Annotated in this window: 111 protein-coding genes and 1 riboswitch (2 of these 112 running past the window's edge); of the genes, 31 read left to right on the top strand and 80 right to left on the bottom strand. The window is 49.9% G+C overall.

The genetic code is table 11. The features are described 5' to 3' along the window. The 11 genes from ACFSDB_RS04610 to ACFSDB_RS04560 form a co-directional block, all read right to left on the bottom strand. Positions 1-579 carry the beginning of a glucose-6-phosphate isomerase gene (locus tag ACFSDB_RS04610; RefSeq protein WP_204890760.1) on the bottom strand. It extends 717 nt beyond the left edge of the window, so only the first 579 of its 1296 coding nucleotides appear in the window; the start codon lies at positions 577-579; the stop codon falls past the left edge of the window. Positions 580-643: 64 nt separating this feature from the next. Next, positions 644-1699 carry a calcium/proton exchanger gene (gene cax, locus ACFSDB_RS04605; RefSeq protein WP_204890761.1) on the bottom strand — a complete coding sequence of 352 codons (1056 nt, stop codon included), beginning with the start codon at positions 1697-1699 and terminating at the stop codon, positions 644-646. A 104-nt stretch (positions 1700-1803) separates the two neighbouring features. Further along, positions 1804-2538: a gamma-glutamyl-gamma-aminobutyrate hydrolase family protein gene (locus ACFSDB_RS04600; RefSeq protein WP_204890762.1), complete on the bottom strand. Its 735-nt coding sequence runs from the start codon at positions 2536-2538 to the stop codon at positions 1804-1806. Positions 2539-2653: 115 nt separating this feature from the next. Beyond that, a complete protein-coding gene (locus ACFSDB_RS04595; RefSeq protein ID WP_204890763.1) occupies positions 2654-2968 on the bottom strand; it encodes an MGMT family protein in 315 nt (104 codons plus the stop codon). 39 nt (positions 2969-3007) lie between these two features. Beyond that, positions 3008-3478 (bottom strand): hypothetical protein, encoded by a 471-nt coding sequence (locus ACFSDB_RS04590; RefSeq protein WP_204890764.1) that lies wholly within the window; start codon positions 3476-3478, stop codon positions 3008-3010. 43 nt (positions 3479-3521) lie between these two features. After that, complete coding sequence (locus tag ACFSDB_RS04585) at positions 3522-4508, bottom strand: GNAT family N-acetyltransferase (protein ID WP_204890765.1); 987 nt, start codon at positions 4506-4508, stop codon at positions 3522-3524. A 30-nt stretch (positions 4509-4538) separates the two neighbouring features. Then, the gene (locus ACFSDB_RS04580) at positions 4539-5210 is read right to left on the bottom strand and encodes a YveK family protein (RefSeq protein WP_204890766.1); all 672 of its coding nucleotides are present in this window, start codon (positions 5208-5210) and stop codon (positions 4539-4541) included. A 312-nt stretch (positions 5211-5522) separates the two neighbouring features. Then, a complete protein-coding gene (locus ACFSDB_RS04575; protein ID WP_204890767.1) occupies positions 5523-5819 on the bottom strand; it encodes an RPC34 RNA polymerase subunit family protein in 297 nt (98 codons plus the stop codon). A gap of 153 nt (positions 5820-5972) precedes the next feature. Continuing rightward, a complete protein-coding gene (locus tag ACFSDB_RS04570) occupies positions 5973-7271 on the bottom strand; it encodes a M20 family metallo-hydrolase (RefSeq protein ID WP_204890768.1) in 1299 nt (432 codons plus the stop codon). 16 nt (positions 7272-7287) lie between these two features. Beyond that, the gene (locus tag ACFSDB_RS04565; protein ID WP_204890769.1) at positions 7288-8463 is read right to left on the bottom strand and encodes an amidohydrolase; all 1176 of its coding nucleotides are present in this window, start codon (positions 8461-8463) and stop codon (positions 7288-7290) included. 18 nt (positions 8464-8481) lie between these two features. Beyond that, positions 8482-9678, bottom strand: a complete 1197-nt coding sequence (locus ACFSDB_RS04560) for a hypothetical protein (RefSeq protein WP_204890770.1) — start codon at positions 9676-9678, stop codon at positions 8482-8484. Positions 9679-9939: 261 nt separating this feature from the next. Here ACFSDB_RS04560 and ACFSDB_RS04555 point away from each other — a divergent pair, with 261 nt between their 5' ends. Beyond that, positions 9940-11364, top strand: coding sequence for an NAD-dependent succinate-semialdehyde dehydrogenase (locus ACFSDB_RS04555; protein ID WP_204890771.1), 1425 nt, complete (start codon positions 9940-9942; stop codon positions 11362-11364). Positions 11365-11411: 47 nt separating this feature from the next. Here ACFSDB_RS04555 and thrB read toward each other — a convergent pair whose 3' ends face one another. Genes thrB through ACFSDB_RS04540 form a run of 3 tightly spaced genes read right to left on the bottom strand, consistent with a single transcriptional unit; the run spans position 11412 to position 14664 of the window. Continuing rightward, entirely contained in the window at positions 11412-12317 is a 906-nt protein-coding gene (gene thrB, locus ACFSDB_RS04550) for a homoserine kinase (protein WP_204890772.1), read from the bottom strand. After that, on the bottom strand, positions 12314-13375 hold the full coding sequence (gene thrC, locus ACFSDB_RS04545) for a threonine synthase (protein WP_204890773.1): 1062 nt from the start codon (positions 13373-13375) through the stop codon (positions 12314-12316). Before thrC ends, thrB begins: the two co-directional genes overlap by 4 nt. Further along, positions 13372-14664 carry a homoserine dehydrogenase gene (locus ACFSDB_RS04540; RefSeq protein WP_204890774.1) on the bottom strand — a complete coding sequence of 431 codons (1293 nt, stop codon included), beginning with the start codon at positions 14662-14664 and terminating at the stop codon, positions 13372-13374. Before ACFSDB_RS04540 ends, thrC begins: the two co-directional genes overlap by 4 nt. 122 nt (positions 14665-14786) lie before the next feature. Between ACFSDB_RS04540 and ACFSDB_RS04535 the strand changes: the two genes are divergently transcribed. Further along, positions 14787-16148 carry an aspartate kinase gene (locus ACFSDB_RS04535; protein WP_204891163.1) on the top strand — a complete coding sequence of 454 codons (1362 nt, stop codon included), beginning with the start codon at positions 14787-14789 and terminating at the stop codon, positions 16146-16148. 143 nt (positions 16149-16291) lie between these two features. Beyond that, a complete protein-coding gene (gene ahlS, locus ACFSDB_RS04530; RefSeq protein WP_204890775.1) occupies positions 16292-17140 on the top strand; it encodes an AhlS family quorum-quenching N-acyl homoserine lactonase in 849 nt (282 codons plus the stop codon). Positions 17141-17227: 87 nt separating this feature from the next. Here the strand turns inward: ahlS and ACFSDB_RS04525 are convergent, their stop codons facing one another. Both ACFSDB_RS04525 and ACFSDB_RS04520 read right to left on the bottom strand, forming a co-directional pair. Continuing rightward, positions 17228-17722, bottom strand: a complete 495-nt coding sequence (locus ACFSDB_RS04525; protein WP_204890776.1) for a cupin domain-containing protein — start codon at positions 17720-17722, stop codon at positions 17228-17230. A 78-nt stretch (positions 17723-17800) separates the two neighbouring features. Next, positions 17801-18451 (bottom strand): LytR/AlgR family response regulator transcription factor, encoded by a 651-nt coding sequence (locus tag ACFSDB_RS04520; protein ID WP_204890777.1) that lies wholly within the window; start codon positions 18449-18451, stop codon positions 17801-17803. A gap of 176 nt (positions 18452-18627) precedes the next feature. On the opposite strand from ACFSDB_RS04520, the gene aceA reads away from it, so the two are divergent. From aceA to ACFSDB_RS04505, 3 genes are read left to right on the top strand one after another with little or no spacing between them, the layout of a single operon-like run. Beyond that, a complete protein-coding gene (aceA, locus tag ACFSDB_RS04515; RefSeq protein ID WP_204890778.1) occupies positions 18628-19917 on the top strand; it encodes an isocitrate lyase in 1290 nt (429 codons plus the stop codon). Positions 19918-19921: 4 nt separating this feature from the next. Beyond that, positions 19922-21523: a malate synthase A gene (gene aceB / locus ACFSDB_RS04510; RefSeq protein WP_204890779.1), complete on the top strand. Its 1602-nt coding sequence runs from the start codon at positions 19922-19924 to the stop codon at positions 21521-21523. Positions 21524-21543: 20 nt separating this feature from the next. Then, positions 21544-21672, top strand: coding sequence for a YhfH family protein (locus tag ACFSDB_RS04505; RefSeq protein WP_204890780.1), 129 nt, complete (start codon positions 21544-21546; stop codon positions 21670-21672). A 250-nt stretch (positions 21673-21922) separates the two neighbouring features. Here the strand turns inward: ACFSDB_RS04505 and ACFSDB_RS04500 are convergent, their stop codons facing one another. Next, positions 21923-22216: a hypothetical protein gene (locus tag ACFSDB_RS04500; RefSeq protein ID WP_204890781.1), complete on the bottom strand. Its 294-nt coding sequence runs from the start codon at positions 22214-22216 to the stop codon at positions 21923-21925. Positions 22217-22359: 143 nt separating this feature from the next. Between ACFSDB_RS04500 and ACFSDB_RS04495 the strand changes: the two genes are divergently transcribed. The 7 genes from ACFSDB_RS04495 to ACFSDB_RS04465 all read left to right on the top strand — a co-directional run bounded on the left by ACFSDB_RS04495 (position 22360) and on the right by ACFSDB_RS04465 (position 27565). Continuing rightward, entirely contained in the window at positions 22360-23019 is a 660-nt protein-coding gene (locus ACFSDB_RS04495) for an HAD family hydrolase (RefSeq protein ID WP_204890782.1), read from the top strand. Positions 23020-23416: 397 nt separating this feature from the next. Then, entirely contained in the window at positions 23417-24205 is a 789-nt protein-coding gene (locus tag ACFSDB_RS04490) for a transporter substrate-binding domain-containing protein (RefSeq protein ID WP_204890783.1), read from the top strand. A 29-nt stretch (positions 24206-24234) separates the two neighbouring features. Next, the gene (locus tag ACFSDB_RS04485; RefSeq protein WP_204890784.1) at positions 24235-24894 is read left to right on the top strand and encodes an amino acid ABC transporter permease; all 660 of its coding nucleotides are present in this window, start codon (positions 24235-24237) and stop codon (positions 24892-24894) included. Further along, complete coding sequence (locus ACFSDB_RS04480; RefSeq protein ID WP_204890785.1) at positions 24887-25609, top strand: amino acid ABC transporter ATP-binding protein; 723 nt, start codon at positions 24887-24889, stop codon at positions 25607-25609. Before ACFSDB_RS04485 ends, ACFSDB_RS04480 begins: the two co-directional genes overlap by 8 nt. A 143-nt stretch (positions 25610-25752) precedes the next feature. Further along, positions 25753-26640 (top strand): hypothetical protein, encoded by an 888-nt coding sequence (locus ACFSDB_RS04475; RefSeq protein ID WP_204890786.1) that lies wholly within the window; start codon positions 25753-25755, stop codon positions 26638-26640. Between the two features lie 82 nt (positions 26641-26722). After that, a complete protein-coding gene (locus ACFSDB_RS04470) occupies positions 26723-27280 on the top strand; it encodes a hypothetical protein (RefSeq protein ID WP_204890787.1) in 558 nt (185 codons plus the stop codon). Positions 27281-27394: 114 nt separating this feature from the next. After that, on the top strand, positions 27395-27565 hold the full coding sequence (locus tag ACFSDB_RS04465) for a hypothetical protein (RefSeq protein WP_204890788.1): 171 nt from the start codon (positions 27395-27397) through the stop codon (positions 27563-27565). A gap of 77 nt (positions 27566-27642) precedes the next feature. Here ACFSDB_RS04465 and ACFSDB_RS04460 read toward each other — a convergent pair whose 3' ends face one another. The 5 genes from ACFSDB_RS04460 to ACFSDB_RS04440 all read right to left on the bottom strand — a co-directional run bounded on the left by ACFSDB_RS04460 (position 27643) and on the right by ACFSDB_RS04440 (position 31400). Further along, the gene (locus ACFSDB_RS04460; RefSeq protein ID WP_377339257.1) at positions 27643-28659 is read right to left on the bottom strand and encodes an LLM class flavin-dependent oxidoreductase; all 1017 of its coding nucleotides are present in this window, start codon (positions 28657-28659) and stop codon (positions 27643-27645) included. 665 nt (positions 28660-29324) lie between these two features. Next, positions 29325-30095: an STAS domain-containing protein gene (locus ACFSDB_RS04455; RefSeq protein ID WP_204890790.1), complete on the bottom strand. Its 771-nt coding sequence runs from the start codon at positions 30093-30095 to the stop codon at positions 29325-29327. After that, complete coding sequence (locus ACFSDB_RS04450) at positions 30073-30726, bottom strand: cobalamin B12-binding domain-containing protein (protein ID WP_204890791.1); 654 nt, start codon at positions 30724-30726, stop codon at positions 30073-30075. Before ACFSDB_RS04450 ends, ACFSDB_RS04455 begins: the two co-directional genes overlap by 23 nt. 3 nt (positions 30727-30729) lie before the next feature. After that, positions 30730-31098 (bottom strand): hypothetical protein, encoded by a 369-nt coding sequence (locus ACFSDB_RS04445; RefSeq protein ID WP_204890792.1) that lies wholly within the window; start codon positions 31096-31098, stop codon positions 30730-30732. After that, a complete protein-coding gene (locus ACFSDB_RS04440; RefSeq protein ID WP_204890793.1) occupies positions 31095-31400 on the bottom strand; it encodes an antibiotic biosynthesis monooxygenase family protein in 306 nt (101 codons plus the stop codon). Before ACFSDB_RS04440 ends, ACFSDB_RS04445 begins: the two co-directional genes overlap by 4 nt. A gap of 329 nt (positions 31401-31729) precedes the next feature. Further along, positions 31730-31835, top strand: a riboswitch (SAM riboswitch). Between the two features lie 76 nt (positions 31836-31911). On the opposite strand from ACFSDB_RS04440, the gene ACFSDB_RS04435 reads away from it, so the two are divergent. Both ACFSDB_RS04435 and metC read left to right on the top strand, forming a co-directional pair. Beyond that, on the top strand, positions 31912-33033 hold the full coding sequence (locus ACFSDB_RS04435; protein ID WP_204890794.1) for a methionine biosynthesis PLP-dependent protein: 1122 nt from the start codon (positions 31912-31914) through the stop codon (positions 33031-33033). Then, positions 33030-34205, top strand: coding sequence for a cystathionine beta-lyase (metC, locus tag ACFSDB_RS04430; RefSeq protein ID WP_204890795.1), 1176 nt, complete (start codon positions 33030-33032; stop codon positions 34203-34205). The genes ACFSDB_RS04435 and metC overlap by 4 nt, the downstream gene beginning before the upstream one ends. Positions 34206-34393: 188 nt before the next feature. Here metC and ystJ read toward each other — a convergent pair whose 3' ends face one another. From ystJ to ACFSDB_RS04395, 7 genes are all read right to left on the bottom strand, one after another. Then, on the bottom strand, positions 34394-35635 hold the full coding sequence (gene ystJ / locus ACFSDB_RS04425; RefSeq protein WP_204890796.1) for an NADP-dependent malic enzyme: 1242 nt from the start codon (positions 35633-35635) through the stop codon (positions 34394-34396). 201 nt (positions 35636-35836) lie between these two features. After that, positions 35837-36601 (bottom strand): SDR family NAD(P)-dependent oxidoreductase, encoded by a 765-nt coding sequence (locus ACFSDB_RS04420; RefSeq protein WP_204890797.1) that lies wholly within the window; start codon positions 36599-36601, stop codon positions 35837-35839. Beyond that, positions 36601-37548 (bottom strand): 3-hydroxyacyl-CoA dehydrogenase family protein, encoded by a 948-nt coding sequence (locus ACFSDB_RS04415; protein ID WP_204890798.1) that lies wholly within the window; start codon positions 37546-37548, stop codon positions 36601-36603. The genes ACFSDB_RS04420 and ACFSDB_RS04415 overlap by 1 nt, the downstream gene beginning before the upstream one ends. Before the next feature lie 85 nt (positions 37549-37633). Beyond that, a complete protein-coding gene (locus ACFSDB_RS04410) occupies positions 37634-38956 on the bottom strand; it encodes a GntP family permease (protein ID WP_204890799.1) in 1323 nt (440 codons plus the stop codon). Positions 38957-39089: 133 nt separating this feature from the next. Further along, positions 39090-40370 carry a histidinol dehydrogenase gene (hisD, locus tag ACFSDB_RS04405; RefSeq protein WP_204890800.1) on the bottom strand — a complete coding sequence of 427 codons (1281 nt, stop codon included), beginning with the start codon at positions 40368-40370 and terminating at the stop codon, positions 39090-39092. Positions 40371-40454: 84 nt separating this feature from the next. Then, positions 40455-41441 (bottom strand): LacI family DNA-binding transcriptional regulator, encoded by a 987-nt coding sequence (locus ACFSDB_RS04400; RefSeq protein ID WP_204890801.1) that lies wholly within the window; start codon positions 41439-41441, stop codon positions 40455-40457. Positions 41442-41557: 116 nt separating this feature from the next. After that, the gene (locus ACFSDB_RS04395) at positions 41558-42232 is read right to left on the bottom strand and encodes a hypothetical protein (RefSeq protein ID WP_204890802.1); all 675 of its coding nucleotides are present in this window, start codon (positions 42230-42232) and stop codon (positions 41558-41560) included. Positions 42233-42363: 131 nt separating this feature from the next. On the opposite strand from ACFSDB_RS04395, the gene ACFSDB_RS04390 reads away from it, so the two are divergent. Continuing rightward, positions 42364-42843, top strand: a complete 480-nt coding sequence (locus tag ACFSDB_RS04390; RefSeq protein WP_204890803.1) for a hypothetical protein — start codon at positions 42364-42366, stop codon at positions 42841-42843. A 47-nt stretch (positions 42844-42890) separates the two neighbouring features. On the opposite strand, the gene ACFSDB_RS04385 is transcribed toward ACFSDB_RS04390, so the two are convergent. From ACFSDB_RS04385 to ACFSDB_RS04345, 9 genes are all read right to left on the bottom strand, one after another. After that, entirely contained in the window at positions 42891-43220 is a 330-nt protein-coding gene (locus tag ACFSDB_RS04385; protein WP_204890804.1) for a hypothetical protein, read from the bottom strand. A gap of 767 nt (positions 43221-43987) precedes the next feature. Beyond that, positions 43988-45190 (bottom strand): DegT/DnrJ/EryC1/StrS family aminotransferase, encoded by a 1203-nt coding sequence (locus ACFSDB_RS04380; protein ID WP_204890805.1) that lies wholly within the window; start codon positions 45188-45190, stop codon positions 43988-43990. A 146-nt stretch (positions 45191-45336) separates the two neighbouring features. After that, positions 45337-46698, bottom strand: a complete 1362-nt coding sequence (locus ACFSDB_RS04375; RefSeq protein WP_204890806.1) for a phenylacetate--CoA ligase family protein — start codon at positions 46696-46698, stop codon at positions 45337-45339. A gap of 63 nt (positions 46699-46761) precedes the next feature. Then, a complete protein-coding gene (locus ACFSDB_RS04370; protein ID WP_204890807.1) occupies positions 46762-48621 on the bottom strand; it encodes a polysaccharide biosynthesis protein in 1860 nt (619 codons plus the stop codon). Positions 48622-48657: 36 nt separating this feature from the next. Beyond that, entirely contained in the window at positions 48658-49308 is a 651-nt protein-coding gene (locus ACFSDB_RS04365; protein WP_377339598.1) for a CpsD/CapB family tyrosine-protein kinase, read from the bottom strand. Further along, a complete protein-coding gene (locus ACFSDB_RS04360) occupies positions 49295-50083 on the bottom strand; it encodes a YveK family protein (RefSeq protein ID WP_204890809.1) in 789 nt (262 codons plus the stop codon). Before ACFSDB_RS04360 ends, ACFSDB_RS04365 begins: the two co-directional genes overlap by 14 nt. A gap of 40 nt (positions 50084-50123) precedes the next feature. Beyond that, positions 50124-50549 carry a DUF4870 domain-containing protein gene (locus tag ACFSDB_RS04355; RefSeq protein WP_377339245.1) on the bottom strand — a complete coding sequence of 142 codons (426 nt, stop codon included), beginning with the start codon at positions 50547-50549 and terminating at the stop codon, positions 50124-50126. 155 nt (positions 50550-50704) lie between these two features. Next, a complete protein-coding gene (locus ACFSDB_RS04350; RefSeq protein WP_204890810.1) occupies positions 50705-51400 on the bottom strand; it encodes a response regulator transcription factor in 696 nt (231 codons plus the stop codon). Positions 51401-51422: 22 nt separating this feature from the next. Then, positions 51423-54653, bottom strand: coding sequence for an ATP-binding protein (locus ACFSDB_RS04345; protein ID WP_204890811.1), 3231 nt, complete (start codon positions 54651-54653; stop codon positions 51423-51425). Positions 54654-55047: 394 nt separating this feature from the next. Between ACFSDB_RS04345 and ACFSDB_RS04340 the strand changes: the two genes are divergently transcribed. Beyond that, a complete protein-coding gene (locus tag ACFSDB_RS04340; protein ID WP_204890812.1) occupies positions 55048-55971 on the top strand; it encodes an LCP family glycopolymer transferase in 924 nt (307 codons plus the stop codon). 38 nt (positions 55972-56009) lie between these two features. Here ACFSDB_RS04340 and pdxA read toward each other — a convergent pair whose 3' ends face one another. From pdxA to ACFSDB_RS04310, 4 genes are all read right to left on the bottom strand, one after another. Next, positions 56010-57017 (bottom strand): 4-hydroxythreonine-4-phosphate dehydrogenase PdxA, encoded by a 1008-nt coding sequence (gene pdxA / locus ACFSDB_RS04335; RefSeq protein WP_204890813.1) that lies wholly within the window; start codon positions 57015-57017, stop codon positions 56010-56012. Beyond that, positions 57004-58308 (bottom strand): four-carbon acid sugar kinase family protein, encoded by a 1305-nt coding sequence (locus ACFSDB_RS04330; RefSeq protein ID WP_204890814.1) that lies wholly within the window; start codon positions 58306-58308, stop codon positions 57004-57006. Before ACFSDB_RS04330 ends, pdxA begins: the two co-directional genes overlap by 14 nt. 4 nt (positions 58309-58312) lie before the next feature. Continuing rightward, on the bottom strand, positions 58313-59305 hold the full coding sequence (locus ACFSDB_RS04325) for a 2-keto-3-deoxygluconate permease (protein ID WP_204890815.1): 993 nt from the start codon (positions 59303-59305) through the stop codon (positions 58313-58315). A gap of 171 nt (positions 59306-59476) precedes the next feature. Continuing rightward, complete coding sequence (locus tag ACFSDB_RS04310; RefSeq protein ID WP_204890816.1) at positions 59477-61189, bottom strand: PrpR N-terminal domain-containing protein; 1713 nt, start codon at positions 61187-61189, stop codon at positions 59477-59479. A gap of 179 nt (positions 61190-61368) precedes the next feature. Between ACFSDB_RS04310 and ACFSDB_RS04305 the strand changes: the two genes are divergently transcribed. After that, on the top strand, positions 61369-62136 hold the full coding sequence (locus ACFSDB_RS04305) for an NRDE family protein (RefSeq protein WP_204890817.1): 768 nt from the start codon (positions 61369-61371) through the stop codon (positions 62134-62136). 84 nt (positions 62137-62220) lie between these two features. Here ACFSDB_RS04305 and ACFSDB_RS04300 read toward each other — a convergent pair whose 3' ends face one another. Next, positions 62221-62706, bottom strand: a complete 486-nt coding sequence (locus ACFSDB_RS04300) for an SRPBCC family protein (protein ID WP_204890818.1) — start codon at positions 62704-62706, stop codon at positions 62221-62223. Positions 62707-62798: 92 nt separating this feature from the next. On the opposite strand from ACFSDB_RS04300, the gene uvsE reads away from it, so the two are divergent. Further along, positions 62799-63695, top strand: coding sequence for a UV DNA damage repair endonuclease UvsE (gene uvsE / locus ACFSDB_RS04295; protein ID WP_204890819.1), 897 nt, complete (start codon positions 62799-62801; stop codon positions 63693-63695). Positions 63696-63757: 62 nt separating this feature from the next. On the opposite strand, the gene ACFSDB_RS04290 is transcribed toward uvsE, so the two are convergent. Together ACFSDB_RS04290 and ACFSDB_RS04285 are read right to left on the bottom strand one after the other, a co-directional pair. Continuing rightward, on the bottom strand, positions 63758-64996 hold the full coding sequence (locus ACFSDB_RS04290; RefSeq protein WP_377339235.1) for an ATP-binding protein: 1239 nt from the start codon (positions 64994-64996) through the stop codon (positions 63758-63760). Positions 64997-65107: 111 nt separating this feature from the next. Further along, entirely contained in the window at positions 65108-65593 is a 486-nt protein-coding gene (locus ACFSDB_RS04285; protein WP_204890820.1) for a sigma-70 family RNA polymerase sigma factor, read from the bottom strand. 241 nt (positions 65594-65834) lie between these two features. On the opposite strand from ACFSDB_RS04285, the gene ACFSDB_RS04280 reads away from it, so the two are divergent. Then, entirely contained in the window at positions 65835-66305 is a 471-nt protein-coding gene (locus ACFSDB_RS04280; protein WP_204890821.1) for a competence protein ComK, read from the top strand. 95 nt (positions 66306-66400) lie between these two features. Here the strand turns inward: ACFSDB_RS04280 and ACFSDB_RS04275 are convergent, their stop codons facing one another. Beyond that, positions 66401-66922, bottom strand: coding sequence for a GyrI-like domain-containing protein (locus tag ACFSDB_RS04275; RefSeq protein WP_204890822.1), 522 nt, complete (start codon positions 66920-66922; stop codon positions 66401-66403). 303 nt (positions 66923-67225) lie between these two features. On the opposite strand from ACFSDB_RS04275, the gene ACFSDB_RS04270 reads away from it, so the two are divergent. Together ACFSDB_RS04270 and ACFSDB_RS04265 are read left to right on the top strand one after the other, a co-directional pair. Continuing rightward, positions 67226-68044: a TetR/AcrR family transcriptional regulator gene (locus ACFSDB_RS04270; protein WP_204890823.1), complete on the top strand. Its 819-nt coding sequence runs from the start codon at positions 67226-67228 to the stop codon at positions 68042-68044. Between the two features lie 12 nt (positions 68045-68056). Further along, entirely contained in the window at positions 68057-71230 is a 3174-nt protein-coding gene (locus tag ACFSDB_RS04265; protein ID WP_204890824.1) for an efflux RND transporter permease subunit, read from the top strand. Between the two features lie 186 nt (positions 71231-71416). Here ACFSDB_RS04265 and ACFSDB_RS04260 read toward each other — a convergent pair whose 3' ends face one another. Together ACFSDB_RS04260 and ACFSDB_RS04255 are read right to left on the bottom strand one after the other, a co-directional pair. Continuing rightward, complete coding sequence (locus tag ACFSDB_RS04260) at positions 71417-72295, bottom strand: DUF1028 domain-containing protein (protein WP_204890825.1); 879 nt, start codon at positions 72293-72295, stop codon at positions 71417-71419. Positions 72296-72505: 210 nt separating this feature from the next. Beyond that, positions 72506-73867, bottom strand: coding sequence for an APC family permease (locus tag ACFSDB_RS04255; RefSeq protein WP_204890826.1), 1362 nt, complete (start codon positions 73865-73867; stop codon positions 72506-72508). 262 nt (positions 73868-74129) lie between these two features. On the opposite strand from ACFSDB_RS04255, the gene ACFSDB_RS04250 reads away from it, so the two are divergent. Next, positions 74130-75146, top strand: a complete 1017-nt coding sequence (locus ACFSDB_RS04250; protein WP_204890827.1) for a LysM peptidoglycan-binding domain-containing protein — start codon at positions 74130-74132, stop codon at positions 75144-75146. Positions 75147-75290: 144 nt separating this feature from the next. Here ACFSDB_RS04250 and ACFSDB_RS04245 read toward each other — a convergent pair whose 3' ends face one another. Then, positions 75291-76991 carry a DUF2334 domain-containing protein gene (locus ACFSDB_RS04245; RefSeq protein WP_204890828.1) on the bottom strand — a complete coding sequence of 567 codons (1701 nt, stop codon included), beginning with the start codon at positions 76989-76991 and terminating at the stop codon, positions 75291-75293. A 213-nt stretch (positions 76992-77204) separates the two neighbouring features. Here ACFSDB_RS04245 and ACFSDB_RS04240 point away from each other — a divergent pair, with 213 nt between their 5' ends. Continuing rightward, on the top strand, positions 77205-77423 hold the full coding sequence (locus ACFSDB_RS04240) for a hypothetical protein (RefSeq protein ID WP_204890829.1): 219 nt from the start codon (positions 77205-77207) through the stop codon (positions 77421-77423). 25 nt (positions 77424-77448) lie between these two features. Here ACFSDB_RS04240 and ACFSDB_RS04235 read toward each other — a convergent pair whose 3' ends face one another. The 12 genes from ACFSDB_RS04235 to ACFSDB_RS04180 form a co-directional block, all read right to left on the bottom strand. Next, positions 77449-77997, bottom strand: coding sequence for an HD domain-containing protein (locus ACFSDB_RS04235; RefSeq protein ID WP_204890830.1), 549 nt, complete (start codon positions 77995-77997; stop codon positions 77449-77451). A gap of 680 nt (positions 77998-78677) precedes the next feature. After that, positions 78678-79385, bottom strand: a complete 708-nt coding sequence (locus ACFSDB_RS04230) for a GDSL-type esterase/lipase family protein (protein WP_377339227.1) — start codon at positions 79383-79385, stop codon at positions 78678-78680. Between the two features lie 170 nt (positions 79386-79555). Continuing rightward, positions 79556-79822, bottom strand: a complete 267-nt coding sequence (locus ACFSDB_RS04225; protein WP_204890831.1) for a YciI family protein — start codon at positions 79820-79822, stop codon at positions 79556-79558. A gap of 68 nt (positions 79823-79890) precedes the next feature. Then, positions 79891-81066 carry a glycosyltransferase family 4 protein gene (locus tag ACFSDB_RS04220; protein ID WP_204890832.1) on the bottom strand — a complete coding sequence of 392 codons (1176 nt, stop codon included), beginning with the start codon at positions 81064-81066 and terminating at the stop codon, positions 79891-79893. A 33-nt stretch (positions 81067-81099) separates the two neighbouring features. Further along, positions 81100-82161, bottom strand: coding sequence for a hypothetical protein (locus ACFSDB_RS04215; protein ID WP_204890833.1), 1062 nt, complete (start codon positions 82159-82161; stop codon positions 81100-81102). A 36-nt stretch (positions 82162-82197) separates the two neighbouring features. Continuing rightward, positions 82198-83376, bottom strand: a complete 1179-nt coding sequence (locus ACFSDB_RS04210; RefSeq protein WP_204890834.1) for a glycosyltransferase family 4 protein — start codon at positions 83374-83376, stop codon at positions 82198-82200. A gap of 71 nt (positions 83377-83447) precedes the next feature. Continuing rightward, the gene (locus ACFSDB_RS04205) at positions 83448-84068 is read right to left on the bottom strand and encodes a sugar transferase (RefSeq protein WP_204890835.1); all 621 of its coding nucleotides are present in this window, start codon (positions 84066-84068) and stop codon (positions 83448-83450) included. A gap of 11 nt (positions 84069-84079) precedes the next feature. Beyond that, positions 84080-85366 carry a nucleotide sugar dehydrogenase gene (locus tag ACFSDB_RS04200; protein WP_377339223.1) on the bottom strand — a complete coding sequence of 429 codons (1287 nt, stop codon included), beginning with the start codon at positions 85364-85366 and terminating at the stop codon, positions 84080-84082. Beyond that, positions 85363-86646: a hypothetical protein gene (locus ACFSDB_RS04195; protein ID WP_204890836.1), complete on the bottom strand. Its 1284-nt coding sequence runs from the start codon at positions 86644-86646 to the stop codon at positions 85363-85365. The genes ACFSDB_RS04200 and ACFSDB_RS04195 overlap by 4 nt, the downstream gene beginning before the upstream one ends. 47 nt (positions 86647-86693) lie before the next feature. Next, positions 86694-88208, bottom strand: a complete 1515-nt coding sequence (gene murJ / locus ACFSDB_RS04190) for a murein biosynthesis integral membrane protein MurJ (RefSeq protein WP_204890837.1) — start codon at positions 88206-88208, stop codon at positions 86694-86696. 319 nt (positions 88209-88527) lie between these two features. Continuing rightward, entirely contained in the window at positions 88528-89403 is an 876-nt protein-coding gene (locus ACFSDB_RS04185; RefSeq protein WP_377339220.1) for a lipid II:glycine glycyltransferase FemX, read from the bottom strand. A gap of 354 nt (positions 89404-89757) precedes the next feature. Next, positions 89758-90765: a peptidoglycan bridge formation glycyltransferase FemA/FemB family protein gene (locus ACFSDB_RS04180; RefSeq protein ID WP_204890839.1), complete on the bottom strand. Its 1008-nt coding sequence runs from the start codon at positions 90763-90765 to the stop codon at positions 89758-89760. A 469-nt stretch (positions 90766-91234) separates the two neighbouring features. Between ACFSDB_RS04180 and ACFSDB_RS04175 the strand changes: the two genes are divergently transcribed. Together ACFSDB_RS04175 and ACFSDB_RS04170 are read left to right on the top strand one after the other, a co-directional pair. Beyond that, positions 91235-91975: a hypothetical protein gene (locus ACFSDB_RS04175; protein ID WP_204890840.1), complete on the top strand. Its 741-nt coding sequence runs from the start codon at positions 91235-91237 to the stop codon at positions 91973-91975. Between the two features lie 212 nt (positions 91976-92187). Next, positions 92188-92589, top strand: coding sequence for a GIY-YIG nuclease family protein (locus ACFSDB_RS04170; RefSeq protein WP_204890841.1), 402 nt, complete (start codon positions 92188-92190; stop codon positions 92587-92589). 50 nt (positions 92590-92639) lie between these two features. Here ACFSDB_RS04170 and ACFSDB_RS04165 read toward each other — a convergent pair whose 3' ends face one another. The 3 genes from ACFSDB_RS04165 to ACFSDB_RS04155 form a co-directional block, all read right to left on the bottom strand. Next, positions 92640-93734 (bottom strand): threonine aldolase family protein, encoded by a 1095-nt coding sequence (locus ACFSDB_RS04165; RefSeq protein ID WP_204890842.1) that lies wholly within the window; start codon positions 93732-93734, stop codon positions 92640-92642. A 98-nt stretch (positions 93735-93832) separates the two neighbouring features. Then, positions 93833-94843 carry a hypothetical protein gene (locus ACFSDB_RS04160; protein WP_204890843.1) on the bottom strand — a complete coding sequence of 337 codons (1011 nt, stop codon included), beginning with the start codon at positions 94841-94843 and terminating at the stop codon, positions 93833-93835. A 249-nt stretch (positions 94844-95092) separates the two neighbouring features. Then, the gene (locus tag ACFSDB_RS04155; protein ID WP_204890844.1) at positions 95093-96520 is read right to left on the bottom strand and encodes a trypsin-like peptidase domain-containing protein; all 1428 of its coding nucleotides are present in this window, start codon (positions 96518-96520) and stop codon (positions 95093-95095) included. Between the two features lie 231 nt (positions 96521-96751). On the opposite strand from ACFSDB_RS04155, the gene ACFSDB_RS04150 reads away from it, so the two are divergent. Next, a complete protein-coding gene (locus ACFSDB_RS04150) occupies positions 96752-97141 on the top strand; it encodes a DUF805 domain-containing protein (protein ID WP_204890845.1) in 390 nt (129 codons plus the stop codon). A gap of 311 nt (positions 97142-97452) precedes the next feature. Here ACFSDB_RS04150 and ACFSDB_RS04145 read toward each other — a convergent pair whose 3' ends face one another. Both ACFSDB_RS04145 and glpK read right to left on the bottom strand, forming a co-directional pair. Continuing rightward, positions 97453-98163: a DUF998 domain-containing protein gene (locus ACFSDB_RS04145; protein ID WP_204890846.1), complete on the bottom strand. Its 711-nt coding sequence runs from the start codon at positions 98161-98163 to the stop codon at positions 97453-97455. A gap of 161 nt (positions 98164-98324) precedes the next feature. Continuing rightward, the gene (gene glpK, locus ACFSDB_RS04140; protein ID WP_204890847.1) at positions 98325-99839 is read right to left on the bottom strand and encodes a glycerol kinase GlpK; all 1515 of its coding nucleotides are present in this window, start codon (positions 99837-99839) and stop codon (positions 98325-98327) included. A 201-nt stretch (positions 99840-100040) separates the two neighbouring features. Here glpK and ACFSDB_RS04135 point away from each other — a divergent pair, with 201 nt between their 5' ends. Together ACFSDB_RS04135 and ACFSDB_RS04130 are read left to right on the top strand one after the other, a co-directional pair. Beyond that, on the top strand, positions 100041-101213 hold the full coding sequence (locus ACFSDB_RS04135) for a DUF2157 domain-containing protein (RefSeq protein WP_204890848.1): 1173 nt from the start codon (positions 100041-100043) through the stop codon (positions 101211-101213). Then, positions 101210-101659 carry a GDYXXLXY domain-containing protein gene (locus ACFSDB_RS04130; protein ID WP_377339213.1) on the top strand — a complete coding sequence of 150 codons (450 nt, stop codon included), beginning with the start codon at positions 101210-101212 and terminating at the stop codon, positions 101657-101659. Before ACFSDB_RS04135 ends, ACFSDB_RS04130 begins: the two co-directional genes overlap by 4 nt. Positions 101660-101952: 293 nt before the next feature. Here the strand turns inward: ACFSDB_RS04130 and ACFSDB_RS04125 are convergent, their stop codons facing one another. From ACFSDB_RS04125 to ACFSDB_RS04100, 6 genes are all read right to left on the bottom strand, one after another. Beyond that, positions 101953-102726 (bottom strand): SDR family NAD(P)-dependent oxidoreductase, encoded by a 774-nt coding sequence (locus tag ACFSDB_RS04125; RefSeq protein ID WP_204890849.1) that lies wholly within the window; start codon positions 102724-102726, stop codon positions 101953-101955. Positions 102727-102763: 37 nt separating this feature from the next. Further along, a complete protein-coding gene (locus ACFSDB_RS04120; RefSeq protein ID WP_204890850.1) occupies positions 102764-103351 on the bottom strand; it encodes a GNAT family N-acetyltransferase in 588 nt (195 codons plus the stop codon). A gap of 55 nt (positions 103352-103406) precedes the next feature. Continuing rightward, complete coding sequence (locus ACFSDB_RS04115) at positions 103407-104459, bottom strand: GNAT family N-acetyltransferase (RefSeq protein ID WP_204890851.1); 1053 nt, start codon at positions 104457-104459, stop codon at positions 103407-103409. Between the two features lie 270 nt (positions 104460-104729). Further along, entirely contained in the window at positions 104730-105608 is an 879-nt protein-coding gene (locus tag ACFSDB_RS04110; RefSeq protein ID WP_204890852.1) for an SGNH/GDSL hydrolase family protein, read from the bottom strand. A 141-nt stretch (positions 105609-105749) separates the two neighbouring features. Further along, positions 105750-106757 carry a GNAT family N-acetyltransferase gene (locus tag ACFSDB_RS04105; RefSeq protein WP_204890853.1) on the bottom strand — a complete coding sequence of 336 codons (1008 nt, stop codon included), beginning with the start codon at positions 106755-106757 and terminating at the stop codon, positions 105750-105752. A gap of 102 nt (positions 106758-106859) precedes the next feature. Next, positions 106860-107477 (bottom strand): hypothetical protein, encoded by a 618-nt coding sequence (locus ACFSDB_RS04100; RefSeq protein ID WP_204890854.1) that lies wholly within the window; start codon positions 107475-107477, stop codon positions 106860-106862. A 395-nt stretch (positions 107478-107872) separates the two neighbouring features. Between ACFSDB_RS04100 and ACFSDB_RS04095 the strand changes: the two genes are divergently transcribed. Then, positions 107873-108871 carry a GNAT family N-acetyltransferase gene (locus tag ACFSDB_RS04095; protein WP_204890855.1) on the top strand — a complete coding sequence of 333 codons (999 nt, stop codon included), beginning with the start codon at positions 107873-107875 and terminating at the stop codon, positions 108869-108871. Positions 108872-108917: 46 nt separating this feature from the next. On the opposite strand, the gene ACFSDB_RS04090 is transcribed toward ACFSDB_RS04095, so the two are convergent. From ACFSDB_RS04090 to galU, 3 genes are all read right to left on the bottom strand, one after another. Next, positions 108918-110210: an ATP-binding protein gene (locus ACFSDB_RS04090; RefSeq protein WP_204890856.1), complete on the bottom strand. Its 1293-nt coding sequence runs from the start codon at positions 110208-110210 to the stop codon at positions 108918-108920. A gap of 228 nt (positions 110211-110438) precedes the next feature. After that, positions 110439-110870, bottom strand: a complete 432-nt coding sequence (locus ACFSDB_RS04085) for a VanZ family protein (RefSeq protein ID WP_204890857.1) — start codon at positions 110868-110870, stop codon at positions 110439-110441. A gap of 95 nt (positions 110871-110965) precedes the next feature. Continuing rightward, positions 110966-111835, bottom strand: coding sequence for a UTP--glucose-1-phosphate uridylyltransferase GalU (gene galU / locus ACFSDB_RS04080; protein WP_204890858.1), 870 nt, complete (start codon positions 111833-111835; stop codon positions 110966-110968). 142 nt (positions 111836-111977) lie between these two features. On the opposite strand from galU, the gene ACFSDB_RS04075 reads away from it, so the two are divergent. Next, positions 111978-112661 (top strand): DUF6904 family protein, encoded by a 684-nt coding sequence (locus ACFSDB_RS04075; RefSeq protein ID WP_204890859.1) that lies wholly within the window; start codon positions 111978-111980, stop codon positions 112659-112661. A gap of 45 nt (positions 112662-112706) precedes the next feature. Here ACFSDB_RS04075 and ACFSDB_RS04070 read toward each other — a convergent pair whose 3' ends face one another. The 5 genes from ACFSDB_RS04070 to ACFSDB_RS04050 form a co-directional block, all read right to left on the bottom strand. Then, entirely contained in the window at positions 112707-113198 is a 492-nt protein-coding gene (locus ACFSDB_RS04070; protein ID WP_204890860.1) for a VanZ family protein, read from the bottom strand. 479 nt (positions 113199-113677) lie between these two features. Beyond that, a complete protein-coding gene (locus tag ACFSDB_RS04065) occupies positions 113678-114028 on the bottom strand; it encodes a PilZ domain-containing protein (protein ID WP_204890861.1) in 351 nt (116 codons plus the stop codon). A 22-nt stretch (positions 114029-114050) separates the two neighbouring features. Continuing rightward, positions 114051-114497 carry a YaaR family protein gene (locus ACFSDB_RS04060; protein WP_377339204.1) on the bottom strand — a complete coding sequence of 149 codons (447 nt, stop codon included), beginning with the start codon at positions 114495-114497 and terminating at the stop codon, positions 114051-114053. Positions 114498-114503: 6 nt separating this feature from the next. Beyond that, positions 114504-114944 (bottom strand): DUF6115 domain-containing protein, encoded by a 441-nt coding sequence (locus tag ACFSDB_RS04055; protein ID WP_204890863.1) that lies wholly within the window; start codon positions 114942-114944, stop codon positions 114504-114506. Positions 114945-114958: 14 nt separating this feature from the next. Beyond that, on the bottom strand, positions 114959-115343 hold the 3' portion of the coding sequence (locus tag ACFSDB_RS04050) for a FliA/WhiG family RNA polymerase sigma factor (protein WP_377339589.1). The gene runs 380 nt beyond the window's last position; 385 of the gene's 765 nt are visible here — the last part of the coding sequence; its start codon lies off the right edge, out of view; its stop codon occupies positions 114959-114961.

Here is a 115343-nt window from a genome sequence, read left to right as displayed (position 1 = left end):
ATCCGGGATGACAAATGAGGTGTACCCGGCCTCGTCCGCAGTTTTGCGGAGCGCCCCGGCTGCTTCGTCAGTACTGACGACGATGCGCTCCGTTGCTTCTTCTCCATATTTCTCCATCATCCAATTGCGCAAGATACGGAACGCAATTGCCGGCTCCGTAGTTGTCCCGGACTTTGAAATGACATTCAACGCCACTTCTTTGCCTTCCAGGTACATAAGCAGATCATCAAGGTATCGGCCGCTGATGTTCTGTCCTGCAAAAACCACTTCCACTCCGCCTAGATTGAATGCAGGCTGCAGCAGATCCTGGACCGCTTTCGTCCCCAAATACGAACCGCCAATGCCGATTACTACCAGGACGTCGGCTGTTTCCCGCAGTTTCAGTGCCGTTTCTTCCAGTCTGGCAAGTTCAGATGCGTCCATTCCTGAAGGCCAATCAAGCCAGCCGAGGAACTCTGCGCCCGCTCCTGTTTTATTATGGATTTTCTTATGCGCAGCTGATACAAAATCAGCCAGCGCATCCAGCTCTACCTGCCCTACAAATCCTTCAATGTATTTCCTGTTTAACGTCAGCGCCACATGAACAACCCCCACTTTTTAAGATAGTTTCATTTTACCATTTTTTGATTGCATAGAGACGGGTTTACAACAAATAGAAACCGACGCCCATGATCAAATAGGCAGCCAATAGGGTGAGCCCTTCAAACCAGTTGGATTCACCGTCATTGATAATATTGATGGCCAGAAACACGGCTGTCACCATTGCCACCAATTCAGATAACGTGAAAACCAACGGCATCTGAACAGGCATAAACAATGACACCAGCACCAATACAGGCGCGACAAACATTGCGATTTGCAAAGTGGAGCCAATTGCTATTTCGACAGCAACATCCATCTTATTTTTCATCGCCATGATCAAAGCCGAAGCATGCTCGGCTGCATTCCCGACGATTGCCACGATAATAACCCCGATAAACAATTCTGACCAGCCGAGCTGCTCCCCTACGTCTTCGAAAGTATGGACAAGGTTTTCTGATACATAAGCCACGATCAATGTCGCAATAAGCAAAATCAGAATGGCTTTCGGCTTCGACCATTCCGGTTCCTCGTGGGAATGCTCCACTTCCGGTTCTGCATGGGCATAGACCCCGCGGTGGGTAACCAACTTAAAAAACAGCCCAGCCAAGTATAATGAAATCATGATAATCGAGATGCTGACACTCAGTTGGATGGTCTCCCTTTCATTCATTGTCATTGCAAAGACTTCCGGGATGATAAAAGCGACAATGACAGCGAAAATCAAAAGCCCGGAGTTGTGCGTGGCATCATGGACATTGAATTTCTGGCGTTTGAATTTGATGCCGCCTAAAAAGAAAGACAGGCCGCCGACGAGCAGCAGGTTCCCCAGAACCGAGCCCGTCAATGAAGCGAGGACGACGCCAATCAACCCTGCCTGTAAAGCGAAGACAGATATGATCAGTTCCACGGCATTTCCGAAAGTTGCATTCAGCAAACCGCCGATACGCGGGCCGCTGACGATGGCCAGACTTTCGGTTGCGCGCCCCATAAAGCTCGATAAAGCAATGACGCTGATGGAACAGATGATGAACATCGCCATGCTGGGCCAATGAAAGATCGAGCCCATCACAGTCAATGGAACGCCGATCAGGACGATTAAACCGAAAATACGATTCATACCCTCACCCCTTTAACCCTTTTAGCATTCACATACCCTTCCTATCCGAAACGCTAACGCCATTTAAAACGAAAAAACAGGCCCTTCTTAGAAGGGCCTGTCCGTTACTGGTTCTGTGATTTATCAATCGCACATTGTTTTACAAATTCATCAAACAACCGGATTGAAGCTTCATCGCCTTGTGCAGCGAATTCTTCCGGATGCCATTGGATTCCCATGACAAATTGATGGTCATCGCTTTCAAGTGCTTCAACCAATCCATCAGCCGCGCGGGCTGCCACTTTCAATTTGCTCGATACATCTTTTACACCCTGGTGGTGGAAAGAGTTCACGTGGAAGCTCTTTTCTTTCATGATATCCAGCAATTGGCTGCCTTCTTCGAGCTCCACCGAATGAGTGCGGTGCGTCCGAAGCGCCATCTGTTTGTGTTGGTAAAGCGTACCCTCGTATTGGGATTCAAGGTCCTGATAATTCGTGCCGCCCAAAGAAATGTTGAGCATCTGAAGCCCCCGGCACATGCCGATAAACGGCTTATCCAGTTCCAGGAAAGCTAGAATCAACTCTTTTTCGTACTGATCGCTTCCCGGGTAAACAGCCCCGAGCTTCAAATGCGGCTCTTCCCCGTACAATGTCGGATTGATGTCGCCACCACCTGTGACGATCAAACCGTCCAGCCGTTCACAAAGAGCAGGAATATCTTCTTCGTCTACAATCGGAACAATCAGCGGCAAGCCGCCTGACTGCAGGATGGCCCGCCCGTAGACAGGATCCAATGTATACATTTGGTCTTTCTCGACTCTAGCAGTAATGCCGATAACCGGCTTTTTTTTATTTTTCATATTATACCCTCTCCCTAAAAAACATTCCGGCTTTGTTTACCCCTCTCCTGAATTGCTAAACCTGCAAGCTATTCACGCCAAATAAAATACCAGGCAATAGCCTGGATATTTCACGTTATTCACTTTCCGGATGGAAGTTGAACCGGCTTAGATCAATTTTGCCGTTCACCGACACTTCCACTCCTTCTTGCTGCAGGAACGTCTGCTGGGCAAAACGGGCCTCCGGATCTTGGATCATGATCTGCCCCTGGGCATTCACTACCCGGTGCCAGGGCAAATCATATTTGCCGCTCATGCTGTGGAGCAGCCGGGCAACTTGCCGGCCACCGCGAGGGCTCCCCGCATAGGCTGCCACCTGTCCATAGGTCATCACCATTCCTGGCGGGATGCCCTTGATAATACTGATTGCTTTCTCTGTAAATGGCTGCATTGTCTTTTCAATCCTACCTTTTCATCGGTTATGCATCAATTATTTCGTATGCCCGTTCACTTCAGCTCCCAATGCACCTTCTTTGTAGCGTTCAACTACATTATGGCTGAACTGGAATAAAGGCAGCTTGGCTGTCTCAAGGGACAATCCGTCACTGTTGTAATGGAGGTACTTATAATAATCAATCATGTGGACAATCACTTCTTCAAGGCCACGGATTGACTCTTCGTCTTCGAATTGCAGCGGTTTGTCCAACTTGATCGTCTTCATATCTTCTGCATAAAGATCCTTTAATCCGTCAAGTTCCTTTACCGTCTGATCGAACAACAATTGTCTTCTCTCAAAACGGTAATGATGGCGCCAATAAACAAAAATCTCTTTGGCGATGCCCAGGCTTTTTGCGCCGTCAGAAGCATTCAGCCCCTTCTCCACACAAATTTCGTACATGATCTTCTTTAATGATTTTTTGTATTCCCTTTCAATTAGCCCCTTGTATTGTAAGTATCTCATAAAAAAACCTCCCTGGCTTTTGGCAAAGATTATTTATGGAACTTTAAACGTTTCGGTATCTTTTGGCCGTGTCGACTTCTTCGATTCTGATCAATTCTCCATAGGTCTTAGCATCATGTATTTTTTCGCCGATATAATAAATATCCGGATCAAGATTCGCGATTTTTTCCTTTATACTTTCCATTGCTTGAATATCGCCTTTGTAATCGCTGCCTAAATGGAAAAGCCCAAAACGGTTTTCCTCTGCCCATTCCGCAATTTTCAGGAAAAGTTCCAGTCTCGCTTCAGCGGTCCTTTCGCCTGGCAGGCTGCCTTCGAGATGCAAGTAAAGAATTTTATCCGTCCCCAGGACGTAGCAGGCAGTTAGGAGCTCGTTCTCCTGATATGCGCCGAAAAGATGCAAATGCGGCCCCAAGGCGCTGATCAGTGCTTCGAAATAATCATCCGTGAAGAAATAATAGCTGTCCGCATCGTCCCGGCGCCTCACTTCAGAATAATAAAGCGCCAAGAATTCAAACATATGCCGGACAGTTCCAAGTTTCCTGATGACGACTTCCGGCTTCCCGAGACTTTCCTTTAAAAGATCATCCAAATGCAATTCTTTGGTGAAAGTTTTGTACATGGGCGTCAATTTTAAATGGCCTTTGAAAGGAAGGGCATTGCCCTGCAAGGGGTGGAATCGGATGAACTCAGCAATAATCTGTTGCTCCCGGCAAAAGGAAGAGAAGGCATTCCGGAATGCATCAACCAATGCATCAGGATTCTGACGGCTTTTAATGACCGGCCCCCCATAGCCGAATGGTGTCGATACATCAAAATAGCCTTCTGGATTTCCTTCGATCGGGCGTTTGATAAAAGGGTAAGCCACTTCCCCATCTCTATCGGAATAATAGAAAAGCAAGGCTTCGCCTGGATCCAATTTCAATGCGCTTAAAAAGTACTCTCTCGAATAGTACACATCGGTGATTTGCATTGTTTCAATTACGTCTTGCCACCGCTTTTTATCTTGCAGGGAAATCACCTCATACATCCTGCTCCCCCCTATTTCTTTCGCTGGACATCATTTGAATACTGTTTGCAGTTTTTCTTTCGTCCCTTTTCTTTTTTGGGATTCCGTCTTTGAAATCGAATTAAGCATTTCGACAATGAAAGCAAGCAAGGTGCCGACAATTAGCCCGAACGCACCAGCAACTCCCAAACTGAAAATCAGGTTCTCTTCGATCGGTGAAGCAGAAGCAAGTTCAGGTGCGCTAGATATCAGCGTCAGTTCATTGGTGATCATCATTTTTGGCGCTTCTTCAATGAAGATCGAAGCAACTGCATCTGCAATCGCTGCTGCTTCTTTTCTGTTATCACCCGTTACAGTGATATTGTAAATCTGCGAATCTCCTGTTTTTGAAAAGGCAATTTGGTCATGTAGAATCCGGATGGAAGTCTTGTCCTCTAAACCCATTTCCATAATTACGCGCCTCAAGACCTCTGGACTTCTGACAATAGCGCTTGAAATTTGGTCGATGGCAGGGCCATCGAGGGCTGGAAGAGCTGTTCCGTCCTGCAAAACTTCCGGCGCTTCCCCGATCAGAACCTGGCTGGTTGCCTGATATTCAGGGGTCACAACAAAACTGATGAAGATCCAAACCGCTCCTATCGACACCAAGGCGGTAAACAGGATGAGTTTAAGCCTTTTTCTAAGATCTTTAATGATATTCAAAATCAGTATTTTTTTGCCCATCAAATTTTCCTCCTTTTAAGCAGAAAGACATAACGAATAAATCATTTCTTAAAATTCAGATAATTATAGTTCCTTTATATCACACTTTCCTAGTTCAATCTACTTTAAATCGTAAAAAAATAAAATAAAATTAACGCTTTTTAAGTAAATAGTCTAGTAGTATAACATTTAAATTTTTTATTTTTACTTAGTTAGGTCTTTTTGCTTAATCAAGGATAAAAAAGAAAAGGATTTTTAACCTTAGTGAAATCCTCTTAATACACGTTTAAGCGCAAAAAAAAACGCTACTCCAATTAGGAAGCAGCGTTCTGATCAGTCTTTCCAAAGACCGATAATTCCATTTCTCCGGTAGATGACTTTATGGTTTTCCAACGTTTTTAAGACTCGCGACAAAGTTTGATGCGGAATATTCAGGTCCAATGTAATTTCCTTGATGGTTTTAAAAAGTACACCCTCCTGCGTGGCATTTTTCATAAAATAGTCCATGAACCTTTCACCCGTTTCCGCAATCCGGTCTGGCTCAGCAGCAAAACAATTTCGGCACTCCTTCAAAACCCTCTGTTCGGTGAATGGCCGAGATTCATAAATGCTGTTTCTGGCTGACATCATATTCTCGCCTCCCAAATTTTTACTTAGAGCATCTTATATTTACATATATACCCTTAATTTAACTTTTTATTCAGTTTTTTTGTTTTTATCACGACTTTTTTGTTATTTTTTTACACAATAAAACCCTTTGCCCAATGGGCAAAGGGTTTAGAGCTAGGATTTCATCATTTTTTCAAGGAAATCTTTCAATACATGTACTCCCATGACGCAATCATTAAGAGAGGACCATTCTTTTGGATTATGGCTGATGCCGTCTTTGCTTCTGACAAAAAGCATCGCCACTGGGATATGCCGTCCGAGAATCATTGCGTCATGGCCGGCTCCGCTTGGAATGTATACCGGCTCGATGCCGAATTTACGGAGGGATTCCGCCAGCTGCTCTTTCAGTTCTTCCTTGATCGGCACTGGCTGGATTTTTGTATTCTGCTTGATGTTCAATTGAATTTCGCGTCTTTCGGCAATTTCGGCCGCTTCTTTCTGTACCGTCTCCAGGAGCCGGTCCCGAGGCTCTTCCTGAATATCCCGGATATCTGCGTGCAGCACCACTTTCTCCGGTATAACGTTTATGCCGTTCGGCAGCACTTCAAGCTTCCCAATGGTTGCAACCGCTGTTTCACTTACTTCCCCTGGAAACTCAGGGAGCTTGCTGATCAGCTCTGCAGCAGCCACAAGAGGGTCTCTGCGCCCAGCCATCGGTGTATTGCCGGCATGCCCTGCTTCGCCTTTGAATTCAACTTCCAGCCAGGCAGGACCGGCAATTCCGCTTACAATCCCGACCGGCTGGTCCGCCTGTTCAAGCTTCTTCCCTTGCTCGATATGGACTTCGACGAACATTTCAAGCTCAGATACATCGCGCTTCGCTTCCTTGAATGCCGATATCGAACTGCCATAATGCCCAAGCACTTCTTCAAGCGTCTCTCCATTGTAATCACGGAGCTGGTCCATTTCTGCTTCTGTAATTTCCCCCGCCATCGCTCTACTTCCAGTCAAGCCGCTGTTGAACCGGGACCCTTCTTCATCGGTGAATATGATCATTTCGTAGGGCTTCTCAGGAATATAGCCTGTCTCTTTCCAGGCTTCCACTATTTCCAAAGCAGACAGGACGCCAAGGGGACCGTCAAAATTCCCGCCATTCGGCACACTGTCCACATGGGAACCGGAAGCCACCGCTTTTCTTCCATTATCCCGTCCGGGCAGCCTGCCAAAGACATTTCCTGCCCCATCTTCTTTCACGTCCAGCCCAGCTTCTGCCATCCAGGACTTCACGAGCTCTTTCGCTTTTTTTTCTTCATCCGATAAGCCGGGCCGCTTCACGCCCCCTACCTCGGTAAAACCGATTTCGGAGAGTTCATGCAGCCGCTTCGCCAGCCTTTCCCCGCTGATGCCTGAATGCGACAGTCCTTCATCATAACTTGCCATTAAATCTTCGAATACCGGATTTTTCACTGCCATACAAACCTCCATTTCCTTATTTATTCAGATAAGCCCATGCATATTGCGCGTAAAGTTCCGCTCCTGTTGCAAGCGCATCTTCATCGACATTGAATTTCCCGTGATGGTGTGCCCATTCGGTGTCCTTTTCAGGATTGCCGCTTCCGACAAGCGCAAAGCTTCCCGGCGCTTCGTCCAAGAAGAACGAGAAATCCTCCCCGCCCATTGTCGGTTTTTCATCGTAGAGCGCATCTTCACCGAATGCTTCCTTCGCAACTTGCTGCACCAGCTCTGCGCTTTCTTCGCCGTTGATCACCGGTTGAGTGCCCCGGATATATTCGACAGTTGCACTTCCACCATAAATCGAAGCTGTCTGTTCGGCATAAACCTGAAGCTGTTTTTCAATGTGGTCCCGCACTCCGGCATCAAAGCAGCGGACGGTTCCTTCGATCTCTGCGTTTTCAGCAATGATGTTGAATCGTGTGCCCACTACCATTTTGCCGACCGTGACGACCGCAGCCTTTTGTGGATCAATCGTACGCGAAACGATTGACTGGATGTTCATGACAAACGAGGAGGCGATGATTGCCGCATCGATGCAATCCTGAGGCATAGCGCCATGCCCGCCCTGCCCTTTGAAATGCACCTTGAAAATATCTGCTGATGCAAATGACGGCCCCGGATTGCAGGCTACTTTGTGGGTCGGCATCTGTGACCAGATGTGGATGCCAAAAACGTCATCCACTCCTTCCATTGCGCCTTGTTCAACCATTGCTTTTGCACCGGTAGCTACTTCTTCAGCCGGCTGGAAAATGAAGCGAACCGTTCCCGGAATGTCTTCTTTGACTTCAGCCAACGCTTTCGCAGCTGCCAACAGCATCGACGTATGGGCATCATGGCCGCACGCATGCATTTTGCCCGCGGTGCCGGATTTATAAGGCAGATCCGCATTCAGTTCATCCACAGACAAAGCATCCATATCCGCTCGCAGCGCCACTGTGCGCCCTTCTTTGCCTCCCGTCAACGTGCCGATCACGCCGGTAGGTTCGGTCTTGCGGCATTCTATCCCTAAATCCGTTAAAAACTCGTAAACAAACTGAGAGGTATTGTACTCTTCCCAAGACAATTCCGGTTCGCTGTGGAGCTTTCTTCGGATTTCAATTGTCTTTTCTTGGTTTTCTTCCAATAGTTTCGTGATGGTTTTATTGATCATGCTGTAGTCCCTCCAATTTTATAAGAAGCCGACGAATATCCCTGCCAAAATGACGGAGACGATGGTCACGGTGATGAATCCGGCCACGAGCATCGGCGGCAGCATGTAGCTGGTCAATACATCGCGCTCTTCTTCATCTTTCGTCAGCGAGTTAATGACCTCGACCGTAATGACATAATCGGCCGGGAATCCGTAAAGCGCCGTCAGCGAGACGGCAAACGCCATTTCTTTGCTGATTTTCAATAGCTTGCCCACAATGAACGAGAATATATACATGCCTGCCACGCCAAGTGCAATCAATGTAACGAGCGGGTAGATAAGATCCAACATCATTTCCGGCGTCGCGTTTTTCAAGCCGTCGAACACGAAGAGGAGCAATCCGAGAATCGCAAAACCGAAACCGTTCGCTTTTTGAAGCGGATGGCGCTCCAGGAATCCGATGCTCCGGGCAACAACACCGAAGAACAAGCACAATACGAACGGGCTGATTTCAACATATGGTGCTGCGAGCGTTGAAACGATGTACGCTGCATAGCCCACCAGCGCAAGCCGTGTGAACTTGAAGAAATCCGTATTGTACTGCGGCGGCATTTTCGCGAACATGCGCGGTTCACGGACTTCCTCGCCAGGTTTCACGTGGGCATCCGGGCCTTTAGGCAAAAGCGCAAGCTCGTTGTTTCTGTATTTCTCAAGAAGCGATCTGCCTTCTCGTTTAAGCATGATCGATGTCAGCGGGTAACCGGCAAACCCCTGCATAACATAAATGACAATGGCAAATACCGCCAATGTCGGCAAGCCTGCCGCTTCTGCCCCTTCGGACATGATCAATGCCGATACGACGCCGCCGACCAAAGGCGGAATTGCTACGACAACTGTTTCAAAATCGAACAGCAGCATCCCGATGCCGAATAGTGCAGCGATAATCCCTAAGATACCGGCTAGTGCGATCAAAATCGTTTTCCACTGCGCTTTTAGTTCCTGAAGCGACAACAGGGTCCCCATGTTTACGATCAAAAGGTAAATGAGCATAGTAACAACAGCAGGCGGTATCCCTGCGATGGCTACGATCTCTTTCGGGAAGAATGTCCAGTAGCCGATGAGAAACAAGAGCCCGCTGATGAAAATTGACGGAATCCATGCCTTTGTCCGGATGGATACAGCCTCTCCGATAAATAAGATGAATACAAGAATTGATAAGGCCAGCATTTGAGCCATTTTTCTTCCTCCTTGACGTTTTCTGGCGCTTCACTGAGTGAAAGTGCTGATGCAATATTAGCACATTCTTACTAAAGGATAAATAGAATAAAGAGATTATTTAGAAATTGCAGATTTTAATGATAACGGTTACAATGGCGGTATATTGCATTTTGCAGCATTAAAAGGCATGCGGGAATTTATTTTTCCTCAGTGTTTAGAATCTTGCGTTAGAGGTATGTGGATAAGATAGGGTTTTTCACTTTAAAGGAGGATGAAGCAATGGAAGGCAAGCATTATATCAATGGAGAATGGTCCACTGAAGGAGACGGCGTCATTGACGTGATGAATCCGGCGACAGGCGAAAAATACGGAACGGTGCCAAATGGCGGTGAACAGGAAGCGATTGCTGCAGTGGAAGCGGCAGCGGCGGCTTTTCCTTCCTGGTCAAAGACGACTGTTTACGAACGGGCCGGCCTGCTGATGAAGTGGCACGATCTGCTGCTTGAGCACAAACAGGAAGTGGCGGAAATCATGACAAAGGAAATGGGCAAGCCGCTTGCCGAGGCGATCGGCGAGATTGAATATTCCGCTTCATTCATTTCCTGGTTTGCCGAAGAAGCGAAGCGCTCAAACGGCCGTCTGGTCCCTGCCTCAAAAGAAGGAAAACGGATCCAGGTGCTGAAGCAGCCTGTAGGAGTGGTCGTATCGATCACCCCATGGAACTTCCCTGCTGCGATGATGGCCAGAAAAATGGCACCTGCGCTTGCAGCTGGCTGTACGTTCGTAGCGAAGCCTGCAAAACTGACGCCTTTGACGGCGGTGCGCATGTACGAATTGGCTGAGGAGGCCGGGTTTCCTAAAGGGGTGATCAATCTCGTGACAGGAAGTGCCAGCAAAATCGGGCGCGTCTTCACCAGCCATCCTGCTGTCCGCAAGTTGACCTTCACTGGTTCAACCGAAATCGGCAAGGAATTGATGAAGCAAAGCGCCGATTCGATGCTGAACCTCTCCCTTGAACTTGGCGGCCATGCCCCGATCATCGTCTGCGATGATGCCAATATGGATTTGGCGGTCGAAGGCGTCATGGCCTCGAAATTCCGCAACGCCGGCCAAACGTGTGTCTGCGGCAATCGCATCTATGTCCATCAAGCTATTGTGGAAGAATTTTCACAGCGCCTCCAAGAGGCAACGGCCAAGCTGAAAGTCGGCAACGGCATGGAAGAAGGCGTTCAAATCGGGCCGCTTGTCGACCAGGACGGCTATGAAAAATCCGCGCGCCATGTCCAGGATGCTGTCGAAAAAGGCGCGACGGTGTTGGTCGGCGGGGACGGCAAAGCGGAAAACGGCGCGTATTTCTACAATCCGACTGTGCTTGTCAATGCGACACCGGACATGCTTGTCATGAATGAGGAAACGTTCGGGCCGGTGGCGCCGATTATGGCTTTCGATACAGTCGAGGAAGCGGTCCGGCTGGCTAACGATACGCGGTTCGGCCTTGCTGCCTATTTCTTCACAGACAGCTTATCGCGCGGTACGTATATCGCCGAAAACCTGGAATACGGAATCGTGGGCTGGAATGACGGCGCCCCATCAACCGCACAAGCTCCGTTCGGCGGCATGAAGGAAAGCGGCATCGGCCGCGAAGGCGGGCAGGAAGGCCTTGAGGCGTTCTTGGAGACCAAATACATTTCCATCAAAATATAAAGCAACATAAAAACGGCCCGGAAAATTCCGGACCGTTTTTTGTATGGCTATAACACGGTTTGGACTGACTTTATCCCTGCATCTGAAGGCCGGATGGCCAGGCATTCATAATGCGGGAACCGTTCACTCAGCATGCGACAGATTTTTTGCTGCATGCCTTTTTCTGTTGCCACAAAAAGCGAAGGCCCTGCCCCGCTGATGGCTGCGCCATAAGCGCCATGGTCCCGGCATGCTTGCCGGATCGCATCAAAATCGGGGAACCTGCTTTTTCGGAACGTTTCATGGAATCCGTCTTTCTCCATCATCCGCCCTGCTGTCTCCCAATCCCCTTTTGCCAAAGCTGCAGAAAGGACATTTGCCGCCATGCTGCTCCGTATGGCCTCGGGATGGGGCAGGCTCTCCGGCAACAGGCCCCTCGATTCAGCCGTAAGGAATTCGGCCGGCGGCACCAGGATCAGGATACCGATCTCGACGTCCGGCACATGGATGATTGACAGTTCTTCCCCTTCCGCGTAGGAAATCGTCAAACCGCCTAATATTGCAGCGGAGATATTGTCCGGATGGCCTTCCATTTCTGTCCCGATCTCCACTTTCTCGTTTGCTGGAATCTCCAGGCCCAGGAGGCGGTCGGCAATTTCAATGCCGGCCGCAATGGCAGCGGCGCTGCTGCCGAGCCCCCGGCCGAGCGGAATGTCCGTTTCCACCGCAAGCTTTGCAGGCGGCAGTTCCCGTCCGTACTTTGCGGCAGTTTTTAACGCTGCTTCAACAATCAGGTTGTCTGCAGCACCGGATAAATGCTGGTAGCTTTCATCAGCATACCGCACTTCCCACTCTTTTGCCTGCGAGACGTGGACGGACAAATGCAAATCCAGCGCCAGTCCGATTGAATCAAATCCAGGGCCCAAGTTCGCTGTGGAAGCCGGCACTGTTACGGTAAAGTCGTTCCATTTCATGCCTTGACCCCTTTCTTCAAATCCTCCCAGAAACGTTCCATATCCTCGGGCACCAATTGCGCCTTGTGTTCGTTGACTGAAATTGCCGTCTCCGGATCTTTCAAGCCATTGCCCGTCAATACCGCTACAACGGTCGAACCTTTTGGAAGGTTTCCGCTTTCCACCTGTTTTTGGATTCCGGCGATGGAAGCACAGGATGCCGGTTCCGCAAATACGCCTTCTGTTGCTGCCAGCAATTGATAAGCTTCCAAAATCTCTTCGTCTGTCGCGGCCAGAATGGTTCCGTTTGACTGGTCCAATGCGTTCAATGCCAAATCCCAGCTGGCCGGATTGCCGATGCGGATGGCGGTTGCCACCGTTTCCGGATTCTCAACGACCTTGTTGTTAACGATCGGGGCTGCTCCGGCAGCCTGGACGCCTAGCAGTTCAGGGCGTTTGGCGCCGGTTTTTTCGGCATATTCACTGAACCCTTTCCACGAAGCTGAGATGTTGCCCGCATTTCCAACCGGCAATGCGAAGATGTCTGGAACTTTGCCAAGCTGGTCGATCACTTCGAACGCAATCGTCTTTTGCCCTTCAAGCCGGTATGGGTTAACAGAATTGACAAGTGCGATGCCGGCCTCCTGGCCAACTTCCCTCACCATGCGGAGCGCCTCATCAAAATTGCCTTTGATCTCCAGGATTTCGGCCCCGTACATTTTTGCTTGTGCGAGTTTTCCGAGCGCAATGCGCCCTTCCGGAATGACGACGATTGTCCGTATGCCGGCTCTGGCTCCATATGCAGCAGCGGATGCTGATGTATTGCCGGTCGAAGCGCAGACAAGAACCGTCTTGCCTTCCTCTTTCGCTTTTGCTACGGCCATCACCATGCCGCGGTCTTTGAACGATCCAGTTGGATTCGCTCCTTCAAGCTTCACGTATAAATCGATTCCCCAGCGCTCCGATAATGTTTCCAACCTGACCAGCGGTGTGTTGCCTTCCTGCAGCGTCAGTGCAGGCGTGTTTTCATTCACCGGCAGCCATTCTTTATATTGTTCAATCAGTCCAGGCCATCTCATGCTGTTTCCTCCCCTTCGATGCGGTAATGGCTGATGACGCTTGCCGTACCTGCCAATTCATTGATGACGTCCAAATGCTGCTGACGTGAAATCCGGTGTGTCAATAAAACCAATTCCGCCTGCCCTGCCTTTTCCGCGGGCCGCTGGATCACTGATTGCAGGCTCGCTCCGTGATTGCTGTATGTTGCGGTGATCTTTGCCAATACACCCACTTCGTCGTTGACCAGCAGGCGATGGAAGTACTTGGCATAGCGGCGGCTCTCAGGTTTGATGACCCGTTCATGCTGGGCCGAATGGACACGCTTGCCGTTCACTTCAAGTAGCAGATTGCGGCAGGCGGCAATGATGTCGGATACGACGGATGTAGCCGTAGGCAAGGACCCTGCCCCGGGGCCGTAGAGCATCGTTTCCCCCACAGCATCACCGTGAATATAAACGGCGTTGAATTCATTGTTGACGGAAGCAAGCGGATGCGAATTCGCCATCAATACCGGTTCGACTGATACTTCGATTCCATCTTCATCTTTTTTCGAGGAGCCGACCATTTTCATGGTGTAGCCGAATTCTGCCGCTATCTCCAAATCACCGTCGCCGATTTCCTTCATTCCCCGGACCAGGACATCTTCAAGGTGGACTTCTGTGGAAAACGCAAGCGACGACAAGATGACCATCTTCCGTGCAGCGTCCAGGCCGTCGACATCCGCCGAAGGATCCGCTTCCGCATAGCCGAGCCGCGTTGCTTCTGCAAGCGCTGCTTCATAACTCATATGGTCGGTTTTCATTTTTGTCAGGATGAAGTTGGTCGTGCCGTTGACAATCCCCATCAAACTGGTGATCCGGTCTGACGCCAAGCCGTCTTCAAGCGTCCGGATAATCGGGATGCCGCCTGCCACACTCGCTTCATAGAAAAGATCGCATTTCTGTTCGTCAGCCAGCTTTAACAATTCGTGGCCGTATTGCGCCATGACGTCCTTGTTGGCTGTGACCACTCCTTTGCCGGCTTTCAATGCACTTTCAATTGCACTTTTCGCGCCTTCAATGCCGCCCATGACTTCAACGATAATATCCAAAGAAGAATCATCTAGAATTTCATGAATATCCGTGGTGAATACAACCGGATCCAGGCTCGACAGCCGTTCCTTGTTCAAGTCCTTGACCAGGACCTTTTTGATTGTGACCGGAACGCCGAGTTTATGTCGGAGATCATCCTGGTGTTGCTGCAGAATGGTCGCCACCCCGCTGCCTACTGTCCCCATTCCTAATAGTCCGATTGAGATTTCATTTTTCATTGACGATTCCTCCTAAGCTGTGTACACTGTAAAAATACAGTTGTTTTTTCCATAAAGACATTATAGTATTATACCAAATCGAAAGCAACCCTTAATCCCAATAAACATTGGAGCTGATTATGATGAAAGTATGTAAATTCGGCGGCACATCCGTTGCCAGCGCAGAACAGATCAAAAAAGTGGCAGACATCATCCAGGCGGATCCAACGCGCCGGATCGTTGTAGTATCAGCTCCCGGCAAGCGTTTTGACGGTGACGAGAAAGTGACGGATCTGCTGATCAGCTTGGCAGAAGCGGCACTCGCCGATAAAGATACCAAAGGCCCGCTCGACAAAGTGCTCAACCGCTATAGCCAGATTGCGATGGACCTGGGGCTTGGCAGCGAAGTCGTTGCCATTATCGCTGCAGATTTGTCTTGGCGCCTTGCGGCCAGCAAAGCGAATCCTTCTTTGTTCTATGATCAGATGAAAGCAAGCGGAGAAGACAATTCCGCGAAACTGGTCTCAGCCTACCTCTCTTCGATCGGCCTCCCTGCCGAATACATCAATCCATTGGACGGCGGCATGATTGTCACCAGTGCGCCCGCCCGCGTACAAGCATTGCCGGAATCCCTCCATAATCTTTCGGCATTGAAAGACCGGAAAACAATCAGTGTGTTCCCCGGATTTTTCGGGTTCACCAAAGACGGAGAGCTTCGGACATTCGACCGGGGCGGCTCTGATATTACCGGCTCTATCCTGGCAGCAGCCGTCGGAGCTGATCTGTACGAAAACTTTACCGATGTCGACTGTGTTTTTGCAGCGAATCCGAAAGTCGTCGACAATCCGGCAGAAATCGAAGAAATGACGTACCGGGAAATGCGGGAGCTTTCCTACGCGGGCTTTGCCGTTCTTCACGACGAAGCACTGATGCCGGCATTCAAAGCCTCGGTTCCTGTCTGCATCAAAAATACAAACAACCCTTCCGCGCCTGGGACAATGATCGTTGCCGAACGGGATTTCTCCAAACGGCCTGTGACCGGCATTTCCGCGGACAGCGGCTTTTCGACACTTTACGTCAGTAAGTATTTGATGAACCGGGAGATCGGCTTCGGGCGGAAATTGCTGCAGATTCTTGAAGATGAACACATCTCGTATGAACACATCCCTTCCGGCATCGACAATTTGTCCGTCATCCTTCGCAGCCATCAGCTGACACCTGAGAAGGAGCAGCGGATCGTGAATCGCGTGAAGAACGAACTTCACGCAGATGATGTCCAACTGATCAGCGATTTCTCGATGGTTGTCCTAGTCGGCGAAGGCATGAAGTATACCACTGGCCTAGCTGCCAGAGCAACGTTGGCAATTGCCCGTACAGGCGCCAATATCGAAATGATCAACCAAGGCTCATCCGAAGTCAGCTTGGTGTTCGGCGTCCTGAAACAGGACGAGACCAAAATCCTGAAGGAACTCTACAGCGAATTCTTCGCCCCGGTTCTGGCATAATAACACGAAAAAGCGGAAGCCCATAGCTTCCGCTTTTTTTTATGGAAAATTTCCCGCCGCTTGAAGACAGAATTAGTAAAATAGATGTTTATAAAATCAGAATATTATGATATTATGGATACATTCTGAAGGGAGGAAATTTAATGACAGGCATAATCAAACCGAATCCTAAGCTATATGTAATGGATAACGGCCAGCTCAGCATGGATAAGAATTATATGATCTCTATGCACAACCCGGCAAGCGCCGCCAACCCAAATGCACAGACGGAGATGGTGAAATTCCCGGTTTACACCGTCCTGATCGATCACCCAGAAGGCAAAATCCTCTTTGATACCGCATGCAACCCCGAATCGACCGGCTTGAACGGGCGCTGGGGCAAAGTGACCCAGTCGCTGTTTCCGCTTGATATGCCGGAAGAATGCTACCTTCACCATCGCCTGGAAGAACTCGGCGTCCGTCCCGAGGACATCAAATATGTTGTCGCTTCCCACCTACACCTAGACCACGCAGGATGCCTTGAACTCTTCACCAATGCAACGATCATTGTGCATGAAGACGAATTGAACGGCGCATTGCAGACATATGCGCGAAATACCCAGGAAGGCGCCTATATATGGGGCGATATTGATGCCTGGATCAAAAACAACCTTCAATGGAAAACTGTCCGGAGAACGGAAGACGGACTCAAGCTTGCTGAAGGCGTCCACCTGCTCAACTTTGGCAGCGGCCATGCGTGGGGCATGCTCGGCCTACAGATCAACATGCCGGAGACAGGCGGCATCATTCTCGCGTCTGATGCCCTGTACACAGCTGAGAGCTACGGGCCGCCGGTAAAACCGCCAGGTATCCTTTATGATTCCGTCGGATTCAATTCGACCGCGGAACGGATCCGGAGAATTGCGCAGGAAACGAATTCCGATGTGTGGTTCGGCCATGACGCTGCCCAGTTCAAGTCTTTCCGGAAATCGACCGAAGGCTATTACGAATAAGGAGGATTCCAATTTATTAACAAGACGATTTTACAAATGCTCTGTATAGAAAAATCCGGACTGGCAATGTTTGCCGGTCCGGATTTTTCATGTCCAATTGTCCAGTAGCGTGCCGTTCTTACCGTAAACAGGATCCGTCAAAGGAAGCGGTACACTCTGGATATCTTCGAGCACATAGGGCCGCTCGCCGGGTTCTCCAGTCTTCGTGTTGTAGCTGACGCCGTTCGGATATGCGCCGACCACTTGAAATGCGCTGTCTGCGCTGATTTTCTTATGGCCGGTTCCGGCAGGCAGCACCAGGACATCGCCTGCTTTCACTTTCAACTGTTCGCCGCTTTCGCCGCCTAGCTGGAGAATAGCCATTCCAGAGCGGATGCCAATCACTTCATGCGTATTGCTGTGATAGTGATGGTAATCAAAAACGCCCCCGGTCCAGCTGTTTTGCCAATTGTTTTGATTGAAAACTTTCTCCATCCGCTCCGGATCCTCTTTGAACGCCTCCGGATAGAAAATGACATTCAGTGCAGGATTGTTCGGAATAACGCCATCATCTTCGAAATGATAAAACTGTTCGTTTGCCATAAGCTCCCAGCTCCTTTCATTAGAGACTGTTTACCCTACCGCAAAGCATTTTAAGCCCGATGGCACTTCTTCTGCTCCTTAAAAACCGAGTCTTTCCCTCACCTCTGCAGCAAAATTCTGGCTGATCGGCAAAACCGAGCCATCCTTCAGCGTAAGCCCTAGATTGGAAGCCAAATCGCGCGAGATCTCCTCTATATAATGGATGTTGACGATGTAGGCACGGTGGACCGGCAAAAAATAGTCCGGCAGCTGGGAGCGGAGATTTTTCAAGGTATGGATTGAACAATAGGTTTCTTCTTCTGCATAGAACCAAGTCTTTTTCTGGCTGCTTTCAATATGGGAGATTCTCTCGACCGGCACCGGCCGCCATGCTTCTTCCATCTTCCCCGTCAGGAATTTCAGCGGGCCCTTTTGCCGCAATGGGTAATCCGCCGGCAATATGACGACAAGCACACCGCTCATCCCGCCTATTTGGACGGGATAGCCGATGCCGTAATACGGCCAACCTGCAACAGCAGCGTCCACCAGCTTTTCAATCCGCTTGCCTTCTTTCCCCACATGGTCGGCAATGCTTCCCGCAAGTACAGGCTGCCCTTCCACAATCGGCAGCCGCTGGATTCCTTCTTTGCAATATATGTAGCGCCCCTCCACCGCGATCGCAATGGAAGCCTCCTTTGGAATCCAATCCCCGATAATGAACCCCATCTGCTCCAACACATTATGTTCCATACCGCCGCTCCCCTTTCAACTCAGTTTGTCGCCATATTTCCGCTCTTGTCACGTTATATTTGATTTCATCCAATTTTCAAGACACTTTGAATTGTCTGTTATATAGTAATATACATCAAAACAAACTGTATTAATACAGTTGATTCAAAATTTTTTATTCGAAAGGGATGGGTTGAATGACGACAAAGCAGCAGCAAGCAGAACAATTGAAAACGAGTTGGGAACAGGACAGCAGATGGAACGGTATTGAACGCCCTTATACAGCGGAGGAAGTCGTGAAGCTTCGCGGGTCTGTCCTTATTGAACATACACTGGCTAAAAGAGGCGCAGAGCGGCTGTTCCGCTCGATCCACGAAACCGATTTTGTCAATGCGCTTGGCGCACTGACCGGCAACCAGGCGGTCCAGCAAGTGAAAGCGGGCCTGCAAGCCATCTACTTGAGCGGCTGGCAAGTAGCGGCGGATGCCAACTCTGCCGGCCAGATGTATCCGGACCAAAGTTTGTATCCGGTCAATTCCGTGCCCGATGTCGTGAAAAAGATCAACCGCGCCTTGCAGCGAGCTGACCAGATCGACAGTGTTGAGAATACGGAAGGCTTCGACTGGTTCGCACCGATTGTTGCAGATGCAGAAGCCGGTTTCGGCGGACCGCTCAACGTATTCGAATTGATGAAATCGATGATCGAAGCCGGAGCCGCCGGCGTCCATTTTGAAGATCAGCTTGCTTCCGAGAAAAAATGCGGCCATTTGGGCGGCAAGGTGCTCTTGCCTACGCAGAACGCCGTAAGAAATCTGGTTTCAGCGAGGCTCGCCGCTGACGTGCTCGGCGTACCGACCTTGATCATCGCGCGTACCGATGCCGATGCCGCAGATTTGATCACGAGCGACATCGATCCGCGCGACCATGAGTTCATCACCGGCGAACGCACACCGGAAGGCTTTTACCGGACCAGAGCCGGAATCGACCAAGCCATTTCCCGCGGACTTGCCTATGCACCTTATGCAGATCTGGTATGGTGCGAAACGTCCCATCCGAACTTGGAGGAAGCGCAGCAGTTCGCGGACGCGATCCATGCCAAGTTCCCTGGCAAGCTGCTCGCTTATAATTGCTCCCCTTCGTTCAACTGGGAAGCGAAACTCGACAAAGAAACCATTGCGAAGTTCCAGGTCGAACTCGGCAAGATGGGCTATAAATTCCAATTCGTTACACTTGCCGGCTTCCATGCCTTGAACCACAGCATGTTCGAACTTGCTTACGACTACAAAGACCACGGCATGGCCGCCTACTCGAAATTGCAGCAGGCCGAATTCGCCAACGAAGCGAAAGGCTACACGGCAACCCGCCACCAGCGCGAAGTCGGCACCGGTTATTTCGATGAAGTGTCGCAGATCATCTCAGGTGGCACAAGTTCGACGACTGCCATGAGCGGTTCTACAGAAGCAGCCCAGTTCACAGCAGCAAAATGAAAGGATGATCCCATTGCTGACCAAATCGACAATTCAAGTTACAGGTGAGAAAATCCCTCGAATGGAAACCATTTTAACGCCGGAAGCGTTGGAATTCATTGAAAAACTGCATGTGAACTTCAACAAGCGACGCGAAGGCCTGCTCGAACAGCGGCAGGTGCGCCAAAAGGAAATCGATGCGGGCACACCGCTCGGCTTCCTGCCGGAAACAGCGCATATCCGGGAAAGCGACTGGACGATTGCGCCGCTGCCGGAGGACATGAAAGACCGCAGGGTGGAGATCACCGGCCCGACGAATCGCAAGATGCTCATCAACGCGCTGAATTCCGGTGCGAAGATGTTCATGGCCGATCTCGAGGATGCCACCGCGCCCAGCTGGTTCAATGTGATTGACGGCCAAGTGAATCTGTATGACGCTGTTCGCCGGCAAATCGATTTCGAAGTGCCGGAGACTGGAAAGAAATACGCACTCCATGAAAAAACCGCAGTGCTGATGGTCCGCCCGCGCGGCTGGCATCTCTTGGAGAAGAATATCCAGATTGATGGCAAGCCGGTGTCCGGCAGCCTCGTCGATTTCGGGCTCTATTTCTTCCACAATGCCAAAGAATCCTTGGCACGCGGCACTGGCCCGTATTTCTACTTGCCGAAACTGGAAAGCCATCTGGAAGCCCGCTTGTGGAACGACGTGTTCATCTTTGCGCAAAACGAGCTTGGCATCCCGCAAGGCACCATCCGCGCGACTGTCCTGATTGAGACGATCCTAGCCGCGTTTGAGATGGATGAGATCCTTTACGAGCTGCGCGATCATTCTGCAGGGCTCAATTGCGGCCGCTGGGATTATATCTTCAGCGTCATCAAGCGGATGCGCAACCGGCCGGAGTATCTTTTCCCTGACCGTTCGCAAGTGACGATGACAGTTCCGTTCATGCGGGCCTATACACAGCTCTGCATCAAAACTTGCCATAAACGCAACGCCCCGGCCCTTGGCGGCATGGCTGCCCAGATCCCCGTCAAAGGCGATCCTGAAGCGAATGATTCCGCATTCCAGAAAGTGCGCGATGACAAGCGCCGGGAAGCGATGGACGGGCACGACGGCACTTGGGTAGCCCATCCGGGAATGGTCGCCGTCGCCATGCAAGAGTTCGATGAACACATGCCGGAGCCGAACCAGATCCACCGCAAACGGGAAGATGTCCAAGTCACCGCACAGGACTTGAGCGAAGTTCCGGCCGGGACGATCACCGAAGACGGCTTGCGTTCCAATATTTCCGTCGGCATCCAGTACATCGCCTCCTGGCTGTCCGGCAATGGCGCCGCCCCGATCAACAACCTGATGGAAGATGCGGCGACTGCTGAAATTTCCCGTTCCCAAGTCTGGCAATGGATCCGCCATCCGAATGGGATTCTCGAAGACGGCCGGAAAATCACGGTTTCATTGTTCCAAGAAGTGATGGAAGAAGAAACTGTGAAGATCCGTGAAGCCGCCGGCGATGCAAAATATGCCTCCGGACATTTCGAAGAAGCCCGTGCCTTGTTCGCCGAGCTTACGCTCCAAAGTGAATTTGCTGAATTTCTGACGCTGCCAGGGTATCAACAACTAAACTAACTTACTTGGAGGAGATCATTATGAAAAACATGCAAACTTACGGGACCCGTTCAAAGAAAGAATGCCGGGAATGCGGATGCGAAATCAAAGAACAGCGCGAATCGATCATCTACGAATGCGAGCGCTGCAGCGCAAATAAGGACGAATAGACAGAAATCAAAGGACGGCCTTCCGGGCTGTCCTTTTTTTGTGCCCGAGGGATGATTGGAGAGAGAGCTGAACGGACAGTGTTTATTGGCGAGCAGACAGTATTCTGGTTCGAACGGAAGGTGTCTTGACAAAAATCATATATATCGCATGCATGAACTATGCTTCCCTTCAATAAACCGGTCGAAATGCATCGTACTCGTTTATTGCCATGGAAAAAGGCCCAAGCAACGGCTAGGGCCTTTAAGAAACTTACGATTGGTCCGAAGAAGGGATGCGATAGCGTGAATCATCTTTGACCGTATTGAACACTTCGATAAAGCGTGTGCTTTTTTTTGCCGGCTCGGCAGGAGCTTCGTCAGCTCCAAGAACTTCCTTCAACGGTTTGGAGACAGGCTCGATAATCTGAGAATCGAAGTCTTCCATTAAATCCTGAAGGGCATCATAGCTATCGATGCCTTTGTCTTTCTTCACTTTTTCAAACAGGGCTTCCGACTCCTGCTCCGTCAGTTCGACGTATCCGACTGTTATGCGCTGTACTGCCATTTGAAAAACCTCCCTGGGATGCCTGAATGCGATTTCTCTTCTATACCCGCGGCCGTAAGCGGAATAAACCTGAACTAGAAGCACTGTCTCCTTTGCGGTATGATAAAACCATCAGAAAAATCAAAGAGACCGGAGTGAATGCTATGCGTGTTGCAATATTCGATTTTGATGGAACGCTATATTCCAAAGAAACGTTCAAGGTGATGATGGAGCACTTGAAGAACCACCCTATACACAGCAAACGCTACCGCCAATTCTACCGCGCCATCATGCCGCCGTACATCGGCTCCAAGCTGAAGCTGGTATCGGTCAAGAAGATGCGGGAAAGTTCGGTTCAGGCTTATCTTGCGGCGCTCGAAAGTTTTACCCAGACTGAACTGGATAGCTATTTCCGGGAAATCGCCGACAAGATGCACGGCGACTTCAACCCGAACGTGGTGGAGCGGCTGAAAAGGCATGTCCAAAACGAGGATTACGTCATGCTGGTTTCCGGCGCGTTCACGCCACTCCTCCATGCCGTCACGGAAAAGCTGCCGATCGGGACCATCATTGGCACCGATATCCCCTACCAAGCCGACATACTCGATCACCAGGCAAAAATCTCCCATATTCAAGGGCCGCTGAAAACCGAAAAAATCCACGAAGCCCTTGCCGGACAAGACATCGACTGGGCGAACAGCTTCGCCTATGGCGACAGCCTTTCCGATCTACCTGTGCTCGAACTTGTCGGCCACCCTGTTGCCGTACAGCCTGAACCGCGGTTGCTCACCGTTGCAAAAGAGCGCAAATGGGAAATACTCTAGACCGGCGGTCCGTTCCTGCGGATCGCTTTTCTTCTGCATATTTTTGCATGTCTCCTGCATAAACCAGAAAAACCTCACTCTCCTTCCATCAAATCGGCTGACGGAAGCGCCTTTTTCATCCTCTCTTTTTACGCTTTTGGAAAGCGCTTCATGTGGATGCACTTGTCCCGGACCCCGCAACTCTGCTGGCCAGCTCTCCTCCCTGCTCCATTGATGAAAAAATATTTCCATCCCCCTCTCCCTTTCTTTTCTTTTATACGGTAAACTGTTTAAAAGTGAAAATTCAGTTTTTATTCACTGGAAGGAGGGGAAAAATGGGGCTTTGCAAACGCTCCTTTATTTGTTAAAATACATTTAGATGTATAAATATCCAACAACATTATTAGGGGGAATAGAAATGGCAATCGCAAAAAAATATTCAGCAATGGCTTTATTCGCATCAGCAGCTCTTCTGCTTGGAGCGTGCGGCAGCGACACGGCAGATTCAGGAGATTCTGGATCATCAGAAGAGAAAAAAGTACTGGAAATGGGGACTTCCGCAGAATTCCCGCCGTTTGAATCACGTGATGCATCCGGTGAATTTGTCGGCTTCGACATCGATCTTGCTAATCATATTGCCGACGAACTCGGCTATGAATTGAACATCACCGACATGAAATTCGACGGGTTGATTGGCGCGCTGCAAAATGACCGCGTTGATATGGTTGTAGCAGGAATGTCCGCAACCGACCAGCGCAAAGAGAATGTCGACTTTTCGACGGAATACCACTTCTCCGGCGAGATGTTCGTAACGAAGAAAGATTCGGACATCAAGACGCTTGAAGACTTGGAAGGCAAAACAGTCGGCGTCCAGCTTGGCACCATCCAGGAAGAAGGCGCCAATAAAATCCTAGAAGAAGGCGATATCAAATTCGAGTTGAAAGCGCTCGATGATTCGGGTGCATTGATCCAGGAAATCCTTTCAAACCGCATCGACGCCGCTTACATGGATAAAGAAGTCGCAAAAGGCTACGTAGAAGCCCAGGATTTGGGAGCATTCGATGATCCGACAACTGCATCTCCAGGCATGGCCATCGCGTTCCCGAAAGGCAGTGAACTGGTCGAGGAAGTCAACGGCGTGCTTGCCGAAATGGAAGAAAGCGGCGAGATGCAGGAACTGAAAGAGAAATGGGAAATCGAAGAGTAAATCTTTCTTATAGAAAAGAGTTGTAGACTATGAACCTGGATTTTTCACAAATGGTCCCCTATATCCCTTTCATGCTGGAAGGGATATGGGTCACCTTAAAGTTTGTCTTCTTCGCCATCATCCTGGGCTCGATCCTCGGGACGATCTTGGCATTGTTCAAAATTGGTTCCATCCGGCCGCTGCGCTGGTTCGCGGACGCGTACACGTCGATTTTCCGCGGGACGCCGCTCATCCTGCAATTGATGATCATCTACTACTCCATCCCGCAGCTGACCGGCTATGATATTTCGCCATTCCTGTCTGCGATCCTGGCGTTCGGACTGAACTCATCCGCTTACATTTCTGAAATTATCCGCGCCGGCATCCAGGCGGTCGATAAAGGCCAGATGGAAGCCGCACAGGCGCTCGGCGTCCCTTACCGGGCAATGATGACCGATATCATCCTGCCGCAGGCATTGAAGAACATCCTTCCTGCCCTGATGAACGAATTCATCACACTCACGAAAGAGTCGGCGATCGTCTCGACAATCGGCTATCTCGATTTGATGCGCCGTGCGCAAGTGGTCGGCTCCGATTTGTTCCGCAACTTCGAACCTTTGCTGTTCGTCGGTTTGATCTACTGGTGCTTGGTCATGGGATTAACGGTGCTCGGCAGAATGTTCGAACGGAGGCTGAAGCAAAGTGATTAAAGTGGAACACCTGTACAAGAAATTCGGCAACAACGAAGTATTGAAGGACATCACGGCCCATATTGAAAAAGGCGAAGTGGTCTCCATCATCGGACCTTCAGGTTCGGGAAAATCGACGTTCCTCCGGTGCCTTAATATGCTGGAAATCCCGACTTCCGGGACCGTGATCGTCAACGGGCAGGATTTGACCGGCCCGAAAAAGGACATCCAGAAGGTCCGCCAGCAAATCGGCATGGTGTTCCAGCATTTCCATCTGTTTCCGCATTTGACGGTGTTGGAGAACCTGACGTATGCACCGATGAAAGTCAAAGGCGAAAAAAAGGCGCTGGCGGAAGAAAAAGCACGGACGCTCTTGAAGCGCGTCGGCTTGTCGGAAAAAGAAAAAGCTTATCCGAGCAGCTTGTCCGGCGGACAAAAACAGCGCGTCGCCATTGCGCGTGCGCTGGCAATGGAACCCGATCTGATGCTGTTTGATGAACCGACATCCGCACTTGACCCAGAAATGGTCAAAGAAGTGCTCGACGTCATGAAAGACCTTGCCAAAAGCGGGATGACGATGGCAGTCGTCACGCATGAAATGGGCTTCGCCCGGGAAGTGGCGGACCGCGTCCTGTTTCTCGACCACGGCGTATTGGTCGAAGAAGGAAAGCCGGCCGAATTCTTCAGCAGCCCGCGCACCGAACGCGCGCGAGATTTCCTTGAAAAAGTCCTGTAACCCCCGAAAACCTGTACAGAATGCTTTTCTGTACAGGTTTTTGTTTGCCCCAATGTTCAAAGGATGCTCATAGTTAGCCCTTCCAGCTTCCTTGCTACGTGCTATAATCATCGGTGACGCAAAAAATAGAGGTGGGTTTTAAAATGGCAAGAAAAATTATCCTGTTGCTGTTCGTGGTGTTTTTCATGGCGCTTATCCTGTTCACGGGCATGATGTTCATGACAAATGAGACGGAAGTTTATTCTAAAGAAGATATCACGCTGCTGGCTGAAAAACCGGCGTTCTTCACCCTCTCTGATCCAACGGTTACGGAAGAAGGCGCGGATGTTGTGAACAAGCGCGGCTTGTCCTTGTTCGGCATTCCACTTGGAAGCTATACATTGACTGAGCGGACATTGGACAATGGCGTATCCATTATTTTCGAACATGTTGAAAATACGAGCTGGATGCCGTTCGTTTTATCGCTCCAGACTGAAGGCATCGACCACGCCGCTGTGAAGACGTGGAATCCGGCACCGGTTTCCGGGGAAGCGGATCCGGCCTTTGGCAGCGATCCGACTTCCAACCCATACGGAACTGTGCCTGCGGGCGAGGGTGAAATCCTTCAAGGCAATGTCTATGTCTCGCGCGGCCTGACACTGGGCAATGGCGAAGAGGTCAAAGAGCTGCGCCACGAAGTTTCCGAGTTCACTGCAGAAGAAGGGCGCATCGAGAAAAGTTTCTGGGTCTCGCCGAAATACCAGGCAGACACTTGGCTGATGCTGTCGCCTGAACCGTTCTTTGCCGCTGAATCTGAAGAGGACGCCTGGGTCAATCATGCACTGGAGAATCGCCAGGAACAATTGAACTGGCTGACGCCGGCTGGGCCGCTCGTTAAAATTCCATTGACAGACGACCTGCGGACAGAACTCGCATACGACGTCGTTGATGAACGCACCAATGATTCCGTCTCTGAAAAATGGAACGAATCAGCGCCTTCGATCTTTTTTGAAACAATGATCCTGAACGCCGAAGTCAATCAAACCCGGTAAAACTTGCCCATCATTATTTGATGGGCTTTTTTGTAACTTCTTTCTCCCCTATCCGTCTTATCGGTAATTGGGAGGGATTGGCATGGGAAAAGTTTGGCTACTGGCAATATTCATCTGGGCCACCAGCATCGCAGCTGCATTTGCTGCCATGGATCCACAGGAAGTCGAAGAAATCAAACAGGCAGCGCCCCTTCATCTTCGGGGGGAAGTGAATGAGGATGCTTTCATAAAAGAAATCGATTTTCCGGGCCAGGAGCGCGTCATGTCAATAAAAGTTGCCGAAGTGCTGAAAGGGCCCGAACTGGCACAACCAGGCGAAACGATCGATGTCTTCTACACCTATATCCCCCACTGGCTCGAAGTGGAAGGCGGTGCGAAAATGGATATCGCTGTTTCGGACAAGATTGAAATCTGGCTTGTCCCAGAAGGCGGCAGCTGGAAACCGGCTGCTTCCGGCGACACTGTCACGCACTTGTTCAGAAGTGAAGAACGTCCGGAGCATATGGCTCAGCCGTTCACGGATGCTGCATCGGGCTTTTTCGATGGAATCCCGCTTCTGGTATATGTCATACTTTCCCTCTCCGCCATTTTCGGCCTTGTGTCATTTTTATCCGCCAAATTGACCGCCCATTACCGTTGAACGGCGGAGTCCCTTCGCTTTCAAAAAGAACGAATATTCAGTATAATAAAAAGAGATAGACAGAGCCATTCTTATTCGGCAGCTGCCCATTCTGTAAAAGGAGGTTGTTTCGCCATGGTACGCAAACAAGTGGACCCAGTGGAAATTGACCGGCAGTTCGATGAGGATTACTCAGCAGCGTTGAATATGATTGGTGAAGGTGCACCTGATTATGCAGCTGCCCAGGATGACTCTGTCCCAGAAGAAATGAAGCGTGAAGAAAGAAAAGCCCAGGATCTTCATTAAGCTTCATCATTCTTTTTGCGGACCAACCTTTTCATTTAAAAACCCCTTAAGAGCTCCAGGCTCTTAAGGGATTTTTTTTATTCCATCATTTCGGCGACAATTTCATAAGAATGCAGCCGGTCTTCCTGATGAAAAATCTGAGAGTTGACGATGACTTCATCGGCCCGGGTTTTATTGATGAACGTCTGAAGTTTGTCGCGTACAACATCCGGGGTTCCGACAATCATCGATTCAGTATCCAATTTCTCCCGGAAAATAGCGATTTCCCGATCCGTCCAGACATCTTCCAGCTTGTCGATCGGCGGCTGGAATGTTGTCGGCATGCCGCGCATCAGCGCAAACATCTGCTGCTGGCTGGAAGTGGCGAGCCATTCCGCACGCTCTTGCGTATCGGCAGCGATGACGTTCACGCCTACCATGGCGTACGGAGCGTCCAATGCGGCAGAAGGCTTGAAATTCTGGTGGTATAATTGCAGCGCCTGCATGGTGAAGTCTGGCGCAAAGTGACTGGCAAAAGAGAACGGCAATCCTTTCAACGCCGCAAGCTGGGCACTGAACCCGCTTGAGCCAAGAAGCCAAATCGGCACATTCAGCCCAGTTCCAGGATATGCCTGCACACGCCCTTTCGGATGATTGGAAAAGAAGTTCTCCAGTTCTTCCACCAATTGCGGAAATTCATCACCGCTGCTATGCAGTGTACGGCGGAGCGCATATGCCGTTGCCTGGTCGCTTCCCGGCGCACGGCCGAGCCCCAGGTCGATCCGTCCGGGATAAAGCGCTTCGAGCGTCCCGAACTGTTCGGCAATGACAAGCGGCGCATGGTTCGGCAGCATCACTCCGCCTGAGCCGACACGGATCCGCTCCGTTGAACCGGCGATATGACCGATCAATACAGACGTTGCGGAACTGCCGATGCCGGGCATATTATGGTGTTCCGCAAGCCAAAACCGGTTGAATCCTAATTTCTCTACGTGCTGCGCCAGTTCAGCGCTGTTCTTGAACGCCTGCCCCGGGCAGCTTCCTTCATTGATCGGGGCCAAGTCCAGCACCGAAAGTGGTACCTTATTAAATGTTTTCGGTTCCAAATAAATCACTCCTCATATTTACCATTGTAGTGATTTCTTCCACACCCTTCACTTTTCCGGCTCACGGCATAGAAAAACCGGCTCTTTTCAGAGCCGGCTGAATTGTAGACAAAGTTTAATTATGATGAATAGATATGTATAGGCCCGACCGGGCTGGCCACTTCGCTTTCCGTGGGCTCGGCTTCAGTCTCCTCGTCACTCCGTTCCTGCGGGGCCTTCAGCTCGAGCTGGTCCCACAGGAGTCTCCGTGGCCAGCCCGGACGGGAGCGTCACCTGTATTTAAAAAAGTATTGAGATGCTTATCCAGCTTTGTATGACTGGCCTTAAGCCGCTGGCTTGGGATCCGTAACGGAAGGCGGCGAGCAAGTTGGTCGAAGGCAGTTCGGCCGACTTGTTTGCGACGAAGCAGCGGAGCGATGCAGGAGCACCGGTTTTATCTGCGGGATAGCGAAGTGCCGAAATCCACTCGGACGCCAGTCAATGCTTGACCGAAGCTCGCGAGGGCAAGCATTTGCGACGAGCTTGCGCAGGAGCACAGGTTCTTAGTTAGTTCGGCGCGAGCCCGCGGAAAGCGTCCGCCTGAAGTGGAGGATCCGAGATAGCTTCGCCTAAATGACTCTTCTTTCTTGAAGAGGAATAAGTATTCTTTTGTATACAAGCTGAACCGGCTCTTTTCAGAGCCGGCTTCCGCTTTTTTCATTGAGCACTTCGAGGAGTGTCGAGGCGAAGCGCATGACAGTAGTGGATTCCAGGCCATGCAGCCGTTTCGCATGCGCCGGTTTAATGCCGGTCACAATGCACTCGACGCCCATGACCTTCAGCGATTGCATCAAGCCGTTCCAGAGCTTAAGCCCTTCTTCTTCGATCTGGTCCACCGCGGTAAAGTCGATGATGGCCGTTTCGACATGCGAGTCGTGGATGTTTTTCAGGACATTGTCGCCGACCGCTTCCACTTTCACTGCCGTCAAGTCGCCAAAGAGCGGGATGAGCATCTGGTCGAGGTCCAGGCGGATGCTCGGGGCGGAAAGCATGCGGACCCGCTGGAGCAACTGCATGGAAAGTTCCTTTTCCTGAAACAGATCATAATCGGTTTCGCGCAGCCGCTCCTGCAGGCGCCTCAATTGCTGCGATATGCGCTCGATATTATCTTCTTTAGGGACAACAACAACCGCCCAGCTTGCATCGCTTTGCCATTTGCCGTAAAGATCAGCCAATAGCAGGCCGCCGCTTGCCGAAACTGCATTCATTTCAAAACGCACTGAACCGTTTTCCGGCTTCAGCAATTTCTCGACCTTCTTCAAGCTTCCTTCATCGATCAGGTCCTTGAACAAAGCCGCCGGCCCGAAAAGCTTTTCGGCTTCCTGCGAGGAAACCAACACCTTCAATTCCTTTGTTAATTTGAAAGCCGGGAGCGGCAAGCCTTCAAACTGATATTCCGTATCCATCTTGCGGTTCCTCTCCCATCGTCAGCCATCGCTCTAATTGTTCAAGATCTTCCAGGACGATCGCACCTTCATTGCGGAGTGCCTCCGGATTCGCTTTTGAAACTGCCCGACCTCCCAAAAAGACAATCGGTTTCGGGTCCAGGTCCAGAAATTCATTGATATAGGTCTTGATCACCGGCAACCGGTAGACAAGCGCCGCTGATAGGGCTATAGCGTCGGGCTTCCAGCGTTTGGCAGCGTCCAAAGCATGGTCGAGCGGCAAATTCGGGCCCAGGTACTTCACGGACCAGCCGTTCTCGCGGAATCGGCTCGATACCATTTTCAAACCAATATAATGGTCTTCGCCTTCCGGCCCCAGGACCATCACTTTCCGCTCAGTGCCATCCCCCTGCTGTTTCCGGTTTTCGACGGCGGATACGACAAAATCACAAACGGCAGTTGCCAAATGTTCATCGGCTACCCCGATTTCATTGTTTTCCCATAATTCTCCGACATGGTACATTGCCGGTGTCAGCAATCGCGCAAACAGTTCGTGCTGCGTATGTTCCTCCAGAAATCTGCGGACTTGCACGAGGGCTTCCGCATCATTTCCTGCCAAGAACAATTCCGCCAATTGTTTCGGTTGAATCATTCTTCAACCTCCTTCAAGTCTTCTTTCCGACAACATTTTATTCGCTTGCTTCAGGCATGAAAGCATGAATTCCCCTTCGGCCTTTTCTGCCTTTCCGGGCAGTATATCCATCAGACGTTCAAAATTATCGATGATCAATCCGGTCTCGACATTGCGGCTGTTCAGCACGCCTTCAAGCCAAGCGCTGTAATCGAGAAAGATTTTAGGGTCTTGCAGGTCATACGCCGTCTCCAAATGGTCAAGGTGATGCCGGTTGTCTTCCTCCGTACGATGGAATCCGCGTTCCCCGAACCGGTCCCATAATGAGGGATAAGCTTCATAGATGCTATTTGCCGTCGCCGAAGCAATGCGGTCTTTGGTTTCTGTGTTCATTCAGCCACCACCTCGTATTGGCGCACTTTCGGCACGATGCCTGCAAGCTGCTGATCCGGATAATGCTTTTCAAGTTCATGGATCTCCTTAAACTCATTGCTCTTGACCCACTTCATATAGGCTTCTTTTGAATGCCATTCCAGGTGCACCGTCAGCTCATTTGGCTTTTTGGTATTCTGGATCAACCGGAACGAATGGAAGCCTTCCGCTTTGTCGACCCGCCGCGAGCGGTTTTTATAAATGGCGATCAAATCGTCCGTTTTTTCTTCCGGCACCGTTACAGTGGAAGTTACAATATACATCAAAAAGCCCCTTTTCGCTAAATTCTAGTGTCTATTATAACCTTTCGATTTTCGAATTAAAAGTGTTGTCCTTTGCACCGGATGATTTCAATATCATACGAACACAGAATGAGCGCTTTTCCTTTTTGGCGCCGCAGCTCTTATCTGGAAAATCCGCCGGCAAAGACACCGGTTTATTCTATACCCGCTTGCTCCTATACGGAATCCTCCTGCATTCGGCGAACGCCTTTATTGAGTGAATTTTAATAAAAATTCGGTTTTCCTCTTGTCTTTTCCATCCAATTGCATTAAAGTAATCTGTATTATATAAATTCAACTGCATATTTTATTTCTTATCTAGAGAGACGGAGGGATTTGGCCCTGTGAAGTCTCAGCAACCAGCCTGCAAATGGCCACGGTGCTAATTCCAATAGGCGCATGCCTAGAAGATGAGAAGAACGTGTTCCTCGGCAGGGGCTTTCTTCTTTTTCTGAAGAAAGCCCCTGTTTTTTATTTTGAAAGGATGAGCGAAATGGCAAAGAGAAGTTTAGAAACCCGATTGGTACAATTAGGCACCCGCAGCGATGAAAAAACCGGCGCAGTCAGCGCTCCGATTTACTTATCAACGGCATACGAGCATGAAGGCCTCGGAAAATCCACCGGCTATGACTATACCCGCACGAAAAACCCGACGCGTACGGTTCTCGAAGAAGGCATTGCGGCGCTGGAAGGCGCAGATGCCGGGTTTGCCTGCAGTTCCGGCATGGCTGCCATCCAATTGGTGCTGTCCCAGTTCCGCCCGGGCGACGAACTCGTGGTGCCTGAAGATATTTATGGCGGCACTTACCGCCTGTTGAACCATTATTCCGATGTCTTCGGCATCCATACCCACTATTCAGATTTCAGCGATGTTGAAAAGACCGAAGCATTGATCAATGAAAACACCCGTGCGTTCTTCATCGAAACGCCGACCAATCCCTTGATGCAGGAAATCGACTTGGAACACTATGCTGCTTTGGCCAAAAAACACAACTTGCTTTTAATTGCCGACAACACTTTCTTGACGCCTTATCTCCAACAGCCGATTTCACTCGGCGCCGACATTGTCGTGCATAGCGCCACCAAATATATCGGCGGCCATAACGATGTACTCGCCGGACTGGTGGCCGCGAAAGGCGATGCCCTATGTGAGCGCTTGGCTATCCTGCACAATTCGGCCGGCGCAGTGCTGTCGCCGTTTGATTCTTGGCTATTGATTCGCGGGTTGAAGACATTGCCGCTCCGCATGAAACAACACGAAAAGAACGCCAAAGAAATGGCGGAATTCCTACAATCCCATCCGGCCGTATCGGACGTCCTGTACCCCGGGAAAGGCGGCATGCTTTCGTTCCGGCTGAACCAAGCGGAATGGGTCGCCCCGTTCCTCGAAAGCCTGGAATTGATCACATTCGCCGAAAGCCTGGGCGGCGTTGAGAGTTTCATCACCTACCCGGCTACCCAGACCCACGCTGAAATTCCTTATGAAGAGCGGACAAGCCGCGGCATCTGCGACCGGCTGCTGCGGTTCTCAGTGGGCATTGAAGAAGCGGAAGATCTGGCGGCAGACCTCGCCGAAGCATTGAAAATATTCGACAAGGAGGGCGTACGCCTATGAAGACAAACCGGTTGGAAACCCAATTGATCCACGCTGCTGGCACTGATGAGAAGACAGGCGCGGTGAATGTCCCGATCTACTTATCGTCGACATACCACCAAGCGGATTTCGAAGAATTCGGTCCGTTCGATTATAGCCGCTCCGGCAATCCGACACGGCAAAAACTTGAAGAAACCATTGCCAAACTGGAAAACGGCACACGCGGTTTTGCTTTCGCTTCCGGCATGGCCGCTATCTCTTCGGCTTTCATGCTGCTGTCTGCCGGGGACCACGTCCTCGTTTCAGAAGACGTGTACGGCGGAACTTTCCGCTTTGTTACCGAAGTGCTGCCGCGGTTCGGAATCAGCTATTCGTTTGTCGACATGACCGACTTGAGTGAAATGGCCGCTGCTTTCCAGGAAAACAGCAAAGTGGTCTATATCGAAACCCCTTCGAATCCGGTGATGAAAATCACCGATATCGAAATTGCGGCTAAACTGGCCAAAGCGAATGATTGCCTGACATTCGTCGACAACACGTTCATGACGCCGCTTTATCAGAACCCGCTCGACCTCGGCGCAGACCTTGTGCTCCACAGTGCAACAAAATTCCTGTCCGGACACAGCGATATCATAGCCGGGCTCGCCGTCACCAAAGATCCGGAACTAAGCAGCCGCCTCGGATTTATCCAGAATACGTTCGGTTCGGTGCTGGGCGCACAGGATTCCTATTCATTGATCCAGGGCATCAAAACCTTGGGCTCAAGGCTGAAACAGTCATCGGCTTCCGCCCGCATCATCGCCGATTATCTGCATACCCATCCGGCAATCGAGGAAGTTTATTACCCCGGCTTCCGTTTCCACCCTGGGAATCCGATCCACGAACGCCAGGCAACCGGCGCCGGTGCTGTGCTTTCCTTCCGCCTTGCAGACAAAGCCGCGGCCAAAACCTTTGTAGAGAGCCTGCAGATCCCGATTTTCGCCGTCAGCCTCGGTGCTGTTGAAACGATACTTTCGTATCCTGCGACGATGTCCCACGCTTCCATGCCGAAAGAAGAGCGCGAAAAACGCGGCATCACGGACGGCGTTCTGCGCCTATCTGTCGGGCTTGAACACGCGGACGATCTGCTTGAAGACCTGGAGCAGGCATTGCAGAAAGTACGCCGTACCCACCCTGCCGAATTGGTGAAATAAACCTCCGAAAGCCGGATTCCTATCCTTTGCACCCGGCTTTCATTTTTTTTGGTTTATCGGCGATTTTTATAGTTTATCGGCGATTCTGTGGTTTTATCTGCGATTCTGGGGATTTATCGGCGATTCCCATTTTTACACAAAGAAAGCCGTCCAATGCGCTAACACGGACGGCTTTCTTCTATTATATATTAGCCTCGTCTGCCGGCCGCTCCAATCGGCACGGAAGATTCGGCCGTTTCTGTCGTCACCGCCGGATGGCGCGCCACTTCTGTTTCAATCGCCGCTTTTGCCACCGCAGCCGCAACAGCCGGTGCGACCCGTTGGTCAAACGGTGCCGGAATGACGTAATCGTCATGAAGTTCGCCCACTTCAATCAGGCCCGCAATCGCTTCGACGGCCGCGATTTTCATGGCGTCATTGATCTCGGATGCCCGTACGTCAAGCGCCCCGCGGAAGATTCCCGGAAAAGCCAGTACATTGTTTACCTGGTTGGGGAAATCCGAACGCCCGGTTCCGACAATCCGTGCTCCTGCATTTTTCGCCAGATGCGGCAGGATTTCCGGATTCGGGTTCGCCATGGCAAAGATGATGGCATCCTGGTTCATCGACGCGACCATGTCTTCTGTCAAAGCGCCGGCAGCGGAGACGCCGATAAAAACATCCGCCCCTTTGATCACTTCGTCGAGCCCGCCCGTCTCTTTTGCGTAATTGGTCATTTCGGAAACTTCTTGCTTATAGGGGTTCATTCCATTTGTCCGCCCTTTAAAGATCGCTCCTTTGGTGTCGCACATGATCAAATGGCTGAAGCCGAATTTGCTCAGAAGCTTTACGACCGCAATGCCGGCAGCACCGGCTCCATTGACCACCACTTTGACGTCCTCGACCCCTTTGCCGACGAGCTTCAGCGAATTGATCAGCCCGGCAAGCGTAACAATCGCCGTACCGTGCTGGTCGTCGTGGAACACCGGAATGTCCATTTCCTGCTTCAGCCGCTCTTCCACGATAAAACAAGTGGGAGCCGAAATGTCTTCGAGGTTCACACCGCCGAACCCCGGTTCAAGCAATTTGACCGTCTGGATGATGGTTTCTGCATCTGTGGTGTCGAGACAGACCGGAAAAGCATCCACCCCGGCAAATTCCTTGAACAGTACAGCTTTCCCTTCCATCACCGGGAGCGCCGCTTTCGGTCCGATATTGCCAAGCCCGAGCACCGCAGTCCCATCGGTGACCACAGCCACCGTATTGCCCTTCATCGTATAATCGAACACCTTCTCAGCATCCTGTGCAATCTCCTTGCACGGTTCTGCTACGCCTGGAGAGTAGGCAAGACTTAAATCCCTCTCGTTGCTGACCGCCACTTTCGAACGTACTTCAAGCTTTCCCCGGTTCTCGCGATGCAAATGCAAAGAATCGTTTCTCAGGTTCGTCATTGCCTCATCTCCCTTTGTTCATAATGCTTTATTATAGAGGGTTCTCTGCGGAATTAAAGGCTTTTCGTTCAATTTAATGAATTTTCAGTCTTTAGACCGAGAAGGATACTTGACGTAAGCGCTTACTATCCCAGGACTTGGAATTTTAATAAAAACGCAAAAAAGCATCCACGGAATATGGATGCTTTCATTCATGAAATTTTAGATTGCTGTCCAGCCGCCGTCCACTTTGATCGTTTCGCCAGTTACAAAATTCGCCAGGCCGGAAGCCAAGTACAAGACTGCTCCAGAAATATCTTTCGGCTGTGACAAGCCGTCAAGGAGGATCCGGCTCTCGACGTCTTTTTTGAACGCTTCGTCTTCTAACATTTTCGCGGTCAATTCGGTTTCAATGAATGTCGGAGCTACGGCGTTGACGTTGATGCCTGCTTTCGCCCATTCCACTGCCAAGGCTTTGGTCATCTGGACGAGACCGCCTTTGCTCGAGCAATATGCAGCCCGTTTGATATAGCCCACAAAGGCCATCTGCGACGCAATATTGATGATTCGGCCGCTCCCTTGCTGCAGCATGTATTTCGCAGCTGCCTGGCTGGCAAAGAAAGCGGATTTCAGATTCAAGTCCAGAACGGTGTCCCAGTCCTCTTCGGTGACTTCCATCGCCGGTTTGGCGATGTTCACGCCGGCATTATTGACCAGAACATCCACTGTCCCGAAAGTCTGTGCTGCAGTATCGATCAAACGCCGCACTTCATTGATGTCGCTCAAGTCGCCGCTGACCGCGATGCAATTCGGATTGAAGCTATGCAGCTCAGCCAGTGCCTCGTCCAGCGCTTCTTTGCCGCGTCCGGAGATCGCTACATTGGCACCAAGTTCAGCAAACGTCCGGGCGATATCCCGGCCGATCCCTTTGCTGCCGCCTGTGACGATGACGGTTTTCCCTTTGAGTTCCGTGAAGTATTCGACCATTATTCAGCCTCCTGCCCGGTTTTAAGATCATTTTTCAGAAAATGGATCAAGGTCTGTTCGCGTTCAGCATTGATCTTTTCGGATACAGCCGGCTCCCAGTCGTAGAACCCTTTGCCGCTTTTGTCGCCAAGGTCCCCTTCTTCAACAAGCTTTGTCAATGTCTTGCCGGAGCGCGGGTCATCCGCCAGGTCACTGAACAGGTAATTCGAAATGGCGGAGAACACGTCCAAGCCGCCCATATCCGCTGTCATCAGCGGACCCGTCACCGGCAGGCGCCGGCCGATGCTGTAGGTGACCGCGGCATCAATGTCTTCTTTGGTGGCTGCCCCCGCATCCAATAACGCCTGTGCTTCACGGAACAGTGCATACTGCAGGCGGTTGCCGATAAACCCGGGCAGTTCCTTGTTCAGGAGGATCGGTTTTTTATTCATCGAAGCGACGACTGCCATCGCGCGCTCCACCGTTTCGTTATCCGTCCGTTCGCCTTTGACCACTTCCACAAGCGGGATCAGGTGACCCGGGTTCCAGAAATGCGTCACGACCAGCCGGTTCGGGTGCTCCATATCGGCTGCCAACAGGCTTGGCATAAAGCCCGATGTATTGCTCGCAATGACAGTCTCGGGCCCGACCAGGCTTTCAAGCTTCCGGTACATGTCCTTTTTCAAATCGAGCACTTCCGGAATCACTTCAATGATGAAAGTCGCCCCTTCCACCACTTCTTCCAAGGAAGTCGAAAAGTGGATGCTGTTCTTGATGCGCCGGCCGTCTGCCGCGTCAAACAAGCCGTTGTCCACCATGACCTGAATTTTATTGCTGAGCCCTCTATCCGCATTTTCCAAGTCCTGCTCGTTGATGCCGTATACTTTCACTTGCTGTCCAGACCATGCTGCGGACAAAGCAATAGAATGGCCCATTGTCCCCGATCCTAAAATAGAAATCTTCTCCATGCTGCACCCCTCTTTTGTTTTATTCTGTATAACGAATTATACCCAACAAACTACGGAAGAACATAGCTTGTTGGGTAATGATTGCTTAAAGGCCTAAGCCCAATGAAAATAGAATGACCGCTAGGACGGCGCCGAGCAACGGCACTACGACCGACAATGCGCCGAATGCCGGATATGCATCCCGGTGCGTTTCGCCTGCGATGGAACGGATGGTCGTCACTACATATCCGCCCTGTGGCAAGGAATCAAGCGATCCGGAAGAAATGGATACCGTACGGTGCAAAGCTTCTGCGTTGACGCCCATATCGAGGTAATGCGGCGCCAGGAGCGGCAAGGCGATCGCCTGTCCGCCGGAAGAAGATCCGGTCAAGCCGGCGATGACCGCAACAGCCAAGGCTCCGCCGATCAGCGGGCTTCCCGGAATCCCCGTCATTACGCCAACCGCCGACTCGAAAGCCGGAGTGGCACGTACTACGCCGCCGAAGCCGACAACCGCTGCTGTATTGGCAATGGCGATGACTGCGCCCAATGCGCCTTCACCGAACGCATGGCCGATATTCTGGAAGTACTTCCGGTTGATCAGGTACGTCGCCAAGATTCCGCCGGAAAGCGCAATGATCAATGCCGAAGTTCCTAAGGAATCATGGAAAATAAACGAAATGATCAAGACAACGAGCAGGGGAATCATGCTGAGCAGTGGATTCGGCAATTCTCTGCGCGTTTCCGCAGAAGGGTCCGTCTTCCGGGCCACAAAATGCTCCCCTTTTGAAACTGCTTTTGAAATCATCTTTTTCAGCCACCAATAGCCGAAGACCATCATGAAGACTGCGACGATCGCGCTGACTTCCCATCCTGCATACGGAGAAGTCCCTAAAAATTCGATGGGAATCCAGTTCTGGATTTCCGGCGATCCTGCAGATGTCATGGTGAATGTAGTCGACCCGAACGCCAGGGCAGCCGGGATGAAGCGGCGCGGCAGATCTGCCTGCTTGAACAAGCTGAGCGCCATCGGATAAACCGAGAATGCCACAACGAACAAGCTGACGCCGCCGTAAGTTAGAACCGCACAAGCGATAACGACTGCCAATGCGGCGCGCTTCATGCCGATTTTGCTGACGATCCATTTCGATACGCTGTCAGCTGCACCGCTGTCTTCCATGACTTTTCCGAAAATCGCACCTGTCAGGAACATCAAATACCAGGAAGCGATAAATCCGGTGAAGCCGGTCATGTAATTGGTCAGGAAGTTCGCTGCGCCTTCAGGAGCCAATTGCGGAAAAATGGGCAGCCCGTTAAAGACCGCCACGAGCAAAGCTGTAAGCGGAGCAGCAATCAGAAGGTTCATCCCTCTCATCGTCAAATAAATCAATAATGCCAATCCGCCGAATAACCCGATCATGCCTAACATAAATTATCCCCCAAACGCCTTAAAATAATATGATGTGCTGAACGGCAGCCCCTCTATGAGGAAACCCGCCGGCCAGCCGGAAATGTGTATATGTATCGCTAGACCCGCGCAAACATTGCGGGTTCAGCATCGTTTATTTATTGCCGTAGCGTCTCACACGGAGAAGCGCCTGCTCGGCGTGCCCTGCAAAGTTCTCCAATTGGCAAAGGCGTGCAGCGTATTCGCCGATATACGCACTGGCTTCAGGCGTCGTCACTTTCTGGTACGTGACGGTCTTGATGAATTTGCCCACCCAAAGTCCGCCTGTGTAGCGAGCAGCGCCTTTTGTCGGCAAGGTATGGTTTGTGCCGATGACTTTATCGCCATAAGCTACGTTCGTCTCAGGTCCAAGGAACAAGCAGCCATAGTTCGTCATATGCTCAAGGAAATAATCCGGGTTTTCCGTCAGGATTTCCACATGCTCGAATGCCAGGCGGTCCGCTTCAATGCGCGCTTCTTCAATCGAGTCGACAATCAGGATCTGCCCGTAATCTTCCCATGAAACGCGTGCCACATCCGCTGTTGGCAGAGTTTCGAGCTGGCGCTCGATTTCTTTCACCGTTTCTTCCGCCAATTGTTCGGAAGTGGTGATCAGTGCACCCGGCGATGTCGGTCCATGTTCGCCCTGGCCGAGAAGATCCGTTGCGATCATTTCTGCATCTGCTGTATGGTCAGCCACCACTAATGTTTCAGTAGGGCCTGCAAACAAGTCGATCCCGACTCTTCCGTATAACTGGCGCTTTGCTTCTGCAACAAAGGCATTTCCTGGCCCGACAATCATGTCGACCGCTTCGATCGTTTCGGTGCCGATTGCCATGGCACCCATCGCCTGGATTCCGCCAAGGAGGTAGATTTCATCTGCGCCTGCCAAGGACATTGCAGCAATCGTCGCATTCGGGATTTCGCCATTGATCGGCGGAGTGCAAGCGATTACACGTTTGACGCCGGCGACTTTCGCTGTCAAGACACTCATATGCGCTGAAGCAACCATCGGGTAACGGCCCCCTGGAATGTAGCAGCCGACGCTGTTGACCGGAATGTTCTTATGGCCTAAAATCACGCCGGGAATATGCTCAACTTCAACGTCGTTCAAAGAAGCCAACTGGGCCTCGGCGAAGGCTTTAATATTCTTTTGGGCAAATTTGATGTCCTCGATGACATCTTCCGGAACATTGGAAACGATTTCATTTATCTGCTCTTGAGTTAAACGGAACGATTCAGGTGCCCACTTATCGAATTTTTCCGACAATTCACGGACTGCAGCATCCCCACGCTCTTCTACATCCTTCAGCGCACCTGCAACGATCTGCGATACTTTTACGTCATTTGCACTTACTTCTTCCTGCGATTTTCCTGCTTTAAAAACTTTCACCATAATTGATCCCTCCATTTTGAATACGTATGCAAAAATGATCTTACCAAGAAGAATATTGTAATCCCTCCTGAATGTCAACAATTTTTAGACAGTTTCCCGTTCAACCAGCCTTCCTTCAATTTCCAACGCACGGCCGAAGCCTTTGTATTCCTCGATTTCATCCATCAAATAGTGGATCGTTTCTTCCACCATTTTTTCGATCGGCTGTTCCCAGGTCGTCAATCCGTAGCCGGGCCATCCCGCCATGTCGATATTATCGAAACCGATCACTTTCGTATCTCCCGGCACATGGATCGATTTTTTGCGAAACGCGTCAATCACGCCGAGTGCCATGATATCATTCCCTGCAAAAACCGCAGCCGGAAGATGCCCTCCTTCCAGCATGTTCAGTGCCGTTTGGTAGCCGCCTTCGTAGGTATAATCGGATTGATAGATCCGGTACGGAATTCCTGATTGCTCCAGGATTTCCACAAAGCCTTCTTCGCGTTCACGGCTTGTCGATGTGTCGCTGTTGCCGGAAATATAGGCGAAGTCTTTCGCCCCTTTACCGATCAGGTAGCGCGCCACTTCGCGGCTCGCGTTAAGATTATTGCAGCAGACGGAATAAAAGCCTCCTGTATTCAGCTTGCGGTTGAAAAATACCAAAGGAATCCGGTTTGCCCGGAAATCTTCAGCGACAGTCAAAGACATCGTCGCATCCGTGATGATGACGCCTGCCACATTGTAATTGAGCAGGGTCTCGACGTCTTCCCGCTGCAATTCCTCGTTCTGTGTATGGACGAACAAGACACTGTACCCCTGCTTCTTGAAAGCCGTCGTGAACTGTTTCAGCACCTGCGGATAAAATGGGTTTTGTACGCCTTTCATCACAAGCCCGATGATTTTTGTACGGTTCGTGATCAGGCTCCGTGCAAATTCGTTGGGATGATAGCCCAACTCTTCCGCAGCTGCCAAGACCTTGGCACGTGTTTTAGCGGATACCTTCGCTCCTTCAAAATAAACCCTCGAAACTGAGGATTGGGATACTCCTGCAAGTTTCGCCACATCTTTCGCCGTCACCATCTGTTTCATACGCTCCACCCTTTTTTCCATCTTCTAGAACTATAGGTTACACCAAATCCGCATTTGCCGCATCCTGCTTCCAGAAAAATGTCCCTCTGCGCTTCTGCAGAAGGACATCAACGTTATCATTCGATTTTTTCCAGGCTAGAAGTGACTTTGTATTCGTTATCTCCGTCTTCCATGATGAATTCCCTCTTCACTTCTCCATATCCTTCTACAAAATAGGAACGGAGGATGGCCCCGTCCTCGGTTTTATTTTCCAGCAGGATGGCATTATCGAAATCTTTGTAAGGCGTCTCCACTTTGACGCCCAGCTCCTTGACAGGCATTCCGTTCATTTCTCCCCCGGCTTCGACCGGCAGTTCGAAATAACGGGAGATGGGCTTCAGCGCCTGCAATTCTTCGAGGCTTGGCTCGTATTCCTCATAAAACTCCGGCTCTTCTTTCACAAGGTCTGCGGCACTTCCTTCAATGCGATAGACACTCATTACCGTCGTGCCGCCATTGTCTTCATAGACTGCCACATGGCCGCCTTCAAGATGGACCGTCCGTAGCGTCAATTGGGCATACTCGTTCCCTTCCCCTTTATACTGGGCTATCGAGCCATCCTCCAGGAAAAAGGCGTAAGGATCTTCGGAAACCTCGTTTTCTTCGCCGCCGGAAGCCGGCTCTTCTTCCCCGGGAACGGCTGTATCCGGCTGCGGCGTGCCAGCATCCGGTATGACTGGATCGGGATCCGGTTCAGCTCCGCACCCGCCAAGCAAGAAAAGCAGCAGGCCCAAAGCAATTAGCTTTTTCATTGCGATCACCCCTTTATGGATTAGACGGCAAAATGATGTATTCTGTTACAAATTTCATCCTTCGTTATAGAATTTCAAAGATTTTCCTGTTAAAATGAAAAAGTTGAAATTTGAAATTAGCGGGGTACGTTATGAAAAAAAGAATTTTATGCTTCGGAATCGCAGGCGCGCTGCTATTGTCCGGCTGTTCACAAGAAGATGCCCATATGGAAACACAAGCCGCCCATCAGGCAACCAAAGAAGAAAGCGCCAATCTTCATCTTCTCGACCAGGAGCTCGAAGACATTTCGGCAGAGGAATGGGAAAGCATGCACTTATCGGAAACAGACTTTGACCAGTTTTTGTCGAGTCTGCCCGAAAAAGATGAAAAAGGATTCCAGGAAATCTCGGAAGTATCGATGAAAGGTACAGATATCCGCATTGTGTTGAACAACACCAATGGAGATACGCTCGACAATCTGCTATCGGCTCCTTTCCTGGATGCAAAAGTACGCCAGGCATACTTGCAATCGGCATATTTTGATGGCCGACAGCCAGCCATCCAAATCATGGATTCTGCGGGAACAGTGCTCTCAGACACCGATGAGCCGCTTGATCTCGCAAAACCGTAAAAGCGCCATACGAAAAGAAGGCCCGGGAAACGCTTCCGGGCCTTCTTTTATACGTGGAAAGAATGGTCATAGATCGGCTTGATGTGCAGATCAAAATGTTCTTTCGCTTCTTCGATGGTGTAGATTCCCCCTTCTGCCCCAGGCTCCTGCAGCTTTTCGATATGGGCATCCACCAGGTCTGCAAAATATTTGCCGACAGCGATCTTCTTTGGATATTGCTGCTGCACTTTCGTGATGAACGCTTCGTCCAATGCCTGTTTATAGGCATAATATAGCGCAGCGTTCACCAATGTCAGCGACCCGTGGGCAACGTTTGTCGCAAGATAATAATTGCCGTAAACATCCTTGAACAAATCTCTTTCTGCTTTGATTTCCATTCCGTCCGCCTCCTTTTTCCTTTATTCCCCTATACCCGCTCACCGCTTGGGCTAACATGAAAAAGGCATTCCGCAGAATGCCCCAGACTCTAGAAAAAGTATTTTACGAAGAATAGAGATGTATAAGCCCGACCGGGCTGGCCACTTCGCTTTCCGTGGGCTCGGCTTCAGCCGCTTCCCTCGCTTCGCTCAGTCCAGGGTCTTCAGCTCGAGCTGGTCCCACAGGAGTCTCGTGGCCAACCTGGTCGGGAGCGTCACCTGTATCTAAAAGATGAAGTGAAGATACTACTTCTACTTTGACTTGCTAGGAACAAGCCGCTGGCTTCAAGATCCGCAACGGAAGGCTGCAAGTGCAAACATTGTGCTCCTGTCCCTGCATCGCTGCGCTAGCTTCGGGACATGAAAAACCGTTGCAGTGCTGCGCACTTCGTCGCAAAGCCAATGACCGAACTGCCTTCGGCCATTGGCTTTCCTGCGGGATAGCGAAGTGTCGAAATCCACTCGGACGCCAGTCAATACTTGATCGAAGCTTGCGAGGACAAGTATTTGCGACGAGCTTGCGCAGGAGCATAAGTTCTTTGTTAGTTCGGCGCGAGCCCGCGGAACGCGTCCGCCTGAAGTGGAGGATCAGGTACAGCTTCTCTTAAATGTTTGGTCCTTCTTTAAGGAAAATAAATATTCCTTTGTCTACAAGCTCTGGCATTCATCAGAATGCCCTTTCCGTTCCAGCGTTTGTCCCGATGCTGCTTCCTATTCCTTTTAAAAGATCAATTGTTGAATAGGCTGCGGATGACGCGGATGACCCGCTCTTGCTGTTCTTCCGTCATGTTCGAACCGGAAGGCAGGCATAAGCCGTGGCGGAAAATCTTCTCGCTCACCGCTTCCCCGTCGCCATGGGAAAAGAATTGTGCATCTTTGAACAGCTCCTGGGAATGAAGCGGGTTCCAGACATTGCGCGATTCAATTTCTTCAGCAGCAAGCGCGCGTTTGATATTCTCAGGAACCAATGCGGTTAAATCCGGGTTGAGGGTGAAGGCAGTCAGCCAGCGGTTTGAAAACGTCCCTTTAGGTTCCGGCTGGAATTCGATTGCCTCAATATCGCCCAGTCCGGCGGCATATCTTTCATAGACGGCGCGCCTTGCGGCTACGCGCTCATCGATCGCTTCCAGCTGCGCCCGGCCGATTCCAGCCAAGACGTTGCTCAGCCGGTAATTATAGCCGATTTCATGGTGCTTGTAATAAGGTGCCGGATCTTTTGCCTGGGAAGCGAGGAAACGGGCCTTCTTGATCGTCTCCGTATCATTTGATATGAGCATGCCGCCGCTTGAAGCAGTGATGATCTTATTGCCGTTGAAGGAAAAGATCCCGAATTTGCCGAACGTCCCGCTGCTTTTCCCTTTATAGCTGGAGCCCAATGATTCTGCCGCATCTTCGACGATCGGCACACCATATTCATTGCAGATTTCCAGCAGTTCATCCATCTGTGCGCTTTGCCCGTATAAATTGACAATCACGACTGCTTTCGGCAGCTTTCCCTCATCGGCTGCTGCAAGGAATGCCTTGCGAAGCGCAACCGGCGACATGTTCCACGTCTCTTCTTCGGCATCGATGAATACCGGTTCCGCGCCTTCGTACAGGATCGGATTTGCGCTCGCTACAAACGTCAGCGACGAACAAAAAACGCGATCCCCTTTCCCGATGCCTAATAGATGGAGCGCCAAGTGGATGGCCGCGGTCCCTGAACTCAAGGCCGCTCCTCCTGCAGCGCCAGTATACGCTGCCAGCTCTTCTTCAAATTTATCGACATTCGGGCCGACCGGCGCAATCCAGTTGGAGGCAAATGCTTCCTGGATATATTTCATTTCGTTCCCCGTCATGTGTGGAGTGGACAACAGGATTTTCTCTTTCGTTTCTGTTGCCGGTATAAAAAAGCTTGTGCTCGAGTTTTGCTCAATCGGAAGGATTTTCATCTTTCTGCCACCTCGCCATCATTCAGTAATGCACTTCTGGTATGCCACGCTTTTTTCTGTTGTCCAGTCAGACTGTTCCAAGTGGGACGCTTCGGTTTAAAGGCCAGATCAATCACCCTTTCCATTCCTTCGCAGCCTTGAATGCTTCAGTTCACATTATTGATGACAAGGCGGAATTTATTTTTTTTATTCGGCGGAATCTCTTCGACTATGCGGATGTGATATTTCATATCTTCCCCGAATATATACACCAGCTCTTCCTGGATGGATTCGGTCATCGCAGCTGTGTAGCTTTCGGCCGCTTCGATCATGACATCTATTGCATCCGGTTCAGTCTGGCTGAATTGGATTTTCCGTATGGCTGAAGAAAAACTGCTGCCGGCCATGGACATATAGAGCGCCGTGAATTTCCCCCGGCTTTGTGATTGGAGGAAATCTTCTTCCCGCCCTTGGAGCTGGCGGAGGACTGGATGGGCACTGCCGCATGCGCAGCGCTCCTCTTCTATCGCCAAATCGATCCGTTCCCCGGTCTTGTAGCGGATCAGCGGGGTGCCATACGTGTTGAATCCGGTGATGATCATTTCCTTGTCTTCTGTCGCTTCAATGATTCCGGAACCCGGATTGTAATGCATCTTGCCCTTTGCGCATTCCGCAATGAACGGTGCACCTTCAGTAAAAGCAAAATGGTGGTGGACCGGGCTGTCGAATGCAGCTTCGATTTCCTTCCGGCATTCTGGAGTCAGTTTCTCCTCTGTGGTGAAAATGGCAATCGGCTGGAAGGAGAGGATGATTTTGTTCTGATTGATGTATTTCGCAAGCTCGCAGATGGCTGATGGCAATCCGTCAATGAAGTCCGGCTTGTAGGTATCGAGGTTTTCTACGTAGGCCCCGGCGTTCTTTTCATTGCAGTAGTAGGAGGAATACAAGCGCTGCTTGGCGGAATGGTTATCCCGCCAATACACTTTCTTCCGCTGACGCTTCGGGATAAAGCGGTTTGAACTGAACGACGCCCGCTTCATTTCCAGATTGGTCGCACCGTGCCGGTTCTTGAAAAAATCAAGAAATGCCATGTGCCGCTGCATATCTTCTTTCGTAATCAGGAACTTCAATGGCATTCCTGAATGGTCCAGGATATAGGAAACGACAGCCGCGCTCTCCGGCAATGTATAGAAGCTCGCAATATTCTTTTGGAGCATATCCATCTCAAGGACCGGAAGCTTTTTCAAGTCTTCAACCGTCCGGATGCTCTCCAAATCGATCCCTTTATAGAACTCCTGGTAAAATGGGCTCCGGTCAACCGCATACGCAATCAGTTTTTGCATTTCCTCCTGCTGATGCGTTCTTCCGGCCGCTTTGTCCGAATCACTGCGGTTGCCCAAGGCTCTTAAAAATTCAAAGTAGATATGTCCATACCTGCTTTTCGTTTTGCGGTACCCTTCAATTGTGGTCAATAGGTTCTGCAGGTATATCGGCGAATTGTCGTAGATTTTCATGGGCAGCTCACGCATCCGCACTCTCTCCTTCAAGTTTTACTCTATGCAGCCAAGCTCCCTGGGCTGCTCAGGAAAACATCAAGCAAATTCGTTCCCCGCCTTCGCAGCCCATGTTTTTTTCCATTCCTGCTCGGGTTCTTTCCGCTTCCGGTTCGCCAGTCCCAAAAGCGTTTCTTTGGTCTGTTCGGGCGTCATATCCGGCAACTGCTTCAAAATCCGGCTCATTTCTACCTGGCTGATTGGCGTCGCTTTCCCGATATAGATTTTCGGGAAAATCTTTTCGCTCTGGATTTCACTTGCATCCAACAGCTCTTCGTATAATTTTTCACCCGGACGCATTCCTGTAAATTGGATTTTGATCTCGTTTTCCTCGAAACCGGAAAGCTTGATCATATTGCGCGCCAAGTCGACGATTTTGACCGGTTCGCCCATATCCAGTACGAACACTTCCCCTCCTGATGCAAGAAGCCCGGCTTGGATGACCAGCCGCGAAGCTTCAGGTATGGTCATGAAATAACGGGTCATGTCCGGATCCGTTACAGTGATGGGGCCGCCGCCTGCAATCTGTTTTTTGAACAGCGGGACGACGCTTCCACGCGACCCCAGGACGTTGCCGAACCGGACAGCGGCGAATGTCGTCTTGCTGTTGATCGCAAGGTTCTGGACGATCATTTCGGCACAGCGTTTTGTCGCCCCCATGATATTCGGGGGGTTGACCGCTTTATCGGTGGAGATCATGACAAAACTTCCAATGCCGTATTTGTCCGCCGCTTCTGCGACGTTTTTCGTTCCGAAGACATTGTTTTTCACCGCTTCCAGCGGATTTGCCTCCATGAGCGGCACGTGCTTATGCGCCGCAGCATGGTAGATGAGGTCGGGCTTATACGTTTCCATCACCCGGAAAATGCGATCCCGGTCCTGAATATCAGCAATGATCGGCACGATTTCAATGGTTTCCGGCAGCTTGCCGCGAAGTTCCATGTCAATCGTATAGATTGAGTTTTCTCCGTGCCCGAGCAACAGGATCTTGCCCGGATTGAATTTGGAGATCTGCCGGCAGATTTCCGAACCGATCGATCCCCCTGCGCCGGTCACCATGACCGTCTTGCCGGCAATCTGCTCTTCGATTGCTGCCATGTCGAGCTTCACTTCTTCCCGGCCGAGCAAATCCTCGATTTTCACATCGCGGATATCGCTGACAGTCACTTTTCCAGTCATCAAGTCCTCGATGCGCGGTATCGTTTGCACCTTGGCGCCTGTATCAAGGCATTGCTTGGTGAGTTCAGCCATCGCCCGTTTCGACAGCGAAGGAATCGCAATGATGATCTGCTCGATGCGATGATCCACTACGTATTCCGGAATGTTTCCGAGAGGGCCGACAACTTCGAGCCCGTAGATCTCAAGCCCCCATTTTGTTTTGTCGTCATCGGCAAAGATGACGGGATTTCTCCCCCACTCCGGATTATTCTTCATATGGCGCGCAATCATTCTGCCTGCCTGCCCTGCCCCTACCACCATTGTCCGGCTCGTCAATACGGCTTTGCGCCTAATCGACTGCTCCTGGATCAACCGCAATGAAATCCGGGAAGCGCCGAAGAAGAAAATCAGCAGCATCCAGGACAGCATCAGCGTGCGGGCATACAATTGTTCGCCATATGCATATTGCATGATGCTGGCGACAAAGATGGTCAATGTCACCGCTTTGACGATCGATTTCAATTCATCAACGGATGCGTATGCCCAGATTTTCCGGTATAGCCCGTAATGCCAAGCGAATGAGTGCCAAGCAATGAACAATGTCACTGTACTGATGAACAGCATTTCATTCGATAGCACGCTGGCATACGGGTATAAGAATAAGTAGCAGGCGTAGATGGAAGAAAGAATGATCAACGAATCAATCAAGAATAATGACAAGTATCTTTTCTTTATCGTCAACTTAATTACCCCATCTCGTTTCTCATTTTCCAGCTTCTATTTGCTGTAGTTCTGGTAATAATAATTATCTTTCGACATCTGGTAGTTATTCATGACTACACCCATGATGAACGCCTTTGACGTTACCAAGGCATCCCGAGCTTTGATGACGCTGTCTTTCTCCGATTTGCCTGTATTGACTACCAGTACTGTGGCGTCGCATTTGTTCGCCAGGATCTTCGAGTCGGTGACCGACAGGAGCGGCGGCGAATCAATGATGACGATATCGTACTTCGACTTCATTTCCTCCAGAAGGTCATCCAGTGCCGGCGTGCTGAGAAGTTCTGCCGGATTCGGCGGAATCTGGCCGCATAGCAAGAGATCCAGCCCGGGAACACCGCTTCTTCTAACGGTATCCTGAAGGCGCCCCTTTTTCAGAAGCAGATTGGACAGGCCGATTTTATTGGCCATTTGGAATGTATGATGCAACGTCGGCCGCCTCATATCCGCATCCACCAATAGCACCCGCTTGCCTGCTTCCGCAAAGACGATCGCCATATTGCAGGACGTTGTCGATTTCCCTTCCTCTTTGGCTGCCGAAGTGAACAGAATGGTCTGTGTATCGGGCCCTGGCATGGAGAAATTGATATTTGTCCGGATCGTCCGGTATTGCTCGGTCGTTATTGATTGCGGATTAGATCGAACCACCAATCTTCGTGCCGCCGATCGATTTGACTTTTTCGCTGTCCACATCGCCCACCAACTCCTTCTGTTCTTTGTAATTGGATGATTTTCTCATTTCCTTTGTACTTTCTGCTTGGCTGACAATGCCGAGGACCTGCAGTCCGACGATATCCTCAATATCCTCTTCCGTACGGATTGTTGTGTTCATCTGATCCAACAGGATGGCAAGCCCAGTGCCAATCATAAAGCCCATTACTGCGCCGATTGCCATATTGAACAGCGGGTCCGGCTTTACAGGTTCCGGATCTACCGGCAAGACAGCCGGTGCAAGGATGTTGACATTATCGACTTTCATCAAATTCTTGATTTCCGCCTGGAAAACCGATGCTGTCGTATTGGCAATGAGCACCGCCCGCTCCATGGAGGCGTCTTCCACATTCAGTGTCAGCACTTGCGAATTTTCAACGCTTGTCACTTCGATCCGCTCATTCAGATCCGTCACCGATTCGTTCAGCTTCAGTTCCTCTATGACCGCTGCCAGAATGGCCGGGCTCTTGATGATGACGTTATAGGTACTGATAAGCTGGATGTTGGCATCGATATTCTGTGCATCGAAAGGCTGTGCAGCCGTCGCGTTCTGGTTGACCAGAATCTGTGTCGATGCCTGGTAGATCGGTTTCATCAGCGTATAGCTGACGACGCCGCTCAATGCAACAAACAGGAGCGTGACCATGAGGATCAGCGGAATCCGTTTGCGCAGGTTCTTCATGAATTCTTTAACATTGAATGTACTTTCCATTCCTTACACCTCTGTTCCCGATGGATTTTTAGGTAGCTTTTTAACGCGTTTGCTTTTCGGCAAGATCACCGATGTAAAAAATCTTGGAGAGCTTTCCGTTATGCGCGTTCAGCATAAGGATGATCCACAGCACCAGCCCGATCGGCGAAAGAATGACGCCTGACAGCCAACCGATGACCGGGAGCATTCCAAGAAGTGTAAATACAGCAAAAAAGGCGAGCGACAGGTAAATGGACTGGAAAGCATGGAACCGGACGAACCGGTTATCCTTCTCAATCAGCAGGAAGACGATTCCTGAAAAAATGCCGAAAAGGTAAGCAAGCGTACCGGCAATGTTTTCCGGGAGCCCGAGCGAAGTGGCATGCAGCCTGGCATCGCTGTTTTCCTGTGAATGCTTGAATACAGTCTGCTGTTCAAAAGTTCGGAGCTGATGATCTTCTGTAAATTTGAAATTGTTCTCAACCATTTTCTTTTCCTCCTTTGTCCTTTACCATTTGACCTCATACTACGGAGGGAAGGTTAAAATAAAGTTAAATAGTTTTAATAATTAAATTATTTTAAAAATAGACGTGAAAAAGCCGCCCGGATCGCATTTTCGATCAGGCGGCTTTCGCTGGTTCATTATTCTGCTGTGAATTTGTAGCCGAATCCCCGGACGGTACGGATATGGACAGGATTTGCCGGATCTTTCTCCACCTTCCTCCGCAGGTTGCTGATATGGACTTTTACCGTTTGGATATCTCCTTCAGAATAATAACCCCATATACTGTCGTAAAGCTGCTCAGCGGTCCAGACCCGGTTGGGATTCTGGGCCAGCAGCAAAAGCAATTGAAATTCCTTATGATAAAGCCGTACCGGCTTGCCGGCGACATACAGTTCACGTGCATCAATGTGGATCTTGATGTCCTGGAACTCGAGCACAGACAGCTTGTCCTCGTCTCCGCTCTTCCACCCATTTCTCCTAAGAATCGCCCGGATCCTTGCTTCAAGCTCGGTGAAGTCGAAAGGCTTTGTGATGTAATCATCGCCCCCTGCTTCAAGGCCGTTGATCTTATATGCCAGCTCTTTCCGATAGCTGACGAAGAGGATGGGGAGTTTGGTCTGCAGACGGATCTGCTCGCACACTTCGATTCCATTCATGCCTGGCATCTCGATATCCAGCAGGATAAGGTCGGGATTTTCTTTTGCCAGCTTATCCATTGCCTCAAAGCCGTCTTCCGCATCGATGACCCGGTAGCCTTTCTTCATCAGGAACAGCCGGATCAGTTCACGGATGCCTTCTTCATCTTCCACAACCATTACAGTAGCTTCGCTCATGGTACGTCCCCCTGTCTTTTGTTTAGAATGTCAAAGGCAATGCAATGTAGAAGGCGCTCCCTTTTCCGACTTCGCTCTCTGCCCAGATCTCGCCTTTATGGGAAAGGATGATTTCTTTGGCAATGGCCAGCCCGAGCCCGCTCCCTTTATACTGCTCCGTCTTTTCCATTTTGAAGAAACGGTCGAAAATATGCGGCAGCACCTCCTGATCGATGCCGCAGCCTGTGTCTTCGACTTTGATGATGACTTCCCCGTCGAATTCATCGAGGTCGAGCACCGCACCTTCTGTGCCGTTGGCGTAAACATCAGCGGATATTGTGATTTTGCCGTCTTCGGAAGAAGTATGCTTCACGGCATTCCATAATACATTGGAGAAGACCTGATCGATCCGGTCGATGTCGATGGACAGCTTGAACTGTTCTTCAAGCGGATCCTCCCGCCCTTTCTGGTGTTCGAACTTGCGCCCGCTCTGTGTCACATCGGCTTCCATGCCGATGACCAGGCGGTTCAGCCATTGGGAAAGCTTCACTTCTTCAAAACGCAGCGTCATATTGCCCGACTTGTATTTTGAAAGTTCCACGAGATCTTCTGTCAACCGCTCGAGCAGCAGCAGTTTGTTGTGGATCATATCCAGATACCGCGGATTCTTCTCATCGATCAGACTTTCTTTCACTGCCTGGATATAGCTGTGGATCAGCGTGATCGGCGTGCCGAGTTCATGCGAAATCGTGGACAGCATCTCGTTCCGCGACTTCTCGATTTCCTGGATTTCATCGTTCACGGTCACCAGGTTCATATTGGTGATTTCAAGCGCCATCGTCCGCTCCTTGATATTCCGTTCCAGGAAGTAATTTACATTGGTGATTTCCTGTGTCAAGCTCCGCAGGTTCGCCAGCGTTTCCACCCGCAGCAGAAATTCTTCCTTGTCGCAGGGTTTGACGAGGTAATCGTTCGCCCCTGCAGTGAATGCACTCGATTTATGCTTCATGTCCTCTTCTTCAGACAGCATAAGGATCGGCAATTCGGTAAGCGTAAAATCCCTCCGGATGCTCCGGCACAATTCATCGCCGGTCATATCCGACAATGCCCATTCCAATATGACCAAGTCGATCGGCTGTTCCGAAAGGAGCTGGATGGCTTCCGCCCCTTCCGATACACCGGTCACTTCATAGCCGTCCCGCATCAGTTGATAAGTCAGCATTTCCCGGTTCACGTCGATGTGGTCGACCACCAGTACGCGGATTTCCTTTTGTTCCCGCCGACGCTGCGACAAAGATTCGCTCAACTGGGCGGCTGTCAGTTCTTCGATTTCCACCGCTTCCTGCGGCTCGTCCTCTTCAGCTTCGTCCTTCTTGTAGATCGGAAGCGTAAAACTGAAAACGGAGCCTTCCCCCGCCTTGGATTCCACCTCCAGCCAACCTCCCTGAAGCTCCACCAGCCGCTTGGTAAGATTGAGGCCGATGCCGGCTCCGCCAAGTCCGTCTTCTTGGATGCTGCTGGATCGGGAAGGCTCGAAAAGGGTGGATATCTTGGCTTCGTCGATGCCCATTCCTGTATCCCTTACGGAAATGCGGATTCCTTTGCCCGCTTTTTTGGCGGAAACCGTAATTTCACCCTTGTCAGTGAACTTAATCGAGTTGTCGATCAAGTTGAAAAGAACTTGCTGAACCCGATTGGGATCGGCGATGGCTTCGGGCAGATCGTCCGGCATCTTCTGGTAGAGGGCTACTTCTTTATCTTTCAGAAGCGGCCGGCAGACGGCGATCACCGAATCCGCCAAGCTCCGCAGCTCCACCGGCTCTACATGGACGTCCAGTGCATTCTGCTTCAGTTTGGAATAATCCAGAATATCGTTGATCATATGTGCAAGTTTCTTGCCGTTGGCGACAATGGTTCCGAGCTGCTGGCTGACTCCTTGCGAATTTCGGCCGCTGACCGTTTCCTGCAGCGACTCTGCAATGCCGATCATTCCATACAGCGGCGTCCGCAGGCTGTGGGATGTGACCGCCAGCATTTCGTCTTTCCGTTCATTGGCATGCTTGAGGGATTCCATCGCCAGCCTTTGCCGTTCAATGGCTTTCTTCTCCAGTTCCCGTTTTTCCAGTTTCTTCGCTGCCGCTTTATCTGCCAAGGCCAGAGCTGTCAGGAAGATTCCTAATCCTGCCGCCAGATACGCCCCATGCCGCGAACGGTCCGTAAAAGGGATAAAGCCGTTTAGCGATAGATAGGACAGCAAGACTCCGAACAGCAGCAGAAATGATCCGATCGTATAATAGCGCGCATAACGGATATCCATTTTCAGGCACACCACCGATAGGGCGAAAACGACGGCCGAGGAAACCAGCAGCAGGAACGGCAGAAGGTGCTTCACCGCTTCCATGGAGACCAGCAGGACTGCCAACAGGGGCACATGCAACAAGATCAGCAATTGCAGCCCTTTCTTGATGCGAGGCAAATGCCGGCGGGTATCCAGGAAGTTTGCGGTGAACAGCAAAAGGAAAATGCTGCTTAGCCCGATGAACAGCAGAATCGATCGTTCATTCCACCAAACCAAATCCGGCCAGATGAATGTCAAAGTCAGACCGGCCAAAGAAGACACTGTGGCAAGCAGAGCTACGGCCATCAATCCGAAATACAAATAACCCAATTGCCGAAACCGCGCAAATTGCATAAACTGGTAAGCCAGCAGAACTGCAAGGACCCCAGCGGCAAGGCCGATGAGTGCGGTGGTTGTACGGGTCTTGGCTTCAAAAGCCTTTTCATCCCAGATTGCCAGCGGCAGCTGCATTGGCCCATCGGTTTGCGCCCGCAAGTAGAAGGTCCGGCTGGCGCCTCCCGGCACATCCAGCGGAAAGACAAAGTTGCGGTGGTAATAAACGCGCTCGGCAGCCGGAACCGCAGAGCCGCTTTCTACCGCTTCATAGCTTCCATCCCCCTGTTGTGCATAAAGGGTCAAGCTGTCGAGCGTAGATGCCGCCGCTTCAAGAAGCCATGTTTTTTCAGCTGATGCATTCTCGGCCTCAAAGCGGATCCAGTAGACCTCTTCTGTATATCCAGCATTCAGGGTGCCGTCAATATTCGGCATGAACTGCATGGTCATAAGCGGCTGGGAAATCTCACTAATATCCACCCCCCCGCTCTCATCGATGAAAATCGATATTGTGCTTCCGATTTCCGATTTTTCGACTGTATCATCCAACCGGATCGCCTGGCCGCTGTCTTCAAGATCGCCGACCTGTTTATCTCCGCTCATAAAAAATAATAAAACTATAAGGACAAACGCTATTTTTACCGCGTTGGAGAGATTTCGATAAAGTGGGGACATAATGGCACACCTCTATTTCTAAAATTCATCCATTTGTAAACACATGTTGTCCAATCTCAGCAGAAGCGGATAGAAAATTTGCATTTTTTATTTGAATGTTCAGAATTCTATGTGTAGCGGGATATATACCATAAGTAGCATAAGAACTTGTTAAAATAATACCATTTAACCGGTTAAAAGAAAAGAACATTTAATCTGAAAATTCAATTAAAACTATTGACCTATCATCGCAAAGGGAATACTCTAATAAAAAGAAAAGCTAAGGTTCATTTGTCGCATGATATTTGATACAGGCTTAACAGCCTTAAATGAGGTGAAGGCGATGTTCCAGAGAAAAGCAGCCAATAACATCAAAAAGAAACGTTCCTGGTTGGGTATAGCCGTTAAATTGGCCATCATTGCAGGGGCGCTCTACCTCTTAGTCCTGTTCCCGAAAGCTACCAGTACGCTTGACGAGATCCATGAACCGTTGGTCCGGGAAGCTTCTCCAAAGCGCGAGGAAAAGATCGTCCTTGAAAACAAAGACCCCATTTCGGTCCTCCTCCTGGGTGTCGATGAGCGCGAGGATGACCGAGGCCGTTCCGATACGATGGTCGTACTGGCGATCAATCCCGAAAAAGAATCCACCAAGATGATCAGCATCCCCCGGGATACGTACACGGAAATTGTCGGGCTCGGCATGAAGGATAAGATCAATCATGCCTACGCTTTTGGCGGCATTGAAATGTCGCTTGCCACTACAGAAAAGCTGCTGGACATCCCGATCGATTACGTCGTTCAGCTGAACATGGAAGGGTTTGAAGATATCGTGAATGCGCTGGACGGCATCAGTGTCGACAACGCTTTTGCCTTCGACGATTTTCCTGCAGGTGAAATTACGCTTAGCGGCAGCGAGGCACTAGACTATGTCCGCATGCGGAAAAATGATCCAGACGGAGACTTTGGCAGGCAGAACCGCCAAAAGCAAGTCGTCAAAAGTATCATGGTCCAAGCTGTGTCTGCCACAACCTTGTTCAATTATCCGAAAATCTTCGACGCCCTCGGTGATAACGTCAAAACAAATATGGAGTTCAATGAAATGATCGATGTCCAGAAAAATTACCGGAATGCGACCAAAGAAGTCGAGCAGCTGAGCTTTGAGAACGGCTACGGGGAAACGATCGGCGGCATCTGGTATTACATGATGGACCAACAGGAGCTGGCCGAAGTGCAGACCGCCATGAAAGCTCAACTAGGGACAGAATAGAAAAAGCCCAGCCGCGTTTTGCGGCTGGGCTTTCTTTGTTATTCGCTTTCTCTTTTAGGAGCCAGTTCCACTGCTTGGCGAAGCGCTTCCACCAAGCTTTTCTCATCTGCTTTGCCGGTCCCTGCGATGTCGAATGCAGTTCCGTGGTCGACGCTCGTCCGGATGATCGGCAGCCCGACCGTGATGTTGACTCCGGCTTCAAGGCCAAGCACTTTGACCGGCGCATGCCCCTGGTCATGGTACATGGCTACCACAATATCGAAATCCCCGCGGACTGTGCGGAAAAACAGCGTGTCTGCCGGCAGCGGCCCTTGGACATCGATGCCTGCTTCCTGCGCTTTTTTCACTGCCGGAATGACTTTCTCTTCTTCTTCCCCATAGCCGAACAGCCCGTTTTCCCCTGCATGCGGGTTGATGCCGCACACTGCGATTTTCGGATTTTTTATGCCTGCTTTCGAAAGCGTATCATGAGCCAGCTGGATCACATGCAGAACTCGTTCCGGCGTAATCATGTTGATTGCGTCAATAATGCCGACATGCGTCGTCACATGGATGACTTTCAGGTTCGGAGCTGACAGCATCATGGAATAATCCTTCGTACCAGTGAGCTCAGCCAAAATCTCAGTATGCCCCGGGTACAAGTGGCCGCCTTTTTGCAATGCCTCTTTGTTCAGCGGCGCTGTACAGATGGCATCGATTTCTTTGGCATTCGCTAAAGCAATGGCTTTTTCAAGATACCGGAATGCGGCATTTCCCGCTTCCGGCGACACTTCACCGATTGGCAATGTGTCCGGCAGGAGGTTCATGTCCAGGCAGTCGATGGTATCCCGCTCAAATTTCGCTTCGGCCGGTTCGCTGATCCGGCGGATGGCTTTTGTGCTCCCTGTGAACCCTTTCGCCCGCTCGAGAATGGAGGCGTCGCCGATGACGAACGACCGGCTTGATTCGTGGACGCTGTCGTGTTCAAAACTCTTTAAAATGATTTCCGGGCCGACGCCTGCAGCGTCCCCCATTGTAATTCCGATGATCGGTTTAATTGCTTGCATGTATTCCCGCTCCTCTCAGATAATCGACTGCGTTGGAAAGCGATTCCGCATTTCCGAAACCGCCCGCCTTCGTAATTGCCGGCATTTCTTTATTGTTCCATGCTACCATGCCCAACGGCAATCCTGCTTCCACTTCAAACCGCAGCTCCATATCATGGATGCCCAGTTCGCTGCAGATGTCTTTTGCCGTATCGCCGCCGGTCATGATCAGGGCATCGAAGGCGGTTGTTTCCAGCGCCTGACGTGCGAGTTTTCCGATGCCGGCAGAGATTGCTTGCCCAATTTGATTGGCCGTCCGGCCGTTCATTTCTGCCCAGGAAGCGGTTTTTCTGCGGTTTTCCTGGGACCCGTATACATAGATCACGGCGCAGTCAAATTCGTCCGTCCGGACTTTTCGTGAAACGCCCTCGAAAACTTCCGCTTCGCCTTCCAGCAAATCCAACGGATCTACTTCAATCATCAAGGTATTAGGCCGAAGTTTCAATGCTTCAAGCTGTTCACCCGTTTTCCCCGATAAACTGCCGGACAAGACAAGAACTTTTTCAAGCGGCCCTTCAAGAGTATTTTCTGTATTTTCTCTTTCATATTCTGTATATAAATGATTGATCATTCCGGCGGAACCTGCCCATCCGACCGCAACATCCAGTCGTTTCGCCAGTTCGGAAAGCTTCCGGAAATCCCCTTCCTCGACCGTATCGCAGACAATCCATTGCACACCATCACGGAGCTGTTCATCAACCCATTGTTCAGGCTTCAAGCCGCGAAGTATTTCTTTGGTCAATACAGCCGTTTTGGAGCCGCCGTCTGCCAGCAGGTCCGGGATGTAGCTATGGAGCACTGGCGTTTTCGGGTCCTTTGCAAATTCCGTCTCTGCCACCGGCTTGCCGTTGACAAGCAGGACCCCGTCTTCGACAGTCCGTCCCATTGCCGGAAAAGCCGGCGCCAGGAAGATCAGGTCAAGCCCGGAGGCATCCTGCATGGCTTTCAATTCCGACGCGACCGAACCGCGCAGCGTTGAATCCACTTTTTTGTAAAATGATTGGATTCCACATCCGCTTAACCGGCTGATTTCCTGAAAAACCGCTTCATAAGCAGCTCGAGGACCCATCGCCCGGCTGTTGGTGTCAATGATCCAGACGTCGATATCCTGTTCCGGCAATCGGCTGTAGTCAATGGAATCTGTCAGCAGCACTTTCGATTTCAGGCCTTTTTGCGCGAGGCGCACACCCGTATCATTCGCTCCTGTAAAATCATCCGCAATGATGCCGATCTGTGTTGCCATCTTCTTCATGTCGTTACGCCCCTTTTTTGATCAGATCGCCGTTATCGAAGATAAAACCTTTCCGCTCCAGCCGTTTTACAAGAAACGCAATGTAAAGCGGCAAAAGAATCGCCGTCGTGACGGTAGAAGCGGCTACCTGAACTGTTGCAATATCCACCACTCCGGCAAAGCTGGCACTGGCTGCTGCAATTGCTGCCGGCGTCGCTACCGCATTCCCGGCCGTCGAGCCTTCAGCAGCACCGACAATCGGGTTCCATTTCAGCGCTTTGAAGACGAGATAGCCAGCCGTACCGGTTACGAACACCGTAGCGAGCCCAAGAACGATACCGCCCAATCCACCTTGGATAATGGCATTAAAATCAATGCCCATGCCGAGTGCAAATGCGAAAAACGGAATCAGCATCGAACTGCCGGTATCCAGGAAAGAGCGCATGTCTTCATCCAAGTTCCCGAGAATCATCCCGATTAGAATCGGCAATAGCACAGCAATGAAGGAGACTGGCGAGAACAAACCTTCCACAAAGCCCATTGCACCGAAAATCGTCAAAGCAACCATCGTTAGGAAAGGACCGTCATTCAAGGCAAGCAGCGAATATGCTGCCCGGTCTTCTTTGCTTCCGTACTGCCCGACAAGAGCGACAAACAATCCGCCGTTGCTGTTGGTCATCGCCGCAATGACAGCAATCGGAGCAATTCCAAGCCATAGGCCGTTTTCACCCGCGAACATATAGGCTACCAGTCCGACTAATGCCCCGACAACCCATTTGGTCGTCAGCAGCGTAGCGCCTTTGGCAAGTGAGACACCGAACGTTTTCACGTTGATTTGTGCTCCAGTGACTAGCAGGAACAAAGCGATCAGCGCATTTGCGCTATCGACAAACAATGCCTGGGTGAACCCGCCGATTCGCAGCAAATCCGGAGCCAACGTATTGAGCGTTGCTGCTAACAATAAAGGCACAACCATCATGCCGCCAGGAATTCGGTCTAAAGTCTTTTTGATTTTCATCTTCTTCGCCTCTTTTCTTCCATTTTTCGCAGATTCTTATTAGATAAACCGCTTTCATCTTTTACTTTAAAAATAAATGTTTTAAAAAGCAACACATATTTCTTTTATTTTACTAAATCAATTGAAATAGTTTAATTTCGCAACAGTTGAAGGCAATAAAAGAACGCAAACTCATTCTTTGAGTTTGCGCCATAATGTCGCCCGGTTGATGCCCAGCCGTTTTGCTGCTTTTGTCTGGTTGAAATCTTCTTCCTCCAAGACTTGTTCGATCAGTTTCCGTTCGATTTCTTTCAAGGTTTCATTCGCAGAAAATTGGAGGACTCCTACTTGGATTCCCGTTTCTTTCCTGGCAGGCAATTGCTGGAGTGTGCCCTTTTCTATGACAAACCCCTTCTCAAGAAGAGCCAGTTGCTTGAGGTACTTCTTGAGCGAGGACAGGTTTTTTGCAGCCGGCGACTGGATGATTTCCTCCATGGCCTCTTGCCGGATTTTCACCGGCTGTGTTCCCAAGTCCTGATGGAACTCGGCCAAAAATTGGTGGGAGATGGCTTCGATGTCTTCCCGGCGGTTTTCAAGAGCAGGAATCTGGATCATTGCTGATTCCCTGAATTCTTCCGTGCCGTTTATTCCCGGCATCTGCGAATCGGCAGATATGACAAGCTGGATTCCGCGGGAGGCAGCGAATTCAGCTAAATTCGAAAGCCGGCGGACAGCATTGTCAAGCGAGGGATCTACCTTGATAAACAGCGTGGAAACGGGAAGCGAAAAAATTTCCTCAATCAGATTTTCCGCCTCGCTGAATCCGGCCGCCACAAAGAGACCTGGCTTCCGGTGGAAACTATGCAGATAACGGGCAATCGACTTTTTGCCTGTGCCGGCGTCTCCGATTAGAAAAACAGGCCGTTCCGTATTGGCCAGAGACTCAATCATCACTTTGATTTTTTTCATCGAAGGGCTCTTTGCAATCAGCGGAGGAATTTGGCTGATCTGTCCGATTTCTATAGTTGGTGCTTGCTGCAGAACTGCTTTGACCGGCTCAAAGAAGAACGCAACAGCTTTTCCGTCCCGGTCCTGCAAGGGTTCGGTCCGAACGCTCAAAGCTCCGCTTTCTTGGTGTACGATCTTGACGGTTGCCGCATCACTTCTTAATGCCTGGATGCGCAGGCTCTTCATATCTTCAGGTGACAATGGCATCTCGTCAAAAGAAGTCCATTTCTGAAGAAGAACCTGCCCTTCGTCATCCGCCACCACAAAATCCGATTCCTGCCGGACAAGCAGCTCCTGGGTGATGCGAAGAAGCTTTTGGCTCGTGGCCAATGATTTGAAGAGGCGGCGCGCTTCTTCAAAGGATTCCAGAACGGATTCCCGCCCCGAATGAATGAGCATTCCATTCATGCCCAGTTGAGACGACACATCTACCGTTACCACGTCGCCCAGAATGCGGGTATAATTTTTGCGCTGCAATCCGAGCAGTGCCTCTTCCACTTCTTCCGCTTTATGGATTGTCACCACTTCCAATGGAATCTCGAGCAGACTGGCAATCGACGATGCGCCCAGCGTGATATTCGGGAAACCGACCAATGCGATCTTTTCATCGGAATGGCTGTTCGCCAACATGATGGAGCGCAGCAAGTCGTACCCCGAAATGTGGATATCCACAACCGGCAAGCCGACAGATTCCCGGATCATCTTCGCGGTACCGCCTCGGCTGATGATGATGTCCGCTCCGTCTTTCTCCATCTGCCTGGCATAAGCGACACCGGTTTCCAGATTGCCGGTCTGTGCAGTTATTTTCAGATCCGGATTGCCGGACTCCAGTTCTTTGATGACAGGCTCCATCGCTTTATACGGTGCAATAAAACCGAGATTGATCTTCCGCTTCACCGCAGATGCCCCCTTTTCCAATATCTTTTGCCATTATAGCAATATTCCACGCATTGGTAATGAAAAATTCAGCCTGCCGCAGCAGCCTTTCCTCATGCGCCCAACAGCTTTCCGCCCGAAGCTGTCCGCCTGTCAACTTCCCGCTTTCTTCGATATAATTTTCAAAAAGGGGTGATTTCATGTGTTTGATCAACTTTCAATTTGATGGCCATCCAAAATACAAACTTATCATGGCTGCAAACCGTGACGAATTTTATTTGCGCCCGACCGAAACGGCGCATTTCTGGAAAGACCATCCCACCCTCCTGGCTGGGCGCGACCTGATGCAGATGGGGACATGGCTGGGCGTTACAACGTCCGGAAGGATTGCCGCTTTGACCAACTTCCGCGACCCGTCGGTGCCTGATGCCGATAAAATTTCAAGAGGCGCCATCGTCCGGAATTTCCTTTCATCTGACATAGCCCCTCGCGAATTTCTGGAAAATCTCGTGCCGGAGGATTATGCCGGCTTCAATCTGCTGGCAGGCGATGCCAATCAATTATTTTATTATAATAACATTGACGCAAAGGCAGAGGAGGTTGAACCCGGCATTCATGGGTTGAGCAACCACTTCCTCGACACCCCTTGGCCAAAAGTCGTCAAAGGGACGATGTATCTTGAGCGGTATTTATCCGATAACCAGGAAATTCGTATTGAGGACCTGTTCGCTTTTCTGCAAGATGCCGATCAGGCCGATGAAGGCGAATTGCCGGATACAGGAGTGGGAGCCCAGTGGGAGAGAGTTCTTTCACCGATGTTCATCCACACCCCTGAATACGGTACGCGTTCTTCGACGGTCCTGCTTGTCGGCCACGACGGACATATCACTTTTGCCGAACGGGTATATGAAAAAGGCGAAGTGAAAGAGGAGAATGTTTTCGAATTCCAAATCGCAGCGGACAAATGACATAGCTAATTGAAACAGCAAAGGACCCGCGGCTTGAAGCACTGCTTCAAGCCATGGGCCCTTATTTCAATATATTTCTTTCCGTTATTCAAACTCGACGCTGAGGCTCTGGAGCAGCCGCTTGTATTCCTCGTACTCTTTTTCCCATTCCCGTTTGCGCTCGATTTTCCGTCCGTCCAGCAGGGCTTCGATGACATCAAAACAGACATGCCATCCCGCAAGGTCCTTTGCCGTATGCTGCGTGATCCGAGGAAAGGATTCCACCATGGTCAACCGGCTTCCGCCTTCTGCCGGCAGGATTTCAAAGCGGACCTGTCCTTCATCCCATTCAAACGCCAGCACACTGCCAGCTTCGAAATCAACAATATCCATCTTTTCAAAAGTGCCATCGCCCATATCAAATGAGAGAAACCCGCCTTTTCGGAGCTCTTTCACTTCCAGCTCCAGAAACCATTGCTTGAGCTTGCCGTTTTCTGCCAACATCGCCCAGACCGTTTCCGGACTGTGAGCCATATGGCGGTTATAAGTGGCTGTGTAGCCTTGATCTGTTTGCACAATTTCCGCACGCATCAGATTGTCCCCCTTCTTGCTTTCAAGTAATTCCATTATACACGAATGCCCCCCGCGAAATCGGGTATAGAACCATTGAGGAGTTGACGACCATGAGATTAGGCTATGCCTGCATGAATACAGAATTGAAAACCGTCTTCCGGACAGTACGCCTTGCGACTGCAGAAGCTGAAGGCACATCGAAAATAAAGGAATTGACTTTGGTGAATCTGCAGACCACACTGGATATCCTCCGGTGGAATCTGGAAAATGATATCTATTTTTACCGGGCTTCAAGCACGATCATTCCCCTTTCCACCCACCCCGTCAACGACTGGGTGTGGTGGGAAGATCCGGATGTGCAACAGATCACTTCGGTCATCAGGGAACTTGTCGAGACCCATGGAATGCGGGTTTCCATGCATCCCGGCCAGTATACGGTGCTGAATTCCCCTAAACCGGATGTTGTCCGTAAATCCGTCGAGGACCTTGAATACCATGACCGCCTTATCGCACTCATGGGCGGCAACGACCTGATTGTCCATACGGGCGGGGCTTACGGCGACAAAGAAGCAGCCAAACAGCGATTCGCAGAAAACTACGCCCTATTGTCCAATAGCATCAAACGCCGGCTGCGACTGGAAAATGACGACAAGACCTTCACAATCCGCGACGTTCTGGCAGTCAACAAAATGTGCGGTGTGCCGATCTGTTTTGATATTCATCACCACAACTGCAATAACGACGGCAAGCCGGTCGATTTTGCCGAAATCCTGGCCACCTGGGAAGGGGTTGGCACCCCGAAAATCCATATCAGCACCGGGAAGGAAGGCTTCACCGACCTGCGCCACCACGATATTGTATCAGAGGAAGATTTCAATGAACTGCTGATATTGTTAGGCGACACAGATGCCGACATCATGTTCGAAGCCAAAATGAAAGAACAGTCTGTCCTGCCGTTTGTCCGGCTCTTGAAAGAGCGCCAGAACAGCAATACGGAAATCATATGAATGGAAAAAGCGTGCCGGAATTCCCGGCGCGCTTTTTATTGTTTGTTAAGCTGGGTAGTGCATCAAACGAGCGGAAATTCGACGTTAAATACCGTGCCCTTCCCTTTTTCGGAATGGACACCGATTTCACCGTTCATTTGGCGCACGATGCTATATGCGACCATCATGCCAAGCCCGGTGCCTTTGCTTTTTGTCGAGAAATACGGCTCTCCGAGGCGCTGGACTTCCTCCTTCGACATGCCGATCCCTTCATCCATCAGGATGATTGCCACCTTTGAGGCGCTTTGCTTGATCTGGATTTTAAATGTTCCGCCCGCAGGCATCGCTTCAATTCCGTTTCGGATAATATTGATGAGTGCTTGGTGGAACTTCTGCCGATCAGCGAGTATGTGCGCATCCCCGCCATTTTTCAGCAATTGGATCTCGACTTTCTGCCAGCTGGCAAAAGGCTTCAGCACCTTCACCACATGCTCGACTTCCGTTTTCACTGACACGGTTTCGAGCTTGGCAAAAACCGGTTTTGCAAAAACGAGATAGTCTTCAATCAATTGATCGGCAGCCTTGATTTCGCTGAGCATGGTGTCGTAGAACTCCAATTGCTTGTCCCTTGAGTACTCATGCTCTTTCATCAATTGCACGAACCCTTTGATGCTTTGGATCGGATTGCGCAGCTCGTGTGAAACGGAAGCGGCAAAATTGCTGACAGTTTCCAGCTTCTCGTGTTTCACCAGCGAACTGAGCAGGTATTCCTGCCGCAGGATATGTTCGATCAGAAGTGCGGCCAGCGAGATGATCGCCCCCTGATTGAGCATCAGCATCAACCAGATGCCGACTACATCATGGAACGGATCTCCGAACAGGAAATAGCCCGCTACCGCATTAAACGACAGCGACAAAATCGATACAACGAAAACGAGCCCGACTTTTTCAAGGCGGTTGATCCGCATATAAAGCGGGCGCAGGAACGGCACGCCCAAGGCAACGACAAATTGGTTCAAGATGGCGATATACATGCCGTCGCCGCCAATTGCAATGCGGCCCACGGCAGAAACCAGGAAAAGAATCGCACTGACAAGCGGTCCGCCATAAAGTGCTCCGACAATCATCGGCACTTGGCGCAGATCGAAAATGTATTGGTCTGTCATGATTTGATATGGAAACACCATGCAGAGAATGATTGATATTGAAAAAAGGATGGTAAGCGTTACACGGTGGCTGACAAAGAAATTGCGTTTGCCGAGGGCTCCGAACATCTGATAAAGAAGGATCGGAAAAATGATGAAAAATATATTATTGATCATTCCTGTCATCATTTGGGCTATAGCGTCCGCCTCCTGTCCCTTTGCTTGCGAAATTCATTATACCTTTCCGCTACAGCACATTCCATCCCATCCGCCAAGTTTTTCGTAAGCTTACTTAAAAAATTCAGCCGGCATGCCGCTTCTCACTTTTTTCAGCACACGCTCCCTCCTCTTTTTCATTCCTGAAACTGACAGCCCGTAGATTGGGGCCAAATCACTGACAGTGACACCTTGGACGAACAGCTCATCGAGCAGTTTCCGCTCGTTTCTTGTCAAACGGATTTCATCGAGCCATTCAGGAAGCCGGTCTTCAATCGAACCGCTTTCCACTTCTTCCAGCGAAACGTCTTCAGAAGCAGCAAACCGGCTCGTGAAGCGGGATTCCCGTTTCAGTTCGTCAAGCATGGCGCCATGAATAGAGCGGTATGCAAAAGGCGTAAAGTCCCCTTTGCTTTCTTCATATCGGCAGCAGGCGTGCCAAAGGGCGATTTTGCCGATTTGGCGATAGGCGTCATAATCGCGGTAAATATGGAGTTTGCGGATGATTGCTGAAATCATCGGCGAATACTGTTCTGCTGCTTGGTCAAAATCTTTCATTGCTTTGTCCTTCCGGACGTCCTTGGTATTCCCGGGTGACTTCAGCATAAATAATTCTTGTATAAGCATCAAAAAGAAGAATGAGTCTTTTTATCTAATGATTTTCGCTCCAACCTCTCCGCATACGAGACGTTTGATTTAGTTAATTGTCAAAAAACATCCTTTTTTCTGAAAACGGTATTGATTTTCTTTCCATTACAATGGTAGAATTTTCTAGAATACAGAAAGGGGAGTTTAGGGGTTGAGGAAGTATGAGTATCATTTTATCGACCGGTCAACGCTTTATTTAATGTCATTTTTTGAAACAGAACGGAGAACTAAAATAGTTACAAAGCATGGAGTGATGTATTCGCCACTTTCGGCGATGCAGCTAATTGACCGGACCTGCATGCTGTATGCATCAACCTACGAAGGCCGCGTCAAGGCGAACCGGCACAATCTCAAACAGCATAAAAAGACGCCGATCCTCATTTCGAATGATGGAGTAGCCGCCTTTCCGACCAAGTCACCTTCCCACCCGGAATGCATCTGGATTTTCAATCACGATTACCGGACTGAAATGGTTGCACCCGGCAAGACCCGCATCATTTATGAAAAATACGGTATCACGCTCGATTTGGATGTTTCCATCCATACATTGGAAAAACAGCGGACCCGTATGTACGAAATGCTTTACTATTATATGAAAGTCCGTGATAGACACAATACATAATCCGGTATTGGCAGTAGTACCTCATTTATTAAATACAAAAGACACCTCCCTGTGTGTTGGACGGCCATCCAATCCAGAGCGAGGTGTCTTTCCGTTTACGCTGCCTCATCCCGCATCAAAAGGAATGCCAGCTCGATCTCCCATTTTGCGGGATCGGGTTCATTTTGCGAGTCTATCAAATAAAATTCAAAGCGCCCATTCCAAATTTCCTCTTCTTCTTCCCAGCGCTTATCAAACTGAAGGCCTTCCGACAATGCCCAACGCTCAAGTGCTTCCAAAGAATCGTGGAGCATGTCCGGATCTCCCCGGTGCACAGCGACTGCATAAGATCCGCCTGGTATAGAACTTGCGACTACCCGATCATCGCCGGTAACCATGTGTTCGACCGGCACTCCAACTTCCAATGCATATTCGCCATCCTGGCCGCCCAGACACCAGTATCTGTAAAACGGCGCCCCAACGGCCTTCACTCCTTTTTTAGCAATCCAATCCAGAACTTCCGGCACCATCGCGGCTGTCATTCCCCACTCCCTGAGCGTTACCTGGATTGGAATTGCCACGTAGGGCTGTTCCGCTTTCATTTCCACGCCCGGCCCTTTGCTGAATTTATGCGCCATATCCACCTGTCCTTTCTCTACTGCTGAAAACTCCTTCTATATAAGCTGACCTCCGAAAACCATTTTGTTTGCACCGTTTCAGCCTTCGCATTAACCAAATGCCCTTTCAGCCCATACAGTAATAACTATTCGGGTTTGCATGAAAAATTCCTGCTTGCCCTCCTTTTTGAGCCATTTTTATACTGCCATAGAATGTACATAAATTTTCGGGATTGCGAAATTGACTTGTCCGTTCAAGAGACTTATTGTTAAGGAATGACCGAACGGTCAATTTTATGACCAACGGGTTTCAGGAGGGTTGGAATGGATAAAAAGCAGGAATTGATGGATGTGGCCATGCATTTATTTTCTTTAAAGGGCTTTGCCCAAACCTCGGTCCAGGAAATCGCCCAAGCGGCCGGGATATCGAAAGGCGCGTTCTATAAGCATTATGAATCGAAAGATAGCCTCTTTATCGAATTGCTGAAAAGGCACCAGGATGAATTGACCGCCGAACTTGCTGCTTCAAGCTTCGAAGGCGCAACAGACCGCAAAGAGGCGTTCAAGGGGAAACTTCAGCTTGAAATCAAACAGACGCTCGACAACAAGGAGTTCTTTTTGATGGTTTTCAAGGATTTCCCGAAAGACGAGGCCAGCCGGATGATGCCCTTGTTCGAGGAATTGAGGGCAGCCCAGCTGGCATTGACGGAAAACAGCCTGCTTGATGTATATGGGAACGAAATCCAGCCTTTCTTGGCTGATCTTGTGGCCATCTTAGAAGGCATCAAGCGCGAGTACTTTTTCATCCTGATTTTTGAAAACCGGAGTGTCGATGTCCATCGGCTTGCCAGCTTTATCTCCGGCAGCATCGATGCGATTGTCGGCGGGCTCTCCGGTCTGGAACCGGTATTAAAAGGACGGAACGAAATCCCGGCTCCACCCGCAGATCCTTTTAAAGCGATTGAAGATAAGATCCGCCGGGACCTCAGCGGAAAGGAAAAGCTGCTCGACACCCTCCTTCTATTGAGAGAAGAAGCCGCAAAACCGGACCGGCAGGAATTTTTAGTTGAAGCGCTTCTCGCTTATCTGGAGCAAGAGCCGAAAATCGCAAAAGAGTTATTCCTATTAAAGAAGTACATCTAAAGGAGAAGTGGCATGAAGAAGATTATTGATTTTTCCCTGAACAATAAGTTTGCCTTATGGATATTGACGATCATGGTCGTCGTGGCAGGCTTGTTCGCTGGACTTACGATGAAGCAGGAATCGATCCCGAACATCACCGTCCCTGCGCTCACCATTATTACTCCCTATCCAGGTGCAGCACCTGACGAAGTCATGAATGAATTGACAGTGCCGATTGAACAGCGCATCCAGAATTTAAACGGAGTGGAATTGCTCACTTCGTCTTCGCTGGCAAATGCTTCATCGATTCAAGTGCAATTCGATTTCGATACGGATATGGACGAAGCTGTCCGCGAAGTTGAATCGGCGATGTCCGAGATTTCATTCCCTGAACAGGCCAGCGAGCCGCAAGTGTCGCGCATCAGCATTGATGCTTTCCCTGTCCTGACGCTGAGCGTCAGCGATTCCGGCCAGTCATTGGAAGAACTGACCGCGATTGTCGAAGAAACGGTCCTTCCTGAAATTGAAGGGGTAGCCGGATTGGCCGATGCCCAAATTTCCGGACAGCGGCTGCAGAAAGTCACCATGGCGTTCAATGAAGAAAAAATGGCGCAATACGGCTTGACCCAGGAAACGGTCCAAGGCCTGATTCAAGCTTCCAACCTTACGTTTCCGCTTGGCCTCACTGAATTTGACGGCGAGCTAAAAAACCTCGTCATCGACGGCAATATGGCGACAATCGACGATTTGAAAGCCCTTCAGATCCCGGCAGTGCCGCAAGCGGCTAATCCGGGCAATACGCCTGGCGCACCCGCACCGGGCCAAACAGCACCGGATGCGGTACCTGGTGAAATGCCTGCCGCTGCACTTGGGGCAGTACCTGGCGCAGCCCCTGCTGCTGCCCAACTCCCGACTGTCGCTTTGGGCGAACTGGCGGAAATCGAAGTGGTCAGCGAAGCCGAATCGATCTCGCGCACGAATGGCGAAGAATCGATCGGCATCCAGATTGTCAAGTCGCCTGACGCCAATACAGTCGAAGTCGTCAATGCAGTCAAAGACATTGCGGCCAATTTGGAAAAAGAATACGATTTGACGATCACGACAACGTTCGACCAAGGCGAACCGATCGAGCAGTCGGTTGAAACGATGCTCAGCAAAGCATTGTTCGGCATCCTGTTTGCAGTGGTGATCATCCTCTTGTTCCTTCGCAGCTTCAAGACGACGGTCATCTCGATCATCTCGATTCCGTTGTCGCTCTTGATGGCGATTTTCCTTTTGAACCAGCTCGACATCACCTTGAACATCATGACGCTCGGCGCATTGACCGTGGCGATCGGCCGCGTCATTGATGACTCCATTGTGGTCATTGAGAACATCTACCGCCGCATGGCGCTCCCTGGCGAACCTTTGCGCGGCAAAGCACTGATCCGCGAAGCGACGCGCGAAATGTTCATCCCGATCTTCTCGTCCACTGTGGTGACGATTGCGGTATTCCTGCCGCTTGCCCTGGTCAGCGGACAGATCGGCGAATTGTTCCTGCCGTTCGCATTGGCAGTCGTCTTTGCCCTATCGGCATCGCTGTTAGTGGCAATCACCATCGTGCCGATGCTTGCGCATTCGATGTACGGCAAACAATTGCGCGGCCTGAAGAACAATACAACACATGCAGAAGAAAAGCCGGGCAAACTGGCCGGATTCTATAAGCGCGTCCTGGAATGGTCGTTAAGCCATAAGATCGTTACGTTCGGCGCAGCAACAGTCCTTCTTGTTGCGAGTTTGTTCCTGGTGCCGGTCATCGGCGTCAGCTTCCTTCCGGAAGAAGAACAGAAAATGGTCATGGCGACTTATTCGCCGGAACCTGGCCAAACGAGAGAAGATGTTGAAGGGATCGCTCTGGACGCTGAAGGTTTGATTGATGCACGCGAAGGCGTCACGACTTACCAGTACTCGCTCGGCGGCAGCAACCCATTGGCGGCCATATCCGGCGGCGGCAATAATTCCGCGCTGTTCTTCATTGAATACGATGATGAATTCGAGAATTTCAGCGATGAAGGCACCAAATTGATTGAAGAATTGAACGGCCAAACCGAAGCCGGCGAATGGAAGACGATGGATTTCGCTGCAGTCGGCGGGAGCGGTCTTGAGCTCTTCGTATACGGCGACAGCATCGAAGACATCCAGACGGCAATCAGTGAAATCCAACCGATCATGGAAGAAAATGAAGGTTTGGAAAAAGTGGAATCAAGTCTTACCGAAGCCTATGATCAATACACACTTGTTGCCAATCAGGAAACACTCAGCCAGAATGGCTTGACGGCAGCTCAAGTCGGCATGGTCCTCCGCGGTACAGGTGAAGCTCCGGTCCTTACGACAGTCCGGCATGAAGGCAAAGATGTCAATGTTTACGTGGAAGTGCCGGAAACCGAATATGACGGCATTCAGGATGTGACAGATGTCCAAATTCCGACAGCACTCGGCACAACGGTTGCTATCGGTGAGGTCATGGAAGTCGAAGAAGGCAAATCGCCGGATACCATCAACCGCCGTGACGGCCAGATGTATGCTTCCCTTTCCGCAGAAGTTATCGGCAACAATGCAAGTGAAGTTTCTGCAGAAATCGATGAAGAAATAAACGATTTGGAATTGCCGAGCGGCGTCACGACCGACCAAGGCGGCGTCACTGAACAAATCAACGAATCGTTCACGCAGCTAGGCTTAGCGATGCTGGCTGCAATCGCCATCGTCTACTTTGTATTGGTGGTTACATTCGGCGGAGCACTGGCACCATTTGCGATCCTCTTCTCCTTGCCATTCACGGTAATCGGCGTATTGGTTGCGCTGTGGATTTCCGGAGAAGCCCTGAGCGTCAACGCCTTGATCGGCGTCTTGATGCTGATTGGGATTGTGGTCACGAACGCGATTGTCCTTGTCGACCGCGTCATCCACAAAGAGAAAGAAGGATTTACAACGCGGGAAGCCTTGCTTGAAGCAGGCTCGACGCGCCTTCGTCCGATCCTGATGACGGCCCTCGCGACAATCGGCGCGCTCATTCCGCTCGCTATCGGAGCAGAAGGCGGCGGCTTGATCTCCAAAGGCCTCGGCATCACGGTAATCGGCGGACTGACAAGCTCGACCCTATTGACGTTGGTCATTGTGCCGATCGTCTATGAAGTGGTAGCGAAATTCCGCAAAAAAGAAACGAATTAATGCATAGAACCGCCCCTGCCATTGTGGCCGGGGCGGTTCTGTTTTTATAAAATATGCACAGCAAAAGTTAAAATACGCTCGGCTTTGGTTAAAATACGCTCAGCAAAGGTTAAAATATGCACAGCAACACGAAAAATACGATTCCAACAAACAACAGACCGCTGAAATCATTCCAGCGGGCTGTTCTTATTTCTCTTGTAAAAATGCAAAAACTTTCTCGTCAATTTGATTTTCCTCGGTCCAACGGTCGTCAAAGTTCTCGCGCAAGGCGAATGTCTTTAGCGCTTCTTTTACAGTCCCGTCATAAGAAGGGTAATCGGCGGTATCAAGGAATCCGAGTTTCACGAGCTGCCTCTTCACATCTTCGAAAACGTCCCCTTCCAGATCGAGGAACACTTCAGCAGGCGTGCCGAACAATTCGTGCAGCTTGTACAGGCGCTGCAATTCTTCGATCGGCTCCGGATGATCATCGACGCGGAGGTCGACTTTGACATCGTTATAGCCGCCGTAGCCTGCCCCTTCCTGCAGGACATATACGGCCGCCGATTGCTTGCCGCGGCTATCGCCCCCAGCTTGCTGCGCAGCAGCCAGAGCTTCGATCAGGCGTTCCGCCAATGTGCCTTCCGCGCGTTCAAAAGTTTCGCTCATCGCTTTCACCGTGTCTTCACTGACCAGGATATTGCCCTGGGCCGAATGGTTACGTCCTACTTTATGACCCGCCCAGTCGTAGCATTCAGAACCTGTGAAGGCACTCGCTTCCCCGTCCGCATTGATGACCGCCACTTGGCGCAAGTCCTTTCCTTCATCGTCCAGTACGAGCGCCGCAATGACTTCTTCCGGCGACATGCCCTGCTCGAGCAATTGGAGTCCTCTTGGCCCGTATGAAGTGTTCGCCCACGACTGGGTCGCCACTGCGCCGACATTCGCTTTCGCCCATGGGACGATAGCGCCGACTGCCAGGAATTTCGACTGCACGGCCACCCCCACTTCACCGGTTCTCGGGTCGGCCCCGACAATCGAAAACGTCGCTACCAATTGGTCTTTGTTTATCTTATTTCGTATCATGCTGAATTCCCCCTTTGTATGAACTGGATGCCGATCAGCCCTCTTCCATCCCCACTGTCTTTTGAAAGTGCCGATTACCGAAAAGAATAGCACAAAATATTTTAGATAAGAAGCTAAATATAATGTTTCCTATTTAATGGACCAAACACATTTCTATCCCTGAAAGGAAATGGCAGCCATTAAAAAGCCGCTCTTTTGGAGCGGCATTTTTCATTCCCCTAAATTCAGTTTCGTATCCCGTTTCGTGAGCTTCAGGAAAAGCAGATAAATGATGCCGATGGCCAGCCAGGCAAACCCGAGCTGTTTCGATAAGGCATCGAGGTTCCACCAGACATAAGCAATGATGACAAAGCCGATGAGCGGAAGGACCAAATGCTTGAAGTAATTCTTGCTTTTCTTTTTCTTGATAAAATACACAATTACTGAAATGTGGAGAAACAGGAATGCTGACAGCGCGCCGAAATTGATGACGGAAGCCAGTTCCCCGATGCGGTTCGCGAAAAACACTGTCACTGCCAATGAAATAATGGCCACTAAGATTGTACTGACCCAAGGCGTCTTGAATTTCGGATGGACTTTGGACAGCATCTTCGGCAATTTCCGGTCCCGCGCCATGCTGTAGAGGATGCGCGAGATGGCCGCTTGGGCCACGAGTGCATCGGCAATCCCCCATGCGACAGCCGTTGCGATGATTGTCAGCCACTTCAGCCAAGGGCCGCCGGCTATTTCAGCAATCTGGTAAAAGGCGACATCCGCATTTTCGAATGTCGTATAGTCCGGCCAGATCAATGCCGCCACCCATGTTTGGATGATGAACAGCACACCGACCACCAAGAGCGATACGATGATGGCATTCCCAACCGCTTTCCGGCCGCCTTTCGACTCTTCCGCCAACGTAGCGATGGCATCGAACCCAAGGAAGCTGAGCACCGCGATCGACACGGCACCCATGACCAGCCCGAGGCTGAAGTTATCTGCATCGTAAAGCGGCTTGAATGTGAATTCCGCTCCGTTGACGCCTTGGATGATTGCGAATATCCCGACGGAAACAAAAATGGCCAATACGATAAGTTCCAATACAATAATGATTTTATTCGCCCGCGCGGTGAATTCGATGCCGATGACGTTGATGACTGTATTGATGCTGATGAATAGGAGCAGCCAGACCACCAGTGGAACTTCCGGCACAATATCGTTCAATGCCGCAGCACTGACCAGATACAAAAGTGCCGGAACGAAAATATAATCCAACAGTATGAGCCAGCCTGCGATAAAACCGGCCGCGTCATTGATGCCCCGCTGCGCATAAGAATAGACTGAACCCGCAATCGGGAATGCTTCCGACATTGTGGCATAGCTTAGCGCCGTGAAAATCATGGCGACCATCCCGATCAGATAGGCGAGTGCCACCATGCCGTTCGAACCTTGTGCGATGATGCCATAGATGCCGAAAGGCGCAATCGGAACCATGAACACCAGACCGTAAATCATGAGATCCCAAAAAGTCAGCGCACGCTTCAGTTCCTGCTTATACCCTGTTTCACCTACCTGCTGTCCATTATTCTCTTCCATTTTCCTATCCCCTTTCAATTGTCAGAATAATTAATTCTACATCTATGGAAAAGTTTTGTAAATCTTTTTCGACACTCGAAATAACAATTTTTTGACCGCAAATATTTATCGTTATACATATATTCTGCTATCTTCCGACATTAAAGGGTGATATAATAGAGCTATAAAAGTCTGAATTTTCAATTTAAAAGCACATCCATAGGTATATCTTCATCCATATACATACCCGGCTTTCCAGCGGTATATAAGAGGGGGAATCAATATGGGGAGCAAAAACTTCAAGGTTATCGCAGCACTGTCACTGGTTTTATTCACCTTGCTGTCATTTTCATTCAAGGCGGAAGCCGCCGCTTCTACGTTCGTCACCAAAGTTCCGACCACCAGCAAAGTGGTTGCATTGACTTTTGATGACGGTTCAGACGGCACGAATATCAACACGATCCTCCGGACGCTTGCCGCGAATAATGTGAAAGCGACGTTCTTCCTGACTGGCTCCGGCGCACGCAACCATCCGAATTCGATCCGCTATATCGCCGGGCACGGCCACCAGATCGGCAACCATTCATTTTCGCATCCAGACTTCACCAAACTGACCGCCACCCAAGTGAAATCGGAGCTCGACAAGACGGAATCGATTATTAAAGCCTTTACCGGAAAATCGACCAAACCGCTGTTTCGGGCACCGTTCGGAGCCGTTAACGCCACAGTACTGAGCCGGGTCGGCGCTGCCGGATACACGCATACGATCCAGTGGAATATCGATACAGTCGACTGGAAAGGCGTTTCATCCAAAGCGATCACGGATAAAGTGGTCAACAATATCGTGCCCGGTTCGATTGTCCTGATGCATACCGGCGCAGGCGCTTCCGGAACCCCGGGCGCATTGCCCGGCATGATTTCTAAACTGAAAGCAAAAGGCTATTCGTTCGTCACGGTTTCCCAGTTGTTGAAATTGCAGCAATCGGGCGGAAGCACCTATACCGTCAAAGCCGGCGATACGCTTTACAGCATCGCACGGAAATACAATATCTCCGTTTCCAGTCTGGCTGCAGCGAACAACATTACGAATTACAATCTCATTAAAGTCGGACAGGTGCTGATCATCCCGAAAGCGCCAGCCCCGCCAGCCGCCGTCGTTAAATACACCGTGAAATCCGGCGATACGCTTTACAGCATCGCCCGGACATACAATACAACAGTCGCTAAAATTGCAGCCGCCAATAAAATCCCGAGCCCATATATTATCTTCGTCGGCCAGGTGCTGGTGATACCGAAATGATTCGCTGGCGAAATGATAAATCCGAAGACACCAAAACAAGCATCTGCTTCAGCGCGGATGCTTGTTTTTTTATGAGGCAATAAAATAGTGGATGGAAAAGGAACGTCGCTGCATAGCATGTCGGATTTTTGAAACGGCTGCCCCCTATTCCGGTTTTGCAGAAAATCTTTCTGCCTTCTTCTTTTTCCGAATGCCGTTCATCGATAGGAGCAGGATGAGAACAACCACGAAAACCGGGATCGCGAACCCCCATAGATTTTCGAATTCCTGTTTGATAATAGTATTTATCGACCGGTCCGCCTTCACCGCCCCGCCGGTTGTCTGAATGGCGATTCCTTCGGCTGCTGCCTTATTGTTCATCGACCTTAAATCGAACCAGCCGTATTCTTCGTACTTCTCCATTCCCTCCATCACTTCTTTAAATTTCTTAATTCCGATGTATGGATGGAAGAAAAAAGATAGTTTACTATCAGAAAAAACGGATATGCGTTCTGCTCTCTTCATCATGTTGCCAACCGATTCCGGATTATCCGCCTCGATATACCCCATACCTTCGGGTATCACCTGCATACCGGATAATTTGGAAGGTGTGCTTGTAAATACCGGCGTAAAGCTTGCTTCATACGTTTCATCGGATATTTGCACTTGGCCTACATAAGTTGAAAAGTAATCAGAAACTACCTGATACCCCGCCTGCGAGATAGCATAATGAGGCGCCTCAAAAGCGACGGGATACAATCCTTCATTGACAAGGTCGAAGATGCCCCTTTCAATCGTATCCGCAATATACCGCTCTTCGAATCGGGCTCCTTTTTTCAAAAACTCCCGGTATTCTTGGTCGCTCGCAAAGTCTTCCCTTTTGAAGACAGGATCATTTTTAGGCTGATAGATCGGCCGATCGTTTTCCATATCCCAATACTCCGAACCTTCTCCCGTTTCTGAATCGCGGTATTGATGGTAGTAACCGTGTAAAATGATGCTCGCTCCCTGTTTTTGCATGTTCTGCAGCACCTCCACGAGCTCATCCGACTCGGATAAGGAAATTCTTTCGCCCGTTTCCGGGTTCGTATAGACCGGAATGACCGTGATCGCATAAGGGATTCCCAGCTCAGCTAAATAATCGCCGATTTCTTGGAGCGCTGCAGGATCGTATTTCGGATGGATATCTTCAAGGCGCAAAAACTTCTGCGGCTTGCCGCGCTCCTTTTCAAAGAAATCGAATAGAGATTCCCCGAGGAATTCCGTGAATTCGCCAGTTATAGACTGCGTAGCTGCATAAAACGTTTCGTTTTTTTCAAATATCAAAGGAAACAAGTGGCCATCTGCATTTCCTTGAAAATACACAGTGGCATCCTCATAAGCATCAAACATCATGACACTTTTCGCGTTATCCAAACCGAACGCTTCTTCATCTTTGTAAATCCGGTCAATTTCTATGTATTCCTTGATCTCCATTCCATCGGAAACGCCGAATGCATCCAACCGGTTGCCGATCAGATACAATGAACCCTGGAATGAATTAATAAGAGAAAGTTCCGGCATCTCAGGCGCGTCTGTATCCAGCCTCAAATAAATCATGTGGGTATATTTTTCTTCATCCCGCTTCTTTAATGCATCCTCCAAAGACATAATCGTGGCTGAATCAGTAAAGTGGCCAGCCAGCATATCCAGCATATACACTTCATCGTCCTGCTCTTTTGCCGAAAGGCTGTGCAAGATCAGTAAACGGATTTCTTTTTCTGCAGCATTAGCCGGTAAAGCCGCTTGGAGCATCGGGTATGACACAGCAAAAATAAGTATGATCACAGCTAATTTCTTCATCTCCCGCACCTTTCTTTTTTTCATTCTCTTGGTATCCTCCATCATTTAATAGGGAATGGTAACAGATAGCGTCTATCCATCAACCTGTCCGATGCTTCTCTTTCTAGTGTGGAACGTTAAAAAGAGCGAAGGCATAGCCCGCACTCTTTTTAGCGGTAGTCTTTTTCGTCTAAAAATATTATAATGCATACTAGGAATTATTATATAAATACAATCAATTTATGGAGATGAATCGATTTGGAAGTGAACTTGATTATCGAAATCCTTCTGCTGGCGCTAGCAGCTATTTTCCTTTTCCTTGGCTTGTCCAGCCACATCAAAGCGAACAAGGCCACGAAGAAAAAAGGCGCCGAACGCCTCAGCAAATATGATTACCACCAAAAGACGAAAAAATCATTCGCCTTTTATGCAGCAGCCGTCATTCTTGTCGGTGTGTATCTGATTTTCTTTTTGTAAAACGCTTGGAAATTCCAGGCGTTTTTTATTTGCCCGAAAAAACTGCGGCGACTTCATATTCAAGCTCTTCAATGAGCGGAAGCTGCTCCCTCCGATTTACCACAGCATTGATAATCCCGTTGTAGTACCAGGACTGCTGGTCTTTGCCGCGGTTGAATCTGGCCCACACACCTTCGCCATGCGCTTCAACATCCAATCGGATCGACCGCAGGTTATGCAGTTTGTCCGCGATGATGACTGCCAGTTCTTTGTCCGAGCGGAATGCAAGTTCGGACAAGGTATGGCGCTTCCGGTCTTCCCACGGCAGTGATTTGTCCGGCTCGGATGCCGAAATGACAAGTGCCAGCACTTCCTCGCCGAACAACGCCCTGATTTCTTCTTCGGTTGCGGATGTGTCTTCCAGTGTATCGTGCAGCACTCCGGCCATGATAACTTCTTTCGGATGCCCCGCTTCCTGCAGCATCATTGCGACAGCAAACGGATGGCTGATGTACGGAAGATCCGTAGCTTTTCTCACTTGCCCCCTGTGCTTCACTGCTGCAAATTGAATGGCTCCATCAATCGATTTGTCCATGCAAACACCCCTCTCTTTTTCCAGTATAACGCGGATTGCCGGCAGAGAGGATTTTCACGTCTTTTTAAAGATTAGAAGAACCCGATTGTTTCTTTCGAATAAACGAAATAGCAAAAAAGCTGTGCAGCAATCCTAATTGCTGCACAGCCCAGACTGTAGACAAAGTCTAATTTGAATGAATAGGGATGCATAAGCCCGACCGGGCTGGCCACTTCGCTTTCCGTGGGCTCGGCTTCAGCCGCTTCCCTTGCTCCTGCGATTACTCGTCGCAAATTGAAAAAACATTCGCTACGCTCAGTCCAGGGTCTTCAGCACGAGTCGCTCAGTCGCTTCGCTCCTTCACTGCTCCCACAGGAGTCTCCGTGGCCAACCCGGTCGGGAGCGTCTCCTGTATCTAAAAGATGAGGTTAGGATACTGGTTCTGCTTAGACCTGCTGAGTACAAACTACTGGCTCGAAGTCCGGAACGGAAGGCGGCGACTCCAGCGGGACAGCGAAGTGCCGAAATCCACTCGGACGCTAGTCCGAGTTAGTTCGGCGCGAGCCCGCTGAAAGCGTCCGCCTGAAGTGGAGGACCCAACACAGCTTCCATTAGTTTTATTCATCAAATTGAAAAATTATTCTTTTGTCTACAAGCTCAGCTGTGCAGCAATCCTAATTGCTGCACAGCCTTTTAGTGGATCATCTGTTTTCCAACTGCTCCACCCACATGTCATAGCCTTTCCCTTTTAAATGGATTCCGTCGATGGTGATGGCTTTTATCAGCTGGCCGTTTTCGTCTTCGAAATGCGGATGAAGATCCACGTACTCCGCTTCGTTGTCTTTGGCAAGTTGTTCGAGTGTTTCATTGAACTGGTGGATCTTTTCATTTGAGATTTCGTTGTTGAAACTTTCGGTGTTGACCGGCAGAATCGACTGGACCACGACACGGGTTTCTTTCGGATCAAATGACTGGATGATCCGTTCCATGTTCTTCTTATATGACGCCATGCTTGTTCCTGCCGCGATATCGTTGACGCCGATCATGACGTAGACTTCTTTCGGCTTCCGCCCTGCCACTTCATCGATGCGGTTCAAGACCCCTTTTGAAGTGTCTTCCGCAACCCCTCGGTTCAGCACCCTTTCATCCCGAAAGTATTCCGGAAACTCTCCATGGTCGGTAATGCTGTCGCCCAGGAAAATCTTATCCGCTTCCGGAGTATCCAGTGCTTCAAAGATCGATTTTTTCTGCACATAATATTCAGGGAATCCTTTGTCCGAACCCACCGCTTTCAGCTGTTCGCTTACAAATTTCATGCCGCCTTGTGCATTGATGATCCAGAGGGCCGCTCCGATCAAAATGATGTTCAATGCCATTGAAACCGCCAGTACAATTTTTTTCGTTTTCAAGCTTATCCACTTCCCGCTTCTCTAGTTGTTAATGCATGATGCATAATTAACAATATTTCCTTCAGGGAAGTGATTTAAACATATTGTTTTTCATCCTGATTGGATGGATGGCTTTTGAAACATAAAAAAACCAGGCAAATTGCCTGGCTGGAGACTAGAACCGCGGCTGATCAGTCAGCCCAGACCGCTTCCCATTCTTTGATTTCGTAATCCCGTGCCCCTTGCTGTATGTACGGATCGAGCTTGACCAATTCCTCGCAGTCCGCGTAGGAAGGCGCCTGGTAAATGACAAGGCCGCCAGATCCATCTAAGAATTTCCCGTTCACCCGGACATGGCCTGCGCCGCGCATCTCTTCAAGAAACGCCAAATGCTGCGGGCGGAATTCCGTGCTTTTCCCGCTGTCCTTCATAGGCAGCAGCACCGCAAAATATTTCATGTTCAATCACCCCCTTCTAATTTACACCAAAAGACAGCCCTCAAGGAAGCGATTCTTCACAGTGCTGCTCATGCCTGTTCCAAAGCAGCAGACGATGCAGCAAGCTGTTGCCGGTAGAAATGGTCCATTTCGCGCCAGATATCCTGGTTGCTGAAATTTGCTTCTCCCCACGCCTTGCCGTTTTCCCCAAGGCGCTTTCTGAGATCCGGATCAGACAGGAGGCGTTCCAGCTTTGCGAGCACATCTGCCTGCTCATCGGGATTGACCAGATAGCCGGTCTCTCCTTCTATAACGGTGTCTTTTGCCCCTGTCACGTCTGCCGCGATGACCGGGACGCCGGCAAGCGCCGCTTCAAGCGAGACATTGCCGAACCCTTCGCGCTTTGTCAGGAACAGGAAGACGTCCATCAGGAAATAATGGGCGACTGGGTCATGCTGATAGCCTGCAAAAATGATGGCATCGTTTTCCTCAATCTCTTTTCGGGTCGCCTCATTCACGGGATCGCCTTCCTCGAAGTCCCCCATGAGGAGCAGGCGGAGGTCTGGGTCCTTTTTGTGCAACAAAAGGAATACATCCACCATTTCTTCAATGCCCTTGTCTTTTGTCATTCTGCCGGCAAAGCCGATGACCTTGTTGCTTTCCTTCAGCCCATACCTTTTTTTCAAACTGCTCATTTCAACAGACAGCTTTTCTTTTTGCTGAAAGCTTTCCAGGTCGAATCCATTATAGCTGCCTTGGCCGAATATGGAAATTTTCTCTTCGTTTGCGATTCCTAAAGCGACAAGCTGAACCTTCAGGCTGGGGGACACCGCAACTACATGGGTCGCAGACATAGCAGCAATCTTTTCTGCCAGCAGCAGGATGTGCCGTTTGAGGCCGCTTGTCGTTTCCAGCCGCAAGCCCAGCACATTATAGACCCTGACCGGCACCCCGCACAGGAAGGCTGCAAGCGTTACGATCAACCCGGCTTTTGGAGTGCCCGCACTGACAATGTCAGGCCGTTCCTGATGGATAAGCTTGATGCAAGCCAAAAGCGACTTCAGGTCCTGCAGCAGGGAGATTTCCCGCTCCATTTCCACCGTCAGGACTTTCACGCCTTCGGCCGCCTCGTACTCTTCAATGAACTTGCCGCTCGAGCTCAACGCTTTGGCTGAATAGCCCTGGCTTTCCAAATAGGCCAGCTGGCCCTTCATCAACTTCAAGCTTTGGGCAATCGTTACCGCCTGCAGAATTTTAGCTGCCATGTCCCCCTCATCCCTCTCTTGTATCAGCTTTTTTCAATTCGCTTCCACAAATGTTTCCTGCTTGATTTCTTCGATCAAAACATGTGCATAATCGGTCGGGTTCACGTTTTTGACGCTGAACACTTTGCTGCTGTTATGGACCAGGCTTTCGAGTATCGCTTTCTCGTTTTTCGCCGCTTCCTCGATGTCCAATCCCGGATTGAAGAATTCATAAGCTGTCAGGAAAGGCGACTTCAAGTAGTGGAATGCATTGCGGTTCAAGTTCAGCATTTTCCGGACCGCCTCTTCAGCCGGTTCAAGAGCCACTTCGTCCGTTCCCCTTTCAAGGATTGCAACATGCGTCACGGTTTCCGCATCGAGAATGGACGCAGCGGCCACATAATCGGTGACCGGCTTGGCTTTTGAAAATGAAATATATTCGAGCGGCGGGATGATCTTCGTCGCCCGATTTTTCAATTTGGATGCGGTGCTCTGTTCCATATTCGAATAAAAGCGGAATGTACTGGTCCACGGCACGGAGAAGATTTCCTGGCCATTTGTAATGGCGAGGTCCTCCGCAATGAATTGGGCGCCGTGGTCCATGCAAGCCATCATGCTGCTCAATGTTTTTCCGGTGCTTGGCGGTGCGAATACCGCTACGGATGAGCCGTCTTTCTTGAACGCTGAACAGTGGATCGGGGCGTACCCTTTCTTCAAAAGGAGAAGCGTCGCCAAGTCTGTCAGGATATAGCCGACCGAATGCAAATTCATGATCCGGTGCGTGATGAATTTATAGTAGTTTTTATTGAATGTGATTGTCGGTTCTTCGGACAACAGATTCTCTGCTTTGATGCGCAGTTTCTTGCGCATCGCAAAATCGCGGGTGTAATAGATTTTTTCGGCATTCGGATTTCCGTTGAAATAATGGTATTTGCCGAGCTCCGCCAGCTGGTGGTCCTCGTTGAAATCCTCGACGACCAAATGGAGTTTCACCTTACAGGCGTCGTATTCTTCCTTGGCCGCTTCCGGCATGTTATGGCCGAATGACCACTTGAAATCTTTTACATTCGTTCTGATCGCTAAAATCCCTTTTGCCGCTATATAGTAATGATCCACTTAAACTCCTCCTCAGTTCCGCATGTAGATTTCCCCTTAAAAACCTTGTCTGGCCGGCCGCATGTTTTCTGCAATGCAGCTATGGTAATACTGGTCGAGCTCTTGCCAGATCGTCTCATTGCTGAAATTCTCTTCTGCCCACTTGCGGCCGAATTCCCCCATACGACCGCGCAGTTCAGGCGCCAAAATCAGAAGCTCCAGCTTTTCCCGGATGTCTTTTTCGTTTTCCGGATCGACCAAGAAGCCGCTCTTCCCGTCCACAATGGTGTCCCGCGCGCCTGTTACTCCCGAAACGACGACCGGCACGCCGCTCAGTGCCGCCTCAATCGAAACATTGCCGAACCCTTCCCGCTTGGTCAGGAACACAAAGACATCCATGAGATGAAAATAGGGAATGGGATCTCTTTGGAATCCGGCATGGATGATATCCGGATTCGATTCAATTTCATTTCGCGCTTCTTCCGGCACGGGATCAGTCTGGTCATACTCGCCGACGATCAAAAGCTTCAGGTTCCCATAGGAAGCCTTCAGTTTGTTAAAGGACTGCACCAGTTCTACAATGCCCTTGTCTTTAGTCAGCCTGCCGGTGAATCCGAGTACGAAACTGTCTTTTGAAATGCCATACTTATTCTTAAGGTCTTCCACTTTCCGAAGCAGTTCGCTGCTTTCATGGAATCTCGACACATCAAAGCCGTCCCCGCTCCCCCGGCCCAGCACAGAGACTTTGTCGGAACTGGCGATCCTGAAATCAACAACTTGATCCTTCAGGCTTTCCGAGATTGCCAGGCAATGGGTCGCAGCACCGGCCGCAATCTTCTCTGCTGTCAGTAAAATCCGGCGTTTGATCCCGGATGTCGTCTCCATTCGGAGCCCTCTCATCGTGTAGATCCGGATTGGCACGCCGCACAGATAAGCTGCGAGCGTGACGATCAGCCCCGCTTTTGGCGTGCTGGCATTGACGATATCAGGGCGTTCCCGGCGGATCATCCGGATGCATTCGACCAGCGATTTCAAATCTTTTTTCAATGAAATATCCCGTTCCATGCCGAGCCGCATCACCCGAGTCCCTTCCTGCTGTTCGAATTCATCGGTATACGGCCCGTCGGAACAAACCGCTGCAGCTTCATATCCCCGGCCCTCCAGGTATTTCAATTGCCCTTTAAGAAATACCAGGCTTTCTGCTATCGTCACTGCATAAATCACTTTTGTCCCCATATGGCTTCTCTCCCCTGATATTATTCAGCTATAGGCGTTTCGGACCGTCCCTTCTTCGGTTTCTGCCAGGCTTACGAATCGCCGTAGACCCCTTCGGATTTGAAGACTTTCAAGACCGTCAGCATGAGGATGTAAAAGTCGAACCGTGCGCTTTGCCGCTGGATGTATTCGATATCCAGCTCGATTTTCTCTCTCCAGCTCAGCGAATTCCGCCCGCTGACCTGCGCCCAGCCGGTCACGCCGGGTTTGACCAGCAGCCGCTGCATCTGATGCGCGTCGTAGCGGTCCGTCTGGGACGTCAAAGTCGGCCGCGGACCCACAAATGACATATCGCCTTTGATGATATTGATCAGTTGCGGCAGTTCGTCCAAGCTGTACTTCCGTAGAACATGGCCGACTTTCGTAATGCGGGCATCGGTCGCCAGCACTTCGATTTCGTCATTCCTCAGCGCTGGATCATCCGTCATCGTCCGGAATTTAAAGATGGTGAAGTGGACATTGTCTTTGCCGCCGCGGACCTGCGTAAAAAACACCGGCCCTTTCGATTCCATCTTGATGCATCCGGCAATTACTGCGAATACCGGCAGCAAGGCGGCAAGCATCACAGACGCTGCCGTAAACTCAAAGATCCGTTTGGGGATTTGCTCCCATTTCGTTTTGCGCTTTACCGCTTCGGTCGTTCGGATTGTCATTTTCATTCCTCCTAGAGTCGCCACAATTCAATATCCATAGGCTTTTCAGTTGGGTTCAGGACGCCTTTTATATCAAAAACCATCCCCGTGCCGCCAGCGAGCAGCTCTCTTATCATCGGCCAGCCAGCTTCTTTGTAAGAAGTATGTGGAATCGCTAAGATAATTGCAGAAGCTGGAAGCAACTGCTGCTCCGGCGTCAGGACGAGTCCGTATCGCTCATCCGCTTCACCAGGATCTGCGCAACTGTCTGCTACTTGGACCTCAAAACCGTATTCCTCAAGTTCCCAGACCACTTCAATTACGCCCGAATTCCTCAGGTCGCCATTGTCTTCCTTGTACGACACGCCAAGCACCGTCAGCCGCGTGCCGGCAGCCAAACCCCGCCGCGCCATTTTTTTGGCGATGAGGCAGGCGAGATAGCTTCCCATTCCGTCGTTGACGCGCCTGGAAGCCATGATGATTTCCGGATTGTAGCCGGCCGCATTCGCTTTATGCGCCAGATAATAGGAATCGGTGCCAAGCCTCGGCCCACCGGCGAAACCCGGGGTGAATTTCAAGAAGCTTTTTTTCGTTCCTGCTGTCTCCAGCACATCCCCGGTATCGATCCCCAACCGGTTGAAGATCATGGAGAATTCATTGATCAGGGCGATGTTGACGTCCTGTTGGGTATTCTCGATGACTTTGGCTGCTTCTGCGATCCGGATGGATTTCGCCTTAAAAATTCCCGCATCGAGCACATTGCCATAGACAGCTGCCACGAATTCGAGCACCGCTTCGCTTTGCCCGGCAACCACTTTCCTGATTTTGGTGATCGGCGTCTTTCGTTCTCCCGGATTGAAGCGTTCCGGACAATAGCCGACAAAGAACTCAACCCCCGCTTCAAACCCGGAGTATTCCTCGAGCAGCGGAATGCAGATTTCCTCGGTCGTGCCCGGAAAGACGGTCGATTCGAAAACGATGACCGCCGCTTTTTTCATGTTCTCCCCGACCGTTTTGGCAGCCCGCTTCAGCGAGGTGAGATCCGGCTGGTCATTTTCATCCAGCGGGGTTGGCACCGTAATAATGACAAAGCCCGCCTCGCCGATCCTCGAAGGGTCGGCAGTGAAATGGATGCTGCTCCCCTTCAACTCTTCTCTTTGGAACTGGCGGGTGTCATCCTTGCCGTCTTTCAGTTTTTCGATCCGCTTCTCACTGATATCAAAACCGATTACGTCATATTTTTTGGAAAAAGCTACTGCGACTGGCAGGCCGACGTGCCCCACGCCGACGACTGCGACTACCAGGTTGTCGATCATCATGTTGCTTTCTCCTCTTTTTTCCTTCTGAAGCGGCCTTCCGCCATCTGAAGCAGCCCTTTGCTGTTTGCGATGGTGAACGTGATCAGCAGGAGCGGGATGATTTTATTGCGATGGCGCATCGCGGTTCCGGCGCTCTGTGTACCGTAGGAGTACACCAGGACAGTGATGGCCAGGAACATCAGGATAAAGATCTTATTGCGCATCGGCATATCGCTTTTGAAAAGGCCGTAGATTGTCGCCCCGACCAAAAACAGGTAGACCGACGAATCGAACAGGAAGCTGACGATGTCACCAAGTCCGCGCCAATCGAGCGGAATTGGTGAAAACATGAAATAGAACATCTTGATCGGCGCGACCATGACAGCGACGGCACCGCTCATGCCGTTGAAGCTGGACAGGTACATCGAGCCCCCTTCGCCTGAAATCTCAAGGTCCGAGACAGCGTTATTCCCTTCCGCATCGATGAATTTGCTCAGGAACATTTCCGCATTCTGGGCCATGACCAGGACCAGGAGCCCCAGAAACAGGATGAACAGCACGTTCTGCGATATTTTCTTGGATCCGCTCTTGCTCAGGAACAGGAACGCGAGGACATAAGCCAGGACAAATCCAATCATGCCCGAGTGGAACATCATCGAACCGAGCGCCAGAACGATGGCGATTAGGAAGTTCGGGAATGTCCCGTCTGCGAACCAGCGGATAAAGTGATAAAGCGAAACCGTAATCAGGAAAATGATGATCGATTCACGGAGCAGGATGCTCGACATGAAAATGCTGTTTGGCATTACTGTGAAAATAAGGAGTGCCGTAAAAATCAGCTTTTTGTCAATCTGCAGGTGGATCAGCGCTTTCATCAGGTAGACGGCGGAAAATACCCAGAACGCCACGTTGAGGAATTGGGCGAACGGCCGCTGGTCCCCAATCATGTAGTAGATCGCCGACAGGAATGGCACATAATTCGTTGCACCGTCTTCGAGCGGGAACATGCCGTTTGCGATGAGTAGCGATACTTCATGGAAATATTCCGTGTCCGTCCCGCTGGAGAAAATTTGGATCGAAGGCACATACAGGTCGATGAACAGCACGATGACCCGCACCACGAATCCGGCGAAAATCAGCATGAGCCATTCCTTCTCGAGCACCCGGTAGAGATACAGCGTGATGGCGATGATGCTCGCCAGCAGCAGCATCATGCCGTATGCATCGCCGAGAGGGATGAAGTCCTTGATAAGATAAGTGGCCAGTATTTCTAACAGAAAGAATGCGAATACGTAAAACATGGCTTGAACACCCCCGGAAATCTGTTTGTTTTATCGGAAACCGCCCATCATCTTTTCGCCAATGCCTGGATCCGGGCTTTGTAATAGGCGACGTCGCTGAGTTGGAGAAGCCACAGCATGATCCCGTAGACGATGATGCCAGTCCCTACTCCGCAAGCTAATGCCAGGGGTTCGGAATGGCTTTGGGCGATATAGTCAAATACACTTTTAGCCGCAAGGGCCATCACTGCTGAACCGGCAATCGATTTGGCAAGATCCAGAACGATTTTCCGGGTGTTCAACGAACCGACTTTCCGGACGAGCGATACATACAGCAGGCCCGTGCTGGCAAGTGTGGCAAGGCTTGTGGCGAGCGCCAGCCCGTTGATGCCCATGATCCGTGACAGGAAAATGTTCAGCCCGACGTTCAGGAACATCGCAAAGAATGCGCTGATCATCGGGGTCCTGGAGTCTTCCAGCGAATAAAACACTTTCGCGAGCACTTCCCGCAGGCCAAACCCGAGCATCCCGATTGAATAGAAGAACAGTGCACCTGACGTCAGGATCACTGCATCTTGCTCGAAAGCGCCGCGGCCGAACAGGAGCTCCGTCACTTGGCGGGAAAAGATCATCAAGCCGAATGTCGCTGGAATGACGAGCAAGGCGATGGTGGTGATGATTTTTCCGACGATGTCCTTCAGCTGTTCGATGTTTTTCTTGACCGCCAGCTTGGAGATTTTGGGAAACATGACGGTGACGATGGCGGTAACAAAGATGGCCTGGATGAAAAAGACAATGCGGTGGGAATACGTCAGGGCCGAAATGCCGCCTTCTGTTATCTGGGAAGCCAGTGTTTTATCGACGAGTACGTTGATCTGGTCTGCCGATACGCCGATGATGACCGGGACTGCCAGCAGCAGCATCTTCCGGACATTCTGTTCGGCAGGCTTGACGACCGGGCTGTGCCGGTAGCCCGATTTCCGGATCGACGGCAGCAGGAACAGGAACTGAACCACAACCGCAAGAACCGAGCCGATTGACAACAAGTAAAAGTTCACTTCGTGGCTCAGGTAAATGAAGAAGATGATCAGCAGATTCAGCGGCAGGCCGCTCAGGACAGTCGCCAAGAACCGCTTGTTGACATCCAGATAGCTATTGAAGATGTAGACCAACGCGGTGAAATAAATGCTGAAAGCGGATATGCGCGTAAAATCGACAGCAATTTTCAGCGTCTCCCCTTCAAAGCCGCTGGCAAAAACCTTCACGATTTGCACCGGAAACAATTGCATCCCTACGACGATCACCGTAGACAAGAGCATCACAATATTGGTCAGGTTGGCCGTGAAGCGGTTCGCCTCTTTGATTCCCTGGTGCTCATTGATCTTGGTATAGATTGGTATGAAGCTCGCCGCTATCCCCATGCCTACGAATGAAAACAGCACAGATGGGATGGTCTGTGAAATCAGGTACGCATCGGTCAAGCCGTCCGCGCCGTAAAAATAGGAAAGGGAGATGTCCCTTGAAAAGCCAAGCACTTTGGTCATCACAATTACTGTCATTAGCGCAATGACGGTTTTTTCCATAATTCTCTACCTCATTTGCTCCAAGATTGATATACAGTTTTCTTCAAGCTGCCATAGGCCAGCAGCGTTCTACGGCAGTTCCCAATCCGAGGGTGCGCACTGGATTGCATAGTGGAAGCCGGTGCGCTGGCCAGCAGCGCTTAACCTCTTCAAGTGAAACATTCCAGCTCTCCCCCTTTGCTTTTTGCTATTGAGTCCATACTAGAAGGAGCAGGTTAAATGCAGGTTAAATTGTTTTAATAGTTAAAATACTTTATGGAAAAATAAAAAAAGCACTCCGAAAACTTCCGGAATGCCGTTTTTGCCATGCGGTATGGAGCTAGACTTTTTTGTAATCCCTCATTTTCTTCGTGCGGTAGGCCGGGAAGAAATCCGCTTCGGGTTCTTCTTCCGCCGCTCTGCACAACTCGTCATAAATTTCCTGGTTCCAGATTTTCCTCCCGATATGGAATTTAAATCCCGTATTCTTGCCAAATTGCTTTTTAAAAAGATATAGATTGTCGTCGAGGCTGTTCGTCCTCCCGCCTCCGTCGTGGATTAGATCGATGCCATTTTCCTTTCCCCAAACTACGAGCGCATATTGCAGGATATAAGCCGGCGACAAGTGATGAAATTCTTCAAGCGTACCGGACAAATGTGTATGGATGATGCGGTCATAGACGAAATTCAATCCCATGCCAATGACTTTCCCTTCATACAAGGCTTCGACCAGGACCATATTTCCCCCGAAATGGCTGAGCAGTTTAGAGAAATAATCTTCATCGAAATAATAATAGGTATCCGCATTATTGCGCCTCATTGTCGCATAATAGATGCCCTGAAACTCTTTGATGTCTTCGGGATTTGCCGTCACCCGGTATTCAACGCCAGCTTCCAATGCCTTTCGAATGTTTTTCCTGGTCGATTTGGAAAATTCCTTCTGTACCGGGTCATCGTAAGCCCTCAGATTTGTGCCGACAGTATTGCGGATATAGACGACTTCATAGCAATTTTCGAAATCGGATGCATTATCGATGACCGGCTGGAAACGGATAAATTCGCTGACTATGTTCCCTTGCTCGCAATAATCCCGGAAAGCATCATGGAATGCTTGCACCAATTCCTCTCTTCCGCTTTCCGAGCATTCCTCGATCAATGGACCGCCATAGCCGTACGGAGTGACAATGTCATAGTAAGTCTGGTTGTTGATTCTCAAAGGGATTTCCCGCTTAATGAACATATGCCGGATGCTTCCGAGAGGATGCTGGAATTCATAAATTTCGCATGTCCCATCCTCAATCTCCTCATATAATCGGCCATATTTTTCATCAAAGTATAAATCTCTCAATTGATCAGCCCCATTCTCTATATATTTCCATAATCTGCCGACATGTATTCTACGGTTAACGAAATAAAATTGAATTATCAGAATTCTTTTCACGCCTTCATTATAGCTGTTCAGATTCAAAAGTTCTAGGTAAAAGCATCAAAATAACACTTTTTACCCTCATTTTATTATTTGCCATTAGAATAAGCCTAGTTCCATAAAGGAACTGGGCTTTTTAAGTTTTTAAACCCGATTATATTCTTTGGCGGCGACTGTCCGGTAGGCGGGGAAGAATTCCGTTTCTTCGCTCACACCAGCTTCATTGCACAGTTCACTGTAGATTGCGCTGTTCCAGATTTTCCTGCCCACCCAGAACTGGAAAACGGTATTCCTGCCGAATTGTTTTTTGAACAAAAGCAGATTGTCTTCCGGACGATTGCTGCGCCCTCCGCCTCCATGAATCACTTCTACGCCGTGTTCTTTCGCCCAGACCGCCAGCGCATAATAAAGCCCGTATGCCGGTGAAAGATGATGGTATTGTTCGAGCGTACCCGAAAGATGGGTATGCGCAATGTCATTGTAGACGAAATTAAGGCCTGCTCCGATTACCTGTCCTTCATAGACCGCTTCCACCAGCAGGAGATTTTCGCCGAACAGCTCTTCCATCTTGCTGAAATAAGCATCCCCGAAAAAATAATACGGATCTGCTTGGTTTCGGAGCATAGTAGCATAATAGACCTTCTTGAATTCCGTAAGGTCCTTTGGATGGTGTGTCGCTTTGAATTCGACTCCTGCTTTCAATGCCTGCCGGATATTTTTTCTGGCTGATTTCGAGAATTCGCTTTCCACCGGATCTTGGAAATCTTTCAAGTTGGTGCCTGCCGTTTCACGCAGGAATATTGCGTTATAGCATTCTTTGAAATCCTCAGCATTTTTGAAGACCGGATGGAACCGGATGAATTCACTGACAATCCTGTTATCCAAGCAATATTGCCGGAATTCATCTTCAAAAGCGGCCACTAGCTCCTGCTTCTGCCCCTTCCTGCATTCGAGCACTTGGGGTCCCCCATATCCATACGGCGTGACCAAATCATAATAGACTTTTCCAGCGACGGTGAACGGGATTTCCCTTTTGATGAAAAGGTGGCGTATTCTCCCCGACTGGTGAGTGAATTCATACACTTCACTTATCCCATGCTCGATTTCTTCAAAAAGTTTTCCATAATCCTTTTCAAAATAAATATCTCTCATCCCGATGCCCCTTTTCTTTTCGCGCGATGTAACTGAATGAATCGCCGCAACATCCAGCGGTCAAAGTAGTTTGCTCATATAACCAATTGAGCGATATGGAATACATCATTTTGGATTTCCGAATAATTTGATTAGTGTAAATATTATAGTCCTTTCAGCTTAAAAAGACTAGAATGATTGACTGAACTTTCTTTTGTCTGGTAAAAATTCTTTCATTTTCACTGTCCATTCATCGAAGTCGCCCAAATCCTCTTTATAAAAAAGAATTATATGGATAATAAAATATTTTACTGGATATTATTTTGCTTTTTCCGGTATTTTCTATCGAGCTTTTTGACCATAAATTGTATTGTCTTTCACATTTATTTGTGATAAGATTCAGTTAATTCATTCTACCGGATTAATATTCAATCCATTTCTTGCTGCTGCTCTGCCCTCGTATCCGATTCAACACTAGGAGGATGGTGAAATGAAAAAATTCGGCATTGCGTTCGGAATCATTGTCATTGCGCTAGGCGCTTACATCGCGTACCTTTTTGAATTCAAGGATTACGACACAACAGACGCTGCAGTTGATGAAGTGGCGGAAGAAGAATACGTCATCGAATTGGCAGACGGATCCAAAATCATCCTGGACAAGTACGGCAACCTGATCCGCCACGTGACAGACGAGGACGGTACAGAGAAAATCGAGGCTTTCACTGAAGGCTTCCCTTCTACCGAGAGAAGCGACTTGGCAGTTGCATCAGTAAGCAGCGATAATAGCGGAACAAAAGGAAGGAAAGTGAAAACCGATGCATCCGGAAAAGCAGCGGTAAAATCATATGCCGCATTTGCGGGAAAAAAATCTTCCAAAAAGATGACCGCCGCACAGATACGGGTAAAATACGATCCGGCCATCTCCGAACTGGAAAGCCAAGCTCATGGAAAGCTGGATGCATTGATCGACCTTGCCGTCAGCGAATACCTCGAAATGGAGGCGAATGACCAGAAGATCAGCTACCCTTACTTCTATAATAAATACAGTTCCGCTGCTTCAAAACTTGAGGATCGGACAGACAAAATGTTTTATGCCCTTATGGAAGTCATGAAGCAGGAACTCAAAAAGAATGGATTGCCGGCAGCTGAAGCTGAAAAGATGTCAAAAGAATATGAGGATCGAAAAAACAAATTGCGCCGGGACATTCTGAAACAGACCGCAGGACTTTGAAGCTTTTACCTCTTCCTAGCAAAGAAGGCCCCTTAAGCTTCCACCGCAAAAGGAGCCTTCTTTTTATTTGTCAAAATAATATGATTATTCATCAAAATTTTGAATAGTATCGCTAAATTGTTTTCGATTGGTTAGAATAAGAATCATATAAAGAAAAGCCATTATTTGCGCATTCTCGATTTACGATTTAGACAGCAACGGGGGGAAAAGGAATGAAAGAAAAAATCAATGAACTGCTTAAAAAAGAAAATTATGCTTTCGATAAAGAAAAGTGGAAATCGATTAAAAATGTTCCATTCCTTTATTCTGCAGAGACTGCCCAGTACCTGAATAAACTCAAAAAGCACATGGGCATGGCAAAAGGCATCTACATCTTCTGCGACTCTGATGAAAAGATCCTCTATATCGGAAAAGGTGCACCCATCTACAATCGCATTCGCCGCCATTTCGCCAAGCTGAAAAAAACGGGTGAAGAACCGGCTAAAACATCGGAAATCCCTCAATCCATTTCAATCCACTGGGTGGAAATCGAAGGGCCGGAAACCCGTGAAGTGGTGGAGCACATGCTTTGCTACACATTGAGCCCCGCTTACAAAAAATGGTATACGTCTTAAAAATCCGGCACGCCCTGCTTTTATGCAGAACGCGCCGGACAGGCATGCCTTTATAAAGTTTTCATCTTTTCATCAAGCAGCTGGAATGCCTTGATGATTTTTTCTTGCGGTACGCCGCTATACAAATCTCCAAGACTCACTTCAAAGGAACACCCTTTGCCATCAGCCCGATCCGCCAGATAGCTCGTCAGGCCGACATCCGACGATTCATGGACATCTGCAAGAATCAGGGCAACCCGGTTTTTGGGTTCATTGAAATGGACATGGAACATATTGGATACTGGTTCTTCCGGCAAGGTGGAGATACCGCTCGCGGCATTGTAAAGGCGGGCCAGCTCTTTTGCTGACTCGAAATAACTTTCCATTTTTCCTATTCGCTGATCAAAATAATAATCTGCTGAAACGATATACGGATACAAGGAAATCAAATCTCCGCCGTAGCGCCGTTTCCAGACGGTGGAATCGGCACAGAAATCTTCGGTGCCTGCAAGGACTGCCCCCGCAATTCCGCCGACCCCTTTATACATCGACACATAGACGCTGTCGAAAAGCGCACACACTTCGGCTGCCGTCTTCCCGTAATAAGGCAGCACTTCAAACAGCCGGGCTCCGTCCAAATGCAGTTTAATGCCCCGTTCCTGGCAATGCGCAGCTATTTCTTGGAGTTCAAGGAAGCTCGGCAATTGCCCGCCGATTTCCCGCTGCGGCAATTCCAGCAGCACACAAGCCACTCCTTCTTCAAGCGCTTGGATATCCGCCAGACCGACGACGCGGTCTTTGTCCGCTGCCAGCACCGTTTCAATGTGGTGGAGTTTTTTCAGCCCATCTTCTTCGTGGATTTCAAGATGGCTGAGTGGATGGTAAGCCACTTTCTTGCTGCCCCGTTCATCGCAATGGATGCGCAAAGCGATCTGCTGAGCCATGGTGCCGCTCGGAAAAAATACGGCCGCTTCTTTGCCCAGGATTCCCGCGATCTTCGAGTGGAACTCTTCGATCACTTCTCCGCTTCCGTATTTATCCGATTCAAATTCATCCGGTATCCCCTCGAAAGCTTTCTTCAGCACCGATGCATTCCGTGAACCGTGCCCCGACAATTGAAAAGCTGTCTTCCCGTATGTTTCCTTAAGCAATGTTGTTTCGTCCATTATGTACCCCGCCCCTTTATCATGGTAATCGCTGCAATCAATATACCATTTTTCCGGATTAAAAAACCGCCTCTTGTAGAGGCGGTTTTCCGAACCTTTCACTGAAGGGACGCAGCAGCCGTTTCGGGAGACATCTCGGACAACAGTGATTTTGCATAATGCGTCGGATTTTCCCTTCTCAGCGTAAATGTCTGCTTGCTATTTTGCACAAGAGCGGTTAGGATTTCCCGTTCTTTGGCGAGCCCTTCGTCGATCATCAGCCCGGGGTTGAAGAATTCATACGCCGTCAGCAGCGGGGACCGCAGGTAATTGAATTCATACCGGTTCAAGTTCATCAATTTGGAAATGGCAATGCTTTCCGGCAGCTGCGCCGTCTCGTCCTCCCCTTTTTCGAGGACCGCCACATGGGTGACAGGCGCGGAAAGGATTCCTTGCCTTTTCTTGTCTTCTGCGGTTTCAGCCTTCGGATCCCGGTTCTTGTCCTTTTTGCTGTTATGGGTATAATGACAGAACGAATTGGTCCAAGGCACGGCAAAAATCGTTTTCCCATCCGTTATGGCCATGTCTTCAGCAATGAAGCTTGCACCCAATTCCATGCAGGCAGTGACAGCACTCAAGGTCTTCCCGGTATCCGGCGGCGCAAATATCGCCACTGTTTCTTCGCCTTTCTTGAAAGCGGAACAATGGATCGGGGCGAACCCTTTTTTCAATAGCAGCAGCGCTGCCAGGTCCGTGGCAATATAGTGGATGGAATGCAAATTCATGATACGGTGCGTGATGAGTTTGTAATACGCTTTGTTGACCGTGATCTTTGCTTCGTCCGACATCAGGTTCTCTGCCTTGAAGCGCATTTTCTGGTTCATCGGCAGTTTCCGGGTATAGTGGACCTCATCTCCGCCAGGAGAGCCATTGAAATAATGGTACCTGCCCATCGTTTTGAGTTTTTCATCATCGTTGAAATTCTCCAAAACTACATGGATTTTCACCGCACAGTCCAAATACTCCTCTTCTGTCCCTTCCGGCATATCACTTCCAAAACACCATTTAAAATTTTTTATGTTCGTTTTAATGCCCAGGATTCCTTTTGAAGCCACATAATAGAATGGCACCTCTTCTCCTCCTCCCTTTTTCCGGCTGGATAGCCTTACCAATGGCTTTAGCAGTTCCGCACCTTTATATATGCCGGCCCTGTTTCACCTCCGTTCTTCTATCTGGCCCCTCCAATATATTAATAACAGGTTAAATTGACGTTAAAATTCAGTTAATTTATATTTATTCGTTATTTTTAATTTTAGTTCATAAGTAATCAATAAAAAAACAAGCAGCTCCCTAAGTAAAGGGACTGCTCGCTTCGGATTTTATTCATGATTGACGATATCGGATACGTAATAAAATCCATTTTCGTCCATAACAATTGTATAGGACTTACTGCGTTCTTCGAGCGACGTTTCGCCTTCCGCATTTTTAAGTTCAAACGCCTCTTCTGTCTGGACAACGGCGTATTCTTCAAAAATCTCGATATCGATAATATCCAGTTTCGTGAAATTGAACTCCATGCCTTTGCCGCTGATTTCGTCGATGTACGTCAAAATGCTATTGTAAATATCGCTTTCATAGACCAACAGGTTCTGGACGTAGAAGAAATCTTCATTCACAAGCGATTGTTCATAGTAATAGCGGAAATCGCCGATGAATTCGCTCAGATGCGTTTCATCGAATGTCTTCTCAAGATCTGGGTCGTATTCATAATCTTCGTCCTCGTAGCCTTCAAAATCATCGTAGACATGGAACTTCGAAACGACTTCTTCTTCTGTCATCGGATTCTGTGCCCATTCTGATAGTTCGGCATGCATCGAATACATCGGAATCGAGAAGCCGATTGAATCGCCTTCTTCCATGACGAGCGAATTGATGCCGATGACTTTGCCTGTGCCTGCGTCAATCAGCGGTCCGCCGCTAGATCCCGGCGCGATATGCGCGTCAATCTGGTAGATGTCTTCGTACAGGAATTCCTGGTCAAAATCCCGGTCAATGCCGGTCAAATACCCGATGGACGCTGTATTCTCGAATCCCGAAGGACTTCCAAGCGCAATGACTTCGGTCCCGACATCCGTTGGCGCCATTTCAGTTTCCAACGGAATCATGCCGGTGTATTCTTCCACTTTGATGAGAGCGATGTCCGACTCGTCAGAAATGCCCACCACTTTCCCTTGGACGTCCTGGCCGTTGATGTTCCGGACAACTACATCGGTGGAACCCGCCACGACGTGGGCATTCGTTACGACCATTCCGGTATCAGTGAACAGGAACCCGGACCCTTGGCCCGTTTCCGTCAAAATCGTGTAAGTTTTTTGCTGCGCTTCTTTGATGATGGCTGTTTTTTCGATTTTCTTCGGCTCTACTTTTTCGGGCTGTTCAGCAGGCGGGACAATGTCTTCGACTTTCGTCACTGTGCCTTCGGTAATTTCTTCGCTTTCAACCGGCACTTCCGGCTCCGAGATCGGTTCAGGTTCCGGATCTGCCTCTTTCTCTTTCGGCGGTTCCGCTGCCGGTTCGTCTTTTGCATCCGCCAGTTCTTCAGCAGGCGGCTCTGCCTGTTCCGGCTCATCGGCCAGCAATTGCGAGGTGCCGAATGCGGCGCCTCCCAGCAGAAGAACCGACAGGACAGCAGCAAGACCTTTGCGCTTTTTAGCTTTCTTTATTCGTTTATTATCTAAAGCTGCACCACAATTTTTACAAAAGTTTGCAGATGATTCATTTTCATGACCACATTTCTTACACAACATTCCACGTACCTCCTGATGAAGTTTAAGATCCTCATGGCTAGTGTGACAACAAGTCCCCATTATAAACTCTTTGACGCGTTTCGACCACTGTAAGTTGCACTTTTAGAAAAATTTACCTGCTAAATTTTAATTGTTATAAAAATATGAATATTTAATAAATAACCATATACATTTTTTAGGTATATTGTTATAATCTGATTAATAAAACCGTGATATTAGGAGGATGAAAAGATGGAAGAGTTTGTAGGTGCATTCAAAAAAGCGTTCGATTTCAAAGGAAGATCCAGAAGAAAAGAATTCTTTGTGTTCATGTCGATTGCAATCGCCTTGATGGCCGGTGCGTTCGCCGCCGATGCCATTCTAGATGTTCAGATTCTTGAGGGTCCCGGGGTTCTGACTGCACTCTTTTCGCTTTTCCTAATCGTTCCTGCATTGTCGGTTACAGTGCGCCGGCTGCATGACACAGGCAGAAGCGGACGCTGGGCGCTTCTTGCTTTCGTTCCTGTCGCAGGCTGGATCGCTTTGGCCTTCTTCGCAATGATAGACGGCGACCTCGGAAGAAACATGTACGGCAATGACCCGAACCGCTGGAACACCGTCTTCTCTCCGATTAAGAACTGAAAAAAGGGGCTGTCCTAGAAGGGCTGCTGTCCATTGCGGCAGACGCGTTCCGCGGGCTCGCGCCGAACTAACAAAGAACTTGTGCTCCTGCGCAAGCTCGTCGCAAATACTTGCCCTCGCAAGCTTCGGTCAAGCATTGACTGGCGTCCGAGTGGATTTCGGCACTTCGCTGTCCCGCTGGAGTCGCCGCCTACATTCCCATCAGCCGTTAATAGAATATGAAAAAGACCAAAGGAGAAAAAGCGCTGCTTTTTCTCCTTTGGTCTTCAGTTTTGGACTTTCCGGACAGCCCCATTATTTATTTCATCATATTATTTATAATTCTCTCCGTAGACATCGACAAGGCCCATCCGTTTCAGATCAAGGCCAGCCTTTTTAGGCAACTGAACCTTATAGAGGAAAATGGATAGGACGAAAATCCAAAGCTGGAGAGTGAAAATATTGATGCGCTCGACCAACCCCGCAATAGGGATTCCATTGCTCAGGACAAATGGAGTACCGGCGCCTGATAATACCAGCACAATGCCGCATATCAGTGTGAAAACGCCAATCGCTTTGAAATATTTCGTTTTCATAAGGCCGATGCCGATGGAAAAGATTGCAGCTATCGTCAGGATGACGATGGCCGCCGTAACGGCCAAATGCATCATATTATTCGTGTTCAGCACCGCTCCGTTATCTTCGAGCGGAAACAGTGCGTAGCCGAATAATGAAGTGAAATGCATGAGGACTAAGAGAATCGAGCCGAGGCGAGCCGTCTTGTGGACATTGTATTTTTCAAAAAGCATATAGACCACTACTGAAAAAGCCAGAGCCAACACGCCATAAAGCACCGTCAAGATCCTCAGCTCCCCCGCGTACGGAGCGCCGCTGCCGGTCAGTTCACTGATGGTTTGCTCGATGTGGCTATAGCCATCCCAGAGTATGCCGCCAATGACTACGTGCAGCACATAGACCATCGCACTGGCTGCTCCTAATATAGCTGCTTTCTGCAATAACCCCTTGCTTCTTCTCTCCCTCATGCTTCCACCCCTTTTCCAAGAATGAAACCTGATTTTCTTCATCATAACCCTTTAAATCGGCATTATCTACAACGATTTAAACAATAAGGCCTATGATTCAGAAAAACGGAGAGATTTTTTTTATTTTTATATGACTATTTAACCACTAAAACCTGATAACTTTATTTATTGCCGCTGCGGTCTGTCTTGAACATCCGGGTGGCGGCTACGGCAGTTTGCCAGCCGCTGTATAATTCATCCCGGACAACCGGGTCCATTTTCGGCTCGAACACGGCATCCACTTTCCATTGCTTCGCGATTTCTTCTTTGTCTTTCCAAAAGCCGACAGCCAGGCCGGCAAGGTAGGCCGCACCAAGGGCAGTCGTTTCCGGTACCATCGGCCGCTCGACCGGCACGCCGAGCATATCGCTTTGGAATTGCATAAGGAGATCGTTCGCCACTCCGCCCCCATCCACACGCAAGGTCTTCATCTGGAGGCCGGCGTCTTCCGTCATGACATCTACTACATCCTTCGTCTGGTAAGCAAGCGCTTCAAGCGTCGCCCGAACGAGATGAGCTTTTGTCGTTCCTCTAGTCAGTCCAAAGATGGCGCCGCGTGCATCGGTGTCCCAATACGGCGTACCGAGCCCGACAAACGCCGGCACCATATAAACACCTTCCGAGGATTCCACTTGTCCGGCCACCCCTTCGCTGTCTGATGCCTTCTGCAGGATCCCTAGCCCGTCGCGCAGCCATTGGATTGCCGAGCCGGCTACGAAGATACTGCCTTCGAGTGCATATTCGACTTTGCCGTCTACTCCCCACGCCAGTGTCGTCAACAGCCCATGCTCGGATTTCATCCCTTGTTCTCCGGTGTTCATGAGCATGAAACAGCCTGTGCCATACGTATTCTTGGCCATGCCCTTCTCGAAGCAGGCTTGACCGAATAAGGCCGCTTGCTGATCCCCTGCCACTCCGGCAATCGGAACTTCATAGCCGAAGAAATGATAGTCGGCGGTATTGGCGTATATTTCTGATGACGGGCGCACTTCCGGCAGCATGCTTTTCGGCACGGTCAGAATATCGAGCAGCTCCTCATCCCATTGGAGATCATAGATGTTGTACATCAGCGTGCGCGAGGCATTGCTGTAGTCGGTGACGTGGCGCTTTCCGCCGGACAGCTTGTAGATCAGCCATGTATCGATCGTCCCGAACATCAAATCCCCGTTATCCGCTTTTTCCCTGGCTCCCGGGACATTGTCAAGGATCCATTTGACTTTTGTCCCTGAAAAGTACGCATCAATCAGCAAGCCGGTCTTGCTGCGGAAAGTTTCTTCCAGCCCCTGCTCTTTCAACTCCCTGCAGATGCCGTCCGTCTGCCTCGACTGCCAAACGATCGCTTTATGTATTGGCCTGCCTGTATTGCGGTCCCATACGACCGTCGTCTCCCGCTGGTTGGTGATCCCGATGCCCGCCACCTGGTCGGGGTTGATATCCGACAGCCGCAGCACTTCCGCGATGCATGCCAGAACAGATGTCCAGATTTCATTGGCATCGTGCTCCACCCAGCCGGGATTCGGGAAAAACTGCTCAAATTCGCGCTGCCCAGTCGCCACAATCTCCCCTGAATGGTTGAATAAAATCGCACGTGAACTGGTTGTCCCTTGATCTATTGAAAGAATATAGTCTTTTGCCATCCACTTTCTCCCCCTATCCGTTGCCGGAGCAACATGTTTCGTATGTTCACCCTTTCCCTAATTCTACACTTGCCAAGCATGTGAACGCCAGACTAGGATAACCTGCTTTTTTACAAATATTCGGCTTCTCACAGTACTTGTTATCTATCTATTCTGATAAATTAGTTTTATAATAAAGATATAGATTAGGGGGGATGTCCTATGGATGAGAAACGCAAGCTGATCCAATGGCGGGACGCCGGACTGATTGACCAAGCGGCAATCGACCGGATCCTGGCCTATGAAAAGCGCCAGCCTCAGAAAAAGAAGCTGCCGCTGCTGCTGGTCATCGGATTGATCTTCTTCGCCCTCGCCGTTTTCAGTTTTATCGCAGCAAATTGGCAAGCAATCCCCGATTTGCTGAAAGTGGCGCTTGCCATCTTGCTGATCTGGATTTTCTACGGACTGGCTGATTACTCAGCGAAAAAACAGTTCGGCGAACCGGTCATCTTCAGGCTGCTCGGCATTGCCATGTTTGCCGCAAGCATCATCATTACAGCGCAGACGTTCCATTTCTCTTTATCGAACTCGCTGCTGCCTTGGGCGCTCTTTATCGCAGCACTGGCCCATTTCTTCTATTGGCGCCACCTGGCTTATACGGTGGTGGCTTTCATCTTCGGCATTGCCACACTGGTATCATTCGTACCAGGCGCTGGCTGGCTGGAATGGGGCATTTTCATTGCGATAGCGTTTGCCTGGTTTTATTTTGGCAAGGACGAAGCCTCGCTTCGGTTCAGCTGGATGCTGCTGTTCTTCTCCGGTTTGGTTCTGTGGGATCTCGTGGAATACGACAGTCCGCTGTGGCCGGTATGGACTTTATTCGTGCTCGTCGCCCTGCTGCTTCTAGTGCCGAAGGAAAAACAACGCCTCCTTACGCCGCTTTACCTTCTGTTCGGTGCAGCCCAGCTGGTTGTCTACCTGGCCGTACGCGGAGAAACGGAACTGTCGCTGGTCGATCTCAATTGGCCGGAAGCCATTGCATTAGCAGTTTTGGGCATTGGGGTCGCGGCCCTGGCTTACGTAAAGTTCCGCCCGGTCATGTGGATCGGCATTCTGGGATTTATCGGCATCCTGCTGTTTGATGAGACCGCAATCGCCCTGGCAATCGTAGCGGAACTTTCTGCGCTTGCCTATCTCGTCATCGCGCAGCGGCAGGATCGTCCGCTTGCTCTTGGCTTTGTGTACTTCATCATCGTCCAATTCGTCATCTATGTGATTTATGCCTGGGAACGCTTGGACATGTCGCTGTTCTTCCTGATCGGGGCTCTGCTATTGTTCGCCCTGTCCGGCATTGCCTGGCGGCTTAACCGCAAGAAAGAAGGTGTGTCGCCGTGAAGAAGAATTCATGGATTTTCCCGATCCTTATGACACTTTTCGTGGCAGCGCTTTTGGCCAGCTTCTACGCGATCTCGTGGTTCGGCGAGCAGTACGTGCTACGTGCAGAACCCTATGATCCGTTCGATCCATTCTACGGTGAATATGTGCTGCTCCAATATCCGGACCTTGAAGCGCCTTCTGATATCAGAGACGGCCCCGTTTATTTCACGCTGAAAGAAGGGCCGGATGGCTTTGCCGTCATCGACCGGATTGAAAATGATCCTTTCTTCGGAGCCATCGAAGGCCAGCATTACGATAGACGGGTGACCGCTCCACAACTGGAACAGTATTACGTCGAACAAGGCACCGGGCCGGACCTTGAAGAAGCGGTCGACCTTCAAGTGACCCTCGACGTCGCGCCATGGGGTTCGATCCGCCCCGTCAATCTGGAAGTGAGGGAATAAAAAAAGGAGCAATCTATAAAGCCCAAAACGAAAGGCCGGAGGAGAAAAAGCAATGCTTTTCTCCTCCGGCCTTTTCCTTATTCTATAACAGCTGCTGGGAATGGAGGCGGCGACTCCAGCGGGACAGCGCAGTGCCGAAATCCACTCGGACGCCAGTCAATGCTTGACCGAAGCTTGCGAGGGCAAGTATTTGCGACGAGCTTGCGCAGGAGCACAAGTTCTTAGTTAGTTCGGCGCAAGCCCGCGGAAAGCGTCCGCTGCAATGGACAGCAGCCCTTTTCTATTCTCCCTATTCAACGTGCCCCCATTCCGCCGTCTATCCGATACTGGCTCCCTGTGATGAATTCCGAATCATCACTTGCCAGGAACAAGACGAGCTTCGCGACTTCTTCCATGCTGCCGTAACGCCCTAATGGAATTCTTGAAGAGATATTGTTCCGGACTGCGGAAGGATCTTCTTGGTTCAGCGTTTCTTCTATCTTCTTCATCATCTCAGAGTCCAGTGGCGCCGGGTGGATGGAATTCACCCGGACGGAGTCTCTGGCTGCTTCGAGCGCTGCAGTTTTCGTCAGCCCCACAACAGCGTGTTTTGAAGCGGAGTACAGGGAATTCCCGCTGCTCCCCATCAGGCCGGAGACGGAAGAAGTATTGATGATGCTTCCGCTTTTTTGGGCTGCCATGATGGGCAAAACGTGCTTCAGCCCTAAAAATACGCCTTTTACATTAATATTGAACATCGACTCAAAATCTTCCATCGTCTGTTCGATCAACGGCGCCACTTTGCCGATGATCCCGGCGTTGTTCAAAAACACATCGATTCTTCCCCAGTTTTCCACGACTTGGCCCACATAAGCCGCGACATCTTTTTCGCTGCTGAGATCGGACGTCAATCCGATGACCTGTCCTTTATTTTCCAAGCGGCTGACCTGTTCCTTAAGCGCTTGTTCGTTGATATCAACCAAAGCCACTTTAGCGCCTTCGTGCAGCAGCAGCTCCGCGACATTTCTGCCCAGCGCCCCGGCGCCGCCCGTGATAACAGCCACTTTCCCTTCCAGTCTTCCTGCCATGGGTCTTCCTCCATTCTGAAAATGTCCATCAACCGTTTTAAAAGTTCATCGCCTTCTCATAATTCTTTTCATCCCAATAGCGATTCTGCGTGCAGAGTTCTTCGTATTCTTTTTTCAAGATCCCCACCAGGATGCGGTCGTAATACTGATTGTTCCTAAAAGCATGTTCACGCAATACACCTTCTTTTTTCCATCCGCATTTCTGTACATAGAGATTATAGGATGGGACATTGTGTTCGACAATGTCGCCGTCCAAGCGGTGCAGCCCCAATTCTTCGAAGGCATATTTCATCGTTGTCATCACCGCATCCCTCCCGTATCCATGGCCTTGCATATTCTTCTTTCCGATCATGATTCCATGATACGCAGACCGGTTTTTAACGTCGATATTGGTTATGGTTGAAATTCCGATAAACCCATCACTGGGCGTATCGATTGCAAATCGCAGATGCTGTCCGTCAAACGCCAGCCCATCGAACCATTTAAGCTGTTGATCGGAAGAAATGGGATGCGACCATCCCCCAAGCAAAAAGCCGATTTCGGGATCATTGTGGAAACCTCTCAATTCCTCCATATCGGATCTTTCCAATGCACGCAGTGTCACTTTTTTCCCTTGAATATTCATAGATTCCACCTCTTCCTTTGTAGTTTAAGGCTTTCTTGTAATTACCCAGCGTTTTTCAAATGCTCCGGTAAAGCGGAAAGAACCCTTCTTTTAGCAAGCCCCGGCGGCCTGCTTCCTCCACCAGTTCAGAGTAGAGTCCCTGGTCATAAATATTGGTGCCGATAAAATAATCAAAATGATTATGGTTGCTGAACGATGCTTTGTAATGGAACAGGCTGTCGTTCTCCTGGCAGCCTCCTCCCAGATGCAATAAAGTGCAGCCCATTTTTTTGGATACCTCGACCATGGCATCGAACACCAGATTGTTCGGCCGCAAATCCAGATAGTCCCGGTCCGATGCCCCCAAATGGTAATGGGCAAACTGTTTTGCCGTATACAGAATTGCGCCTGCAATGACTTTGTCTCCGGCATAGACAAACAGGAGATGGGATTTGGAGACCGGTGTTTCGGCGAGCTGCTCCTTCAAGGAAGTGAAGCCGAAATAATAATAGCCCGCCGCTTCCTTGCGTTCCATCGTTCCGTTATACAACCCTAGAAATGTCGAAATGTTTTCATCGCTCTTTTCCACTTCCACGCAATAGATGCCGCTCGATGCCGCTTTCTTTATATTCCGTTTGTTCATGCTGCTGTAGTTTTCACGGATTTCGGACAAGGGCCCTGACAAATCCACGGCGGTCGTCTTCCGGATATAGGTGAGATCGCAATAGCGGGCGAGGTAGCTGGCGTTACCCAAGAGCGGATGCAGCCTGATTACCTCCGAAACCACTCCGGCCTCCACGCAATAAATACGAAAATGTCGGGCAAATTCATCCAGCACCGATTCATCCCCAGCTAACAGCGGACCGCCGTATCCGTAAGGCGTCGTGATGTCGTAAAGCTGGCGTTCCGTATCCGAAACGATTTTCCGGAGAATGAAAGGATAAATCACAGTTCCTGAGTCCGTTTGATAAAGAGCTAATTTGGCTTCACCGTTCTCTTTTTCAGCATTCCACCGGCAGTATTCAAACGTATAATAAACGTCATTCTCGGGAAACCCTTCTACTGCTCCATTCCAAGACTCCTTGTCATCAATGATGGCAAGGCTGGTAAGTTGAGTTTCGGTGTTCATGATTAATGCCCCCTTTCGTAACATGCGACGTACCATCAAGCAATTCTCTTCTTGGTACTGATTATCAGACTTTAACGTTAAAATTAAGTTAAATTTTTCTTGTTTTCTATGTACAATATGGATTTATTCTTCTATTCGCTCCAAATGACGAATATAAAAAAGCCTTGAGGGAATCCTCAAGGCCTTCATCCATATAGATATGTATTTTTGAACCATCTTTTCTTTGTGCCGCTTCAGGATGAGACTCAATGTTTCATTGCCAACAGCCGATTAGTCAAGGCCTAATCCTCTCCGCATTTCTTTCCACATGGCTTCATAGCCTCCTGCTACAGGATTGGCTGCTTCCGTCTGCATCAATGATTCATACGGGACGCCTTCAGCAAGCTGTTGCTGGATCCCATCATAGAGTGAGACGAACTGATAGCCTTCTTCTTCGCTGATTCTCTTCAAGACGGCGTCCGCCTGTTCCATCGTGAAATTATACGGCTGGATGTCTTCTTTGGAAGGGGGCGGCGACATGACGACCAGGTGCTCCGACCGTTCATCGGCAATCGCCAGCAGTTCGCGCATGACGGCTTCGTATTTTTCCACATTGCTGAAGATGCGGTCATCGGTTCCAATCATTACGATGACGGCATCTTCATCCGGCGCTAGCAGCCCATCGATGTTCCGCAATGCCCAGTCTGCGGTTTTGTCGCGGATGCCTGCATTGATCACATCGACCTCTCCGAATTGCGGGTTGGCCACATACTCCCGCAGGCTGTTCGCCCACGAGCCAAAATTGAACCCGGCTTCGCGGAACGTCTCTCCGTTGCCGCTAAAAATGATGCGCCCTTCATCCGGCGATGTGTATTCCGGATGGCCATAACCTGCTGTCAGGCCGTCGCCGATCAGCTTGATCGTCGAAATTTCCTTGTCAACCAGCGCATCATAAAAAGCGCTCGATGTTTCATCCGTTTCTTCCGGCTCTTCCCGTTCTTCTTGAGGCGCCTGTTCTGCCGGTGTTGCTGCTTCGCCGCTTTCGCTTTTCAATTCATTGGCGCGCTCAGCGTGCTGTTCGATTTTTTCATCCCAGCTATTTTTGGCTGCAAACAATGCCGCCAGCAATAAAATGATGACGAGCACCATTGAAATCCTTACCCATTTCAATTCAATTTCCTCCCTGGCAATTCCATCTTCCTCCATTATCTCATGTTTCGGACCGACGCGGAATTCCTTTTTCCATTTTCCGCTATTTCCGGCCGCAAAAAAAAAACGGCAGCCTCTCCGGCAGCCGGTAATAAGCCCGTTTTACACTTTGCTGAAATTGCGTGCCGATTTCCCCCGGTATGCCGGAAAGAATCCTTCTTCCGGCCCCACTTCAGAGGCGGCGCAAAGTTCCGCATAAACCGCTTCATTCCATACGCGGCGGCCGATATAAAAATCAAAGTCGGTGTTTTTCCCGAACTTCTTCTTGAACAGGTACAGCGTATCATCGGGTTCATTTGTCGTACCGCCCCCGACGTGGATCAGATCCATGCCGTTTTCTTTGCCCCACATGGCAATCGCATAGGTCATGACATATACCGGCGAAAGGTAATGGTATTCGGAAAGCGTCCCCGATAGATGGGTATGGATCAGATTATTGTAGGCGAAATGCATCTCTGCACCGATCACCTTGCCTTCGAAAACTGCTTCGACGAGCACGATGTGTTCTCCGAAGTATTCCAGGCAGCGGGAAAAATAGCTTTTATCGAAATAATAATAGGAATCCGCCTGGACCCTTTCCATGTTGATGCGATAGATTTCCGAAAACAGATCCAAGCTTTCCGGATTGACCGTCACGCGGTATTCCACCCCGGTACGCAGCGCATGCCGGATGGCTTTGCGGGTTGATTTCGAAAACTCTTCCTGCACCGGATCATCGTAATCCCGTAAGTTGGTACCGACGGTCTTGCGCAGGAACACCACATCGTAGCTGTCCTTGAATTCACAGGCATTCCCGAGCACAGGGTGGAAGCGGATAAATTCGCTGACAATATGGTGTACATCGCAATACTGCTGGAACGCCTTGGTGAAAGCAGCCGCCAATTCCGTTTTGCGCCCTTCCTGTACGGCTGTAATCAGCGGTCCCCCATAGCCGTAGGGCGTCACCAGGTCATAATATTTTTTCCCATGAATTCTTAGCGGGACTTCCCGTTTGATGAAAAGATGTTTGACCGTCCCGAGCTCATGATTGAACTCATAAACTTCGCATACCCCATTTTCGACTTCTTCATATAGCTTCCCGTAATCGGGCTCAAAAAACAGATCCATCATTTGCGCAACCTCTTTCCCAAAAGTAACTTTAGTAAAATTTGCAGCGCAAGGTGCGCTGCAAATCAGCAAGCGGAAAGGCATCATGCCTTGTATATTGGTCATTCATTGATAAACCCGTTCTGAAACGGCTTTGTTGCTGCCTCTGCTGAACAAAGGGGCAACTCGCCGGCGGTTTCCTGCAGGCGCTTTTATGAACAGGCGAGGCCGTTGATGGGCCCAGGAATTCCCGTTGTGGATCGTGTAATACATTTTCACTTTATGCGAATGCCCAGCACTTTCCTCAGCCGATAACGGCAGGAACGGAATGGACGGCATGCCCTCTATTGTGAGATCTGCTGCTTCTGGCTCAAGACGGACGGGTACATTGAAAATCCGGCAAAATTCCAGAAATTTGTTTTTTGCAGATCCCATATTCATCTGCTCCTGCGATGCGAACATCGGAAGTCCAGCTGTCTTGCATAGCTTGAGCGCATTCCAGACATTGATATCATCGATTGCAGTAAAAACCCCTTCGATTTTTTCCTCAGCTGCCAATTTAGCCAATTCCGCAACTTCCGTAGGTCCGAGATCGACCGCCTTATCGGCATGCCGCTTGGCCGCAGCCCCAAATTCATTGTCTGCCACAATCGTGTAAAAGCCCATTCTTTTTGCCGCTTCAACAATTTCGATCATCTGTTTGATTCCGCCTATGATTAGGACTCTCTTCTGTTTTCTCATCATGAACATCCCCCGGTCTTTAAAGTGAAGGGCATCTTGGACCCCTCTGGCAGCTAGTTCTTTTGGTGTGCGGTGGCGCGGTCATTTCTGTGTAATCAAAAGAATATCCCGTTTCCGGAACGAAAACACTTAAAAAATTATCAAGATTTCTTCCAAACAGGACGAATAACCGTTACCTATTTACTACCAACTTACCAATAAAGAATAAACGTGTCAATATTGTTATCTGAATTTTTAAATATTATTTACAAATTAAGTTAGTTACCCAAGTGCTTGGTCATTTTTTTCTGAATACCGGTGATTAATTTAACCTATTTTTAACTCAGTTTTATTATGATTGGGCAAATTGCTCCACAATTCGTTTTCTATGCTCATCCAATCATAAGGAGGTACGATCGATGACTGTCACATTGACTTCTGCTATACCTGATATTTTCTTTTTGCCTGAATGGGGAAAAGCGTACGAAAGCCAGGACCATGGAGAAAACTGCATCTTTGAATTCAGGAACGGGACAGGGCATGTCTTTTACCAGTTCATCAAACGGCCGATTCCGATCGACGCTGGCGGTATGCAGTTTTATGACACGATCACCCCCTTCGGCCAAAGCGGCCCGCTGATCGTCGAATGCGAAGAAGGAAAGGAAAAAGAGCTTGCCGGTGCGTTCGATGGAGCATTCCAAGTTTATTGCGAAGAAAACCGGATCGTATCGGAATACGTCCGCTTCAACGGCTGGCTAAACAATGCCAAAGATTTCAGCCACCTTTATGGAATGGACAACCGGGGCATTACCATGTACATTGACCTCACCGTCGACGATGTGTTCATGCAGGAATTCAAGTCAGGCACGCGGCAGCAAGTAAGGCGCTCCCTGAAGAATGGCGTGGAAGTGGAATACGATTTCACCGGGGCGACCATCAAGGAATTCCATCGGCTTTATACGATCATGGCAAAGAAAAATGATATTCCGGACCATTATATGTTCAGCGAAGAGCTTCTGGCCGAATCGTTCAACTTGCTCGAAGGCAAGCAGTTCATCATCTACGCCAAATACGGCGGCGAATATATATCCGCAGCGCTCTACCTGCACCATGGCGACTTTCTCCATTACCATCTCGCCGCGAATGATCCCGCGTTTTTCAACGTTGCCGGCAACAGCCTGATTCTCCATGAAGGCTGCCGCTGGGGCGTGGAAAACGGCAAAAAGGAAATGCATCTTGGCGGCGCCTCGACCGACGCCTTGTACCGGTTCAAACGGGGCTTCACCAAAACTGAGCCGCTCGACATCTTGACCGGCAAGAAAGTGCGGGACGAAGACGCCTATGCCCTGCTGGTCGAAGCGAAAAAAGCGCGCGAAGACATTCAAAACCCCAGCCATTTCCCGCTGTACCGCGGATAATCGGCTACGAGGGGAACATAAAAAAACAGCGCCTGAAGAGCAAACTTCAGGCGCTGTCTTTTGGTACGGCGGCTTCAAGCAGGCTATGCTTGGCAATGATCATTTCTTTACCTTCGGTTGAAATGATTTTCAGCCGGCTGTAGATGTTGTCGATTGCCTCCCGGAGTTTTTCCTGCGTCGGGGCCACTAGGTTGAACCGGCCGAACATCTGGGAATACGATCCGTTCGCTTCGATTTTATCGCCGGCGCTATGGTTTAAGACATAGGAAACCACCTCTGGCATCGCATCGACTTCGTCCATGCCCCTAATTTCCCCGATGGTTCCGCCCCCCAGCAAAATCGGCAAATTGCAGGAAGGGTAAGGCATATGGCCGTTATCGTATCGGCCGATCGGATAGCCGCTGATGTTTTCTCCGACGGCATGCTCGAGCATCATTTCCAGCAAGTTGATGCCGGTCTGCTGTTCAATGATCTTGTAATGCTGCTCACCGCTGAAACGGTAGCCCATCTCATAAATGTAGAACGAATCGTCTTCGAAAAGCGACTGGATGAACACCAGCCCATTCTCGATGCCCATGCCGCGGATCATTTCCCTAACTTTGGGATCGACCGTCTCGATGTAGAGTTCTTGGTGCTTCGAAGGGAACGTCATGGCAATCGGCAGCGGTGGATGTTCTTTTGCTTGTTTATGGACATACCGGTCCGTCACGCCGCTCAGCACAATCTCCTTGTTTCGGATCGTATAGAACATTTGGACACCGTAGGAATTGTCGATGAATGGTTCGATGATGGCTGTCCCGGATTTTGAGAATTCCAGCGCTTTGGCGAATCCTTCCCGCGCTTCTCCCGCATCGTAGCAAACTGTGATGCCTTTGCTGGCATAGCTGTCGACCGGCTTGATGATCACCGGATACTTCATCCCTTCAAGCTCACGGGCATCCAGTGTGCTGTCTGCCGTATACTCCTGGATGACAGGCACGCCGTAGCGCCGGCAGAATTCCTTGAATTTGTTTTTATTCGAAGCGATTTCCAGCTGTTCCTTGGTTGCATAAAAAGGCAGGCCCGTCCTGCTGGCAAGGGCTTGGGCGTTCCAGGTGTTGATGTCTTCGAATGCCGTAAAAACGCCATCCACCTCTTCGGTCTGCACCAGTTCCGCCAACTGACTAATATCAGCCGTACTGATATCGAACGATTGGTAGGCGTGTTTTTTCGCAGGCGAATCCGGATTATTATCGACGACGATTGTCAGATACCCCATCCTATTAGCCGTTTTCACCACATCAATCATGTGGTCGATGCCGCCTAAGATCAACACCTTCTTCTGAACCGCTTCCGCCATCATGCTCATCTCCTCAGGTGAAATATAATCATTTCTAAATCAATAGTAATGCGTGTACTTAGGGTAAATCTACCAAGTATGATCCCTTCTGTCAATTAATCATCAGAATGTTCCGATAAATATAGGTGCAGATAGCTTATTTCTTTGGCGTTTAGTCCACAAAAAAATGACATGACCGGTGCGTTCATGGCATGCTTTTATGAATTTTCTTGCCGCCGGAAAAATTGTTTAAAAGGAATCTTCCGCAGATGTTTTTCTGATGGTCAGGAGCACGTTGACAAGTGCCAGCGCGAAGAATGCTCCGGCCACGTCGATCAGCACATCGAACAGCCGCCCGTCCCGCTCGAAATACAATTGGAGCACTTCGGTGAACAACGCAAAAGCGGCGATAAGGTAGAAAGCCGTTTTCCGGCTTTTCAATGCGGTGTATAGAAGCACGAACAGCAGGGCAAAGGACAGGAAATGGCCGGTTTTCTGCAGGAAATAAAAATCATCGGTAAAGTCGATGTCGTTCAGGATCAGGAGGTCGCTGTACTCGGGAGCCGCCGTTAAACTGAATTGGACTTCTTGATCGAACAGAAATGCTTCGGCATCGTTATTGCATGTCGCAACTATAATAACCGCTGCCCATAATATAGCCAGCATAAGCTTGAATCTCAAAGCGGCTCCTCCTCCCCTGACTAATTTCCCATATAATATTCCTTATTGCCGTTTTATTCAATCAAAAAACGCTGGATTCTCAAAAAAACATTCTATCATTCCTCTTCCTCCAGCTTTTCCTTGAACAAATCCGCCAGTTTCTTACGCAGCTCCGGCTGCTTCCATGCATACTCGATATTGGTCTCCAGAAAGCCCCAGTTTTCCCCAATGTCGAAACGCCGCCCTTTGAATTCACAGGCATATAGGGGCTGCACACTCAGCAGCTCCTGCATGGCATCGGTCAACTGGATCTCGCCGCCCCTTCCGACTTTCCGCTCCTTGAGAAAACCGAAAATCTCCGGAGTCAGGATATAGCGGCCCATGCCGGCCCAGTTCGAAGGGGCGCTCCCCGCTTCGGGCTTCTCGACGATTCCGTTGACCCGAATCAGGCCGTTTTCCCGCTCGCCGGGATCGATGATGCCGTAGCGTCCGGTTTCCGATTCGGGCACTTCATGGACGCCCATGATGCTGGCACCGGTTTTATTGAACCCTTCCATAAGCTGGCCGAGGCAAGGTTCTGTACTGTCAATGATGCTGTCGCCGAGCAGGATGGCGAACGGCTCATTGCCGATGAAGTGGCGGGCGCTCCAAATCGCGTCGCCGACGCCGAGCGCCTGCTTCTGACGGATATAGTAGATTTCGGCTTCAGCTGAACGGACGACATCCTCCAACGCTTCGCTCTTCCCTTTCTCCGATAGCTTCGCTTCGAGCTCAGAGACGTGGTCGAAATGATCTTCAATGGCTCTCTTATTCTTTCCGGTGACGATCAAGATGCTTTCGATTCCGGACGCTACAGCCTCCTCGACGACATACTCAATCGCCGGTTTGCCGGCAATCGGCATCATTTCTTTCGGCATCGCCTTTGTCGCCGGCAAAAAGCGGGTGCCGAAACCCGCGGCCGGAATAATCGCTTTTCTCACTTCCATGGCAGCCACCCTCTCCTTGGTGTTGAATTCTTAGGAACGTTAATTTAATTGTCGGCAAAGTTTTTTGACAAGTCAAATTATTACTTGTAGGAATTTACCCGAAATCTGCTAAACTGAAAATAAAAAAAGGAGGGGCGGGGCCATGATCCGGATCGAACACACACCGAAGCATGCCGGCGCCAGGATTTCCGGCGACTTCTACGACTTTGAAGATTTATACGATGCACTCCACCAGATTGCCCAAGACGAAGAAGAACTTGAAGGGTACGGCGCATCGCGCCTGCGGATCCTCAGCATCTGCTACGAAATGCGCCAAGCGCTCATGGGCAACCGCGGAACCAGGGAAGTTCCCAATGGCTCAGGAACCAACCTCTACTACACGGTCGACGTGCTATGGCCGGAAATGCTGTTCATCTCGTTCGTGCTCAATGATTTCATCGGCCATTACGACGCCCTGCACGATTGGGATCCTGATGTGGCCGCCGTCCGCAAATTCCAGAGCGCAGTCGCCCGCTGCCTCGCGGATACGCTGCCGCCAGCCCGCTTCCGGGATCTGAAGAAATACATCAATCCGCACGGCATGTTCGCTAAAAACAAATACCAAAGCTACCTTGTGCAATACGTCGACAGCCTGAACATCGAACACCTGCGGCTGCCTCCCCACAAGCGGCTCAGCCATATCAGCGCCGCCGCCAAATGCATCGGCGAGCTCGACCATTTTTATTACGCCTTCCGCTCCGAATTCCTCGACGCCTCTGAAGAAACCGGCGTCCATGTGTCCCAACTGCGCTACGGCGAAGAGTACCCGGACGAAATCGAATGGTGAGCCAAAAGAAAAGCGCCCAAGAATTTTCATCTTGGGCGCTTTTTGTCATTCGTTTGTCTCTTGGAGCCTGTCCCGCCTGGCAGAAAGGCTGGTGAGGCGGCGCATTTTCGCTATAAGGAAATAAATTCCGATCCCTGCTGCGGCACCGGCGCTGTCAATGAAAACATCGCGCACTTCCCCGCTCCGGCCTGCGATGAACAATTGATGCGTTTCATCCGAAACCGCGTAGAGCACAGCAAAGCCGAATGCCATCAACGCTCCGCGCAGCACGTGCACTCCTGATTGCCGCATGGCATAAAAAATGAGTGTGCCCAAAATCAGGTACGCAAAAAAATGAGCATTCTTGCGGACGAACGTATGGAGGAAATCTGCATCGATGCCTGCTGCCGGCGCCGTCGTTTCGATGACGGCTTTTATTTTTTCCGCAATCCCAGAACTCATGGTGCTCGAGATGTCCGCGGGCTGGTGGGACAGGAAGAAGATCAGCGCCATCCATGCGATCACCGCCCCCCAGGCGATTGTTTTCTTTTGATTCATTGGATTCGTTCCTTTATGGAGAAGTTTTCCGGCCATTTTTCCGTAATTGTTATTATAGCATTTAATGGAAGGGATGGCACAAGCCAAAGTGGGAAATAGAAAAGGTGTTTTCTTTGAAGATGGCATGGGAATTCTTGCGAATGCAGGGAGGTGGGTGGAATTCGAGAGTGGTTGGTTGGAATTCGAAGCTGGGTGGTTGGAATTCGAGAGTGGTTGGTTGGAATTCGAAGCTGGGTGGTTGGAACTCGAAGCTGGTTGGTTGGAACTCAGGGCCACTTGATTGGAATTCGCCCCAACCCCTGATTGCCCAAAAGATGCTTTTCGCCAAGGCGAAAAGCGAAAAACCCTCTTTCCTTCAGCCAAGTGGCAACTCACCGGCTCCAAGTGGGAATTCGAGCGGTCCAAGTGGCAACTCGCCCACGCCCAAACAAAAACCCCGATCAACAAGGCTTCTAAAGCCTTATTGTCCGGGGTGCCCTTTAGTCTTCCAGCACGCCTTTGCGTTGGCGGATCTGGTAGTAATTCAATTGCTTGAACAAATGCGAAGCGGTCGGCTGGTCGATTTCAAAGCCGGCGCCGTATTCGGTCTTGTCGCCCACTTGCTGCTTGCGCACGATGGTGCCTTCCAAGAAGAACGGTTTGTCGAGGATTTCGAAGCTGAAAGCGACTTTTTCATCCATGGGAATATTTTCTTCGTATAAAAAACGCAGTCCTTTGACGCTGATGTCTTCAATGTCGATCGGCTGGAGTTCTCCGCCGCCGATGGCGATTTTGCCGCCGACAGCGCCTTGGAGAAATACCCGGAAAAATTCGCGGCGGTTCTCGTTCATTTCATGCCCCCTGTTTTCAGTTTTACATATATAAATTAATCAACAAGCCTTTGATTTCACCGACCAGTTCCAGTGTCTCAAGGCCATCTTTTTCGCTGCTCAGCACTTCGTCCTGGATCTCGAGGAGTTTTTCATCAATGATCTCCACGAGCTGATGGGCTTTCATGCCGCCATTCGGATGGAAGCTTTCCTTATCGGTGAGCTGCAGGCCGTAGCTGAGGCTTTCACTGACAAATTGCTTCACCGTATTTTTGTAGGCGATCAAATTTTCCAGCGTCCGCTGCTTCGCGAGTTTCTGGCCGTGCAGATCGACGCGGTCGAGCAGCCCTTTCAGTGAGTCGAGCTGATGCTTGGCCTGTGTTTTTTTCATGGCATGTGCAAAGGAATCGATGTTCTTCGCTTCTCCGGCGCTTTTTTGAATCCGTTCGCCCAGGAATGTTGTATGCCCGTCAATCCGCAAATGGAGCACCCCGTTTTACTTATGATAGCTTTTCTTTTTATTGAGCATGTTGATGGCGAGTTCGACTTCGCCGTTTTCCATTCCCAATACTTTGGCGATTTGCTTCGCCGAGAAGCCTTGCTTGTACAAGGTTTCCACGCCTTCCGGCGATTTGGCAGGATCCGTGGCTTGGGGCAAGACAATTTCCTCGATCTGGAAGTTCTGTTTTTCTTCCAAAAGCGCAAGCCGCTGCTCGAAATCGCTTTCTTTTACTTTAATATAATCCATCATGTTTTGGAAGAGTTCATCATTCTTTTTTTCTATATTATTTACAAATTCTTCAATACTAATAAGCAATTCTTCACTATTCACATCTGAAACTCGTTCTTTATTCCATTTAATGAAAAACACGACCGCTCCGGCGTTCAATAAAGCCGAAAACACCAGCAGCGCTATCAATAATCCGTTCACATCCATCACCCGAACCTTTTTTAATAATGGTCGTACGTATTGACCGTCGCGGCGTGCAGCCGGAGGATCGCTTTCGAATGCAATTGGGACACGCGCGAAACGCTGACGCTCAGCACTTCCGCAATTTCCGTGAGCTTCAATTCCTCGAAATAGCAGAGCGAAATCACCAACTTCTCTTTTTCCGGCAAACGGTCGACCGCTTGCGCGAGCGCTTCTTTGATAGCTTGGGCCGAGAAGCTCTTCTCCGGCGATGCGGCAATGCCGTTTTCGACGATATTGTATTTGTCTGCAGATTCGTCGTCGTAGATCGTTTCATCAATTGACACGATTGCCGACAGCGCGGCTTCCGAGACGGTTTTATTCAACTCAGCTTTGGTGATGCCAAGAAATGCACTGACTTCTTCA

The organism is Planococcus chinensis (genome assembly GCF_042681545.1).
In the GTDB taxonomy this organism is placed as follows: domain Bacteria; phylum Bacillota; class Bacilli; order Bacillales_A; family Planococcaceae; genus Planococcus; species Planococcus chinensis.
This window is presented reverse-complemented; position numbering and strand designations above follow the sequence as displayed.

What these genes read in the sequence shown, in the direction of transcription:
- cax (WP_204890761.1), bottom strand. Translation starts at nt 1,699, where the DNA reads ATGAATCGTATTTTCGGTTTAATCGTCCTGATCGGCGTTCCATTGACT.
- ACFSDB_RS04600 (WP_204890762.1), bottom strand. Translation starts at nt 2,538, where the DNA reads ATGAAAAATAAAAAAAAGCCGGTTATCGGCATTACTGCTAGAGTCGAG.
- ACFSDB_RS04595 (WP_204890763.1), bottom strand. Translation starts at nt 2,968, where the DNA reads ATGCAGCCATTTACAGAGAAAGCAATCAGTATTATCAAGGGCATCCCG.
- ACFSDB_RS04590 (WP_204890764.1), bottom strand. Translation starts at nt 3,478, where the DNA reads ATGAGATACTTACAATACAAGGGGCTAATTGAAAGGGAATACAAAAAA.
- ACFSDB_RS04585 (WP_204890765.1), bottom strand. Translation starts at nt 4,508, where the DNA reads ATGTATGAGGTGATTTCCCTGCAAGATAAAAAGCGGTGGCAAGACGTA.
- ACFSDB_RS04580 (WP_204890766.1), bottom strand. Translation starts at nt 5,210, where the DNA reads ATGGGCAAAAAAATACTGATTTTGAATATCATTAAAGATCTTAGAAAA.
- ACFSDB_RS04575 (WP_204890767.1), bottom strand. Translation starts at nt 5,819, where the DNA reads ATGATGTCAGCCAGAAACAGCATTTATGAATCTCGGCCATTCACCGAA.
- ACFSDB_RS04570 (WP_204890768.1), bottom strand. Translation starts at nt 7,271, where the DNA reads ATGGCAGTGAAAAATCCGGTATTCGAAGATTTAATGGCAAGTTATGAT.
- ACFSDB_RS04565 (WP_204890769.1), bottom strand. Translation starts at nt 8,463, where the DNA reads ATGATCAATAAAACCATCACGAAACTATTGGAAGAAAACCAAGAAAAG.
- ACFSDB_RS04560 (WP_204890770.1), bottom strand. Translation starts at nt 9,678, where the DNA reads ATGGCTCAAATGCTGGCCTTATCAATTCTTGTATTCATCTTATTTATC.
- ACFSDB_RS04555 (WP_204890771.1), top strand. Translation starts at nt 9,940, where the DNA reads ATGGAAGGCAAGCATTATATCAATGGAGAATGGTCCACTGAAGGAGAC.
- thrB (WP_204890772.1), bottom strand. Translation starts at nt 12,317, where the DNA reads ATGAAATGGAACGACTTTACCGTAACAGTGCCGGCTTCCACAGCGAAC.
- thrC (WP_204890773.1), bottom strand. Translation starts at nt 13,375, where the DNA reads ATGAGATGGCCTGGACTGATTGAACAATATAAAGAATGGCTGCCGGTG.
- ACFSDB_RS04540 (WP_204890774.1), bottom strand. Translation starts at nt 14,664, where the DNA reads ATGAAAAATGAAATCTCAATCGGACTATTAGGAATGGGGACAGTAGGC.
- ACFSDB_RS04535 (WP_204891163.1), top strand. Translation starts at nt 14,787, where the DNA reads ATGAAAGTATGTAAATTCGGCGGCACATCCGTTGCCAGCGCAGAACAG.
- ahlS (WP_204890775.1), top strand. Translation starts at nt 16,292, where the DNA reads ATGACAGGCATAATCAAACCGAATCCTAAGCTATATGTAATGGATAAC.
- ACFSDB_RS04525 (WP_204890776.1), bottom strand. Translation starts at nt 17,722, where the DNA reads ATGGCAAACGAACAGTTTTATCATTTCGAAGATGATGGCGTTATTCCG.
- ACFSDB_RS04520 (WP_204890777.1), bottom strand. Translation starts at nt 18,451, where the DNA reads ATGGAACATAATGTGTTGGAGCAGATGGGGTTCATTATCGGGGATTGG.
- aceA (WP_204890778.1), top strand. Translation starts at nt 18,628, where the DNA reads ATGACGACAAAGCAGCAGCAAGCAGAACAATTGAAAACGAGTTGGGAA.
- aceB (WP_204890779.1), top strand. Translation starts at nt 19,922, where the DNA reads ATGATCCCATTGCTGACCAAATCGACAATTCAAGTTACAGGTGAGAAA.
- ACFSDB_RS04505 (WP_204890780.1), top strand. Translation starts at nt 21,544, where the DNA reads ATGAAAAACATGCAAACTTACGGGACCCGTTCAAAGAAAGAATGCCGG.
- ACFSDB_RS04500 (WP_204890781.1), bottom strand. Translation starts at nt 22,216, where the DNA reads ATGGCAGTACAGCGCATAACAGTCGGATACGTCGAACTGACGGAGCAG.
- ACFSDB_RS04495 (WP_204890782.1), top strand. Translation starts at nt 22,360, where the DNA reads ATGCGTGTTGCAATATTCGATTTTGATGGAACGCTATATTCCAAAGAA.
- ACFSDB_RS04490 (WP_204890783.1), top strand. Translation starts at nt 23,417, where the DNA reads ATGGCAATCGCAAAAAAATATTCAGCAATGGCTTTATTCGCATCAGCA.
- ACFSDB_RS04485 (WP_204890784.1), top strand. Translation starts at nt 24,235, where the DNA reads ATGAACCTGGATTTTTCACAAATGGTCCCCTATATCCCTTTCATGCTG.
- ACFSDB_RS04475 (WP_204890786.1), top strand. Translation starts at nt 25,753, where the DNA reads ATGGCAAGAAAAATTATCCTGTTGCTGTTCGTGGTGTTTTTCATGGCG.
- ACFSDB_RS04470 (WP_204890787.1), top strand. Translation starts at nt 26,723, where the DNA reads ATGGGAAAAGTTTGGCTACTGGCAATATTCATCTGGGCCACCAGCATC.
- ACFSDB_RS04465 (WP_204890788.1), top strand. Translation starts at nt 27,395, where the DNA reads ATGGTACGCAAACAAGTGGACCCAGTGGAAATTGACCGGCAGTTCGAT.
- ACFSDB_RS04455 (WP_204890790.1), bottom strand. Translation starts at nt 30,095, where the DNA reads ATGGATACGGAATATCAGTTTGAAGGCTTGCCGCTCCCGGCTTTCAAA.
- ACFSDB_RS04450 (WP_204890791.1), bottom strand. Translation starts at nt 30,726, where the DNA reads ATGATTCAACCGAAACAATTGGCGGAATTGTTCTTGGCAGGAAATGAT.
- ACFSDB_RS04445 (WP_204890792.1), bottom strand. Translation starts at nt 31,098, where the DNA reads ATGAACACAGAAACCAAAGACCGCATTGCTTCGGCGACGGCAAATAGC.
- ACFSDB_RS04440 (WP_204890793.1), bottom strand. Translation starts at nt 31,400, where the DNA reads ATGTATATTGTAACTTCCACTGTAACGGTGCCGGAAGAAAAAACGGAC.
- ACFSDB_RS04435 (WP_204890794.1), top strand. Translation starts at nt 31,912, where the DNA reads ATGGCAAAGAGAAGTTTAGAAACCCGATTGGTACAATTAGGCACCCGC.
- metC (WP_204890795.1), top strand. Translation starts at nt 33,030, where the DNA reads ATGAAGACAAACCGGTTGGAAACCCAATTGATCCACGCTGCTGGCACT.
- ystJ (WP_204890796.1), bottom strand. Translation starts at nt 35,635, where the DNA reads ATGACGAACCTGAGAAACGATTCTTTGCATTTGCATCGCGAGAACCGG.
- ACFSDB_RS04420 (WP_204890797.1), bottom strand. Translation starts at nt 36,601, where the DNA reads ATGGTCGAATACTTCACGGAACTCAAAGGGAAAACCGTCATCGTCACA.
- ACFSDB_RS04415 (WP_204890798.1), bottom strand. Translation starts at nt 37,548, where the DNA reads ATGGAGAAGATTTCTATTTTAGGATCGGGGACAATGGGCCATTCTATT.
- ACFSDB_RS04410 (WP_204890799.1), bottom strand. Translation starts at nt 38,956, where the DNA reads ATGTTAGGCATGATCGGGTTATTCGGCGGATTGGCATTATTGATTTAT.
- hisD (WP_204890800.1), bottom strand. Translation starts at nt 40,370, where the DNA reads ATGGTGAAAGTTTTTAAAGCAGGAAAATCGCAGGAAGAAGTAAGTGCA.
- ACFSDB_RS04400 (WP_204890801.1), bottom strand. Translation starts at nt 41,441, where the DNA reads ATGAAACAGATGGTGACGGCGAAAGATGTGGCGAAACTTGCAGGAGTA.
- ACFSDB_RS04395 (WP_204890802.1), bottom strand. Translation starts at nt 42,232, where the DNA reads ATGAAAAAGCTAATTGCTTTGGGCCTGCTGCTTTTCTTGCTTGGCGGG.
- ACFSDB_RS04390 (WP_204890803.1), top strand. Translation starts at nt 42,364, where the DNA reads ATGAAAAAAAGAATTTTATGCTTCGGAATCGCAGGCGCGCTGCTATTG.
- ACFSDB_RS04385 (WP_204890804.1), bottom strand. Translation starts at nt 43,220, where the DNA reads ATGGAAATCAAAGCAGAAAGAGATTTGTTCAAGGATGTTTACGGCAAT.
- ACFSDB_RS04380 (WP_204890805.1), bottom strand. Translation starts at nt 45,190, where the DNA reads ATGAAAATCCTTCCGATTGAGCAAAACTCGAGCACAAGCTTTTTTATA.
- ACFSDB_RS04375 (WP_204890806.1), bottom strand. Translation starts at nt 46,698, where the DNA reads ATGCGTGAGCTGCCCATGAAAATCTACGACAATTCGCCGATATACCTG.
- ACFSDB_RS04360 (WP_204890809.1), bottom strand. Translation starts at nt 50,083, where the DNA reads ATGGAAAGTACATTCAATGTTAAAGAATTCATGAAGAACCTGCGCAAA.
- ACFSDB_RS04355 (WP_377339245.1), bottom strand. Translation starts at nt 50,549, where the DNA reads ATGGTTGAGAACAATTTCAAATTTACAGAAGATCATCAGCTCCGAACT.
- ACFSDB_RS04350 (WP_204890810.1), bottom strand. Translation starts at nt 51,400, where the DNA reads ATGAGCGAAGCTACTGTAATGGTTGTGGAAGATGAAGAAGGCATCCGT.
- ACFSDB_RS04345 (WP_204890811.1), bottom strand. Translation starts at nt 54,653, where the DNA reads ATGAGCGGAGATAAACAGGTCGGCGATCTTGAAGACAGCGGCCAGGCG.
- ACFSDB_RS04340 (WP_204890812.1), top strand. Translation starts at nt 55,048, where the DNA reads ATGTTCCAGAGAAAAGCAGCCAATAACATCAAAAAGAAACGTTCCTGG.
- pdxA (WP_204890813.1), bottom strand. Translation starts at nt 57,017, where the DNA reads ATGCAAGCAATTAAACCGATCATCGGAATTACAATGGGGGACGCTGCA.
- ACFSDB_RS04330 (WP_204890814.1), bottom strand. Translation starts at nt 58,308, where the DNA reads ATGAAGAAGATGGCAACACAGATCGGCATCATTGCGGATGATTTTACA.
- ACFSDB_RS04325 (WP_204890815.1), bottom strand. Translation starts at nt 59,305, where the DNA reads ATGAAAATCAAAAAGACTTTAGACCGAATTCCTGGCGGCATGATGGTT.
- ACFSDB_RS04305 (WP_204890817.1), top strand. Translation starts at nt 61,369, where the DNA reads ATGTGTTTGATCAACTTTCAATTTGATGGCCATCCAAAATACAAACTT.
- ACFSDB_RS04300 (WP_204890818.1), bottom strand. Translation starts at nt 62,706, where the DNA reads ATGCGTGCGGAAATTGTGCAAACAGATCAAGGCTACACAGCCACTTAT.
- uvsE (WP_204890819.1), top strand. Translation starts at nt 62,799, where the DNA reads ATGAGATTAGGCTATGCCTGCATGAATACAGAATTGAAAACCGTCTTC.
- ACFSDB_RS04290 (WP_377339235.1), bottom strand. Translation starts at nt 64,996, where the DNA reads ATGATCAATAATATATTTTTCATCATTTTTCCGATCCTTCTTTATCAG.
- ACFSDB_RS04285 (WP_204890820.1), bottom strand. Translation starts at nt 65,593, where the DNA reads ATGAAAGATTTTGACCAAGCAGCAGAACAGTATTCGCCGATGATTTCA.
- ACFSDB_RS04275 (WP_204890822.1), bottom strand. Translation starts at nt 66,922, where the DNA reads ATGGCGCATAAATTCAGCAAAGGGCCGGGCGTGGAAATGAAAGCGGAA.
- ACFSDB_RS04270 (WP_204890823.1), top strand. Translation starts at nt 67,226, where the DNA reads ATGGATAAAAAGCAGGAATTGATGGATGTGGCCATGCATTTATTTTCT.
- ACFSDB_RS04265 (WP_204890824.1), top strand. Translation starts at nt 68,057, where the DNA reads ATGAAGAAGATTATTGATTTTTCCCTGAACAATAAGTTTGCCTTATGG.
- ACFSDB_RS04260 (WP_204890825.1), bottom strand. Translation starts at nt 72,295, where the DNA reads ATGATACGAAATAAGATAAACAAAGACCAATTGGTAGCGACGTTTTCG.
- ACFSDB_RS04255 (WP_204890826.1), bottom strand. Translation starts at nt 73,867, where the DNA reads ATGGAAGAGAATAATGGACAGCAGGTAGGTGAAACAGGGTATAAGCAG.
- ACFSDB_RS04250 (WP_204890827.1), top strand. Translation starts at nt 74,130, where the DNA reads ATGGGGAGCAAAAACTTCAAGGTTATCGCAGCACTGTCACTGGTTTTA.
- ACFSDB_RS04245 (WP_204890828.1), bottom strand. Translation starts at nt 76,991, where the DNA reads ATGAAAAAAAGAAAGGTGCGGGAGATGAAGAAATTAGCTGTGATCATA.
- ACFSDB_RS04235 (WP_204890830.1), bottom strand. Translation starts at nt 77,997, where the DNA reads ATGGACAAATCGATTGATGGAGCCATTCAATTTGCAGCAGTGAAGCAC.
- ACFSDB_RS04225 (WP_204890831.1), bottom strand. Translation starts at nt 79,822, where the DNA reads ATGAAATATTTTGCGGTGCTGCTGCCTATGAAGGACAGCGGGAAAAGC.
- ACFSDB_RS04220 (WP_204890832.1), bottom strand. Translation starts at nt 81,066, where the DNA reads ATGGCAGCTAAAATTCTGCAGGCGGTAACGATTGCCCAAAGCTTGAAG.
- ACFSDB_RS04210 (WP_204890834.1), bottom strand. Translation starts at nt 83,376, where the DNA reads ATGGGGACAAAAGTGATTTATGCAGTGACGATAGCAGAAAGCCTGGTA.
- ACFSDB_RS04205 (WP_204890835.1), bottom strand. Translation starts at nt 84,068, where the DNA reads ATGACAATCCGAACGACCGAAGCGGTAAAGCGCAAAACGAAATGGGAG.
- ACFSDB_RS04200 (WP_377339223.1), bottom strand. Translation starts at nt 85,366, where the DNA reads ATGATGATCGACAACCTGGTAGTCGCAGTCGTCGGCGTGGGGCACGTC.
- ACFSDB_RS04195 (WP_204890836.1), bottom strand. Translation starts at nt 86,646, where the DNA reads ATGTTTTACGTATTCGCATTCTTTCTGTTAGAAATACTGGCCACTTAT.
- murJ (WP_204890837.1), bottom strand. Translation starts at nt 88,208, where the DNA reads ATGGAAAAAACCGTCATTGCGCTAATGACAGTAATTGTGATGACCAAA.
- ACFSDB_RS04180 (WP_204890839.1), bottom strand. Translation starts at nt 90,765, where the DNA reads ATGAGAGATATTTATTTTGAAAAGGATTATGGAAAACTTTTTGAAGAA.
- ACFSDB_RS04175 (WP_204890840.1), top strand. Translation starts at nt 91,235, where the DNA reads ATGAAAAAATTCGGCATTGCGTTCGGAATCATTGTCATTGCGCTAGGC.
- ACFSDB_RS04170 (WP_204890841.1), top strand. Translation starts at nt 92,188, where the DNA reads ATGAAAGAAAAAATCAATGAACTGCTTAAAAAAGAAAATTATGCTTTC.
- ACFSDB_RS04165 (WP_204890842.1), bottom strand. Translation starts at nt 93,734, where the DNA reads ATGGACGAAACAACATTGCTTAAGGAAACATACGGGAAGACAGCTTTT.
- ACFSDB_RS04155 (WP_204890844.1), bottom strand. Translation starts at nt 96,520, where the DNA reads ATGTTGTGTAAGAAATGTGGTCATGAAAATGAATCATCTGCAAACTTT.
- ACFSDB_RS04150 (WP_204890845.1), top strand. Translation starts at nt 96,752, where the DNA reads ATGGAAGAGTTTGTAGGTGCATTCAAAAAAGCGTTCGATTTCAAAGGA.
- ACFSDB_RS04145 (WP_204890846.1), bottom strand. Translation starts at nt 98,163, where the DNA reads ATGAGGGAGAGAAGAAGCAAGGGGTTATTGCAGAAAGCAGCTATATTA.
- glpK (WP_204890847.1), bottom strand. Translation starts at nt 99,839, where the DNA reads ATGGCAAAAGACTATATTCTTTCAATAGATCAAGGGACAACCAGTTCA.
- ACFSDB_RS04135 (WP_204890848.1), top strand. Translation starts at nt 100,041, where the DNA reads ATGGATGAGAAACGCAAGCTGATCCAATGGCGGGACGCCGGACTGATT.
- ACFSDB_RS04125 (WP_204890849.1), bottom strand. Translation starts at nt 102,726, where the DNA reads ATGGCAGGAAGACTGGAAGGGAAAGTGGCTGTTATCACGGGCGGCGCC.
- ACFSDB_RS04120 (WP_204890850.1), bottom strand. Translation starts at nt 103,351, where the DNA reads ATGAATATTCAAGGGAAAAAAGTGACACTGCGTGCATTGGAAAGATCC.
- ACFSDB_RS04115 (WP_204890851.1), bottom strand. Translation starts at nt 104,459, where the DNA reads ATGAACACCGAAACTCAACTTACCAGCCTTGCCATCATTGATGACAAG.
- ACFSDB_RS04105 (WP_204890853.1), bottom strand. Translation starts at nt 106,757, where the DNA reads ATGATGGATCTGTTTTTTGAGCCCGATTACGGGAAGCTATATGAAGAA.
- ACFSDB_RS04100 (WP_204890854.1), bottom strand. Translation starts at nt 107,477, where the DNA reads ATGATGAGAAAACAGAAGAGAGTCCTAATCATAGGCGGAATCAAACAG.
- ACFSDB_RS04095 (WP_204890855.1), top strand. Translation starts at nt 107,873, where the DNA reads ATGACTGTCACATTGACTTCTGCTATACCTGATATTTTCTTTTTGCCT.
- ACFSDB_RS04090 (WP_204890856.1), bottom strand. Translation starts at nt 110,210, where the DNA reads ATGGCGGAAGCGGTTCAGAAGAAGGTGTTGATCTTAGGCGGCATCGAC.
- galU (WP_204890858.1), bottom strand. Translation starts at nt 111,835, where the DNA reads ATGGAAGTGAGAAAAGCGATTATTCCGGCCGCGGGTTTCGGCACCCGC.
- ACFSDB_RS04075 (WP_204890859.1), top strand. Translation starts at nt 111,978, where the DNA reads ATGATCCGGATCGAACACACACCGAAGCATGCCGGCGCCAGGATTTCC.
- ACFSDB_RS04070 (WP_204890860.1), bottom strand. Translation starts at nt 113,198, where the DNA reads ATGAATCAAAAGAAAACAATCGCCTGGGGGGCGGTGATCGCATGGATG.
- ACFSDB_RS04065 (WP_204890861.1), bottom strand. Translation starts at nt 114,028, where the DNA reads ATGAACGAGAACCGCCGCGAATTTTTCCGGGTATTTCTCCAAGGCGCT.
- ACFSDB_RS04055 (WP_204890863.1), bottom strand. Translation starts at nt 114,944, where the DNA reads ATGGATGTGAACGGATTATTGATAGCGCTGCTGGTGTTTTCGGCTTTA.